The 113077-nt window shown below is 71.2% G+C and carries 108 protein-coding genes (2 of these 108 running past the window's edge); 57 read left to right on the plus strand and 51 right to left on the minus strand.

Going from position 1 to position 113077, the window contains the following annotated elements; genetic code table 11:
• On the plus strand, positions 1-831 hold the 3' portion of the coding sequence (locus tag QU602_RS01360) for a cell wall-binding repeat-containing protein (protein ID WP_308798340.1). 2901 nt of this gene lie to the left of the window's left edge; only the last 831 of its 3732 coding nucleotides appear in the window; its start codon lies beyond the left edge, outside the window; it ends in the stop codon at positions 829-831.
• Positions 832-856: 25 nt separating this feature from the next.
• Here QU602_RS01360 and QU602_RS01365 read toward each other — a convergent pair whose 3' ends face one another.
• The 3 genes from QU602_RS01365 to QU602_RS01375 are packed head-to-tail and all read right to left on the minus strand — an operon-like array spanning position 857 to position 3912.
• Positions 857-3028, minus strand: a complete 2172-nt coding sequence (locus QU602_RS01365) for a S9 family peptidase (protein WP_308798341.1) — start codon at positions 3026-3028, stop codon at positions 857-859.
• Positions 3029-3067: 39 nt separating this feature from the next.
• Positions 3068-3448 carry a hypothetical protein gene (locus tag QU602_RS01370; protein WP_308798342.1) on the minus strand — a complete coding sequence of 127 codons (381 nt, stop codon included), beginning with the start codon at positions 3446-3448 and terminating at the stop codon, positions 3068-3070.
• Positions 3448-3912, minus strand: a complete 465-nt coding sequence (locus QU602_RS01375) for a LysM peptidoglycan-binding domain-containing protein (protein ID WP_308798343.1) — start codon at positions 3910-3912, stop codon at positions 3448-3450. Before QU602_RS01375 ends, QU602_RS01370 begins: the two co-directional genes overlap by 1 nt.
• A 150-nt stretch (positions 3913-4062) precedes the next feature.
• On the opposite strand from QU602_RS01375, the gene QU602_RS01380 reads away from it, so the two are divergent.
• The 5 genes from QU602_RS01380 to QU602_RS01400 all read left to right on the plus strand — a co-directional run bounded on the left by QU602_RS01380 (position 4063) and on the right by QU602_RS01400 (position 8933).
• Complete coding sequence (locus QU602_RS01380; RefSeq protein WP_308798344.1) at positions 4063-4185, plus strand: hypothetical protein; 123 nt, start codon at positions 4063-4065, stop codon at positions 4183-4185.
• A 371-nt stretch (positions 4186-4556) separates the two neighbouring features.
• Complete coding sequence (locus QU602_RS01385) at positions 4557-4745, plus strand: hypothetical protein (protein WP_308798345.1); 189 nt, start codon at positions 4557-4559, stop codon at positions 4743-4745.
• Between the two features lie 71 nt (positions 4746-4816).
• Positions 4817-7777, plus strand: coding sequence for a helix-turn-helix transcriptional regulator (locus tag QU602_RS01390; protein WP_308798346.1), 2961 nt, complete (start codon positions 4817-4819; stop codon positions 7775-7777).
• 38 nt (positions 7778-7815) lie between these two features.
• Positions 7816-8268: a glutathione peroxidase gene (locus QU602_RS01395; RefSeq protein ID WP_308800245.1), complete on the plus strand. Its 453-nt coding sequence runs from the start codon at positions 7816-7818 to the stop codon at positions 8266-8268.
• The gene (locus QU602_RS01400) at positions 8265-8933 is read left to right on the plus strand and encodes a TetR/AcrR family transcriptional regulator (RefSeq protein ID WP_308798347.1); all 669 of its coding nucleotides are present in this window, start codon (positions 8265-8267) and stop codon (positions 8931-8933) included. The genes QU602_RS01395 and QU602_RS01400 overlap by 4 nt, the downstream gene beginning before the upstream one ends.
• Positions 8934-9183: 250 nt before the next feature.
• Here QU602_RS01400 and QU602_RS01405 read toward each other — a convergent pair whose 3' ends face one another.
• Together QU602_RS01405 and QU602_RS01410 are read right to left on the minus strand one after the other, a co-directional pair.
• Complete coding sequence (locus QU602_RS01405) at positions 9184-10581, minus strand: choice-of-anchor A family protein (RefSeq protein ID WP_308798349.1); 1398 nt, start codon at positions 10579-10581, stop codon at positions 9184-9186.
• A gap of 140 nt (positions 10582-10721) precedes the next feature.
• The gene (locus QU602_RS01410; RefSeq protein ID WP_308798350.1) at positions 10722-13598 is read right to left on the minus strand and encodes an immune inhibitor A domain-containing protein; all 2877 of its coding nucleotides are present in this window, start codon (positions 13596-13598) and stop codon (positions 10722-10724) included.
• Positions 13599-13809: 211 nt separating this feature from the next.
• Between QU602_RS01410 and QU602_RS01415 the strand changes: the two genes are divergently transcribed.
• Entirely contained in the window at positions 13810-14223 is a 414-nt protein-coding gene (locus QU602_RS01415) for a hypothetical protein (protein ID WP_308798351.1), read from the plus strand.
• A gap of 34 nt (positions 14224-14257) precedes the next feature.
• Here QU602_RS01415 and QU602_RS01420 read toward each other — a convergent pair whose 3' ends face one another.
• From QU602_RS01420 to QU602_RS01435, 4 genes are all read right to left on the minus strand, one after another.
• Positions 14258-14947 carry an HAD hydrolase-like protein gene (locus QU602_RS01420; RefSeq protein WP_308798352.1) on the minus strand — a complete coding sequence of 230 codons (690 nt, stop codon included), beginning with the start codon at positions 14945-14947 and terminating at the stop codon, positions 14258-14260.
• Positions 14948-15039: 92 nt separating this feature from the next.
• Positions 15040-15735 (minus strand): endonuclease NucS, encoded by a 696-nt coding sequence (gene nucS, locus QU602_RS01425; protein WP_308798353.1) that lies wholly within the window; start codon positions 15733-15735, stop codon positions 15040-15042.
• Positions 15736-15925: 190 nt separating this feature from the next.
• The gene (locus tag QU602_RS01430; protein WP_308798355.1) at positions 15926-16378 is read right to left on the minus strand and encodes a hypothetical protein; all 453 of its coding nucleotides are present in this window, start codon (positions 16376-16378) and stop codon (positions 15926-15928) included.
• Between the two features lie 250 nt (positions 16379-16628).
• Positions 16629-17972 (minus strand): MFS transporter, encoded by a 1344-nt coding sequence (locus QU602_RS01435; protein WP_308798356.1) that lies wholly within the window; start codon positions 17970-17972, stop codon positions 16629-16631.
• A 141-nt stretch (positions 17973-18113) separates the two neighbouring features.
• On the opposite strand from QU602_RS01435, the gene QU602_RS01440 reads away from it, so the two are divergent.
• Positions 18114-19166, plus strand: coding sequence for a substrate-binding domain-containing protein (locus QU602_RS01440; protein ID WP_308798357.1), 1053 nt, complete (start codon positions 18114-18116; stop codon positions 19164-19166).
• Positions 19167-19183: 17 nt separating this feature from the next.
• Here the strand turns inward: QU602_RS01440 and QU602_RS01445 are convergent, their stop codons facing one another.
• Positions 19184-20470, minus strand: coding sequence for an MATE family efflux transporter (locus QU602_RS01445; RefSeq protein ID WP_308798358.1), 1287 nt, complete (start codon positions 20468-20470; stop codon positions 19184-19186).
• A gap of 213 nt (positions 20471-20683) precedes the next feature.
• On the opposite strand from QU602_RS01445, the gene QU602_RS01450 reads away from it, so the two are divergent.
• The gene (locus tag QU602_RS01450) at positions 20684-22657 is read left to right on the plus strand and encodes a M13 family metallopeptidase (protein ID WP_308798359.1); all 1974 of its coding nucleotides are present in this window, start codon (positions 20684-20686) and stop codon (positions 22655-22657) included.
• Between the two features lie 104 nt (positions 22658-22761).
• On the plus strand, positions 22762-23670 hold the full coding sequence (locus QU602_RS01455) for a serine hydrolase (RefSeq protein WP_373692959.1): 909 nt from the start codon (positions 22762-22764) through the stop codon (positions 23668-23670).
• A 168-nt stretch (positions 23671-23838) separates the two neighbouring features.
• On the opposite strand, the gene QU602_RS01460 is transcribed toward QU602_RS01455, so the two are convergent.
• The gene (locus tag QU602_RS01460) at positions 23839-25443 is read right to left on the minus strand and encodes an alpha/beta hydrolase (RefSeq protein WP_308798361.1); all 1605 of its coding nucleotides are present in this window, start codon (positions 25441-25443) and stop codon (positions 23839-23841) included.
• A 64-nt stretch (positions 25444-25507) separates the two neighbouring features.
• On the opposite strand from QU602_RS01460, the gene QU602_RS01465 reads away from it, so the two are divergent.
• Together QU602_RS01465 and QU602_RS01470 are read left to right on the plus strand one after the other, a co-directional pair.
• Positions 25508-26863: an ATP-binding protein gene (locus tag QU602_RS01465; RefSeq protein WP_308798362.1), complete on the plus strand. Its 1356-nt coding sequence runs from the start codon at positions 25508-25510 to the stop codon at positions 26861-26863.
• A gap of 233 nt (positions 26864-27096) precedes the next feature.
• Positions 27097-27681, plus strand: a complete 585-nt coding sequence (locus QU602_RS01470) for a hypothetical protein (protein WP_308798363.1) — start codon at positions 27097-27099, stop codon at positions 27679-27681.
• Positions 27682-27930: 249 nt separating this feature from the next.
• Here QU602_RS01470 and QU602_RS01475 read toward each other — a convergent pair whose 3' ends face one another.
• The 4 genes from QU602_RS01475 to QU602_RS01490 all read right to left on the minus strand — a co-directional run bounded on the left by QU602_RS01475 (position 27931) and on the right by QU602_RS01490 (position 32831).
• Positions 27931-28506 (minus strand): dihydrofolate reductase family protein, encoded by a 576-nt coding sequence (locus tag QU602_RS01475; protein ID WP_308798364.1) that lies wholly within the window; start codon positions 28504-28506, stop codon positions 27931-27933.
• A gap of 62 nt (positions 28507-28568) precedes the next feature.
• Positions 28569-28973, minus strand: a complete 405-nt coding sequence (locus QU602_RS01480) for an NUDIX hydrolase (protein ID WP_308798365.1) — start codon at positions 28971-28973, stop codon at positions 28569-28571.
• Between the two features lie 10 nt (positions 28974-28983).
• Positions 28984-31533, minus strand: a complete 2550-nt coding sequence (locus QU602_RS01485) for a phosphatidylglycerol lysyltransferase domain-containing protein (RefSeq protein ID WP_308798366.1) — start codon at positions 31531-31533, stop codon at positions 28984-28986.
• The gene (locus QU602_RS01490; RefSeq protein ID WP_308798367.1) at positions 31530-32831 is read right to left on the minus strand and encodes an alpha/beta hydrolase; all 1302 of its coding nucleotides are present in this window, start codon (positions 32829-32831) and stop codon (positions 31530-31532) included. The genes QU602_RS01485 and QU602_RS01490 overlap by 4 nt, the downstream gene beginning before the upstream one ends.
• A 133-nt stretch (positions 32832-32964) precedes the next feature.
• On the opposite strand from QU602_RS01490, the gene QU602_RS01495 reads away from it, so the two are divergent.
• The 5 genes from QU602_RS01495 (at position 32965) to QU602_RS01515 (ending at position 38321) form a co-directional block, all read left to right on the plus strand.
• Positions 32965-34350 (plus strand): glycine--tRNA ligase, encoded by a 1386-nt coding sequence (locus QU602_RS01495; protein WP_308798368.1) that lies wholly within the window; start codon positions 32965-32967, stop codon positions 34348-34350.
• A 35-nt stretch (positions 34351-34385) separates the two neighbouring features.
• Positions 34386-35336: a sensor domain-containing diguanylate cyclase gene (locus tag QU602_RS01500; RefSeq protein WP_373692864.1), complete on the plus strand. Its 951-nt coding sequence runs from the start codon at positions 34386-34388 to the stop codon at positions 35334-35336.
• A 146-nt stretch (positions 35337-35482) separates the two neighbouring features.
• Positions 35483-36130, plus strand: coding sequence for a response regulator transcription factor (locus tag QU602_RS01505; protein WP_308798369.1), 648 nt, complete (start codon positions 35483-35485; stop codon positions 36128-36130).
• A gap of 5 nt (positions 36131-36135) precedes the next feature.
• On the plus strand, positions 36136-37272 hold the full coding sequence (locus QU602_RS01510; RefSeq protein WP_373692960.1) for a sensor histidine kinase: 1137 nt from the start codon (positions 36136-36138) through the stop codon (positions 37270-37272).
• 68 nt (positions 37273-37340) lie between these two features.
• Complete coding sequence (locus tag QU602_RS01515; RefSeq protein WP_308798371.1) at positions 37341-38321, plus strand: alpha/beta fold hydrolase; 981 nt, start codon at positions 37341-37343, stop codon at positions 38319-38321.
• A gap of 79 nt (positions 38322-38400) precedes the next feature.
• Here the strand turns inward: QU602_RS01515 and QU602_RS01520 are convergent, their stop codons facing one another.
• From QU602_RS01520 to QU602_RS01530, 3 genes are all read right to left on the minus strand, one after another.
• Positions 38401-40437, minus strand: coding sequence for an SGNH/GDSL hydrolase family protein (locus tag QU602_RS01520; protein WP_308798372.1), 2037 nt, complete (start codon positions 40435-40437; stop codon positions 38401-38403).
• A gap of 130 nt (positions 40438-40567) precedes the next feature.
• Positions 40568-41191 carry a GNAT family N-acetyltransferase gene (locus QU602_RS01525; RefSeq protein ID WP_308798373.1) on the minus strand — a complete coding sequence of 208 codons (624 nt, stop codon included), beginning with the start codon at positions 41189-41191 and terminating at the stop codon, positions 40568-40570.
• Complete coding sequence (locus tag QU602_RS01530; RefSeq protein WP_308798374.1) at positions 41166-42551, minus strand: glutamyl-tRNA reductase; 1386 nt, start codon at positions 42549-42551, stop codon at positions 41166-41168. Before QU602_RS01530 ends, QU602_RS01525 begins: the two co-directional genes overlap by 26 nt.
• 83 nt (positions 42552-42634) lie before the next feature.
• Between QU602_RS01530 and hemE the strand changes: the two genes are divergently transcribed.
• The 7 genes from hemE (at position 42635) to QU602_RS01565 (ending at position 48585) form a co-directional block, all read left to right on the plus strand.
• Positions 42635-43819: a uroporphyrinogen decarboxylase gene (gene hemE / locus QU602_RS01535; RefSeq protein WP_308798375.1), complete on the plus strand. Its 1185-nt coding sequence runs from the start codon at positions 42635-42637 to the stop codon at positions 43817-43819.
• Positions 43816-45351 (plus strand): protoporphyrinogen/coproporphyrinogen oxidase, encoded by a 1536-nt coding sequence (locus QU602_RS01540; RefSeq protein WP_308798376.1) that lies wholly within the window; start codon positions 43816-43818, stop codon positions 45349-45351. Before hemE ends, QU602_RS01540 begins: the two co-directional genes overlap by 4 nt.
• A gap of 98 nt (positions 45352-45449) precedes the next feature.
• Positions 45450-45908 (plus strand): YtxH domain-containing protein, encoded by a 459-nt coding sequence (locus QU602_RS01545; protein ID WP_308798377.1) that lies wholly within the window; start codon positions 45450-45452, stop codon positions 45906-45908.
• 22 nt (positions 45909-45930) lie between these two features.
• Entirely contained in the window at positions 45931-46335 is a 405-nt protein-coding gene (locus QU602_RS01550) for a phage holin family protein (protein WP_308798378.1), read from the plus strand.
• Entirely contained in the window at positions 46322-46639 is a 318-nt protein-coding gene (locus QU602_RS01555; protein ID WP_308798379.1) for a DUF3618 domain-containing protein, read from the plus strand. The genes QU602_RS01550 and QU602_RS01555 overlap by 14 nt, the downstream gene beginning before the upstream one ends.
• A 30-nt stretch (positions 46640-46669) precedes the next feature.
• Positions 46670-47323, plus strand: coding sequence for a GntR family transcriptional regulator (locus QU602_RS01560; RefSeq protein WP_308798380.1), 654 nt, complete (start codon positions 46670-46672; stop codon positions 47321-47323).
• Between the two features lie 164 nt (positions 47324-47487).
• Positions 47488-48585 carry a class I SAM-dependent methyltransferase gene (locus QU602_RS01565; protein WP_308798382.1) on the plus strand — a complete coding sequence of 366 codons (1098 nt, stop codon included), beginning with the start codon at positions 47488-47490 and terminating at the stop codon, positions 48583-48585.
• A 398-nt stretch (positions 48586-48983) separates the two neighbouring features.
• Here QU602_RS01565 and QU602_RS01570 read toward each other — a convergent pair whose 3' ends face one another.
• Positions 48984-50873 carry an HNH endonuclease signature motif containing protein gene (locus tag QU602_RS01570; protein ID WP_308798384.1) on the minus strand — a complete coding sequence of 630 codons (1890 nt, stop codon included), beginning with the start codon at positions 50871-50873 and terminating at the stop codon, positions 48984-48986.
• Positions 50874-51661: 788 nt separating this feature from the next.
• Between QU602_RS01570 and QU602_RS01575 the strand changes: the two genes are divergently transcribed.
• Positions 51662-51931 carry a type II toxin-antitoxin system Phd/YefM family antitoxin gene (locus QU602_RS01575; RefSeq protein ID WP_308798385.1) on the plus strand — a complete coding sequence of 90 codons (270 nt, stop codon included), beginning with the start codon at positions 51662-51664 and terminating at the stop codon, positions 51929-51931.
• A gap of 38 nt (positions 51932-51969) precedes the next feature.
• Positions 51970-52185, plus strand: coding sequence for a type II toxin-antitoxin system RelE family toxin (locus tag QU602_RS01580; protein ID WP_373692961.1), 216 nt, complete (start codon positions 51970-51972; stop codon positions 52183-52185).
• Between the two features lie 57 nt (positions 52186-52242).
• Here the strand turns inward: QU602_RS01580 and QU602_RS01585 are convergent, their stop codons facing one another.
• The 7 genes from QU602_RS01585 to idi are packed head-to-tail and all read right to left on the minus strand — an operon-like array spanning position 52243 to position 58220.
• The gene (locus QU602_RS01585; protein WP_308798387.1) at positions 52243-53133 is read right to left on the minus strand and encodes a prenyltransferase; all 891 of its coding nucleotides are present in this window, start codon (positions 53131-53133) and stop codon (positions 52243-52245) included.
• Positions 53114-53527, minus strand: a complete 414-nt coding sequence (locus QU602_RS01590) for a lycopene cyclase domain-containing protein (RefSeq protein WP_308798388.1) — start codon at positions 53525-53527, stop codon at positions 53114-53116. The genes QU602_RS01585 and QU602_RS01590 overlap by 20 nt, the downstream gene beginning before the upstream one ends.
• The gene (locus tag QU602_RS01595) at positions 53524-54057 is read right to left on the minus strand and encodes a lycopene cyclase domain-containing protein (RefSeq protein WP_308798389.1); all 534 of its coding nucleotides are present in this window, start codon (positions 54055-54057) and stop codon (positions 53524-53526) included. Before QU602_RS01595 ends, QU602_RS01590 begins: the two co-directional genes overlap by 4 nt.
• Entirely contained in the window at positions 54054-55679 is a 1626-nt protein-coding gene (gene crtI / locus QU602_RS01600; RefSeq protein WP_308798390.1) for a phytoene desaturase family protein, read from the minus strand. The genes QU602_RS01595 and crtI overlap by 4 nt, the downstream gene beginning before the upstream one ends.
• Positions 55676-56557, minus strand: coding sequence for a phytoene/squalene synthase family protein (locus tag QU602_RS01605; RefSeq protein ID WP_308798392.1), 882 nt, complete (start codon positions 56555-56557; stop codon positions 55676-55678). The genes crtI and QU602_RS01605 overlap by 4 nt, the downstream gene beginning before the upstream one ends.
• Positions 56554-57630: a polyprenyl synthetase family protein gene (locus QU602_RS01610; RefSeq protein ID WP_308798393.1), complete on the minus strand. Its 1077-nt coding sequence runs from the start codon at positions 57628-57630 to the stop codon at positions 56554-56556. The genes QU602_RS01605 and QU602_RS01610 overlap by 4 nt, the downstream gene beginning before the upstream one ends.
• Positions 57627-58220, minus strand: coding sequence for an isopentenyl-diphosphate Delta-isomerase (gene idi, locus QU602_RS01615; protein WP_308798394.1), 594 nt, complete (start codon positions 58218-58220; stop codon positions 57627-57629). Before idi ends, QU602_RS01610 begins: the two co-directional genes overlap by 4 nt.
• 77 nt (positions 58221-58297) lie before the next feature.
• Between idi and QU602_RS01620 the strand changes: the two genes are divergently transcribed.
• The 8 genes from QU602_RS01620 (at position 58298) to QU602_RS01655 (ending at position 65599) form a co-directional block, all read left to right on the plus strand.
• Positions 58298-58864, plus strand: a complete 567-nt coding sequence (locus QU602_RS01620; RefSeq protein ID WP_308798395.1) for a MarR family winged helix-turn-helix transcriptional regulator — start codon at positions 58298-58300, stop codon at positions 58862-58864.
• A 107-nt stretch (positions 58865-58971) separates the two neighbouring features.
• Positions 58972-59709, plus strand: a complete 738-nt coding sequence (gene hemQ, locus QU602_RS01625) for a hydrogen peroxide-dependent heme synthase (protein ID WP_308798396.1) — start codon at positions 58972-58974, stop codon at positions 59707-59709.
• Positions 59709-60998, plus strand: coding sequence for a ferrochelatase (locus QU602_RS01630; protein ID WP_308798397.1), 1290 nt, complete (start codon positions 59709-59711; stop codon positions 60996-60998). The genes hemQ and QU602_RS01630 overlap by 1 nt, the downstream gene beginning before the upstream one ends.
• Positions 60995-61948, plus strand: a complete 954-nt coding sequence (hemC, locus tag QU602_RS01635) for a hydroxymethylbilane synthase (protein WP_308798398.1) — start codon at positions 60995-60997, stop codon at positions 61946-61948. Before QU602_RS01630 ends, hemC begins: the two co-directional genes overlap by 4 nt.
• Positions 61945-62745, plus strand: coding sequence for a uroporphyrinogen-III synthase (locus QU602_RS01640; RefSeq protein WP_308798399.1), 801 nt, complete (start codon positions 61945-61947; stop codon positions 62743-62745). The genes hemC and QU602_RS01640 overlap by 4 nt, the downstream gene beginning before the upstream one ends.
• Before the next feature lie 41 nt (positions 62746-62786).
• Positions 62787-63779, plus strand: a complete 993-nt coding sequence (hemB, locus tag QU602_RS01645) for a porphobilinogen synthase (protein ID WP_308798401.1) — start codon at positions 62787-62789, stop codon at positions 63777-63779.
• Entirely contained in the window at positions 63776-65092 is a 1317-nt protein-coding gene (gene hemL, locus QU602_RS01650; protein WP_308798403.1) for a glutamate-1-semialdehyde 2,1-aminomutase, read from the plus strand. Before hemB ends, hemL begins: the two co-directional genes overlap by 4 nt.
• Before the next feature lie 105 nt (positions 65093-65197).
• Positions 65198-65599 (plus strand): hypothetical protein, encoded by a 402-nt coding sequence (locus tag QU602_RS01655; RefSeq protein ID WP_308798404.1) that lies wholly within the window; start codon positions 65198-65200, stop codon positions 65597-65599.
• Between the two features lie 3 nt (positions 65600-65602).
• Here the strand turns inward: QU602_RS01655 and QU602_RS01660 are convergent, their stop codons facing one another.
• From QU602_RS01660 to QU602_RS01675, 4 genes are read right to left on the minus strand one after another with little or no spacing between them, the layout of a single operon-like run.
• A complete protein-coding gene (locus QU602_RS01660; RefSeq protein WP_308798405.1) occupies positions 65603-66733 on the minus strand; it encodes a winged helix DNA-binding domain-containing protein in 1131 nt (376 codons plus the stop codon).
• A gap of 43 nt (positions 66734-66776) precedes the next feature.
• Positions 66777-67598: an ABC transporter permease gene (locus QU602_RS01665; RefSeq protein WP_308798406.1), complete on the minus strand. Its 822-nt coding sequence runs from the start codon at positions 67596-67598 to the stop codon at positions 66777-66779.
• Positions 67595-68491 carry an ATP-binding cassette domain-containing protein gene (locus QU602_RS01670; protein ID WP_308798407.1) on the minus strand — a complete coding sequence of 299 codons (897 nt, stop codon included), beginning with the start codon at positions 68489-68491 and terminating at the stop codon, positions 67595-67597. The genes QU602_RS01665 and QU602_RS01670 overlap by 4 nt, the downstream gene beginning before the upstream one ends.
• Positions 68492-68532: 41 nt before the next feature.
• Entirely contained in the window at positions 68533-69327 is a 795-nt protein-coding gene (locus QU602_RS01675) for an isocitrate lyase/PEP mutase family protein (RefSeq protein WP_308798408.1), read from the minus strand.
• A gap of 35 nt (positions 69328-69362) precedes the next feature.
• On the opposite strand from QU602_RS01675, the gene QU602_RS01680 reads away from it, so the two are divergent.
• Positions 69363-70763, plus strand: coding sequence for an LssY C-terminal domain-containing protein (locus tag QU602_RS01680; RefSeq protein ID WP_308798410.1), 1401 nt, complete (start codon positions 69363-69365; stop codon positions 70761-70763).
• A gap of 247 nt (positions 70764-71010) precedes the next feature.
• On the opposite strand, the gene QU602_RS01685 is transcribed toward QU602_RS01680, so the two are convergent.
• The 3 genes from QU602_RS01685 to QU602_RS01695 form a co-directional block, all read right to left on the minus strand.
• Positions 71011-71475: an ArsR/SmtB family transcription factor gene (locus QU602_RS01685; RefSeq protein ID WP_308798412.1), complete on the minus strand. Its 465-nt coding sequence runs from the start codon at positions 71473-71475 to the stop codon at positions 71011-71013.
• 142 nt (positions 71476-71617) lie between these two features.
• Positions 71618-72256 (minus strand): LysE family translocator, encoded by a 639-nt coding sequence (locus tag QU602_RS01690; RefSeq protein WP_308798413.1) that lies wholly within the window; start codon positions 72254-72256, stop codon positions 71618-71620.
• A gap of 10 nt (positions 72257-72266) precedes the next feature.
• Positions 72267-72662, minus strand: coding sequence for a VOC family protein (locus QU602_RS01695; RefSeq protein WP_308798414.1), 396 nt, complete (start codon positions 72660-72662; stop codon positions 72267-72269).
• Positions 72663-72748: 86 nt separating this feature from the next.
• Here QU602_RS01695 and QU602_RS01700 point away from each other — a divergent pair, with 86 nt between their 5' ends.
• On the plus strand, positions 72749-73873 hold the full coding sequence (locus tag QU602_RS01700) for an enoyl-CoA hydratase/isomerase family protein (protein WP_308798415.1): 1125 nt from the start codon (positions 72749-72751) through the stop codon (positions 73871-73873).
• Here the strand turns inward: QU602_RS01700 and sufU are convergent.
• Complete coding sequence (gene sufU / locus QU602_RS01705) at positions 73870-74322, minus strand: Fe-S cluster assembly sulfur transfer protein SufU (RefSeq protein ID WP_308798416.1); 453 nt, start codon at positions 74320-74322, stop codon at positions 73870-73872. The genes QU602_RS01700 and sufU overlap by 4 nt on opposite strands.
• A complete protein-coding gene (locus QU602_RS01710; protein WP_373692867.1) occupies positions 74319-75626 on the minus strand; it encodes an aminotransferase class V-fold PLP-dependent enzyme in 1308 nt (435 codons plus the stop codon). Before QU602_RS01710 ends, sufU begins: the two co-directional genes overlap by 4 nt.
• A gap of 86 nt (positions 75627-75712) precedes the next feature.
• Here QU602_RS01710 and QU602_RS01715 point away from each other — a divergent pair, with 86 nt between their 5' ends.
• From QU602_RS01715 to QU602_RS01725, 3 genes are all read left to right on the plus strand, one after another.
• Positions 75713-77251, plus strand: coding sequence for an MmgE/PrpD family protein (locus tag QU602_RS01715; protein ID WP_308798419.1), 1539 nt, complete (start codon positions 75713-75715; stop codon positions 77249-77251).
• A 117-nt stretch (positions 77252-77368) separates the two neighbouring features.
• Positions 77369-78523 carry a bifunctional 2-methylcitrate synthase/citrate synthase gene (locus tag QU602_RS01720; protein WP_308798420.1) on the plus strand — a complete coding sequence of 385 codons (1155 nt, stop codon included), beginning with the start codon at positions 77369-77371 and terminating at the stop codon, positions 78521-78523.
• Positions 78524-78623: 100 nt separating this feature from the next.
• Positions 78624-79187 carry an acyl-CoA thioesterase gene (locus tag QU602_RS01725; RefSeq protein ID WP_308798422.1) on the plus strand — a complete coding sequence of 188 codons (564 nt, stop codon included), beginning with the start codon at positions 78624-78626 and terminating at the stop codon, positions 79185-79187.
• Positions 79188-79193: 6 nt separating this feature from the next.
• On the opposite strand, the gene QU602_RS01730 is transcribed toward QU602_RS01725, so the two are convergent.
• On the minus strand, positions 79194-80291 hold the full coding sequence (locus tag QU602_RS01730) for an AI-2E family transporter (RefSeq protein ID WP_308798423.1): 1098 nt from the start codon (positions 80289-80291) through the stop codon (positions 79194-79196).
• A 37-nt stretch (positions 80292-80328) separates the two neighbouring features.
• Positions 80329-80841, minus strand: coding sequence for an SRPBCC domain-containing protein (locus tag QU602_RS01735; protein ID WP_308798424.1), 513 nt, complete (start codon positions 80839-80841; stop codon positions 80329-80331).
• A 66-nt stretch (positions 80842-80907) separates the two neighbouring features.
• Here QU602_RS01735 and QU602_RS01740 point away from each other — a divergent pair, with 66 nt between their 5' ends.
• Positions 80908-81252, plus strand: a complete 345-nt coding sequence (locus tag QU602_RS01740) for a hypothetical protein (protein WP_308798425.1) — start codon at positions 80908-80910, stop codon at positions 81250-81252.
• A gap of 70 nt (positions 81253-81322) precedes the next feature.
• Here the strand turns inward: QU602_RS01740 and QU602_RS01745 are convergent, their stop codons facing one another.
• The 3 genes from QU602_RS01745 to QU602_RS01755 all read right to left on the minus strand — a co-directional run bounded on the left by QU602_RS01745 (position 81323) and on the right by QU602_RS01755 (position 84395).
• A complete protein-coding gene (locus QU602_RS01745; RefSeq protein ID WP_308798426.1) occupies positions 81323-82417 on the minus strand; it encodes a fatty acid desaturase family protein in 1095 nt (364 codons plus the stop codon).
• Between the two features lie 49 nt (positions 82418-82466).
• Positions 82467-82631, minus strand: a complete 165-nt coding sequence (locus tag QU602_RS01750; RefSeq protein ID WP_308798427.1) for a hypothetical protein — start codon at positions 82629-82631, stop codon at positions 82467-82469.
• 78 nt (positions 82632-82709) lie between these two features.
• Complete coding sequence (locus QU602_RS01755) at positions 82710-84395, minus strand: phytoene desaturase family protein (RefSeq protein ID WP_308798429.1); 1686 nt, start codon at positions 84393-84395, stop codon at positions 82710-82712.
• 164 nt (positions 84396-84559) lie between these two features.
• Here QU602_RS01755 and QU602_RS01760 point away from each other — a divergent pair, with 164 nt between their 5' ends.
• Positions 84560-84814 (plus strand): hypothetical protein, encoded by a 255-nt coding sequence (locus QU602_RS01760; protein WP_308798430.1) that lies wholly within the window; start codon positions 84560-84562, stop codon positions 84812-84814.
• A gap of 125 nt (positions 84815-84939) precedes the next feature.
• On the opposite strand, the gene QU602_RS01765 is transcribed toward QU602_RS01760, so the two are convergent.
• Positions 84940-85740, minus strand: a complete 801-nt coding sequence (locus QU602_RS01765) for an ABC transporter permease (protein WP_308798431.1) — start codon at positions 85738-85740, stop codon at positions 84940-84942.
• A gap of 26 nt (positions 85741-85766) precedes the next feature.
• Entirely contained in the window at positions 85767-86753 is a 987-nt protein-coding gene (locus QU602_RS01770) for an ATP-binding cassette domain-containing protein (RefSeq protein WP_308798433.1), read from the minus strand.
• Between the two features lie 60 nt (positions 86754-86813).
• Between QU602_RS01770 and QU602_RS01775 the strand changes: the two genes are divergently transcribed.
• The gene (locus tag QU602_RS01775) at positions 86814-87836 is read left to right on the plus strand and encodes a helix-turn-helix transcriptional regulator (protein WP_308798434.1); all 1023 of its coding nucleotides are present in this window, start codon (positions 86814-86816) and stop codon (positions 87834-87836) included.
• A gap of 230 nt (positions 87837-88066) precedes the next feature.
• On the opposite strand, the gene QU602_RS01780 is transcribed toward QU602_RS01775, so the two are convergent.
• Entirely contained in the window at positions 88067-88807 is a 741-nt protein-coding gene (locus QU602_RS01780) for a hypothetical protein (RefSeq protein WP_308798435.1), read from the minus strand.
• A 59-nt stretch (positions 88808-88866) separates the two neighbouring features.
• Complete coding sequence (locus QU602_RS01785) at positions 88867-89805, minus strand: LysR family transcriptional regulator (protein ID WP_308798436.1); 939 nt, start codon at positions 89803-89805, stop codon at positions 88867-88869.
• 169 nt (positions 89806-89974) lie between these two features.
• Between QU602_RS01785 and QU602_RS01790 the strand changes: the two genes are divergently transcribed.
• Positions 89975-93610 carry a bifunctional proline dehydrogenase/L-glutamate gamma-semialdehyde dehydrogenase gene (locus tag QU602_RS01790; protein WP_308798437.1) on the plus strand — a complete coding sequence of 1212 codons (3636 nt, stop codon included), beginning with the start codon at positions 89975-89977 and terminating at the stop codon, positions 93608-93610.
• A 104-nt stretch (positions 93611-93714) separates the two neighbouring features.
• Positions 93715-94869, plus strand: coding sequence for an SLC13 family permease (locus QU602_RS01795; protein ID WP_308798438.1), 1155 nt, complete (start codon positions 93715-93717; stop codon positions 94867-94869).
• Positions 94870-94895: 26 nt separating this feature from the next.
• Here the strand turns inward: QU602_RS01795 and QU602_RS01800 are convergent, their stop codons facing one another.
• Complete coding sequence (locus QU602_RS01800; protein WP_373692868.1) at positions 94896-95375, minus strand: ATP-dependent zinc protease family protein; 480 nt, start codon at positions 95373-95375, stop codon at positions 94896-94898.
• Between the two features lie 27 nt (positions 95376-95402).
• Here QU602_RS01800 and QU602_RS01805 point away from each other — a divergent pair, with 27 nt between their 5' ends.
• Positions 95403-96644: a RimK family alpha-L-glutamate ligase gene (locus tag QU602_RS01805; RefSeq protein ID WP_308798440.1), complete on the plus strand. Its 1242-nt coding sequence runs from the start codon at positions 95403-95405 to the stop codon at positions 96642-96644.
• A gap of 211 nt (positions 96645-96855) precedes the next feature.
• On the opposite strand, the gene QU602_RS01810 is transcribed toward QU602_RS01805, so the two are convergent.
• The 3 genes from QU602_RS01810 to QU602_RS01820 form a co-directional block, all read right to left on the minus strand.
• Positions 96856-97218: a GntR family transcriptional regulator gene (locus tag QU602_RS01810; protein WP_308798441.1), complete on the minus strand. Its 363-nt coding sequence runs from the start codon at positions 97216-97218 to the stop codon at positions 96856-96858.
• Positions 97219-97226: 8 nt separating this feature from the next.
• Positions 97227-97664, minus strand: a complete 438-nt coding sequence (locus QU602_RS01815) for an Lrp/AsnC family transcriptional regulator (protein WP_308798442.1) — start codon at positions 97662-97664, stop codon at positions 97227-97229.
• A 70-nt stretch (positions 97665-97734) separates the two neighbouring features.
• Entirely contained in the window at positions 97735-98367 is a 633-nt protein-coding gene (locus QU602_RS01820) for a TetR/AcrR family transcriptional regulator C-terminal domain-containing protein (RefSeq protein WP_308798443.1), read from the minus strand.
• Positions 98368-98500: 133 nt separating this feature from the next.
• Between QU602_RS01820 and QU602_RS01825 the strand changes: the two genes are divergently transcribed.
• The 4 genes from QU602_RS01825 (at position 98501) to QU602_RS19090 (ending at position 103176) form a co-directional block, all read left to right on the plus strand.
• Positions 98501-100174 (plus strand): amidohydrolase, encoded by a 1674-nt coding sequence (locus QU602_RS01825; RefSeq protein ID WP_308798444.1) that lies wholly within the window; start codon positions 98501-98503, stop codon positions 100172-100174.
• Positions 100175-100261: 87 nt separating this feature from the next.
• Positions 100262-101665 carry an APC family permease gene (locus QU602_RS01830; protein ID WP_308798445.1) on the plus strand — a complete coding sequence of 468 codons (1404 nt, stop codon included), beginning with the start codon at positions 100262-100264 and terminating at the stop codon, positions 101663-101665.
• Positions 101666-101911: 246 nt separating this feature from the next.
• Positions 101912-102553: an antitoxin Xre/MbcA/ParS toxin-binding domain-containing protein gene (locus tag QU602_RS01835; RefSeq protein ID WP_308798446.1), complete on the plus strand. Its 642-nt coding sequence runs from the start codon at positions 101912-101914 to the stop codon at positions 102551-102553.
• Entirely contained in the window at positions 102550-103176 is a 627-nt protein-coding gene (locus QU602_RS19090; RefSeq protein WP_373692869.1) for an RES family NAD+ phosphorylase, read from the plus strand. Before QU602_RS01835 ends, QU602_RS19090 begins: the two co-directional genes overlap by 4 nt.
• Before the next feature lie 58 nt (positions 103177-103234).
• On the opposite strand, the gene QU602_RS01840 is transcribed toward QU602_RS19090, so the two are convergent.
• The 3 genes from QU602_RS01840 to QU602_RS01850 form a co-directional block, all read right to left on the minus strand.
• The gene (locus tag QU602_RS01840) at positions 103235-103699 is read right to left on the minus strand and encodes a hypothetical protein (protein WP_308798447.1); all 465 of its coding nucleotides are present in this window, start codon (positions 103697-103699) and stop codon (positions 103235-103237) included.
• Between the two features lie 43 nt (positions 103700-103742).
• On the minus strand, positions 103743-104192 hold the full coding sequence (locus QU602_RS01845; protein ID WP_308798448.1) for a hypothetical protein: 450 nt from the start codon (positions 104190-104192) through the stop codon (positions 103743-103745).
• Between the two features lie 120 nt (positions 104193-104312).
• Positions 104313-105488, minus strand: coding sequence for a LacI family DNA-binding transcriptional regulator (locus QU602_RS01850; RefSeq protein ID WP_308798450.1), 1176 nt, complete (start codon positions 105486-105488; stop codon positions 104313-104315).
• Here QU602_RS01850 and QU602_RS01855 point away from each other — a divergent pair.
• The 8 genes from QU602_RS01855 to QU602_RS01890 form a co-directional block, all read left to right on the plus strand.
• Positions 105487-106398: a serine hydrolase gene (locus tag QU602_RS01855; protein WP_308798451.1), complete on the plus strand. Its 912-nt coding sequence runs from the start codon at positions 105487-105489 to the stop codon at positions 106396-106398. The genes QU602_RS01850 and QU602_RS01855 overlap by 2 nt on opposite strands.
• Positions 106395-107333, plus strand: a complete 939-nt coding sequence (locus QU602_RS01860) for a hypothetical protein (RefSeq protein ID WP_308798452.1) — start codon at positions 106395-106397, stop codon at positions 107331-107333. Before QU602_RS01855 ends, QU602_RS01860 begins: the two co-directional genes overlap by 4 nt.
• A 5-nt stretch (positions 107334-107338) precedes the next feature.
• Positions 107339-109045, plus strand: a complete 1707-nt coding sequence (locus tag QU602_RS01865) for a peptide ABC transporter substrate-binding protein (protein WP_308798453.1) — start codon at positions 107339-107341, stop codon at positions 109043-109045.
• Between the two features lie 82 nt (positions 109046-109127).
• The gene (locus QU602_RS01870) at positions 109128-110090 is read left to right on the plus strand and encodes an ABC transporter permease (protein WP_308798454.1); all 963 of its coding nucleotides are present in this window, start codon (positions 109128-109130) and stop codon (positions 110088-110090) included.
• Positions 110083-110919 carry an ABC transporter permease gene (locus QU602_RS01875; protein WP_308798455.1) on the plus strand — a complete coding sequence of 279 codons (837 nt, stop codon included), beginning with the start codon at positions 110083-110085 and terminating at the stop codon, positions 110917-110919. Before QU602_RS01870 ends, QU602_RS01875 begins: the two co-directional genes overlap by 8 nt.
• Positions 110916-111920 (plus strand): ABC transporter ATP-binding protein, encoded by a 1005-nt coding sequence (locus QU602_RS01880; protein ID WP_308798456.1) that lies wholly within the window; start codon positions 110916-110918, stop codon positions 111918-111920. The genes QU602_RS01875 and QU602_RS01880 overlap by 4 nt, the downstream gene beginning before the upstream one ends.
• Positions 111917-112963 carry an ABC transporter ATP-binding protein gene (locus QU602_RS01885; RefSeq protein WP_308798457.1) on the plus strand — a complete coding sequence of 349 codons (1047 nt, stop codon included), beginning with the start codon at positions 111917-111919 and terminating at the stop codon, positions 112961-112963. Before QU602_RS01880 ends, QU602_RS01885 begins: the two co-directional genes overlap by 4 nt.
• A gap of 43 nt (positions 112964-113006) precedes the next feature.
• On the plus strand, positions 113007-113077 hold the beginning of the coding sequence (locus QU602_RS01890) for an LLM class F420-dependent oxidoreductase (RefSeq protein ID WP_308798458.1). 727 nt of this gene lie beyond the right edge of the window; the window shows 71 of its 798 coding nt (coding positions 1-71); it begins with the start codon at positions 113007-113009; the stop codon falls past the right edge of the window.

A 113077-nucleotide genomic window follows, 5' to 3' on the forward strand; every position in this document is an offset into this window, starting at 1 on the left:
GTCGCGTATGTGGCGAGTGGTGCGAAGTTCCCGGACGCGCTGGCCGCAGGACCCGTCGCGTACCGCAACGGTGGCCCGGTGCTGCTGACCGCCCCCGACCAGTTGCCCACCGCCGTGGCCGAGGAGCTCGCGCGCCTCCGCCCGGGAAAGATCGTCGTGCTGGGCAGCGAGGAAACGGTCAGCGGATCCGTCGAGGCGGAACTGAGGAGGTTCACTCCCGGCACGGTGCAGCGCATCGCGGGGGTTGACCGATTCGCGACGGCCGTCGAACTGTCGAAGTCTTCGACGCACTTCGGCACGCCCGTGGTGTATCTGGCGAACGGCCTCAACTTCCCGGACGCGCTGGCGGCGGGACCGACGGCGAACGTCCGCAACGGGGTGATCCTGCTCACCATTCCCGATCGTCTACCCGACGTGGTGGCCGCCGAGCTCACGCGTCTCCGCCCGGAAACGATCGTCGTGCTGGGCGGTGAGACCAATGTGAGCACGGCGATCGAGGCGGAGCTCAGGTCGATCACGTCGGCGAGCGTGGTGCGCGTGGCCGGTGTGGACCGGTTCGAGACCGCGGTGCAGCTCTCCGAGTCCACGTTCAGTCCGGGAGCCGACATCGCCTACGTCGCGAGCGGAATGAACTTCCCCGACGCACTCTCCGCCAACGCCGCAGCCGGGGGGCGGCCTGTGCTCTTGACGATTCCGGACCGGCTCCCCGACGTGGTCGTCGAGGAGCTGACCCGATTGCGACCGGCCAAGATCGTCGTGCTCGGCGGCGACACGACGGTGAGCACACAGGTCGCCGCCGAACTCGCTCGCATCGGCGCTGAGGACGGATAGACCGACCCCCGGTCTCAGTCGCGCCTCATTCTCCGGTCGGGTGCGCCCGCGCCCGGTCGATGACCCACGCGTAGGCGAACGCGCGCTCGCGCCACGCGGCGTACCGGCCCGAGACGCCGCCGTGGCCCGCGGCCATCTCGATCTTGAGCAGCGGGTCCGCGCCGGCGTCGCGCAGTCGCGCGACCCACTTCGCGGGCTCGACGTACAGCACGCGGGTGTCGTTGAGGCTTGTGACGGCGAGGATCGGCGGGTAGTGCGAACCCCCGTCGTGGTTGCCGTGCACGTTCTCGTACGGCGAGTACCCCTTCATGTACGCGTACACCTCGGGGTCGTCGACCGGGTTGCCCCACTCGTCCCACTCGATGACCGTGAGCGGCAGCGAGGGGTCGAGGATGGACGTGAGCGGGTCGACGAACGGCACCTCGGCGAGGATGCCCGAGAAGTGGCGCGGCGCGAGGTTCGCGACGGCGCCCATGAGCAGTCCGCCCGCGCTCCCGCCCTGCGCGACGAGCCGGTCGGAGGCGGTGACCTCCTCATCGATCAGGTGCCGGGCGACCGCGACGAAGTCGGTGAACGTGTTGCGCTTCGCGAGTTTCTTCCCGTCCTCGTACCACAGCCGGCCCATCTCGCCGCCGCCGCGCACGTGTGCGACCGCGAAGATCATGCCGCGGTCGAGCAGGCTCAGCCGAGGGATCGAGAACGACGGGTCGATGGAGTGCTCGTACGAGCCGTAGCCGTACAGCAGCGTCGGGGCCGGCGTGCCGTACTGCACGAGGTCCTCGCGGTAGACGAGGGAGATCGGGATGCGGCGCCCGTCGTCGGCGACGGCCCATTCGCGTCGCTGGGTGTAGCGGGTCGCGTCGTACTCGCCGAGCACCGGCTGCTGCTTGCGGAGGCGCCGCTCGCCGGTCTCGACGACGAGGTCCATGACCTTCGTCGGCGTGACGAAGCTCGTGCCGAGGACCCGCAAGGTCGGCTGGTTCCAGTCCGGGTTGCCGCTCACGCCGATCGAGTACAGCGTCTCGTCGGTCTCGAGCTCGTGCAGGGTGTCGTCGGGCGTCGCGTCGTCGGGGAGTCCCTGCGGCGGCACCTTCGCGATCGCGACGCGCGGCAGCCCGTCGCGGCGGTACTCGACGGCGACGAAGTCGCGGAAGGCGTCGACGCCTTCGAGCCGGACCGCGGGATTGTGCGGCAGCAGCATGCGACGTGCGCCCTGCGGGTCGTCGGCCGCGACGCTCACAAGCTCGAAGTTGACCGCGCCGTCGTTGTGCACGATGAGCAGGCGATCCTTGCCACCCGCGATGACGTGCTCCACGTCGTACTCGACGCCCTCCTTCCGCGGCCAGACCACGCGGAACTCGCCGGCCGGGTCCGCCGTGTCGAGCAGCCAGGTCTCGCTCGTCACGTTCGACCCGGCCTCGATCACGAGATAGCGGCGGCTGCGTGTGAGCCCGACCCCGAGCCAGAACCGCTCATCGGGCTCGGTGAACACACGGACGTCGGCGTCTCGCGAGGTGCCGATCTCGTGCCGCCAGATCGTGTCGGGTCGCCACGCGTCGTCGACGGTCGCGTAGAACACGTAGCGCCCGCTCGCGTCGAAGACCGCGCCGGCCGCGGTGCCCTCGAGCACGTCGTCGATCTCGCGGTCCGAGCCGTCGATCGCACGGAACCGCACGGTGTACCGCTCATCGCCCTCGACGTCGACGCCGTAGAGCATGACCGACCCGTCGCCCGTCACGTCGAAGCTGCCCAGCGCGAAGAACTCGTGCCCCTCGGCCTCGCGGTTCTCGTCGAGCAGCACCCGCTCGCCGGGCAGCGCCTCGTACGAGGCATCCGTCAGCTCGTCGCCCGTCGTCTCGGGCAGCACCGGCGGCTCCCAGTCCTCCCCGGCGGGCACGCGGCAGTGGATGCCGTACTGCAGCCCCTCGACGGTGCGCGTGAAGTACCACCAGGCGCCCTCCCGCGTCGGAACCGACAGGTCCGTCTCCTTCGTGCGTCGGGTGATCTCCTCGAACACCTGCTCGGTGAGCAGGCTCAGGTGGTCGGTGCGGGCCTTCGTGTACGCGTTCTCGGCGTGCAGGTGCGCGAGCACGGCCGGATCGTCTTTGACGCGCAGCCATTCGTACTCGTCGACCACCACGTCGCCGTGGTGCTTGCGCTGGATCGGTCGTTTCGGGGTCACAGGCGGAGTGAGCACGTCTCCACGCTACCCCGGCAGGCCGGCGGGGCCGCCCGGTCAGGGCCCCTCGACGACCTGCCACTGCGCATCGCCGAGCGGCACGAGCTGTCCCTCGACGCGCTCGCCGTCGCGGGTCGCGGCGAAGTCGATGGCACCTGGCGTGCCGCCCACGATGCCCTCGCCGCCCGAGAACGTCGGCCCTTCGTACCCGAGCTCGACGAGCGCGTCGAGGCGCTGGCCCTGATCCCAGGTCCCGGAGAGGAACCCCAGCATGGCCGCCGCGGCGAGCGGGCCCGCGACGACGAGCACGTAGCCGATCTCGCGCACCCATCGGCGCTCGCGTCCTGCGATCGCGAGCACCGCGCCGAGCACGAGCACGGCTGCGGGGAAGATGAGCGGCCAGGGATTCCACGGCTCGAGCATCACGACCGGATGCATCAGCCGAGGCCCTCCTTCGTCCAGTCGAGGTTGATCTGCTGGCCGATGTAGACGGTCTCGCCGAAGTCGTGGATCTGCGGGTTCATGCGGAGCAGCTGCTGTTGGGGCACCTCGAATCGCTGCGCGATGTCGAAGAAGCTGTCGCCCGACATCACGGTGTAGCGGATCGGCATGCCGTTCGCGTCGAACTCGGCCGCGCCGGAGGCGCCGGTGATCGGACCGGTGTCGTAGGCCGGTCCCGGCTCGTAGACGGGCGCCGGCGCGTTGGGCACCGGCTCGGGGGCGGGCGCCGGTTCGGGTGCCGGCGCGGGCGGCACGGGCGCCGGCGGCGGCGTGGGCGTCGCGGTGACGGTCACCATCACGGTCTCGGCCGGTGGCGGCGACTGCGGGAAGCAGCCGGCGAGCAGCAGGGTCGCGGGAAGGACGGCGAGCAGGATGCCTCGGCGCCGCGTCGTTCGTCTCACCGTGTCGTGTCTCCCGCTCCGTTTCGCTCCGCCCACTCTATGCAGGCGCCTCGCCGACGTCCACGGATGCGCTCGGCGATGAGTGGACATATCCCGAATCTTTTAGTATATTAACAAACGGTTCAGGTCGATTCGTCGTGAAGGACTGCCATGTTCACCACGCTGTTCCTGTTCGGCGCCGTCGCGCTCTGCGGGGTCGGGGCCACCGTCTTCCAGCTCCCTCGAGACGGCCATCGGCGCGTGCCGACCAGGCGGTACCGCACCCTGCCCTGAGGCCGGCTGCGGGTAGACCCCTGCGGGGTGGGAGGCCGCCGATTCGGTGCTCGCGCTGACGACGGTCGCCCGGCGGTCCAGCAGGCTCTGTTCTCGGAAAGACTCTGTGCTCGGAGTTCTGTGCGCAGAAAGGTTCTGTGCTCAGAAAGGAGGTGTGACATGTTCACGATCATGTTCGTGCTCGGCGCGCTCGCCGTGGCGGCGGTCGCCGCCACGCTGGTGCAGCTTCGCCGCGACGGCTACCGGCCGCTGCCCACCCGCTTCGCCTGAGTCGTCGACCGACCCTTCGCCCGGGGAAATAGGGCGATCGCCCGATGGGGAGCAGGTGCCTTAGCGAGGACGCTGGAGGCATCGAACCCCAGGAGGGCACCATGCAGCACTCGGCAGAACTCCTCGTCATGCACCTCCACGACGCCGACCTCCGGCACGCCGAACAGGAGCTGGAGCGCCGTCGTCAGGCGGGCGAGCGGGCTGCCGCCGACGGTGACTCGCCCGAGGCATCCGTCACGCGTCGTCGTCATCGTCCGGCGGCGCGCACCCCACGCCTCGCGCTCCGGTGACCGGCGCCGCGGGCGAGGCCCGGGCGGTCGCGGGCCGCGCCGATGTCGGTGGCCCGTGGCACCATGAGCAGGTGACGACGTCGGTGTCGAGCCCCGAGATGGTGGGCCGGCAGGCCGACCTGGCCTGGCTCGAAGGATTGCTGGTGGCGGCGCGCGAGGGCGCGCCGCGTACCGCTGTGCTCGGCGGTGAGGCCGGTATCGGCAAGACGCGCCTGCTGCAGGAGTTCACGCGCGGGCTGGGCGGCGACGTCCGCGTGCTCGCGGGCCAGTCGGTCGACCTCGGCGAGGTCGCCGCACCGTACGCTCCCGTGAAGGCGGCGCTGCGGGCCCTCGTCGCCGAGGTGGGCGCCGAGGCCGTGCTGGCCGCGGTCGGGCCCGGCCGTTCGGCGATCACGGCGTTACTGCCTGAGGTGGCGACGGGCGAACCGGGCCGAGACGCCCCGGTGCCGGGCGGCGCTGCCGCCACCGGCCAATTGCATGAGGCGATCGCCGTGCTGCTCGAGACGCTCTCGCGCGAGCGGCCGATCGTGTTCGTCGTCGAGGATCTGCACTGGATCGATGCGGCCTCGCTCGCCCTGCTGCGCTTCCTCATGCGGGCGCTCACCGCCAGCCGCGTCCTGATCGTGCTCACCTATCGCACCGAAGACGTCGGCCGCGGGCACCCGGTGCGGGCGTTCCTCACCGAGGCCGAGCGCGACCGGGGCGTCGACCGCCGAGAGATCACGCGACTGAGCCGGGCGCAGGTCCGCAAGCTCGCCCGACTGCTCACGGGCGAGGCGACCGACGGCACGACCCCGGCCGAGGCGATGATCGAGAACCTGTTCCTGCGCAGTGAAGGCGTGCCGTTCTTCGTTGAAGAGCTCATCGGCATCGACGGCTGCCGCGACGAGTCCGGCCTGCCCGACACGCTTCGTGACCTCCTGCTCGTGCGGTACGAGCGGTTGAGCGAGACCGCGCAAGAGCTGCTCCGCCTGATCTCCACCGGTGGCGTCCGCGTCTCGCACACCCTGCTGTCCGCCGTGTACGTCGGTTCGCCCGCCGAGCTCGATGCGGCCGCGCGCGAGGCGGTCGTGGCGGGCGTGCTCACGATCGACGGCGACGACTACGCGTTCCGCCACGCCCTCGTGCGCGAGGCGATCCTCGCCGACCTGCTGCCGGGTGAGCGCGCGCGGTTCCACGCCAGGTACGCCGAGGCCTACGAGCTGGCCTCCGCGACCGGCACACGACGGCTGGCGGCCGAGATCTCGTTCCACTGGCTCGGGGCGCACGATGCGGTGCGGGCGTTCCCGGCGACGATCCAGGCCATGCGCGAGGCGCGGGCCGCAGCGGCCTACGCCTCGGCCGCGCAGCTCGGCGAGCGGGCCATCTCGCTATGGGAGGTGGTCCCCGACGCCGAACGGGTCGCCGGAATGGGCAAGATCGAGCTCATGGGGCGTACCGCCTCGCACCTGCGCAATGCCGGCGAGAGCGAACGGTCGCTCGCCCTCGTGCGCGCGGCGCTCGCAGAGTGCCCCGACGACGACGCCCAGGTGCCGCGCCTGCTCCGGGACCAGGCGCTGGTGCTCTCGAGCCTCGGTCGGCCGGGCTCGGCCGAATTGCTGCGGGAAGCCCTCGAACGGCTCGAAGGACTCGACGATCCCGTCTCCCGCGAGTTCCGCGCCACGGTGCTGATCGCTCTCGCGGGTCGGCTCATGATCGCGGGCGACTTCGGTGCCGCGGTGGGTGTCGCCGAGGAGGCGCTCGCGCTCGCGACCGAGGTCGACGCACCGCGGGCCGTCTCCGTCGCGAAGAACATCCTGTCGGTGAGCCGCGCCGAGCGTGGCGAGGTCGCCGAGGGGCTCGAGGGGCTGGAAGCCGCGCGCGAGCTCGCGCGCGGCGATGGGTCGGCGCTGCTGCGGTACTGGACGAACGCGAGCGACCTCCACTACCTCGTCGGCGCCCTGCACCAGGCCGTGCGCACGGCCGAAGAGGGGCTCGCCCGTGCTCGCGAGCAGGGCCTCGAACGTAGTTCGGGTGTCATCCTGGCATCCAACGCGGTCGATCCGCTCTTCGCGCTCGGCGACTGGGCGCGAGCGGACTCGCTGATCGAACGGGCGCTCGGCCTCGACCCGCCGACGTCGTTCACGGTGTATCTCATTCGTGCCCGCATCTGGTCGCTCGTCTGGCGCGGCGAGCTCGACGAGGCATCCGAGCTGTACCGCGCGTCCCGACCCGAGATGTCGCAGGTGATGTCGCTCGAGATGCAGGCTCGTCTCGCGGTCGGCCGGGTCGCGACGGAGCTCGCGCTCGAGACCGGCGACGTCGCAGGCGCGTGGCGCGAGGTCGCGCAGCTCATCGATGAGCCACTGCTGCCGCATCCCGGGTACGCCCTTCCCTATCTCTGGGCGGCGGCGCGCGTGCTCGCCGAAGCGCGTCGCGTCCCCGATTCGGTGCCCGAGCTCGCCGGAGATGGCGGGCGTGAGGCCGAGGCGGCGCTCCGCGATCTGCTCGTGCGGGTCTCGTTCTGGCCCACCGCATCGGTGTGGGCCGCGTTCTTCGAGGCCGAACTGGTCGATCCCGCCGACCCAGACGCGCGGCGCCAGGCCTGGAACGCGGCACGTGAGGCGGCCTCCGCGCCCGAGACGCCGGTGTTCCTCGAGCCGTACGCACTGCTGCGCCTCGGCGAGGCCGAGCTCGCCGCGGGTGACCGCACCGCCGCGCGCGACGGGTTGCAGGCCGCATTCGAGCTCGCCGATGCGCGCGGCGTGGGTCTCGTGCGTACGCGTGTGGCCGAGATCTCTGCGGCGGCCGGCCTCGCCGTCGGCGACGGCGGCGGGCCGCGGCGGCCGACCGGATCCGATGCGGCGGTCGAACTCACCGCCCGCGAACGTCAGGTGCTCGAGCTGATCGCCGAAGGCCTCAGCAACAAGCAGATCGGCGAGCGGCTGTTCATCAGTGGCAAGACCGCGAGCGTGCACGTGTCGGCGATCCTGCGCAAGCTCGGGGCCGCGACCCGCACCGAAGCCGCCGTCCGGGCGGGTGCGGTACGGTGAGCGGCGTGACGAGCCTCGACGACATCCCCTTCACCACCATGGACGGCGGCACCTCCTCGCTCGGCGCATATGCCGGGCGTGCGCTGCTGATCGTGAACGTCGCCTCCCGCTGTGGCCTCGCGCCGCAGTACGCCAAGCTCGAAGAGCTGCAGAAGACGTACGCCGACCGGGGCCTCACGGTGCTCGGCTTCCCGAGCAACCAGTTCCTTCAGGAGCTCTCGACGAACGACGCCATCAAAGAGTACTGCTCCACGACGTGGGGCATCAGCTTCCCGATCGTCGACCGCGTGCGGGTCAACGGCAAGCACGAGCACCCGCTGTACACCGAACTGAAGAAGGCGCCCGACGCCGAGGGCAAGGCCGGCCGGGTCACGTGGAATTTCGAGAAGTTCCTCGTCGCCCCCGACCGCAGCGTGAGCCGGTTCCGGCCGCGCGTCGAGCCCGACGACCCCGCCGTCATCGCGGCGATCGAGGCGGCGCTGCCGGCATGAGGCCGGGCCCCCGCCGGAGTATCAAGCAGTCCGACATCGTCGCCGCCGCGTTCGAGATCCTCGAGCAGAGCGGCTTCGCCGCCGTCTCGATCCGCGGCGTCGCGGCCGCCCTCAACCTCACGCCGACGGCCATGTACACGTACTTCCCGAGCAAGCAGGAGCTGCTCAGCGCCATGGTCGAGGAGCTGTTCGCGGGCGTGCTCACCGAGCCCGGCACCGGCGAGCGCCGCCGGGCCGAGCCGAGGGCGGCGGCCGGATCGGGTGACGCGGATGCGTCGACCGAGAACCTGCTCGCCGCTGCGATCGAGCTGCGGGACCGGCTGCGAGCGCATCCGGGCGCGGTCTCGCTCGTGACGGTGAGCGGTGTCGCGGGCGTCGGCACGATCGCGCTCATCGAGCGTCTCGGTCAGGGATTCGCCGCGGTCGGACTTCCCGCCGACGACGCGGCGCGCGCCGCGCATGCGTTCCTCGCCCACACGATCGGGCAGGTCGCGCTCGAGCAGGCGTGGGGCGAGGCATCCGACGACGTCACGGAGACGACCCTCTGGAACGACGAGCCGACCCGGCCCATCGCCGACGCCGGCGAACGCCTCGGCCTGCGCGCCGGCGACGACGAGGAGTTCCGCATCTCTGCCGGTCGTCTCCTCGCCGCCTGGCTCCGCTGACCGCGCGCGATGAGTGCCCCGGCGCCGCGACGAGCTGCCCCGCTCGCGCCGAGCCGCCCCGTTTCGCGTGCCGAGCGGTCGCAGATGGTGGGTCCGTTCGCTCGCACCCACCATGGGCGACCGCTCGTGGTGAAGGGGGCAGCCACGGTCGGCGTGTCGATCGATCGAGCCCAACCGAGCGGTCGCAGATGGTGAGTTCCGAGCGCTCGCACCCACCATCGGCGACCGCTCGACGGGAGATCGCGGAGGGTCAGCGACCGACGCGGCGCACCGACGGGCGGCGGTAGCCGATGACGAGGGCGGCGGCGCCCGTGAGCGCGAGCAGGGCGGCCCAGACGATGCCGGTCGGGTCCCAGCCCGTCGCGGGGAGTCCGCCGCCGGCGGGCGTCGCGGGGGTGGTGGTCGTCGGGACGGGCGCCGGAGTCGTGGGTGGCGCGGTCGTGGGCGGGACCGTGGTCGGAGGGGCCGAGGTCGTGGGCGTCGCGGTCGTCGTCGTGGGGGCGGGGCCCGGCCGTTCGATGCACGAGAGCTCGGCGTCGAACGGGTATCCGTGCACCTCGCGCGGGGTGCCGACGGGACCTGAGGCCGGCATGCCGTGGATGAACTCGGCCGCGATCACATTGCCCTCGATGTTCTGCGTCACCTGCCAGTTCAGCACCGCGTTCGGGGCGTACAACGTGCCCTCGATCGAGTCTCCGCCCGTGACGGTGACCGCGGTCGCATCGGGGAAGTTCCACAGGATGAAGGGCGCGTTCGCGTTCGAGACCCCCGCGAGATTGGGCGTCGTGCCGAGGAACGTCTCGCCGGTCACGTTCACGAGCAGCGGGGTGTCGGGCGACGGTCCGCCATCGGGGAAGGAGATCTCACCGAGGCGGGCCAGGTCGTCCGCGGCGATCTCGAAGACGTTGGTCTGCCCCGGCACCAGGCGCAGCGCGCCCGAACCGCCCGCGGGGTACGGCGGCGTGATCGCCGCACCGGTGGTGTCGGTCAGATCGATGGTCGGCGTGCACAGACTCAGTTGCGCGGTCGTGTCGCGGTACAGGCCGAACGCGCCCGCGATGTCGAGCAGCTCGGTCGGCACCGGCTCGGCGATCGATTCCGGGGTCTGCGTGATCGTGCCCTCGATGCGGGGCTGGCTCTCGTACGTGGCATCCGGTTCGAACACATGCCACGCGACCGTCGCGCCGTTCTGATCGACGGTCGCTGCGGCGTATGTGGTCGTGTCCGCGATCTTCGCGAATCCGTTGTTGAGCACGCGCAGGATGAGACCGTCATCGTCCGGCCAGGTCACCCCGCCACCGACGTACAGGTAGACGGGCGACGTGTCGGGGGCCACCGTGATCGTCGCGGGCGGCACCGCGCCCGCCGCGATGTTGTATGCGCTGGTGAAGGCCAGATCGCCGCCGAGCGCGATCGTGCCCTCGGCCTCGTCGGCGTTCAGCTGCACGTCGCCCTCGACGAACACGAGGAACCCGCTGTTCGCCGGATGTCCGTTCAGGACCTGTGCGACCGGATTGATCGGCCCGATCGGATCGCCGGGCGCCGCGAGCGCCTGCGCCGAGAGCACCGCCCCCGCCGCGGTGAACGCGAGCATCGCGATGCCCGTCGCCGTCGTCTTCCGGATGATGTCGCCCCGATTCGCCACCATGCGGCTCAGCCTCCCAGAACGCGGTGAACTTGCCAAGGGTGCGCGCGCTGCGCACCGCGCACCGCGCATCGCGCGGCGCGCACCACACGACGAGGCGCCGACCCGACCGGGCCGGCGCCTCGCCGTGCCATCCGCTCAGGTCACTCTGCGCGCGGCGGGGTGATCCTGATCTGCGCCGTGGTGTTCTTGCGGTCGGCCTTCTTGACCTCGACGACGGTGCCGTAGCCCACGCCCGCGTCGGCCGGGTTGCCCGTGCCGAGGGTCGTGAAGCCGAGGTCCGTGCCGTACAGGTCGGTGGCCGGGCTGCCGTCGGCGTTCACGATGCGCGTCGAGTACGGCGCATTGCCGAGCGACGGAACCACGACCGAGCCGTCGACGTACCGGTAGAACAGGTCGCTGCCTGTGGCCTCGAGCAGGTCGGGCCGGTACTCGAAGCCCGGCACCCAGCCCCGGTCGTCGGTGAACGTGCGCACCGGTTTCTGCGACTTCACCTTCGTGCAGAACTCGGTGTACGCGTCGTCGACGTAGCACTCGCGGAAGTCGTACGTCTTCTGCAGGCCGAAGGCCGCGTCGGACGACTGCGCCCGCGAGGGCAGGTTCTTCAGGGCCGACGGATCGTTCGCCGCGGCGTCGCCCGTTCGACGTAGTGGGTCGAAGTGGCTGTCGACGATGAGCAGGCCGCCCTTGGCGCCGGCACTCGGCAGGGCCGTCAGGTTGCCCCGGACCATGTTCGAGTCGCCGTACGTCGTGTCGCGGTACCAGACCAGCGCACCCGGCGCGTTGTAGGCGATCTTGTCGACCTTCCACGCCGTGTCGCTGTAGACCGTGTCGTAGGCGTACTTCAGCCCCTCGTCGAAGCCGTCGAAGTTCCGCCACTCGACCAGGTAGTACTGCGCCTTCGTCGACGTGCCGGTGTCGATGCGCCACCCGGGTCCGGTCGTGTTCGCCCACGAGGCGACCTCGTTGACCCACCCGTTGTCACCGTTCTCGACGTCGTCGCTCCACACCACGGCGCCGTCGGCGCCGATGAGCTCGAAGTCGTCGGCGAACCATCCGCGCTCCTGGAACGCCGCATCGGTCGCGAGCCGCAGTCGCACACCGACCGTCTGACCCGCGTACGCGGAGAGGTCGACGTACTGGTGCGCCCAGCCCTCGGTCGAGCCCGTCAGGCCGTGCGTGCGCTCGAACCAGCCGCGCAGGTTGCCGTTCGGGTCGGGGTAGTCCTCGGGTGTGGTCGCGGTCGAGCCGTCTTCGTTGTAGACGGGCACGTCGGTCCACGTCGTACCACCGTCGGTGGTCACCTCGACGAAGCCGAAGTCCCAGTCCTGCTCGATGACGTAGTCGTTCCACATCCAGAACTTCGCGCCCTCGGGCACGGCGTCGAGCGTGCGGCTCAGCCGGATGTCGCCGTAGTCCTGATCGGAGCCGGTGTACCACATGTTCTCGCCGCTGTGCGGCTCGGCGAGCGTGATCACCTTGTCGGGCAGGTTCACGATCACGCCGTCCTCGGTGTTCTTCAGCGGCCGCGAGTTCTGGCTCACGGTCACGTCGAGCGGCGCGTCGCCGGGGTTCACCTCGAGCGGGTCGGCCCAGCCGAGCACCCACTTGTCCCAGAGGCCCATGTGGGTCGGCATCGACTGGAAGATCGGCCCGGCGTGCGAACCCGAGCTCATGAGATCCCAGAAGTCGATGTCGGAGTTGCCCGCGCCCGACGTGTCGTACAGGTCGGGCAGTCCGAGGTCGTGGCCGTACTCGTGCGCGAACACGCCGACGCCCGAGTCCTCGGGCTGCACGATGTAGTTCGAGAGCTTGAGATTCGTGCCGGGGATCTCCGCGCCGCCCGGCACTGCCGAGGAGTGCGCCCAGATCGCGTAGGTGGTCTCCGCCCCGCCGCCGCCGGACTTGTCCTCGCCGGCGTGCACGAGCACGACGTGGTCGATCACGCCGTCGGGCTCGAAGTAGTCGCCGTCGCCGTCACGGTCGCCCTGGTCCTCGATGTCGTAGTCGGCCCACGGGAAGTCGGGCTGCGCCGCCGCGAGCGCGGCGACCGCATCGATCGGCAGCTGACCCGGCCCGAGCGGGTTGTCGGGGTGACCCTGCATGTCCTGCATGGGGCCGGCCTCGTAGACGCCCTCATCGTTGAGGTGGCACGTCGTCGCGCCGTAGTACGCCTCGGAGTGCGGCACCATGATCCACGGCGTCGCCTCGCCGGTCACCGTGTAGGCGCCCTGCGACATCTCCTCGTACATGTTCTTCATCGTGTAGCCCGAGATGTCGATGCCGCGGCGGCCGTCGGGGCCGCGCAGGTCGGGTCGCACGCGCTCGGTGATGCCCTCCTCGGTGAAGAGCATCGTGTTGAAGTGCTCGGAGGAGAAGTCCTCGACCCACATCGAGTTGTTGTCGGGCCGTTCGGCCTCGGCGGGGTTCGGGATCTGGTTGTGCAGCGGCCCGTTCTGCACCGACCCGGGCATGCAGGTCGTCGCCCCGAACTCGGTCGGCACCTGCTCGCCCGTGAAGTCGTCGTTCGCCTCGGGGTTGAACTCGACGAGGATCGTCAGGAGCTTCGCCTCCTGCGTCTCTTCGGCCTGCTTGTACTCGGGTTTCTTGTGCCCGTGTCCGTGCCCGTGTCCGTGCCCGCGGCCTCGCTCGCGCTTGAGTTCCTTCGGGCTCTTGCCGGTCTCGATCGACTGAGACTCGAGCTCGGCGAGCCCCTTCGCGGCGAGCGGGTTGCCCTCCGCGTATTTCTGGTTGACCGCCTCGGCGGTCTCGAGCGCGGTGGCCTGGCGCGCGCTGCGCTGCGCCGCCTCGGTGCCGACCGCGACGTCGTCGACGAAGGCTTCTTGGGCCCGCGGCTCGACGTAGTTGATGTAGTACTCGTCGTCCGAGATCACGGGCGCCGACGCTGGCGCCGCGTTCGCTGCGGTGACACTGAAGGTCGTGAGACCTGTGGCCGCGAGCGCGATGATCGGGATCGACGCCAGCACGCGCCTGCGGGCGCGAGTGGGGTGTCCTGACATGGTTCTCCCTCCGAATCCGCCGGGTGGGCGGACATAGGAGGCATCCTGCTCCCTACCCCCCGTTTGGGGGAATACCCAGCTGGGAATTTCCTCGTCGAAACGATGGATATGTGCGGGCGTCGCAACGATCGTGCGTCAGAGGGTGCGGCGAACGGATGTCTCGGGCGTGCGTCCGGCTACGCTGACCCCGACCGTTCGAAAGGAACCCTCGATGCCGAGAACACGCCGCACCGGAGCATCCGTCGCCGTCTTGATCGCCGCGGGCGCGTTCGCCCTGGCCGGATGCGCGAGCTCGTCGGGAACGCACGAGACCCACCCGGCGACCGCGAGCGCCGAGGTGGTGGCTCCGGTCATCGTCGACCTCAACGACGTCGACGGCACGACCGTCGAGGTGAAGGTGGGGAACGTCATCGACCTCACGGGCGATGACGAGACCTACGCCGACTGGGGTGCGGAGATCGAGGACGAGAGCATCGTGTCGTTCACGCCCGGCCGTGACGACGGCAGCGCGCAGTTCAACCCGGGGCTCAACGCACTCGCCGTCGGCGAGACCGAGGTCGCGCTCGACAACACGTCGACCGACCAGACCGTGACGTTCACGGTCAAGGTCGTCGACAACGACTGACGGGTGGCGCGCACCCGGGTGGGCCCGGCCGCGTTCAGCCGAGCAGGAGGCTTCGCAGCTGGTCGGCTGAGTGCACGACCGCGTACGTGTCGCCCGCCTCGGCGGGGGAGCCGTACCCCCACTCGACCATGATCGTCGGCACGCCGTTCGCGAGCGCGCCCAGCGTGTCGTAGCCGCGGTCGCCGACCATGACGGCGTCGGCGGTGTCGATGCCCTGTGCACCGAGTCGCGCGAGCGCCTCGCGGACGACGTCGGCCTTCGTGCTGCGCTCTTCGTCTTCGCTGGCGCCCGCGATCACCGTGAAGTACTTCGCGAGGTCGTTGTGCTCGAGCACGGCGCGGGCCATCGACTCGGGCTTGCTCGTCGCGAGGGCGACCGGCATGCCCGCCGCGTGCAAGCGCTCGAGCACGCCGGCGACCCCCGGGAACACCGGCGAGTTCAGCAGGTGCAGGTCGTAGTGGTCGCGGTAGACGTTGAGGGCCTCCCACGCGTCGGCGTCGGTGAAGCCGGCCGTCATGCGCAGGCTGTCGAGCAGGGGCGGGCCGACATACGAGCGCAGCGTCTCGGCGTCGGGCACGGGAACGCCCATCGACGAAAAGGTGTGGGCGAGGGAACGGGTGATCTCCGCCTCGGAGTCGACGATCGTGCCATCCAGGTCGAACAGCACGGCCGACCACGTGCGCGGGGGCGCAGCCACGGGGCGGGTGGGGAGGGTCGAGGTCACCACGACATACTAGGGCGGCTGGATCTGAGCCTTCCTCGCCGGTTCACAGCTTGTGGTCAGACGCGTGGTCAGACGCGTGGTCGGCTGCGTGGTCAGAAGAGCCGGGCGTGGCCGCTGTCGATGCCGCGCATCGCGTCGTAGTCGAGCACCACGCAGCGGATGCCGCGGTCCTCCGCGAGCGTGCGCGCCTGTGGCTTGATCTCCTGCGCCGCGAACACGCCGGCGACCGGCGCGAGCCGGGGGTCGCGGTTCATGAGCTCGAGGTACCGCGTGAGCTGCTCGACGCCGTCGATGTCGCCGCGCCGCTTGAGTTCGACGGCCACGCTCGCGCCGGCGTGATCGGTCGCGAGGATGTCCACCGGGCCGATCGCGGTCATGTACTCGCGGCGCACGAGCCGGTAGCCCTCGCCCAGCAGCTCGATCTGCTCGGCGAGCAGCTGCTGCAGGTGCGCCTCGACGCCGTCTTTCACGAGCCCCGGGTCGATGCCGAGGTCGTGGGCGGAATCGTGCAGCACATCGTAGATCGACACGACGAGCCGGTCGGCGGTCTTCTTGTGCGTGACGGTCCAGATCTCGGAGATGCCGGCCTCCGCCTGCTCGTCGTCGGGCTCCGTGATCGCGAGGGTGCACGGCGGGCTCATCCAGTTGAGCGGCTTGTAGCTGCCGCCGTCGGAGTGTACGAGCAGGCTGCCGTCGCCCTTCACCATGAGCAGGCGGGTCGCGAGCGGCAGATGCGCGGAGAGGCGGCCGGCGTAGTCGACGGAACAGCGGGCGATGACGAGACGCACCCGGAGAGTCTACGTGCTCGCCCGTGGTGCGGACCCGGCAGCGACCATCGGCCGCGCGCCAGTTCTGCGCCGTCGCGCCATCACTGCTGGCGCGACGATGCAGAAGTGGCGCGGACGCGGGCGGGTGGGCGGCTGCGCGCGGTCGGCCGGGCGGGTGGGCGGCTGCGCGCGGACGCGGGCGGGTGGGCGGCTACGCGCCGTCGGCCGGGCGGGCCTCGTGGTGCCGCAGACCCCGAGTGCGCTCGCGTTCCTTCATCTCGGCCTCGAAGAGGTGCCGACGGCCGCCGACGAGCTCGTCGCGCGCCGCGCGGTCGGCGTCCTTGAGCGCCGAGTAGTAGCCGTCGTCGTACTCCTCGACGATCTGGAACGTCCAGCGACCCTCGAGCACGTTCCGGCCGACGATCTCGCGGTCGATACGGTCGGCGATCTGGGCATGGCCGGCCTTCCGGAGGAGGTCGACGGCCTCGCCGATCGCGAGGTCGGCGGTGCCCGTGAGGCGGTGGAAGCGGTACAGCGAGCCGCGCGCGTCCTCGATCACCTCGAGCGCCTCGGACAGCTTGCCGAGCGCTTCGACGGTCGCATCGTCGACTCCGTCGGGCCGGGTGTGTTCGGGCAGCGGGCGGTCGGGCTCGGTTGCGCTCATGCCCGCATTCTGGGGCGAATCGGATGCCTCCCGCCACCCCTGGCACGCGCGGGCGGCCCGTGCCGTCCCCGGGTTGGGGCGTCGGCCGTTCGCCCCGCTGTCGCGCATATGGCTGCTCGCCGTGGTCGTACGCCGCGTTCCGTGCGCCCTCGGGGGATGGAATCGCGCGAATCGACCGCTGGCAGGGCCGGGTCGGGCGAGATGCGCGACAGTGGAACGGCGAGGTGAGGGCGGCTGCCGACGGCGGGCTTCAGGCGCCGCGGCGCGAGCGCTCGCGCGCGGCGGGCGCGAGCACGCCCGCGAGGACGAACAGGCCCATGAGTACGAGCAGCGCGTTCAGCAGCCCGAACTGCTCGCCGAGGAATCCGAGCAGGGGCGGGCCGGCGAGGAACGCGCAGTACCCGATGATCGCGACGGCCGAGACGCGTGCCGCCGACTTGGACGGGTGGTCGGCCGCGGCCGACATGCCGACCGGGAAGCCGAGCGAGCACCCGGCGGCCCAGAGCGCGGTGCCCACCACGAGCATCCATGGTTCGGTGCCGAAGATGAAGAGTGCCAGGCCGACCACCCCGGTCGCCGACAGCACGCGCAGCACCGCGACCCGCCCGAACCGGTCGAGCACGGGCCCGCCGAGCACCCGGGCCACGGTCATCGAGACCGTGAACACGCCGAAGACGAGTGCGCCGACCGTCGGGTCGAACCCGTGTCCGTCCACGACCGCGAGTGCGATCCAGTCGTTCGCACTGCCCTCGGCGAACGACATGCTCAGCATGATCACGCCGATCAGCAGCAGGCCGCCGTCGCGCCAGACCGAGAGGCTTTCCCGCAGCCGCTCGCGCCACGGCGCCTTCGGCGCCCGCGCACCCGCCTTGCCCGAGGCATCCGACCCGCCCGAGGCATCCGACCCGGCCGAGGCACCCGACCCGGCCGAGGCATCCGACCCGGCCGAGGCATCCGACCCGGCCGAGGCATCCGCCTCGCCCGAGACATCCGACGCCGACGAGTCCCGCGGCACGAATCGCACCGCGACGACCGCCGCGATCACGATGAGCGCCGCGATGCCGCCGAGGTGCCAGAGCACCGAGAGGCCGACCGCTGATGCGCCGGCTGCGATCAGGGCGCCCGCGACGGTGCCGAAGCTGAAGAACGCGTGCATGAGCGGCATGAGCGTCCTGCCGATCCGGCGTTCGGCCATGGCGCCGTCGACGTTCATGACGACGTCGACCGCGCCGTTGCCGAAGCCGAACAGCACGAGCCCGGTGACGAGGAGCGGCACCGACGGTGTCACCGAGCCCCCCATGCCGACCGCGACCAGCCCGACCGCGACGATCGAGAGCGCGACGACCTCGCTCCGGCGTGTGCCGAGCCGGGCGAGGATGAGCGGTGCGGCGACGAGCCCTGCGATCGAGCCGGCGGAGGCGCCGAGGATCACGAGCCCGACGCCCTGGGTCGTGAGCTCTGTGGCGTCGCGGATCGCGGGGATCCGGGCGACCCAGCTCGCGAGGCTGAGCCCGCTGAGGAAGAACACCGCGAACACCGCGTTGCGCCAGGCGCGCAGGCCGTGCGGCGCGATGGCGGTGTGGGTGCGGGTCACGGCGTCCACGCTATCGGCGGATGTCTCGTGCGCCATGGCGGGGCCTCCATCGGTCGTGTGCGAAGCAGCAGTCGAATCGATTCGACTCGAATCGTTTCGATGGTAGGGCTCGTGCGCAGATCTCACAACTAGGATCGGGGTATGCCCAGTCATCCGACGCTCGCCGACGTCGCCGAGAAGGCGGGCGTCTCCGCGTCGACGGCCTCGATCGCGTTCAGCGGGTCCGGGCCGGTTTCGGATGCCACGAAGGAGCGCGTGCTCGCCGCGGCGGCCGCGCTGGGCTACGCCGGACCCGACCCGCGCGCGAGATCGCTCCGGCGCGGCCGGTCGGGCATCGTGGGCGTCGTGCTCGAGGAACGGGTGCGTGCGGCGTTCCTCGACCCCGTGAAGATCCGCACCCTCGACGGGATCGCCGAGGGCATCGCGCCGCTCGGCGCCGGCCTGCTGCTGCTCACCGACACGGGCGACGTCGACGGCGACGCGCCCGTCTCGATCGAGAGCGCACCCGTCGACGCGGTCGTGCTCATCGGCTGCAGCCCGCGGCTCGCGGACTCGGTCGCGACGTTCCGACGGCGGGGCATCCCGGCCGTCGCGATCGAGGGCGCGGCCGATGAAGACATCCTCGAGATCGCGATCGACAACCGGGCCGCGACCCGTCGCGGGGCGGAGTACCTGCAGAAGCTCGGGCACTCGCGCGTCGCGATCGTCGCCCTGCCGATCGACCCGGTGCGCACGCGCGGACCGATCACACCCGAGGTCGAATCCCGTGCGACCAACGTGACGACCCGCGACCGGCTGCTCGGCGCACGGGAGATCTTCCCGGACGCGCCGGCGGTCGCCACCGCGGCGAGCTCGGTCGAAGAGGGACGCGCGGCGGCGGCCGGCCTGCTCGCGGACCCCACCGGACGGCCCACGGCGATCATCGCGCAGAGCGACCTGCTCGCCGCCGGCGTCATCCGCGCCGCCGAAGAGCTCGGGCTGCGCGTGCCCGACGACGTGAGCGTGCTCGGCTTCGACGGCATCAGGGTCGACGGCCTGCAGCACGACCTGACCACCCTCGACCAGCCGTCGGCCGCCAAGGGCCGTGCCGCGGGCGAGGCGATCGTGCGCCTGCTCGCGGGCGAGGAGCCCGAGCCGGCCGCGTTCACGTGCACGCTGCACATCGGCGACACCACGGCGCCGCCGCGCGGCTGACCGCCGCGCGCCGGGCGTCAGACGGTGCCCGTCACCATCCAGCGCGCGCCGCGGGCGCGCAGCGCGAGCGTCACAGCGCGCGCCGCGAGGTATCCGATCGCGAACGCGGCGGTCACGAGGGCGAGCGCGACGGATGCCTCGAGCGCACCCGACCACCACACGACGACGAGCGCGAGCGGCACATACGCCGCGAGGTTCACGAGGCCGGTCCACGCGAGGTAACGGGCGTCGCCCGCACCGATCAGCACGCCGTCGAGCACGAACACGACCCCGGCGAGCGGCGCCGAGAGCCCGAGCGCGACGAGCGAGGGCGGCAGCAGCGCGGCCACCTCGGCAGACGACGTGAACAGGCCGGGCAGCACCCAGGCCGACGCCACGATGGCTGCACCGAGCACCGCCCCCGAGGCCAGGCCCCACTGCAGGCAGCGCCGCAGCACGGCGCGCACGGCGTCGACGTCCCCGGCGCCGAGGCCGCGCCCGATGAGCGCCTGCGCGGCGATCGCGAGCGCGTCGAGCGCGAAGCCGAGCGTGAAGTACAGCGTGATCGCGACCTGGTACGCCGCCAGCTCGTCCGGCCCGAGCGCCGTCGCCGACCAGGTCGCGAGCAGCAGCGCCGCACGCAGGCTCGCGGTGCGCAGGAACAGCCAGCCGCCGGAGGCGGCGCCTCTGAGGAGCCCGGCGCGATGCGGGCGCGGGTTCGCCCCGACGCGCGCGGCGTGCCGCGCGACGACCACGAGGTACACCAGCACCATCGCCCACTGCGCGATCACGGTGCCCGTCGCCGAGCCCGCGAGGCCGAGCCCCAGCACGTAGATGAACACGAAGTTCAGCACGATGTTCGCGCCGAATCCGAGCCCTGCGACCCAGAGCGGCGTGCGCGTGTCCTGCAGGCCGCGCAGCAGGCCGGTCGCGGCGAAGACGATGAGCATCGCCGGCACGCCCGCCATCGAGATCGACAGGTAGGCGGATGCCTCGGCGGCGACCTGCTCGGACGCGCCGAATGCGCCGATGAGCCACGGCGTGCCCCACCAGCCCGCGAGCGCGAGGACGGCCCCGAGGCCGAGCGCGAGCCACAGCCCGTCGATGCCGGCCTCGACCGCGCCGCGTTCGTCGCCCGCGCCGAGCCGCCGGGCGACCGCCGGCGTCGTCGCGTACGCGAGGAACACCATGAGCCCGATGATCGTGTGCAGCACCGCGCTCGCGAGTCCGAGGCCGGCGAGCGGCTCCGCCCCGAGATGGCCCACCATGGCCGTGTCGGTGAGCAGGAACAACGGCTCGGCGATGAGTGCGCCGAGCGCCGGCACGGCGAGCCGCAGGATGTCGCGGTCGACGGCGCGCCGGTTCGAACGAGAAGTGCCGGTGTCGATGCTCCGAGCCTACGTTCACGCCGGCCCCCGTACACACCGCGGAATCCGCCGCTCCGCGCCACTTCTGCACCACCGCGCCACCAGTGCTGGCGCCCGGCTGCCACATGTGGCGCAGAGCGGCTTCAGCTTGCGCGGCTTAGGCTGGAGCGCATGACCGACGTCACGCTCTCGTCCGGGATCGCGCTCGACGAGCTGGACCCCGGGGTCCGTCCACAAGACGACCTCTTCCGGCACGTCAACGGGCAGTGGATCGATCGCACTGAGATCCCCGCCGACAAGGCGCGGTACGGGTCGTTCATCCTGCTGCACGAGGAGGCCGAGCAGGCCGTCCGCGAGATCATCGAGGAGTCGCAGCGGGCCGAGCCGGGCACCGAGGCTCGCAAGGTCGGCGACCTCTACGCCAGCTTCCTCAACGAGGAGAAGGCCGACCTGCTCGGCACCACGCCGATCGCCTCGCAGCTGCTCGAGGCGTCGCTGATCCGCTCGGTCGACGACCTGCTCGCCACCGTGGGCCGGCTCGAGCGCCAGGGCGTGTCGGGGTTCGTGCAGCTGTTCGTCGACAACGACCCGGGCGACCCCGAACGGTATCTCGTGTTCGTCGAGCAGGGCGGCATCGGGCTGCCCGACGAGAGCTACTTCCGCGAGGAGCGGTTCGCGGGCGTGCGCGACGCGTACCGGTCGCACCTCGAGCGGATGCTCCGGCTCGCCGGTCTCGACGCGGCCGACGAGCGCGCCGCGCGCGTGTACGACCTCGAGTCGCGCATCGCGGCCGCGCACTGGTCGAACGTCGACTCGCGCGACAGCGAGAAGACGTACAACCTGCGTGCATGGGCCGACGTCGTGGCATCCGCCCCTCTGCAGATCTGGCGCGACGCGATCGGCGCACCTGACGCCGCGTTCGACGAGCTCGTGGTGCGACAGCCGTCGTTCCTCGACGGCCTCGGCGCGCTGCTCACCGACGAGCTGCTGCCCGCCTGGAAGGACTGGCTCGCGTGGCAGGTCGTGCGCTCGAGCGCGCCGTACCTCTCGAGCGAGTTCGTCGAGGCCAACTTCGACTTCTACGGCCGTACGCTGACCGGCACGCCCCAGATGCGCGAACGCTGGAAGCGGGGCGTCTCGCTCGTCGAGGGCGCCATGGGCGAGGCGGTCGGCCGCATCTACGTTGAGCGGCACTTCCCGCCCGCCGCGAAAGCGGCCATGGACGATCTCGTCGCGAACCTCGTCGAGGCGTACCGGCAGTCGATCTCGGCGCTCGACTGGATGGGCGAGGAGACGCGGAAGCGCGCCCTCGACAAGCTCGAGAAGTTCACGACGAAGATCGGCTTCCCCGTGAAGTGGCGCGACTACTCCGCGCTCGAGATCGACGCGGGCGACCTCGTCGGCAACGTGCGTGCGACCGCCGAGTTCGAGTTCAACCGTGAGCTCGGCAAGATCGGCAAGCCCATCGACCGCGACGAGTGGTTCATGACGCCGCAGACGATCAACGCGTACTACAACCCGGGGTTCAACGAGATCGTGTTCCCCGCGGCCATCCTGCAGTTCCCGTTCTTCGACCCCGAGCGCGACGCGGCCGCGAACTACGGCGCGATCGGCGCGGTCATCGGGCACGAGATCGGGCACGGGTTCGATGACCAGGGCTCGAAGTACGACGGCGACGGCCGGCTCACCGACTGGTGGACCGCCGACGACCGGTCCGCATTCGAAGCGCGCACGAAGGCGCTCATCGACCAGTTCGACGCGCTCGTGCCCGCGCAACTCGCGGGCGCCGAAGGCGCCGGCGAGCACCACGTCAACGGTGCGCTGACGATCGGTGAGAACATCGGGGACCTCGGCGGGCTCGCGATCGCGTGGAAGGCCTATCTGATCTCGCTGCACGGCGCCGAGCCGCCCGTGATCGACGGGCTGTCCGGCGCCGAGCGCTTCTTCCTGTCATGGGCGCAGTCCTGGCAGCTGAAGGCCCGCGACGAAGAGGTCGTCCGGCTGCTCGCGATCGACCCGCACTCGCCGAACGAGTTCCGTTGCAACCAGATCGTGCGCAACATCGACGAGTTCTACACGGGCTTCGGCGTGGCCGCCGATGACGAGCTGTGGCTCGACCCTGCCGACCGGGTGACGATCTGGTAGACATGCCGCAGCCGTCATTCCGGCCACGATCCAATCCATCCATGAAGAGCGCGCCGCGGTCAGCGGTGGGGGAGCGCCGAGTGACAGAAGGGGAGCTCTCCACCGTGGTGACCTCGTCGCAGGGCTCCGAACGACGCTCCAGGCATGCCGCGCTGCGGCACGGGCGCCATCTCACCGAGGGGCCGCACGAAGACTTCAGCCGGGGCTTCAGCGCGCTCGGCGATCTCGCGCTCGCGGGCGTGCAGGTGTCGGCGAGGGCGACCGACCTCGCCACGGGACGGGTGCTGTTCTCGGTCGACGACCACGTGGTCATGCCGACCGCGTCGATCGGCAAGGTGCTGTTGCTCGTCGAGGTCGCCGCGCGTCTCGAAGGCGCGAGCACCGAGGCGCTCACCGTGCTCGACCGGTCGCCGCGCGACGCGGTGGGCGACTCGGGGACCTGGCAGCACCTGCAGTCGCCCAGCCTGCCCGTGGCGGACCTCGCCGCGCTCATCGGCGCCACGAGCGACAACCTCGCCACCAACGTGCTGCTGCGCTACATCGGCCTCGAGGCCGTGCGTGCCCGCACCGAGTCGCTCGGGCTCACCCGCACGGCGCTGCTCGACCTGGTGCGCGATCACCGCGGTCCCGACGACGCGCCGCAGCTCTCCATCGGCTCGGCCAAGGAGCTCACCTGGCTGTTCGCCTCGCTCGCGCGCGGCGAGATCGTGAGCCCCGAGATCTCGCAGCGCGTGGTCGGCTGGCTCTCGCTGAACGCCGACCTCTCGATGGTGGCGTCGGCATTCGGCCTCGACCCGCTCGCGCACCGCATGCCCGACCACGGGGTGCTCCTGATGAACAAGACCGGCACCGACGGCGGGGTGCGCAGCGAGGCCGGCGTGTTGCGCGGGCCACGCGCGAGTGTGGCGTACGCGGTCTCGACCTACTTCGCCGACACGCAGCTCTCGAGCCGCCTCGCCGTGCTCGACGGCATGCACCGGGTCGGCGTCGACCTGCTGGAGTACGTGCACTGAGGCGGGCCCGCGCCCACGCATCCGAAGATCCTCGAGCGGTCGCAGATGGTGGGTGTTTCCGACTGCGACCCGCCATCTGCGACCGCTCGGCGAGGGGAGTCCTTCCGCGTCAGCGCGATCCGTCGTGCTCCGATCCCGGGTGCGCCCTCAGATGCGAGCCGGGCGTCCTCAGATGCGAGCCGGTGCGGCGGCGAGCAGCTCGAGGCCCTCGAGCACGGCGTCGGCGGTTTCGGGCGCCGCGAGCACCCGGAAGTGGCCGGCGATCGGCACGCGCACGTTCGTCGCGCCGTTGAGCGCGCTGCCATCGGGCACGTGGGGGTCGAATGTGCCGAAGATCGACACGATGCGCGCGTTGACGGACGCCGCCTCGCCGAGCATCACGATCGTCGCGTCCGTGGGTAGCAGTGCGCGCACGCTCGGGTCGCGCAGCAGCCGGGCCCGGCTCGACCCGCCGAACGGCGTGCAGATCGCGACCACGCCGAGCACGCCGAGCGCATCGCCGCCCGTGCGGATGAGCAGGTGCTTGCCGATCAGCCCGCCCTTGCTGTGACCCACGACGATGCGTCCGGCGTCGGGCACCGGCAGCTTGGCGAGCGCGCGGGCGAGCTTGTCGCTCGTCTCGACGATCGGCGCGCGGTTCACGCCCATGCCGTGCACGGTCCGCACGCGGTACCCCGCGCGGTTCAGCCGTTCGCCGAGCGGGCGCAGGAACGTCCAATGCTCGTACACGCCGGGCAGCAGCACGACCTCGGGCAGGGCGTCGTTCCCGCGCAGCCAATGCCGGGGCGATCCCTGCCCGCCGAGCGCGCCGACCGCGGCGAGCTGCCGGCGCGCGGCGTACGCGTAGTCGCGGGCCCACCACCACGCGGCCTTCAACGGCGGCGCGCCGAGGCCGGCGGCGGTGCCTTCGAGCGGGCCGCGGCCCGAGGCATCCGCCTCGGCCGTCTCGGTCTGGTCCCGCAGCGCCGGCCGGCCCGGCAGGTGCGTCTCACGACCAGAGAGATCGGATGCCTCGGGCACGACCTGGCCCACCGGCTCACCTCGCGCGTGGCGCGCGATGAGATCGGCGACCTGCGCGCCGGCCGTGACCATGGTCTCGTGGCCGCGGCCCGGGACCTCGATGAAGCGGCCCGCGGGCAGCAGACGCGCGACCTCGCGCGCCCAGTCGCGCGGCACGATCGCGTCGTGCTCGGCGCGGACCACGAGCGTGGGAACCGCGACGCGCGGGAGCACCCGCTCCATGCGGTGCTCGATCATGGGACGCAGATTGGCGGTGTACCAGCCTGGTCCCGCCTCGGCGTAGGACTTCAGGCCGACCGCGAGCACCTTCGGGTTCGTCAGCGAGATGTCCTGCAGGAACCGCAGCGTCTGCTTCGCGACCGTGCGCTCGCGCGGATTCACCGTCGGTCCGATGAGCACGACGGCGCCCACGAGGTCCGGCCGCTGCGCGGCCGTCTCGGTGACGACCTGAGCGCCGTACGAGTGCCCCACGAGCACGGCACGCGTCACCCCCTCGGCCGCGAGCAGTTCGCCCACGAGCGCGCCCGACTCCGGCATCGAGAGCGGCTCGTCGGGCGTGGGTGAGTCGCCGAACCCGGGCAGATCGAGCGCGAGCACCCGCCCGGTGCGCTCGAGGGCGTCGGCGAGCCCGTTCCAGTACTCGTGCGCCATGCCGAGCCCGTGCACGAGCACGTAGACGGGCCGGCTCGCCCCGCCCGATTCCACGATGCGTATGACCCGGTCACCACTCCGGAACCAACGCGTCACGGCCATGCCGGAAGTCTAGGCACGCATGCGTTCAGCCACGTGGCCTTGACGCAGGTGATGCCGCGCGTCCGTGTTCGCTTGCCAGGAATCCGGAAATCCAGGAATCCGGGAATCCGGGAATCCCCGAATCCGGGAAGAGGCGTGGTGGGCGTGGACACGAGAAGAGCAGGCTACTAATATCCACTATCGGTCTTATACTTCGCCGAACTATAAGACCGATGTGAGGAGGGTCCAGGTGGCGCTGAGTCCGTACACGCCCGGTTCAGTGGCGAGGTCGGTACCCGGCCGAGCGACGGCATTGGCCGAGTATCGCGAGGCGGCCCAACGAATCGACCGGCTGGACCAATTCATCCCTCGCATTCATGTGGTTCACGGTCCTCGTGGCATCGGCAAGACCTCCCTGCTTCGCCAGGGGCAGCGCGTGTTCGAGGATTCGCGCGTCCGCACGATCTGGATCACCGCCAACCCGACCGAGAGCCTGCTGCACTCGTTGCTGAGTGAGCTCGCGAAGCTGATCGGCACCGGAACCAGGATCCGGAAGCGGGCCGTCGAGCACATCGAGTCGATCTCAGTGGAGCTCGGCAACCCCGTCATCGGAAAGATGGCGGCAACCGTTCGTCCGACTCCCGACGTTACCCGCGCATCGTCCGCTCGCCTCATCGAGGCACTTCACCTCGTCCTCGACGCGTCGGAAACCATCGGCGGGTCCGGGCTGGCAATCCTGGTCGATGAGATCCAGGAGGCCGATGCCGCAAGTTTGCGGACGCTCGCCTACGCATGGCAGGAACTGGCGCCCGTCGGCGCGCAGGGCGGCGGCTCGACGAAGGCTGCCTTGTGCGCCGTGGGCCTGCCGGGCGCTCCCGCGCACATCAACAGAGCCGTGAGCTTCAGTGAGCGCTTCTCCTTCGAACGGTTGCCTGGCTTGGATGATGCGGGTGCTGAAGAAGCACTCCTCGCACCGGCACGGGAACTCGGTGTCCGGTGGGGCGACAAGGCGCTCGCCGACACGGTGGCCGCCGCTCAGGGTTACCCGTACTGGGTTCAGCTCGCGGGCGATGCGGTCTGGCGAGCGGGATCTCGACGCGTCGGCGGCGTCGGACTCGAGTCGGGCCACTCGATCACTTCGGATGACGTGCGATCCGGTGCTCGCAGGTTCGCCGAGCAGAAGCACACGCTGTACCGGGCCCGATGGGACAATGCCTCTCCGCGGCAGCGCGAGATGCTCGTCGCACTCGCGCGGCTCGGAGGACAGGACGTGCAGCGCGGGGTGCTCGCCGCTGCACTTCACACCGACACGACGTCCATCTCGGTGGCTCGGCAGTCGCTGCTCGACAAGGGCATCATCGACGCCAATCAGCACGGCCTGCTGTCGTTCACCGTTCCCGGGTTCACCGAGTTCGTGCTCGCGCGAGCGCGCGACGAGTAGGCACTGGGCTCATGCGCACCGGACAGTGTCAGGTCGCAGGCGGCGCTTCCAGAGGAAAGACGCGGGCGCCGTCGATCCGGAACTCGTGCAGGTGAATCTATGTCCTTCTTCGTGACGCTGAACGACGGTCAAGTTGGCCACCGTCAGATCTCACCGTCTACATTCGAGTCTTCCCTCCGCAGGATCTGGGCCGACACAGGTCCAGTTGACGTGAACTGGCCGGCGGACGACGCATGAGCTCGGCAGGTCGTGCACCCGTCGTCGCTTACCTCGATGAGTCCGAGTCGCGTCAGGACAGAGACCCGGGCACGTACATCTTGTGCGCTGCGATCTGCGTCGACAGCGAGCTCTCGAAAGCCCGTGATCGGCTGACTGGTCTCCGCCCGACGGGCGCAACCAAACTGCACTGGCGCGACCTACGGGATAAGGACCGTTATGCCATGGTGGCAGAGGTCGCCCGCATTCAACTGAGGCACTTGGTCGTCGTCAGGTTGGGTGGGACCGAGGCGCCGAGCGAACGGCGCCGACGGCTCTGCCTGATGCGTATGTTCTACGAACTCACGAGCGGCGGTGTAACGCACCTCGTGGCCGAGTCGAGAGGCCCGGCCGACGATCGGCGGGACCGGCAGCTGCTCGACACCATCCGAGCACAACGGCAGGCTGGAGGTCTGCTTCGCCTGGACCACGTCCGTGGGCCGGCCGAGCCGATGCTCTGGGTGCCGGATATCGTGGCTGGCGCAATCACAAGTGACCGCACCGCCGGGACGGCGCTCGCTGGTGCGTTCTCTTCGCTGGAGCTCATCGAAATCGCCGACTAACGCGCGAAACCCCAGGCCCTACAACTGCAGGATCTCCTGGGGTTCACTTCCATCCCCACCGCGATGGGCATGACCCTCCAATTGTCAGGGATCCGGGTCGGGGTCGCAACCTTACTTGGGAGCCTTGTGCGCCCGGCAGGGTTATGGCCCGTCGAGCTTGTGAGAACCGTGCCCGGGTTCACCGAGTTCGTGCTCGCGAGGGCGCGCGACGAGTAGCTCGCCCGTGCTGGCGACGACGACGCGCATGCGTCACTCGACCGGGCCGGGCGGCGGTGGCGTGTCCACGATCCGCGGGGTGCCCTCGAACAGCTGCAGGCGGCCGTCGAACGTCCGCGTCGTGACGTCGTCGAGGATTACGTCGGGCCAGCCGTCGTAGATCCGGGCGTGCCCCGAGCGCCCGGTGGCGACCGGGAACACGACGACGCGGTACCGATCGACGAGTCCGGCGTTCAGCAGGGCAGCGCACAGGATGGGGCTCCCGATGGTGAACAACGGCGAGTCGCCGGCCTTCAGCTCCGCGACCGCGGTCGCGGCGTCGCCGTCGATGAGCTGTGTGTTGGGCCAGGCGAGCGGCTCCTGGAGGCTCTTCGAGAAGACGATCTTGTGCTGCGCGTCCAGCCCGTCGAGGCCGGGCGCGCCCGACTCGCGCATCTGCGTGAACAGCCGATAGGTGTTCGCGCCCATCAGCAGCGTGCGGTCGGGATCGTCGTCTGCGGCGAGGAAGTCCAGATACTCAGGGCCCGCCATGCCCCAGAACCCGGGCCAGTCGGTCGCGCCGCCGTAGCCGTCGAGCGAGGTGATGTAGTCGATCGTGAGATTCGCCATGCCCGTAAGTGTTCCGCCGTCGTCGCTTCGCGTCGACCCCTTGGACGGTCGGACTCGACCGCTCAGTCGATGAGGCCGGATGCCTCGAGCCGGGCCAGCACCTCGCGGCCCGCGGGCGGGCAGCGGTCGAGATCGGCCGTGGTCACCCAGTGCAGGGCGCCCACCTCGGCCGAGGCCGCCGGCGAGGCATCCGTCTCGGCTCGGAAGACCGCCATGCGCACGTGGCGACCTTCGGGCTCGCCGTGCGCGAGGGTGCGCACCTCGAAGAGGTGCTCGAGCTCCGCGGGGTCGAGGCGCAGCGCGACCTCTTCGAACGCCTCGCGGGCGGCGGCCTCGGCTGCCGTCTCACCCGGGTCGATCTTGCCGCCCGGCATGTAGTACACGTCGCGGTCGCGCGCCGTGACCATGAGCACCCTCCGGTCCCGCACGAGCGCGATGGCGGAGACGAGCAGGTCGGGCAGAGGCATCCGTCTCAGGCTAGTCGGCGCGGGTGAGGGTGCGGACCAGCGCGAGGGCCTCCTTGGGGGAGACCTCGGGCAGGTACGCCTTGCCGACCGCGATGCCGATCGCGGGCAACGCGAGGGGATCTGGGTACGCCATCGAGATGGTCTCGTACTCGGGGTTGAACTTCGCCTTGAAGCGGAACAGCGACGAGAACCCGTACGCGGGCTCGAGGGTCTGCCCGAGCCACTCGAGCAGACGCGTCATCGGTGTCGGCGCGGGCGGCTCCTCGCCCGGCTCGAGCGGCTTCGTCGCGAGCGGGGCGCCCGACAGGCTCAGCACCTCGGCGCCCGTCTCTTTCATGTGCAGTGCGGCCGACGCGATCAGGAACTCCATGATGCCGTTCATCGAGCCGTCGGCCCGGCGCATGAAGTCGATGGTCCAGCCGACGACGTCGCCGTCGCGGTAGACCGGCAGCCAGCTCGTCACCGCCTGCAGCCTCCCGTCGGGCGCGACCGCGAGCATGAGCCGCACGTCGTCGTCCTTCAGCTCCTCCATGCCACCGAGCGTGAAGCCCATCTCGGGCAGCTCCTTCTCGGCGACCCACTCCTCGGAGATCGCGCTGATCTCGGCCGAGGTCGCGAGCGGCAGCTCGCGCCAGCTCGTCCAGACCGTGGTCATGCCCTCTTTGATGCCGCGGTTCAGCGCCTGCCGCACCTTCTGCCACGGCTTGCCCGTGAGCTCGAGGCCGGTCGTGCGCACGATCGTCTCCTCACCCACCGACATGTGTTGCCACCCGAGCGCCTCGAAGATCGGCAGATACTGCGGGTGCGTGCTGTAGAACACGGGCGTCCAGCCGTTCGCATCGCAGAAGATCGCGAACTCGCGGATCGTCTGCTCGGCGCGCGCGGGCGCGCAGATCGGATCCGACATGGTGATCGCGACGCCGTTGATCACGCGGTATGCGACGACCGCATCGCCGTCGTCGCTGAACCACGGCGTGTTGCCGGGCCAGGTCGCCATGAACCCGAGCGTGCCGCCCCCGTGCCGACGAAGCAGCGTGCGCAGCCGGTCGTCGTCGGCGGCCTGCGCGCGCCGCGCGCGCGTGGTCGACATGAGCAGCACCGCGCTCACGATGAAGACCGCCCAGAACACGGGACCGGCCCACTGCGCCGCCGCGCTCGTCAGGTCGTGACCCGGCAGCACGATCGGATCGACCGCCGCGAGGAAATGCGGCGGCACGAACCGCTTGAGCGTGTCGACCACGAGATCGGCGGGCGCCGCCGGCGGCCAGTACTCCTCGATCGTCGCCAGCCCGATCACGAAGTACGTCGTGGCGAGCACCACGAACGTGCCGCCGACCACGAGCCAGAACCGCCCGAGCGCGCCGCGCGCCGCGCGCACCCGGAAGTCGCGCCTGGTCACCAGCAGCATCACGATGATGCCGATCGGCAGCAACGCCGCCGCAAGCACCCAGACCAGCAGCTCTCCGACGTCGAACGCCGACCAGTCCGCCGGGTCGAGGTCGTCGAGCGCGTTCGACACGTCATAGGACGAGCGCGCGAACAGCAGGATCGCCGCGTTGACCCCGATCGCGAGCCACCACGCGAACCGGCGGCCGCCGCGCAGCCCCCAGGCGGCGAGCAGCAAGAGCAGCACGGGCACGAAGGACAGCACGAACATGCCGACGCCCTGCGAGCTCAGGATCGCGAGCTCGCGCAGGCACTCGTCGCCCGCGGGCTCGGCGCCGCACTGTGCCACGACGGCGTCGTACGATAGCGGGTCGTCGGCGAAGAGGTACGAGCTGAACGCGAACGGCGTGAGCTCGCTGCGGGTCGCGAACGCGACGATCGGCCCGAAGGCGGTCACCGCGACGACGGATGCCACGAGCGTGCGCGTCTCGCGGTGCGAGCTGCGGCGCAGCCGCAGCGCCGAGGGGTCACGCGCGAGCAGGGCGCCGAGCGGCACCGCCACGAGGATCGCGAACAGCCGGTACACGTTCGAGGGGTCGCCGTCGTACAGCACGAACACGAGCACGAACGCGAGCGTCACGATGCGGATGCGCCGGCGCCAGAGCGCCCCCATGAACGCGGTCGCCGTGATCAGCGCGCCGACGACGCCGGTCAGCGGGTCGAGCGTGAGATCCGCCGACGTGCCGGTCGCCCACCACTCGCCGAACAGCGAGCCGAACCACTGCAGCGTCGTGCCGAGCAGCACACCCAGCACACCCGTGACGACGAACGCGACGACGGTACGCCAGGTGCCCATGCGCCGCTCGGCGACGCCGAGCAGCAGCACCGCGGCGAGCACGCCGACCACGAGCTGGAACGGGTCCCAGGGGATCACGAGCGCGGTCGCGGCCGTCCACCACGCGCCCGCGTCGAACGTCGTGCGCACGCCGGCAGCCCACGCGTTCGCCGTGGCATCCGTCGGTCCGCCTGCGATGGTCCCCGCGACGATCGCCGTCGCGATGAGCACCACCCCGAGCGCGATGCTGAACGGGATGCGCCGGGCGAACGCGGCGGCGGCCTCGCCGCCCGTGCGCAACCGCCCGGCCGGTTCGGTGTCGGTCACGGTCGTGGTCATGGGGCCGCCAATCCGAGTCGGGGGTACAGGATGCGGAACGCCTCGTCGAGCCCGCCGGAGAGCGCGGCGGCGTCGTGCGCGGCGCCCGGAACCGCGAAGAACGTGGCCTGCATGCCCGCGGCGACCGCGGCCGCCGCGAGACGCTCGGTGCCGGGTGCGAACGCGGCGTCGTCGTCACCGGTCGTGAACACCGCGACGCTGTCGGCGTACGGCGCCTTCGCCGCCATGATGTTCGCGGGCTTCACCGCGTCGTACGCCGTCTGCACTCCGCCGAACACCTCGCGGAGCGTCTCCTCGTTGCGCTCGGCGCCAGGCCATTCCACCGGGGAGACGGCGATCAGGTTGCCGAACACCTCGGGGTACTTCGCGCCGAAGTACGCCGCGCACTCACCGCCGTTCGAGTAACCCGCGACGGTCATCGACCGCGGGGCATCCTGCACGTGCAGGTTCGCGCGCGCCCAGGGCACGACGTCCTGCATGACGTACGTCTCGACCTGCCCACGCGCCGTGTCGAGGCAGAGCGGATCCTCGTTCGGGTCGCCGAGCTGGTCGATCACGAGCGCGATCGGCGCCAGGCCTGCGTGGTCGGCGGCGAACGCATCGAGGGTCTGTGCGATGAAATACGGGTCGGGCTCGCCCGGCTGGCCCATCATCATGATGACGAGCGGCAGCGCCGGCGGGTTCTCGACGAGCGCTGCGGGCGGCAGGTAGATCTGCGCGGGGCGGGCGTCGAACCCCGAGGCGGTCGCCGGGATGCCGCCGGGCACGAGGCCGGTCGCACCGTGGTCGGGCAGGTCGGCGGGTGGCTGCCACGTGAGGTACAGCGGCTCGGCGGGGTCGGATGTCTCGGGCGGCACCGGGCTCGGCACGGGCGCTGGGCCGGCGGTCTCGATGTCGAGCAGGTCGCCGAGCGTGCGGTCGATGCCGTAGGCGGCGTTCACGCCCAGCACGCCCGCGAACGCGAAGAGGGGGATGGCGAGGACGGCGACGAGCTTCCGCCACCAGCGCGAGCGCCAGAGGTTCCAGATCGCGACCAGGATGCCCGCGAACACGGCCGGCACCCAGAACCACGCGGCGGCCGAGACGGGGCCGCCGAACGCGTCGAGCATCATCACGGCGACCCAGAGCAGCGCGATGCCGAGCAGGGCGCCGGTCACCACGAGCGCGAACACCGTGAAGACCCAGGCCGCGGATCGCGCGCGCCCGAGCAGGTAGACGAACGCGGCAGCGGCAAGGACGTAGACCGTGATGAGGAAGGGGCCTTCGACCACGGTGACGTCGAGCAGAAGATCCCACACGGCGGCGCCCCCATCCTCGTCTCCGTCACAGGGTAGCGACGGCCGTCCGCGCCCCCGCGGAAGCCGCGCCCGTAGGATGGAGGCACCGCACCCACCCGGGCTCTGCCCGACCATCACGACCATTGGAGCCACCGTGGCCGCACCCACCCGTCTCGATTCCGTCATCACGCTCGCCCAGCACCGGGGCTTCGTCTTCCAAGCGGGTGAGATCTACGGCGGATCCAGGTCGGCGTGGGACTACGGCCCCCTCGGCGTCGCGCTCAAAGAGAACATCAAGCGCCAGTGGTGGAAGTCGGTCGTGCAGGGGCGCGACGACGTCGTCGGGCTCGACTCGAGCGTCATCCTGCCGCGTCAGGTGTGGGAGGCATCCGGGCACGTCGAGGTCTTCAGCGACCCGCTCGTGGAGTGCCTGCACTGTCACAAGCGCTACCGGGCCGACCACCTGATCGAGGAGTTCGAGGAGAAGAAGGGCCGCACGCCGAAGGACGGGCTCGCCGAGATCGTCTGCGCCAACTGCGGCACCCGCGGGCAATGGACCGAGCCGCGCGCCTTCTCGGGCCTGCTCAAGACCTATCTCGGCGTCGTCGACGACGAGTCGGGGCTGCACTACCTCCGCCCCGAGACCGCGCAGGGCATCTTCGTGAACTTCGCGAACGTGCTGCAGACGGCGCGTATGAAGCCGCCGTTCGGCATCGGCCAGATCGGCAAGTCGTTCCGCAACGAGATCACGCCGGGCAACTTCATCTTCCGCACGCGCGAGTTCGAGCAGATGGAGATGGAGTTCTTCGTCGAGCCCGGCACCGACGAAGAGTGGCACCAGTACTGGATCGACCAGCGCTGGAACTGGTACATCGACCTCGGCATCGACCCCGAGAACCTGCGGCTCTTCGAGCACCCGAAGGACAAGCTCAGCCACTACTCCAAGCGCACCGTGGACATCGAGTACAAGTTCGGCTTCACGGGCGGCGACTGGGGCGAGCTCGAGGGCGTCGCGAACCGCACCGACTTCGACCTCACGACGCACTCGAAGCACTCGGGCAAGGACCTGTCCTACTTCGACCAGTCGAAGAACGAGCGCTGGGTGCCGTACGTGATCGAGCCCGCGGCGGGCCTCACCCGCTCGCTCATGGCCTTCCTCGTCGACGCGTACCACGTCGAGGAGGTGCCGAACGCGAAGGGCGGCACCGACACCCGGACCGTGCTCAGGCTCGACCCGCGGCTCGCACCGGTGAAGGCGGCCGTGCTCCCGCTCAGCCGGAACGAGAAGCTCTCGCCGCTCGCGCGCGAGCTCGCGGCCACGCTGCGGAAGAACTGGAACGTCGACTTCGACGACGCCGGGGCCATCGGGCGCCGCTACCGCCGCCAAGACGAGATCGGCACGCCGTACGCCATCACCGTCGACTTCGACTCGCTCGAGGACCAGGCGGTGACGGTGCGCGACCGCGACACCATGCAGCAGGAGCGCATCCCGCTCGCCGAGATCGAGACCTACCTCGCGACGCGTCTCGTGGGCGCCTGATCGACGTCGTCGGGCGGGAGACCGAGCTTCCCTTCGTGGAGCTCTTCGAAGACGCGCCCTGCGGCCTCCTCGAGACGACGCCCGACGGCATCATCACGCGCGTCAACCGCACCTTCGAGCGGTGGACGGGCCACACGCGGGAGTCGATCACGGGCGGTGCGTTCGCCGCACTGCTCACGCCGCCCGCCCAGCAGGTCTACGAGACCCGGTGCGTGGTCGTGCTCAGCCTCACCGGCGAGGTGCGTGAGGTCGCACTGACGGCGCGCTGCGCCGACGGGCGCGAACTGCCGATCCTGGTCAACGCGGCGGCGGGAACGGATGGCGCGGCCCGTCGCATCCGGGTCGCGGTGTTCGACGCGACCGACCGTCAGGACTACGAGCGGCAGCTGCTCCTCGCGCGGCGTGACGCCGAGGCATCCGAGGCACGCGTACGCGTCCTCCAGGAGCAGCTCGAGCACGAGGCGATGCACGATCGGCTCACCGGGCTCGCCAACCGTGCCCGGCTCCAGGAACGCCTCGACGAGGTGCTCGCCGGGGCCGACCGGTCGGGAAGGCCGCTCTCGGTGGTGTTCCTCGACCTCGACGGGTTCAAGCCGATCAACGACCGCCTCGGTCATCGTCTCGGTGACCGCGTGCTCGCGGAGGTCGCGGCGAACCTCGCCTCAGTGGCGCGCGCGAGCGAGACCGTCGCGCGCTACGGCGGCGATGAGTTCGTGATCGTGTGCGAAGACGCGGATGCGGCGGCCGGCGCCGTCATCGCCGAGCGGTTCCGTGCGGAGGCGCGCCGCCCGCTCGAGAGCATCCCGCCGACGTACGCCGTGTCGGCGAGCGTGGGCGTCGCGGCGTGGGAGCCCGCGCGAGGCGCGAAGCCGACCGCCGACGAGCTGCTGCGCGTCGCCGATGAGGCCATGTACGCCTCGAAGGAGGCCGGGCGGGACCGCGTGACGGTGGTGTCGATCGGCGGCGTGGCCAACCCCGGCTCGTGACGGCGTCGGATGTCGCGCCCGCCGGTTGCGCCGCACGCCGAACGTCGTCGGTTTAGACTACGAAACTGTGGGGGCGGCCGGCGAATCGGCTGAGTACTTCTGCGGTGCTCGGCCCGACGCGGCCACGAAATGGGGGAGAGTCGCGCATGAGTCCGGTACGAGTGGCGATCGTCGAGGATCAGCCGCTCTACCGGCAGATGCTGCAGAGCCTCTTGCAGACGGTCACCGGGTTCGAGCTGCGCGGCGTCGCCGGCAGCGTGGCCGAAGCGCGTGAGGCGGTCGATCCGACCGGGCTCGATGTGGCGCTGCTCGACCTGCACCTGCCCGACGGCAACGGGCTGGACCTCGGCCGTTCGCTGCAGCAGTCCAACCCGTCGCTCGGGGTGATGCTGCTCTCCTCCGACGATCACCTGCATGTGCTGCTCGACCTGCCCGAGGCGCAACAGCAGCGGTGGAGCTACCTCTCGAAGACGTCCTCGCTGTCGGCGCAGGCCCTCGTCGCCGCCGTGCGCGCCACCGCCCAGGGTCGCGCCGTGCTCGATCGCGCCCTCGTCGAGCGCCGGAACGCGCGCGCCAACAGCCGGCTCGCGGCCCTCAGCTCGCGGCAGTTGCAGATCCTCGCGCTCCTCGCCGAAGGACTCACCAACGCCTCGATCGCCCAGCGGCTCGAGTTGGCGCATCGATCGGTCGAGAACCACGTGAACGCGGTGTACGCGGCGCTCGGGCTGACGGGCAGCACCGAGCACAATCCGAGGGTGCGTGCCGTTCGCATGTTCCTCGCGGAGTCTCGGTGAAGCGGATGCGCGACGACGAGGCGTCGGAGGTGCTCGAGGCCGATCGCGCCGCCGACGCGCGGACGATGCTCGTCACGGTCGCGTTGGCCGGCGGCGTGCTCGGGGTCGCGACGAGCGTGCAGGCGGTGCTCGTGCTCGGCGCGCACTCGGCCTCGTACCGGGGGCTCGACCCGGCACCGATCGCCGACCTCGCCGTCCGCGTCGGCATCAACCTGATCACGGTCCTCACCGCGGTGCTCTTGGCCTCGCGCCTGCGGATCCAGGAACGGCGTCCCTTCGCCTGGCCGTGGCTCGTTGCGGTCTCGGCCGGTGCCGCCGCGGTGCTGCGCTGCGCGCTGCAGCTGGCGACGGGCATCTACCCGGTGCAGGATGCCGCGGCCTATCTCTCCGACGCGGCGGTCGCGTTCGTCATGATCGCCGCGGTCTTCGCCGTTGCGCTGGCGGTGACCGAGGCGCTGTCGAACGCACGGCTCGCCGAGCGGCGCCGTTCGATGCACGCCGCGCAGGCGAGCGACGCCCTCGCCTCGCTGCAGCAGGAGGAGCTGCGGGTGCGCCGGGCGATCGCCGAGCAGCTGCACGGCACCCTGCAGAACCGGTTCGTCCTGCTCGCGGCCGAGCTCGCGGACCTCGCGCGCGAGGTCGACGCCCGCAGTGCCCAACGGATCGACGGCGTTCGCGCGGAGCTCGACGAGCTCCGGGAACGCGAGCTCCGGTCGCTGAGCTCCTCGCTGTACCCCGAGCAGCTCGACCGTGGCCTGCTTCCCGCGCTGCGCGCGCTCATGGCCCGGGTGCCCGCGTCGATCGGCGTGGATGTGGAGTTCGCCGATCATGCCGACGCGCTCGAAGACGCCGACGAGTCGCTCGACGTCGGCCGGCGTCTCGTGCTCGTGCGGGTCGCCGAGGAGGGGCTGTCGAACGCCCTGCGGCACGGCAATGCGACCAGCGTCGGCCTGACGCTTGCGCTGCACGGCGAACGGCTCACGCTCACGTTCGCCGACGACGGCGACGGGGTGCCGGCCTCGCCGGGACTCAGCGGCCTCGCGCGGCTCAGGGAGCGGCTCGCCGGCTTCGGCGGCACCCTCGACCTCACGCCCGCGTCGGGTGGCGGGGCGGTGCTCCGCGCGACCCTGCCCGTCGGCTGAGGCGCGTCGCCTGCGGGTCGCGCGCGTCGCCTGCGGGTCCGTTGCGGCGCACCGCCATACTGGGTCCCATGAGCGATCCGGACGATGAGTTCTCATTCCTGGCCGAGCAGGCCGCCGAAGCCGGGGTCGACGGGCCGCTGCCGCGAGGCGAGCGCCTGAACCTGTCACTGGCCGATGGCCGCTCCCTGAGCGCATTGCGCTACGGCCATCCAGACGACGCCCCGGACGGCCCGGTGGTGACCTTCCTGCACGGCGCCGGACTCAATGCGCACACCTGGGATGCGACGATCGTCGCGCTGGGCCTGCCCGCGCTCGCGATCGACCTGCCCGGTCATGGCGACTCGTCGTGGCGCGACGACGCCGCCTATGTCGGTCGCGTGCTCGCGCCCGACATCGCGGCCGGACTCGAGGCGTGGACCGCTCGCCCCCAGCTGCTCGTCGGGCACTCGCTCGGCGGCCTCACCGCGGCCGCCGTCTCGGCGTCCCGCCCCGACCTCGTCGACGAGCTGGTGGTCATCGACATCACGCCGGGCATCGATCTGAACGGCGGGGCCGCGCAGCTGCGCCAGTTCTTCGCCGGCCCGACGGACTGGGCGAGCCGCGACGAGCTCGTCGAGCGGGCGCTCGCGTTCGGGCTCGGTGGCACGCGCCGGGCGACGGAACGCGGGGTGTTCTTCAACTCGAGGGTCCGCACCGATGGCCGCGTCGAGTGGAAGCACCACTTCGCGCATCTTGCGGCGGCGGCCGCGAACGCCTCGCCGACGGATGCCTCGGCAGCGGTCTCGGCGGGTGACTCGACCGAACCGGGGGAGCCCGACGCACTGGCGGCGATCCTCGGCGAGGCCGGCTGGGAGGACCTCGCGGCCGTCGCCGCGCCGGTGACCCTCCTCCGCGGCGAACGCGGATACCTGACCGACTCGGACGTCGCGGAGTTCCGCGATCGGTTGCCGGAGGCGCGGGTCGAGACCTTCCCGACGGGGCACAACGTCCAGGAGGAGCAGCCGGTGCTCTTGGGTGAGCGCTTGCGGGCATTCGTCCCCGTGTCCTGACGCAGGCCGGATCGACGGACAGCGAACGGGCGGCCGCACCGGAACCGGTGCGGCCGCCCGCCTGTGTGTCTGGCGCTGACTAGCCCTGCGCGCGCGCCCGCGTGCGGGCGGCGAGGAACAGACCGCCCGCGAGCAGGAGCAGCAGGCCTGTCGCCGCGCCCCACAGCGGCACGTCGGTGCCGGTGTTCGCGAGCTTCTTGCCTGCGGTGCTGCTCGGCGCATCGCCCGATCCGGCGGGGTCCGGCTGGCTGCCGCCGCCCGGGCCCGGGACGACCGCCGCGGCGGTCACGGTGACCGGTGCCGACGCGACCGTCGCGGGTGCGACGACGTAGACGCGGTACTCGCCGGCCGCGGTCGCGGCCGGAACCGTGACGCTGCCGGTGAACGTGCCGTCCTCGGCCACGACGCCCTCGCTGACGTGCACCGAGTCGGTGCCGCTGAACAGCCGCAGCTCGGCCTCATCGCCCGCGACGAACCCGGTCGCGCTGAAGGTGATGGCGGAGCCCGCCTGCACCGTGGCGGAGCCGAGCGTGACCTGGGTGCCGTCGCTGTTCTCGGGAACGACGGTCGGGTCGAGGGTGTCCTCGCCCGCACGCTGGATCTCACCGAGGCGGTCGAGGGCGCCCACGCCCGGCTGGTCCTCGGTGGGGTGGCCGTGGGTCGGGTCGCAGTCGTCGCCGACGCCGTCGCCGTCCTCGTCGCTCTGGGCGGGGTTCGCGATGTCCGGGCAGTTGTCGAGCTCGACCGGGATGTCGTCGCCGTCCTCGGTGATGGCCACGCGGGTCGACGCGACGTCTTCGAGTCCGCCCGCCTGGGTGACCCGCACCGACACGTCGCCCGTGAAGAGGTCGGTGAACTCGTGCGTGTAGATCGCCTCGGCGGTCTGCACCTCGAACTCGAGGTCGCCGTCGAGATCCCACTCGTAGCCGGTGATGGCGTCGGAGCCGGCACCCGGCACCGAGCCGCGCGCGTCGAACGTGATCGACGTGCCGACCTTCTGCACGTACGGTCCGTGCAGCCATGCCGACGGCGCTTCGGCGTCGTCGACATCGAGCGTCGCGACGAGCTCGTCGTCGGTGTCATCGGCGACGGCGGCGCGGAACGCGACGTTCCCTCCGCGAACCTGGTAGTTGTGGCTCTGCACGGCGGTCGCACCCGGCGTCATGCCGATATCGCGCTTCACCACGTAGGCGACCTGGTCGTGACCGGTGATGTTCGGGTGGTACCAGTTCATCTTGTCCCAGCTGGTCGACCACACCGTGTCGGAGTACAGCGGGTTCTGGATGCCCTCGGTCTGCCAGAACTCGTTGACCCACGTGTTCAGGTTGTTCCAGCCGGCGTGCGGCTCGGGCTCGTGCCCCTGGAACCGCTGCGACACGTTGCCCGCGTGGTAGGCCTTCGCCACGCCGTTCTGCTGGTTCCACTCGGAGACCGCCGATGCCTGCATGGCGTTGGCGGCGTTGCCGAGGTCGCGGACGCCCTTCGCGGCGTCGTACGAGTAGCTGCCCCAGCAGAGGAACGTGTAGTCGCACAGCGAGTAGTCGGTGTCGGGGCTCAGGTGCGGGTAGCCGACGAGGATGATCTCGGCCTGCGGTCCGAGCCGGTCCGACAGCGCCTTGAAGATCTTCAGCGTCTGCGACTTGACGGTCGGGATCGCACGGTTCGCGGCGTTCACGTAGTCGCGGCAGTCCGAGGACGCGCGCGAGCCGACGACGAAGCAGTAGCGCACGATGTTCTGGAAGTTGACGTCGTTGCCGCCGATGGTCAGCATGACGAGGTTGGTGTCGGTCGGCACCTGGTTGATCTGGGTGGACAGGACGTCCTTCGTCTCGTTGCCGCTCCACGCGTACGAGTCGTACCGGACGTGCATGTTGGGCTGGTGGTTCAGCCAGTCGACGTACTTCGACGCGTAGTTGTTGTGGCTGCGGCGGGCGTCGCCCGGTCCGTAGTAGGCACCGGCGCCGTTGCCGGCGGTGTAGGAGTCGCCGAGCGCGACGACCTTGTACGTCTGGATTCCGGCGGGTGCCTCGTCCGCGGCGGCGGGAAGCGCAGACGAGGTGGCGAGCAGGGCGGCGACCGCGACGGCCGCAGCACCCAATAGTCGTTTCTTGAGCATGCGTGACCTTTCGGTGGGCGGGGGTACGCCCAGGGGCACGCGGCGGCATTGCACGCCATCTCCCCCCAGGCGCCCTCAGCGAATCGCACGCTCAGGACACTCGCAACTTCGTTGAGTAGTACCCTCCGCTTCAGTCGGCGGCGGGAGGGGTGCGGGTCGCGTAGATCGCGGTGTCGGTCCATTCGCCGCGCATCCACCAGTCCTGGATGAAGGTCGCCTCGAGTCGCATGCCAAGGCGCTCGCAGAGGCGGGCGGATGCCTCGTTGCGGGCGTCGAGCGTGGCCTGGACGCGGTGCGCGCCGAGCTCGGCGAACGCGAACGACAGCACCGCGCTCGCCGCCTCGCGCGCGAGGCCCAGGCCGTGGAACGCGGGGTGCACGACCCAGCCGATCTCGAGCCCCGCGTGCTCGGCGCGATCGACCCGCAGCATCACGTCGCCGATCACCCGGCCCGGCTCGGTCGAGTCGTCCGGCAGTTGCATGGCGAAGATGACCGCGTCGCCGTCGGCTTCGAGCCGGCGCCAGGCGGCGCGCTTGCGCGTGTGCGCCAGGCCCTCGTGCTTCGACCACGCCGGCCACGGGATGTACCGCAGCACCTCGGGAAGCTGCTGGTACCGCCACACGTCTTCGGCGTCGTCCTCGCGCAGCGGGCGGAGCACGAGCCGCTCGGTCGTGATCGGCGCCGTGTCCAGCGGGGTGGCGTCGTAGGGGAGCGTGAGGGCGGGCGGATCAGCCCGCACGGCGATCCGAGCCATCCGCCTCAGGCATCGCCGTCGCCGCGCGCGGTTCCGCCGAGGCATCCCTCACAGCCGGCGCCTCGGCCGTGACGCCGAAGAGCGTCTCGACGGCGTCGATGAAGGCACGCTGCTCACCGGCGCGTGCCGCGTGGCGTGAACGGACCATCGGCGTGTGCAGCAGCACGCCGGCCATGTGGCGGAGGGCGGCCTCGGTGACGCCGTCGTCGCCGCGGCCGCGAGCGCGCGCGATCTCGGCATCGAGCACGTCGTACACGTGCTTCCGCAGCGCGACCACGGTGGGCGCGAGGTCGAGCTCTTCCCCGGCGTCGCCGAAGTCGCGCGCGGCGGCGCGGATGAGATCGCGGGCGGCGTCGGTCGCGGCGAACTCCTCGAGGGGAGCGTGGATCTTGATGGTCTCGAGATCGAGCAGCTCGACGCCGGTGATCTCGGCGATGTCGGGGGCGACGTTGCGCGGCAGTCCGAGATCGATGACGAGCTGGCGGCGCTCCGCCTCGGGCTCGGGCACGACCGCGCCGCCGAGCGTGCGCACGGGTGCGGTCTCGACCGCGAGCTGCTCGCGTCCGGACGCGAGTACCGCACGGTCGACGACGAAGTGCTCGGCGAGGGTGCACGTGATGATGACGTCGGCCTCGGCTGCGGACCGTGCGTAGTCGGCCCGGTCGATCGAGGGCACGTCGTGTGAGGCGGCGAACTTCGATCCCCGACCCGACGGCGAGTAGACCGCGATGTCGCTCGCGCCGCGATCGCGGAGCGCGGCGAGCGACGCGCCGGCGTAGCGGCCGGTGCCGACGAGCAGCACCCGCGTGCCGGACCAGTCGGTGATGCGGCTCTCCGCGAGGTCGAGCGCGAGGCGCACGAGTGAACGGCCCTCGCTGCCGATGCCGGTGTGGTTCTTCACCGACCGCGAGGTCTGCGACGCGCGCTGGAAGAGGCGCTCGAGCTCGGGCGACGTGGTGCCCTCGCTGCGGGCGTGCTCGAGCGACCGGCGCACCTGACCCGCGATCTCGCCCTCGCCTACGACCACGGACTCGAGGCCTGAGGCGACCGCGAACAGATGTGCGGCGACGGCATTGCCGTGCGCGAAGTCGAACGTGCTGCGCAGCTCGTCGGGTTCGAGGCCGGCGACCTCGCCGACCGAGCGGATCGCGCCGTGCACGGCATCGACCGGAGATTCCCCGTCGGGCGTCGCGAGGTCGAGGTAGGCCTCGAAGCGGTTGCACGTCGAGACCACGACGGCGCCGTGCACGGCGTCGTGACCGGCGAGGATGCGGGGGCCCGCTCCGCCCGCGGTCGTCGAAAGACGCTCGAGCATGTCGAAGCCGGCGTTCTTGTGGCTCGCAGTGAGGCAAATGAGCACGCATCGATTCTACCCGGGGTAAAAACGCCGTCCAGTCAGGCTCCCCTCACCTGGGAGGACGTGCACACTGAAAGAATGGACGGGTGATCCTTCCCCCGCAGCACCCGCTCGCCGCCGGCCGCACCAGCGACTCCCGACTCGTGCGGGCCTACCGCGGCGAGCGCAGCGACACGACGCCCGTCTGGTTCATGCGGCAGGCCGGCCGGTCGCTCCCCGAGTACCGCGAGCTCCGCGTGGGCACCCGCATGCTCGACGCGTGCCTCGACCCGGCGATGGCGGCCGAGATCACCCTGCAGCCGGTGCGCCGCCACGGCGTCGACGCGGGCATCTTCTTCAGCGACATCGTGGTGCCGCTGAAGCTCGTCGGCGTCGACGTCGAGATCCAGCCGGGCCGCGGCCCCGTCTTCGGCAAGGCCTATGCGGATGCCTCGGCCGTCGCCGAGCTCACCGCGATCGATCCCGCAGACCTCGACGAGGCGGCCGCGCCGATCGCCGAGGCCGTGCGGCGCACGGTCGCCGAACTGAACGCGATCGACAACGGTTCGGGCACCGCCACGCCGCTCATCGGGTTCGCGGGCGCGCCGTTCACGCTCGCCGCCTACCTCACGGAGGGCGGGCCGTCCAAGGACCACCTCGCCGCCCGGACCCTCATGCACGCCGACCCGGGCGCCTGGCGGGCGCTGATGCACTGGACGGCCGAGCTCACCGGTCGGTTCCTGCGCACGCAGGTGCTCGCCGGCGCATCGGCCGCGCAGCTCTTCGACTCCTGGGCCGGCGCACTCTCGCTCGCCGACTATGAGCAGCTGGTCGCGCCGGCGTCGGCCAGGGCACTGTCGTTCGTGCACGACCTCGCGTACTCGACGGATACCGGGGCGACGGACGCCGGGGCGACGGACGCCGCGACGGATGTCTCGAACGGCACCGGAGCGGCGACCCGGTCGGTGCCCGTGGTGCACTTCGGAGTCGGCACCGGCGAGCTGCTCGGCGCCATGCGCGGGGTGGGCGCCGATGCGGTCGGCGTCGACTACCGCGTACCGCTCGATGTCGCCGCCGAGCGCGTCGGTGCCGGGGTTCCGCTGCAGGGCAACCTCGATCCGGCACTGCTCGCGGCCCCCTGGCCGGTGCTCGATCGGGCCGTGCGCGACGTGCTCGCGCGCGGAGCGGTCGCACCCGGCCACGTCTTCAACCTCGGCCACGGCGTGCCGCCCGCGACCGACCCGACCGCGCTCACGCGCATCGTCGAGCTCGTGCACGAGGCGGCCGCGTGAACGAGGTGCGGTCGGAGGTCGTCGTCATCGGTGGCGGAGTGGCGGGGCTGGTGGCTGCCCTCGAGTGCGGGCGGCTGGGCCTGTCGGTCACCGTGCTCGAACGTGCCGCGAACCCGGGCGGCTGCGTCGGCCGGATCGAGCTCGCGGGGCTCACGCTCGACTCGGGCGCCGAGTCGTTCGCCACGCGCGGCGGCAGCGTCGCCGAGCTGATCGGGCAGCTGGGCCTCGAGTCGGAGATCGTGACGCCGAATCCGGCCGGCGCGTGGCTCGCCATGCCGGGACAGAACGGCGCCGTCGCGGCCGCGCCGCTGCCGAAGACCGGCATGCTCGGCATCCCCGCGAATCCGCTCGGCGACGACGTGCGTCGCATCATCGGCTGGGGCGGCGCGAGCCGCGCCTACCTCGATCGGCTGATGCCGATCCTGCGCATCGGCCGGGCGAGGAGCCTCGGGGCGCTCGTGCGCAAGCGGATGGGCCGGAAGGTCCTCGACCGGCTCGTGACGCCGATCAGCTCGGGCGTGTACTCGGCGAACCCCGACGACCTCGACCTCGACGTCGTCGCCCCGGGGCTCAACGAGGCGATGACGCGGGCAGGCTCGCTGTCGGGCGGGGTCGGCGAGCTGGTGGAGACGCGCCGTGCCGGGAGCGCAGTCCTCGGGCTGCGGGGCGGCATGCACCGCCTCGTCGACGCCCTGCTCGCCGAGCTCGCCCGATTCGACGTGACGGTGATCACGTCGGCCGAGGTCGTCGCGCTCGCCCGCGACGGTGAGGCCGCGGAGCATCCGCGCTGGCGAGCGACGGCCCGTGTCGGCACCGGTGAACCGGGCGTCGGTGGACCGGGCGTCGGTGAACCGGGCACCGGTGAACCCGGCGCAGCTGACCTGACCGTCGAGGCCGCCTATGCGATCGTCGCGACGCCCGCACACGCCGCTCGTCCGCTGCTCGCCACCACGGTCGACGGCTGGGCCGAGGTATCCGAAGCCCCTGGCGCGACATCCGTCGAACTCGTGACCCTCGTGCTCGACGCGCCCGCCCTCGCCGCCGCGCCGCGCGGAACCGGCGTGCTCGTCGCGGCGGACACGCCGGGCGTTGCGGCGAAGGCACTCACCCACTCGAGTGCGAAGTGGGCGTGGGTGGCCGAGGCGGCCGCGCCGCACCAGGTCGTGCGGCTCTCCTACGGCCGCGCGGGCAGCCCGAACCCGCTCGACGGCCGCAGCGACGCCGAGGTCGCCGAGCTGGCGATCGCGGATGCGTCGGCACTGACCGGCGTGCCGCTCGACGGGTCGATGCTGGTGGACTCGGGCCGTACGCCGTGGCGGGATGCGCTCTCGCATGCGGCGCTCGGGCAGCTCGACCGAGTCCGGGCGGCCGAGGAGGCCGTGGCCGCGGTGCCCGGCCTCGAGGTCACCGGGTCGTGGCTCTCGGGAACGGGGTTGGCGTCGGTCGTGCCGCACGCGATGGAGGCCGCCTCGCGCATCCGTCATCTCGCCGTGCGCGACCGCGCGGCGGCCGAGGGCGACCCCGACGCATAGCCGGAGCGGAATACTTCTGCGCAACCCCCTTGCACGGCCCGAGCCGGGGTCTACTCTGGGAGGTGTCGTGCCGCGTGCACGGCAGGATTGGGGAGGACATGAAGGGCAAGCTTCTCTTCGTCGTCGGGCTCGGCGTCGGCTACGTACTCGGCACCCGCGCCGGTCGCGAACGCTATGAGCAGATCGCGCGAGCGGCCGACCGGGTCTGGAACCAGCCGGCGGTCCAGCAGGGTGTCGACACGGTGAAGGACTTCGCCGCCTCGAAGCTCGGCGACGTATCGGAGACCGTGCTCGACGGTGTCAAGCAGCTCATCGGCAACCAGACCTCGAAGAACCGGGCCGCGAAGCCGGCTCCGGCACGAGCCGGCGCGACGGCGTCGACGACGTCGAAGTCCAACGGAACGGCGTCGACGACTGCGAAGTCGACGGCTGCGAAGTCGAACGGCTCGAACGGTGCGAAGGCCAACGGGGCGAAGGCCAACGGCTCCAAGGCCACCGGGTCCAAGGCCAACGGCTCGTCGTCGAGCTCGGGCACGTCCGCCGCATCCGACTCCTGACCCCGAGAGGAGGCGATCGGTCATGGCCGATCCCACCAACGACGAACGCTCCCTCTTCACCCTGATCGGTGAGCTCCCCGACCGGGTCTCGACGCTCGTGCGCGCCGAGATCGATCAGATCAAGGCCGAGATCTCCTACAAGCTCAAGCACTTCGGCATCGGTGCGGGGCTGATCGCGGCTGCGGCGTTCGTCGGCGTGTTCCTCCTGGGCACCCTCATCGCCACCGGGATCCTCGCGCTCGCGCTGGTCATGCCGGCCTGGGCGGCCGCGCTGACCGTGTCGGGTGTGCTGCTGCTCATCATCGCGATCATGGTCGGGGTCGCGATCCTCAACTTCAAGCGCGGCGCGGCACCGCTCGAGTCGATCGACAGTCTGCGCAAAGACCTCGATGTCGTGAAGGGAACCGGCGACTATGACCGCGACTGACGCCCCCCGCCCCGCCGCCCCTCGGTCGAAGCGCGATCAGAAGACGCATGAGCGCAATGTGTCGCGCGTGCAGGCGCGCATCAACTCCGAGCGCGCGCGTGCCGAGTTCGCGTCGACGCTGAACGCCCTCGAGGACAAGCTCAACGTGCCCAAGCAGGTGTCGCGCGCGAGCGCGCGCACGAAGGTCAAGCTCAGACGGTTCGCCAAAGAGCAACCGGTCGCGGCCGCTGCGGCTGCCGCGGGCGTCGCGATCGCGGTCGGCGGCGTCGTCTGGCTCATCGTCCGGAACGTCACCAGGCCATAGCGCGTCCTGGCCGAGAGAGCGGAGCGCATCATGGTGCAGGCGACCCCGTTGGTCCGGCTCACCGTCGTCGATCGGGTCGCCGATCTGCTGCGGGACGAGATCCTGAGCGGGCGGATACCGCTCGGTGTGGCCTTGCGCGAGGAACAGATCGCAGACGGGGTGGGAGCTTCGCGGCACACCGTGCGTACGGCGTTCAATCGGCTCGCGGCCGAGCGCATCCTCGTCGCGCTGCCCTACCGTGGTGTCCGCGTCGCCGAACTCGACCCCGCGCAGATCCTCGAGATGCAGCAGCTGCGCGCGGCCCTCGAGTCCGAGGCGGTGCGCATCGCCAATGCGCGGTTCGGCTCCGGGTGGCCCCCCGCGGTGACGGCGCCGGCCAAGCAGGCGCTCACCCGCCTCGCCCGGCTCGCCGCCGCGGATTCGGACGACTGGCTCGCCGTCGAACGCGCGCACGCCGACTTCCATGCGGCGCTCGTCTCGGCCTCCGGGAATGCGCGCATCGTCGAGGCGCATGAGGCGCTGAAGAGCGAGCTCCTGCTGTTCCTGCTGCACGTGCGGCCGCACTACAGCCTCACCGAGCTGGTCGACGAGCACCGCGCGCTGCTGACCGACGTGCAGCAGCGGGGTGCGGACGCCGTGCACGAGCACCTCGCCCACTCGACCGCGCTGCTGCTCGGCGACTGACCCGCCTCCTCACGCCGGCCCGCCCTCCCGGCGAGGTGTGTGTGTGCTCGGTTCGTGGCGCGAAGGGGTTCCGCCGTGTCGTCGGCGGGCATAGTGTCACCAGTGGGCGGGGGTCACGAGTGGGCGGGGTCGCCGAGCGGGTCGCCCCGCGGGAGGGCGCGATCATGACCACGCAGTTCGACGCCACGGACGCGCAGGCGTTCGCCGGCCGGCTGTTCGCCTCGACGCTCGGAGCGTTCGAGATGGCGAGCGTGTATCTGGGCGAGCGGCTCGGCTGGTACCGCTCGCTCGCCACGGATGGTCCCGCGACGGCCGCGGAACTCGCTCGGCGTACGGGCACGGATGCGCGATACGCGCGCGAATGGCTCGAGCAGCAGGCGACGAGCGGAATCCTGAGCGTCGAGCGCGACGCGGACGACGGCGAGCGACGCCGATACGAGCTGCCCGCGGCGCACGCCGAGGTACTCACCGACTCCGGATCGCTGAACTTCCTCGCCCCGCTCGCGCGCATGATCGGCGCTGTGCGCCTTCCCGAGCTCGCGGCGGTGTATCGCACGGGCGACGGCATCTCGTGGAACGACTTCGGCGACGACGGGCGCGAGGCGCAGGCCGACATCAACCGGCCCTGGTTCGAGCAGCGGCTCGGCGAGGCGCTCGCCTCCGTGCCGGACCTCGACCGGATGCTCGCGCGTCCGGGAGCCCGCTTCGCCGATGTCGGCTGCGGGTACGGATGGTCGTCGGTCGCGCTCGCGCGCGCGTACCCCGAGGCATCCGTCGAAGGTTTCGACGTGGATGCACCGTCGGTCGAGGCAGCCCGGCGTACTGCCGATGCGGCCGACCTCGCCGACCGAGTGCGATTCCATCTCGCCGGCGGCGAGGAGATCGCCGAGCGCGAGCGGAGCGCACAGGGGGAGGGATTCGATGCGGCGTTCATCTTCGAGGCGCTGCACGACATGCCGTTCCCGGTCGAGGTGCTCAGGTCGATCCGCGCCGCACTGCGGCCAGGCGCCCCGCTCGTCGTCATGGACGAGGCGGTCGCCGAGCGGTTCACGCCGAACGGCGACGAGACCGAGCGCGTGATGTACGGCTACAGCCTCTTCATCTGTCTGCCCGACAGCCGCTCCGCCGAGGGCTCCGCCGCGACCGGTACCGTCATGCGCCCCGCGACCCTCGCACGCTATGCCTCCGAAGCCGGCTTCGCCGACGTCGAGATCCTGCCGATCGACGACTTCGCCGCATTCCGCTTCTACGCCCTCACCTAAGGCCCGTCTCCCGCCGGCTCGCGTGCTCCGCTCGACCTGATCACCCCGATCTGCTGTGGTCTCGATCTCGAAGGCTGCTTCGATCCGGAGCCGTGCAGCTCAGGCGGGTAGGTCGCGCTCACGACGCCGATGTGGGGGTGGTACGTGGTGCGTGGGGGTGGTACGTGGTGCGTGGGGGTGGTATGTGGTGCGTGGGGTGGGCGGGTGGTTGTGTGGGCGGGGTGCGTGGGGTGGTGGCCGTGCGGCTGCTGTGCCGTGTGGCTGCAGTGCCATGCGCCTGCTGTGCCGTGTGGCTGCAGTGCCATGCGCCTGCTGTGCCGTGTGGCTGCAGTGCCATGCGCCTGCTGTGCCCGTTGGCGTCGTATGACGGCGACGTACGGTGTGCGTGTCACGGTGCTTCATGCGGGGGTTCGGCCTCGAGCGGGTCTGCGCACGCCCGCGTCGTCGTTCGGGTGGCCTCGCGGTTCGGTTGCGGGAGCAGCGTCGGATTGTGGTGGGGCGCTTGGTGTGGGGGTGAAGCGGGCTTTGCCGCCGAGTTTGGGGGTCTGTTTCGGGTCGAGGTGTGGTGGTGGGATGAACCAGACCTGTCCGCGTCGGTCGCGCCCGGTGATGCGGATTTGCCAGCCTTGGTCGTGGATCTGGTGGTGGCAGCTGGCGCAGAGCATGACCCCGTTGCTCAGGTCGGTGGTGCCGCCGGTGGACCACCAGTCGATGTGGTGCGCTTCGGCGTAGGTGATGTTCGCCCCGCAGGACGCGCACCCACCGTCGCGTTCCATGAGCGCGATGCGTTGGTACCGGGTGAACAGGCGGGTGCTGCGGCCGAGGTCGAGTGGGACGCTGTCGGCGCCGAGCACGGCGGGGATGAGTTCGGCGTCGGCGGCGAGCTTGCGGACCGCGGCTGCGCTGATCGGCCGGTCGATGCCGTCGATCTCCGCCGTTCCTACGCCGTCGCGGAGCGCGTCGAGACTCATGCGGACCACGATCGTGGTGGAGGGTACCGATCCGGGTGCGGCTTGACAGCCCAGTGCGTGCCGCGCCAGCTCGGCCAACGCGTCGGCCTGCACCTGCGGGATCGACCGCCTGTCCTCGACCACCGGACCCGCACCCGGACCACAATCGCCCACGTTCGTGCCGCCGTCACCGCCACTGTCACCAACGACGCCGTCACCGTCACCGTCACCGTTCGTGCCGCCGTCGCCGTTTGTGCCGCCGCCATCATTCGTGCCGCCGCCACCGCCGCCGACACCGTCGTCGCCATCAAAGCTCGTGCCGGGGGCACCGTTCATGCCCCGGACCCCGTCACGGGTGTAGACCTCGGCGGCATCGGTGCCGCGTCCCACCTGCGCAGCACGAGCCGCGCCGGCGGCAGCCGCCAGGCCTGACCCGCGTCGGCGGAGTGCGTCGCTGACCAGGGCGTCCAGCGCCGCCTTCACCGGCGCCGCGGTGACCGGGTCGAGGCGGGCTCGCAGATGGAACACCCCGTCGGCGTCTTCGCGGAACGTCACCGACCGCTCGGCATGCATCCGCGCATCGGCCCGTGCCAGACCGCCGGCATCGAGCTGCGCTTCGGCCGCTTTGACTGCCCGGCCGACCAGGGACAGTGGTTGCCCGGCCGCGACCTGCACCAGCTTCTGCTCACACGCGGCCAACCGTCCAGGGTCGGCGCGCAGCTCGACCCGGGCCAGCATGCCCGTGATCAGATTCGCCGCCTCAATGCTCAACACCCCCGCATCAAGCCCCGCCCGGACGTACGCGAACTTCGCCGGCAACACCTCACCCGTGAACGACTCCCGGCGCCGGGTCGCTTCACCGACCGCGAGCAACCGGGACGCCTCACCCTGCCCACCCCCGGTCACCGCCGCGACCAGCTTCGCCGGGCTCGAGTGCCCGTACTGTTTCGCCAAGCTCTCAGCCCCGAACTCCGGCGCCGACCGGGCCGCGACCTCAGCACCAGCCAGCGCCAGAAACGCCTCCACCGACCGCTTCAACCGCGCCGCACCCTCGACCACCCGCACCAACCCCGGCCCACTCAACGCCGCGAAGCCATCCACACCACCACCGCCGCCCGAATCGCCACCCGGTCCAGCATCGGCGCCGGCCCCGGAACGGCCACCGCCACCACCTCCACGGCCACCTGCACCCGCACCCGCACCGGAACGGCCGGCGGTACCGCCGCCACCACCCGCACCGGCAGCACTCGCGACCCCGAACGCAGGCTGCGCCTGCGCCCACACCACCGCGAGCGCACCGAGATCGGTGTGCAACCGGTCAAGCGGAGAGATCGTCATGCGCACCAGTATCCACCGACCCACCGACATTCACCCTCGCGCGAAAATTCGGTCCGATCAGGCAATCAACATGTGGATAACCTTGAGGTGTACGGGCTTGTGGAGGAGCCGTAGGCATGCTCATGGGTCGGCGCTGGATTGCCCGCGAACGTCAGAGCGCCCACGCCGAGCGCGAGGGCGACCGCGCGGACAGCGGCATGAGCATCACCTTTGCCGAAGCTCGCCACATTGAGTGATGGGTTCGCGACCACGCCCACCGACCTCGAAAACGGTGTCCTGCTGTACGGCAGCTGCGACCGTCGCAGCCGTCCCGTCCCGTCCGATCTCGCCCATCCCCCGATCTCGCCCATCCTGCCGATCCCGCCCCGTCTCACCAGAGGCACCGGCCGTTTGTGACCGTCGCCCGTCCGGCGACGAGCGTCACCGTTCGGTGCACACCTCGCCGCCCTCGGCCGCCGGGACTCTCCCCGGCGGGACCCCGCGGTGGGCAGCTCCCCACGCTGCTGCCTCACGGTGCGAGCCGGACTGGAATACGGCCCCAATCGCTGGCCGTGGCCGCCGCGTCGCTACCGAGGGGTAAGGAAGATCAGTCGGTTCCCGAACGGGTCCGGGACCGTGAGCTCGTCGCCCCACTCTTCGTGTGTCAGGCCGATCCGCAGGGGGTACACGCTCGTCGAGATCCTGCCGATCGACGACTTCGCCGCCTTCCGCTTCTACCGGCTCACGTAGCTCTCCGCGATCACACAGCTCGCAAAAAGGTCAATTAGGTCGAATGGCACACTTCGTCCATGAACGATGTCGTGACCATCTCGCACGCGAAGCAGAATCTGGGCGCACTCGTGGATCACGCACATCTGCTTCATGACCCCGTGTTCCTCACAGGACACGGGCGTCGGGTGGCCGTGATCGTCGACGCCGAGGCGTTCGAGCGCATGGTGGAGCGGCTCGAGGACCTCGATGATGCCGAAGCGGCACACATCGCTCGCCGCGAGATGGAGGAGACGTCGGCGCTGCCCGTCCCCTGGGAGGAGGTCAAGGCGGAGCTCGGTCTGTCGTGACCTACCGTATCGAGCTGGCTCCTGCGGCCCGGCGGGAGGTGCGGAAGCTCGATCCCCACGCTCGGCGCCGCGTGCAGGCGGCGATCGAGCTCTTGGCTGAGACCCCGAGGCCCCCAGCAGCGAAGCAGCTCGTCAACAGCGGGGGCGCATGGCGCGTTCGCACCGGGGACTATCGGGTCGTGTATGAGATCCACGACGACCGGATCGTCGTACTCGTCCTTCGCATCGGGCACCGCAGAGAGATCTCCCGCTGATCCGACGAAGCCCACCCGGTGGGCTCACCTCGCGAGCAACACCCTGCGCCGTCGGAGTCACGCGGTGAGCGCCGCGTACCAGATGAGCAGCATGGTGACGAGGAATCCGACCGCGTAGTTGATCGCGAGAAAGCGGCGCCAGCCGCGGTTCGCGGCGCCCGAGTCGTGGTCGGTGACGCTGCGGAACGGCCAGGCGGCCACGACGTAGGGCACGGCGAGCAGCGCGGCGAGCGGTCCGGGCCACGCGGTGAGCAGCATGAGCAGCGCCGCGACGAGCCACATCGCGATCGCGAAGCGCACGGTCCAGCGGGCACCGAGCACGGTCGCGATCGAGGCGATGCCGCCCTCGCGGTCGGGCAGGACGTCTTGCACGGCGCCGAACGCGTGGCTCGCGATGCCCCAGGCGAGGAACGCCGCGAGCAGCGCCATCAGCTGCGGCGTGAACGTCGCGCCGGCGAGCACGAGCCCGTACACCGCGGGGCTCACGAAGTGCACGCTCGAGGTGAGCGAGTCGAGGAAGGGCCGCTCTTTGAACCGCAGCCCGGGCACCGAGTACGCGGCGACCGCGAACAGGCTCACCGCGAGCACCGCCCACGACGCCGGCCCGCCGAGCACGACGAGCCAGACGACGAACGGCACGCACGCGGCGACGGCCGCGATGAGCGTCGCCCGGTGGCGCGCGGGGGTGAGCAGGGCGCCCTCGGCGCCGCCCTTGCGCGGGTTCGCCTGGTCGGACGCGTAGTCGAACACATCGTTGATGCCGTACATCGCGAGGTTGTACGGCACGAGGAAGAACAGCGTTCCGACGATCAGTGCGACATCGATCTCCCGTGTCGTCAGCAGGTACGCGGCCGCGAACGGGAACGCCGTGTTGATCCAGCTCAGCGGTCGCGACGCGACCAGCAGGTCGGCGGCGAAGCTCCGCCGGTCAGTCGCGCGCGTCGCCATGCGCTCGCCTCCCGTCGACGGATGCCTCGCCGGCAGCGGATGCCTCGCCGGCTGCGGATGTCTCGTGGTCGCCGGATGTCTCGCCCGACGCCGAAGCCCCGCCCCGTCGGCCGAGCAGGATCCAGAGGGCCGGCAGCAGCAGCACGCCGGCGATCGGGTAGGCGAAGTCCTCGATCGGCGCGAGCCCGAGGCGCACACCCGAGATGTGGGCGTCGGCGTACCCGAACAGGCCGGTGGCGATCATCACGTTGTCGAAGACCGCGGTCAGCACGACGAGCGCGGCGGCGCTCAGCGCGAGCGCCCAGGCGTGCCTGCGCGGAGCGCGCCGCCACGCGATGAGGGCGACCACGAGCGCGAGGGCCACGAACCCGGCGCAGAGCAGGATGTACGTCACGCCGTACCCCCGTCCGCTCGAGGGTTCGGTCCGTCGGGCGCGCTCGGCGTACCCGGCCGGGGGGCAGCGGGCGACCCGCTCGACGACCGCGGTGAGCGCAGCCCGGCCGACGCTCCCTGCTCGCCCGCCGCACGCGATGACCGGGTCCCGCGTGCGCGGCCCGTCGCATCGGCGGCACCCTCCGGTGTCGTCTCCCGCGACCGCGGACGGCGGGCCGCGAGGTGCGACCGCCACGCGAGGCATCCGGTGTAGAGCACCATCGTGAGGTAGCAGAGGAACGTGAGGAACACGACCTCCTCGATCGGCAGCTGCGGGGCGACGAGCAGCCCGGTCGAGATGTCGTTGACCTCGCGGAAGAAGATGCCGAGCGCGATGCCGGCCACGTCCCACGCGAGGAAGAACGCGACCCCGACGCCGAGCACGGCCGCTGCGCGGCCCGGCGCCCGCCAGAAGAACAGCGCGAAGCGCCGGTCGAGCAGCACCATGCACCCGATCGAGACCAGGAGCGCCGCGAGATAGACGAAGCTCATGCGCTCGCGAGGTCGGCGCGCGGTTCGGCCATCGGCCCGGTCGAACGGTCGCCACGCAGCGACTTGGCCACGAGCTCGGCGCTGATCAGGCACATCGGCAGCCCGATGCCGGGGATCGTGGTGGCGCCGGCGAAGTACAGGCCGTCGACGGTGCGCGACGCCGTGCGCCCGCGGAAGAACGCGCTCTGCCGCAGCGTGTGCGCCGGGCCGAGCGCGGAACCGCGCCACGAGTGGAACCACGAGGCGAAGTCGGCCGGCCCGATCGTGCGGCGGACGACGATCCGGTCGGCGAGGTCGGGGATGCCGGCCCACGCCCCGAGCTGTGCGACCGCGGCGTCGGCGATGCGCTCGACCATCGGGTCGCCATCGCCGTCGACGCCTCCACCGCCGATGGAGGTGTCGGCGGGGACCGGCACGAGCAGGAACAGGTTCTCGCAGCCGGGCGGTGCCACCGAGGCATCCGTCGCGCTGGGCATGCACGCGTAGAGCGACGCGGGATCGGGCACCGACGCGTCGACGCCGAAGATGCGGCGGAAGTTGTCCTCCCAGTCGGCCGTGAAGAGCAGGTTGTGGTGCGTGAGCTGCGGCAGGCGACCGCGGACGCCGAGCATGACCAGTACGGCGCCGGGGCCGGGATTGCGTCGTTCGAGCGCGGCGTCGCTGTGGCTGCGCAGCTCCCGAGGCAGCAGCGCGGTCTCGGTGTGGTGCATGTCGGCGGCTGACACGACGACGTCGGCCTTCAGCGACGACTCCCGGCCGTCGGGGGTGCGGACCCGGACGCCGGTCGCTCGCCGGCCGGCGGTCGTGATCGCGACGACCTCGGCACCGGTGCGTATCTCGACGCCCGCCGCGGTCGCGAGCCGTGCAACGGCGTCGATCACCTCGCCGAACCCGCCCATCGGATAGAACACGCCGTCGGCGAGGTCGAACCGGCTCATGAGGTGGTACATGCTCGGTGCGTCGTACGGCGAGCTGCCGAGGAACACCGCGGGATAGCCGAGGATCTGCCGCAGCCGGCGGTCGCGGAAGGAGCGGCCGACGTACCGGTCGAGCGACTCGCCGAGCAGGCGCACGAGCCGGCCGGCCCGGCGCAGCACCGACCGGCGCAGGAGCGCGCCGGGCGCGGAGAAGTCGGTGTACAGGAAGTGCGACATGGCGAGCCGGTACGTCTCGTCGGCCGAGTCGAGGTGGCGCTCGAGTGCGGCGCCCGCGCCCGGCTCGATCGATTCGAAGAGCGCGACGGATGCCTCGCGCGAGGCGCGCACGTCGACGGGCGGGGGCGCTGCCTCGACGTGCCCTCCCTCGAAGCCGGTGTCTTCGAAGCCGGTGCTCTCCAAGCCGGTGCCCTCGAAGAACACGCGGTAGCCGGGGTCGAGCCGCACGAGGTCGAGCTCGGCCGCGGTGCTCGTGCCCATGAGCCGGAAGAAGTGCTCGAACACCTCGGGCATGAGGTACCACGAGGGTCCGGTGTCGAACCGGAACCCGCCGGACTCCCACCGCCCGGCCCGGCCGCCCAGCTCGGTTCGGGCTTCGACGAGGGTCACGGTGTGTCCGTCGCGAGCCAGCAGCGCCGCGGACGCGAGCCCGGCGATGCCGCCGCCGATGACCACGACGCGGCTCACGTCGACGCTCCGCGGGGTCGGCCCGCGGCGGCGCGGGCGAGCAGCAGAAGCTTCCGCGGTGCGGGCACGCGCACCCGCGCGGCGAGCACGTCGGCGGCCGGAGTCCGGCGCAGGCGTGCGGCGAGCTCGGCGAACAGCGCGTGCGCCGCTTGCACCGCGCGACGGCAGCCACCGGGAAGCTCGGGGATCACCTCACCCGCGATCCGGAGGTCGCGATCGATGTCGTCGAGGATGCGGGTCTTGTCGGCCTCGGTCAGTCGTCGCGGATCGACACCGGGGAAGTACCGCCGTCCGCGGTCCGCGTAGTCCTCGGCGAGGTCGCGCAGGAAGTTCACCTTCTGGAACGCCGCGCCGAGATGACGGGCCCCCCGGGCCCACCGCTCGTCGCGCTCGGCGTCGGCGGGCAGCCCCGCGACGAAGGCGCGGAGGCACATGAGGCCGACGACCTCGGCCGATCCGTACACGTACTCGCGGAAGGCCGCGTCGTCGAAGTCGACCGGCTCCAGGTCGGCGCGCATCGACGCGAAGAACGGCCGGGTGAGCTCGGAGCCGAAGCCGGTGGCCCTGGCCGTGCGGGCGAAGGCGTGCACCACGAGGTTCGAGCTGTAGCCGGAGCCGATCGCCTGCTCCGTCTCGGCCTCGAGGGCGTCGAGCATGCCGCGGCGGGCCGCCGCGTCGAGCCCGGCCTCCTCGGCCGGACCGTCGACCACCTCGTCGGCCACGCGCACGAGCGCGTAGACGTCGGCGATGTGCGCCCGCACCGGGGCCGAGCACAGCCGGCTCGCGAGACCGAACGACGTCGAGTACGCGGAGATGACGCGGGCCGATCCCCGGCGGGCGACCTCGTCGTACAGCGCGAGACCGGTCGTCGCGGTCATCGGTCGCGCTCCCCGCACCCGCGCGCGACCTCCGTGAGCTCGTCGGCGAGCGCCGGCGGCAGCCCGGCACGCTCGACGAGGTCGATCGCCGACCGGCACCGCCCCGAGATGAGCGCCTCGACGCGATCGTGCGCACCGCTCGACGTGATGACGGCGCGCAGCAGCTCGGCGTCGGCCTCGTCCAGATCGGGTCGGCCGAAGCGGCCGGACACGGCCGCCCACGAGGCATCCGCTCTCGCGAAGGCGATCAGCAACGTCTCCTTGCCCTCGCGGAGGTCGCCGATCGTCGTCTTGCCCGTGACCTCGCGCTCGCCGTAGACGCCGAGCACATCGTCGCGGAGCTGGAAGGCGACGCCGAGATGCGCACCCACCTCGCCGAGCCCGTCGACCGTGTCGGGTGACGCGCCCGCGAGGATCGCGCCGGCCCGGAGCGGCCCGCTGAACGAGTAGGACGCCGTCTTGTTCTCGATCATGGAGACGATGTCACCGGCCGAGGGGGTTTCGCCGAGGGTGAACCGGACATCGGCATGCTCGCCCGCCGCGGCGAGGAAGACGCACTCGTCCACGAGCTCGAGCAGCGCCTCGCGCCGCGCGAACGGCACGTCGAGTCCGGCGATCATGCGATGCGCCGCGCTGATCAGCAGGTCGCCGGCAAGGATCGCGGACGCCTCGCCGTACTCGCGCGCGCGGGCCGCCGACGCGCCACGGCCCGCGGCCTCGGCGGCGAAGCGGCCGGTCACGTTCGGGATGCCTCGGCGCACGTCGTCGTGATCGATCACGTCGTCGTGCATCAGGAAGGCGGTGTGCAGCAGCTCGAACGCGGCCGCCGTCGCCACCGCGGATGCCGGGTCGTCGCCCTCGAACGCCCGGTGCACCGCCAGGACGAGCCGTGGCCGGACGCGCTTGCCGCCCTGTGCTGCGTCGCGCGTCGCCGACCAGAGCCGGCGGTACGCGTCGCCATGGGCGCCCGCCCGTGCGATGGCGCGGGTGAAGAAGGTCTCGAGGTGCTCGTCGACCGCTGCGAGGTCGTCGGTCGCGTGCCCGGGAGGGGCGCCGAGGAGCAAGCTCGTCATGACGCGATCGCTCTGGGACCGTGCGACTCGTCGAGCGCGCCGCTCTCGAGGGACCCGCTTCCGCCCAGGAAGGGCAGGAGCTGTGCCTGCAGCACGAGCCACGGGCTGAACGCCCACGGTGCGCTGCGCACCGCGGCCGCGAGCGCCTCGGGCTCGACCCAGGCGAACTCGACCACCTCGCCCGGGTGCGGTTCGGGCACGGAGTCGGTCCGCGCCGTGTACACCGGGCAGAGTTCGTGCTCGACGATGCCCGAGGCATCCGTCGCCCGATAGTGGAAGCTCGGCAGCACCGGCTCGACCTCGCTCAGCCGGAGACCGAGCTCGAACTCGCCACGGCGGCGGATCGCGTGCAAGAGCGGCTCCGCCGGCGCCGGATGGCCGCAGAACGAGTTGGTCCAGACGCCGGGCCAGGCCTGCTTCGTCAGGGCGCGCCGCGTCACGAGCAGCTCGTCGCGATCGTTGAACACGTGACACGAGAAGGCCAGGTGCCGAGCGGTGTCGGCGCCGTGCACGCTCGACTTCGGCGCGGTGCCGATGGGGCGGTCGAACTCGTCCAGCAAGACGACCTCTTCGATGGATTCGCTGCGCATCGGCGCTCCCCTCAACAGGCAGTGCGAGTGAAAGCTAGCTTAGCGAGATACCAACCGGGGCCGATAGAATCAAACCTATGGTTGACATGGGGGAGCGGCGTATGCCCATCGCGGCCGCCATGCACGACCCCCGCATCACCGACCGCGACGAAGCGCTCGTCCCCCGTGCGGGCATGACCGACGACGAGGTCGCCGACGTCGTCCGGGTCATGGAGAGCCTGCAGCGATGGCACGACGCGGCGGCGCGCATGAGCGCGGCCTCCGAGCGCTACATGCGCCTCAACCACACCGACATGCGGGCCATCCGATTCTTGATCGCCGCGCGCAACCAGGGCGCCGTCGCGACACCCGGCGCGCTCGCCGCCTATCTCGGGATCTCGAGCGCGGCGACGACCAAGTTGCTCGACCGGCTCGAACGCGGCGGGCACGTCACGCGCGGCGCGCACCCGACCGACCGGCGTGCGCTCGCCCTCACCGTCACCGAGCACACCCGGCACGACGCCCGAGAGACCGTCGGCCGCCAGCACGCCCGGCGGTTCGCGGTCGCGGCCGCGCTGGAGCCCGCCGAGCGCGAGGTCGTGGTCCGCTTCCTCGACGCGCTCGCGGCGACCGGCGACGGCGTGCCGGAGCCGCAGGTCGAGTAGCGGGCGCCGGGAGCCGCGTCGGGAGCCCGCGAGTGCGGGCGGCGTTCGCCGTATTGGCTGATGCAGTCCTTTTTGGCCGATCCAGCGGAAAGGGGGAGACTGTTGGCATGTCTTCCCCCGCTGCCGAAGCGGCAGCCGACGAGCTCCGTCCCGAATCCGAACCCGAGCAGTCGCCCGAGGGCTACACGCTCTTCGCGGTGCTCCGCCGCGACCCCGCCCGACCCGACGACTTCGACGGGCACGACGTGCCGCGCGTGGTCGACGAGCTCGACGGCGTGATCGCGACGGTCGAAGCCGAGGGCGTCGTCGTCCGCGGGCTCTACGACGTCTCCGGGCTGCGCGCCGACGCCGACCTCATGCTCTGGCTGCACGGCCCGAACGCCGAGGGGCTGCAGTGGGCGCTTCGCCAGCTACGGCGTGCCCGGTTGCTGCGCGCGCTGCTGCCGACCTGGAACGCGATGGGCGTGCACCGCGACGCCGAATTCAACAAGGCCCACGTGCCCGGGTTCCTGCGCGGCATCGACCCCAAGGGCTGGCTCACGGTCTACCCGTTCAACCGGTCGTACGACTGGTATCTGCTCGACCCGGCCGAGCGCGGCCGCATGCTCGCCGAGCACGGCCGCAAGGGTGCCGCGTTCCGTGGGGTGCTCGCCAACACCGTGTCCGCGTTCGCGCTCGGCGACTACGAATGGCTGCTCCCGCTCGAGGCCGACGAGCTCACCGAGCTCGTCGACCTGATGCGCGACCTCCGGGCGACCGATGCGCGCATGCACGTTCGCGAGGAGATCCCCTTCTTCACCGGCCGTCGAGTGACCACCGCCGAGGTCGTCGAGGTGCTGCAGTAATGGCCGCCGCGAACCTCGGCTCGACCGGCGCGGACTCCGCCGAGCGCGCCACCCATTCGGCCGACCAGCGGCCCGCGCACTGGGGCCGCAAGCCCGCTCCCGCCGCATCCGCCCCGTGCGCGCCCGGGGCCGTCGTGCCCGGCGCGACGCCGGCCGCCCAGCCCGGCCCCGAGCACGTCACCGAGCCCGTGGCGTACGACGCGATCCTGCTCGCGGGCTTCGGCGGACCGGAGGGCCAGGACCAGGTCATCCCCTTCCTTCGCAATGTGACGAGCGGCCGCGGCATCCCCGACGAGCGGCTCGAAGAGGTCGCGCACCACTATCGCCACTTCGGTGGCGTCAGCCCCATCAACCAGCAGAACCGCGACCTCAAGGTCGCGCTCGAGGCCGAGCTCGCGCGGCGCGGCGTCGACCTTCCGGTGATCTGGGGCAACCGCAACTGGGACCCGTATCTCAACGACGCCCTGAACGAGGCGAACGAGCGCGGGTTCACCAAGCTCATTGCGATCGCGACCAGCGCGTACAGCTCGTACTCGAGCTGCCGGCAGTACCGCGAGGACTTCGCCGACGCGATCGCCGACACCGGTCTCGCGGACGTCGTGCAGATCGACAAGGTGCGCCAGTTCTTCGACCACCCCGGTTTCGTGCAGCCGTTCATCGAGGGTGTGCGCGACGGCCTCGCCGAGCTCGAGACGAAGGTCCCTGGCCTCGACCCGGCCACCGAGGTGGAGGTGCTGTTCGCGACGCACTCCATCCCGTCGACCGACGCCGCGAAGTCGGGCCCCGCGGAGCGGGGCTTCGGCGAGGGCGGCGCCTATGCGGCTCAGCATCTGGCGGTCGCCGAGGTCGTCATGCGCGAGGCGGGGGCGCCGGATGTCCCGTGGCAGCTCGTGTACCAGTCGCGGAGTGGCCCCCCGTCGATGCCGTGGCTCGAGCCCGACATCAACGACGTGATCGCGGAGCTGCCCGCCGCCGGCCGCAAAGCGGTCGTCATCGTCCCGCTCGGCTTCGTGAGCGACCACATGGAGGTGCTCTGGGACCTCGACAACGAGGCGCTCGAGTCGGCCGACGAGGCCGGGATCGCCGCAGTTCGGGTGCCGACGCCCGGCACCCACCCGGCGTACGTCGCCGGTCTCGTCGACCTCGTGCTCGAGCGTGTGCACGGGACGCCGGTCGGTGAGCGGCCCGCCGTGACCGAGCTCGGGCCCTGGTACGACGTGTGCCGTCCCGGGTGCTGTGAGAATGTACGGCTGGGCTTCCGCCCGGCCCTCGCCGGGATCGCGCCGTGAGTGTCATCCGGGTCGGCACGCGTGGCAGCGCGCTCGCGATGGCGCAGACGACGGCCATCGCCGAGCGCATCGCGAAGGCCGCGGGCGGCGCCGAGATCGAGCTGGTGCCGGTGACGACGCGCGGCGACACGTCGCGCGCCTCGCTCAGCGAGATCGGCGGCGAGGGGGTGTTCGCCACGGCGCTCCGCGACTCGCTGCTCGCGGGCGACTGCGACCTGGTCGTGCACTCGCTCAAGGATCTGCCGACGGCCGAGCACGAGGGGCTCAGGCTGGGCGCGGTGCCGAAGCGGGCCGATGCGCGTGACGCGCTCTGCGCCCGCGACGGGCTCACGCTCGAGACGCTGCCCGAGGGGGCACGCGTCGGCACGGGCTCGCCGCGGCGGATGGCACAACTCCTCGCCGCGCGACCCGACCTCGAGGTCGTCGACCTCCGCGGCAATGTCGACACGCGGCTCGGCAAGGTCGCGAGCGGCGAGCTCGACGCGGTGCTGCTCGCGGCAGCGGGGCTCGGCCGGCTCGGCCGTCTCGAGGCCGTGACCGAGCTGCTCGAGCTCGCGATGTGGCCCACCGCGCCGGGTCAGGGCGCGCTCGCGATCGAGGTGCGCCGGGAGCGTGGCGACCGCGACCTCGAGCGGGCTCTGGACAAGATCGACCACCCGCTGACCCGCGCCGCGGTGCTCGCCGAACGGCTGGTGCTCGCCGGTCTCGAGGCGGGGTGCACGGCACCCGTGGCGGCCGCCGCGTTCGTCGAGGACGAACTTCTGTTCCTGACGGCGACGGTGTACAGTGCGGACGGAACGCGGCAGCTGGTCAGCTCGCACGCCGCGACCCCTGAGAGCCGTTCGGCCGCCGACCTGGCGGAGGCGGCCCGCGATGTCGCGTCCCGCGCCGTCGCAGAACTCCTTGGCAACGGCGCCGCGGAACTCGCACCACCCGAGGAGAACCGGTGACCGATTACGAGACGACGACGGGACAGATCCCGTTGCCCAAGCCGCTCGCCGGCTGGCGTGTCCTCGTTCCGCGCGGCGGGCCATGGGGCGACAGCGTCGCGGCCTCGCTCCGTGCGCGCGGTGCATCGCCGATGGTCGCGCCCCTGATCAACTTCGCGCCGACCGATGACCAGCCCGCGCTCGAGGCGGCGCTCAAGAAGCTCGCCGACGGCGGGTTCGACTGGGTGACCGTGACCAGCGCGACGACCGTCGACGTGCTCTCGTCCTACGGTGCGGCGATCCCGGCGACGACGAAGGTGGCCGCGGTCGGAGAGACGACCGCCGCCGCTCTCGTGGCCGCCGGGTACCACGTCGACATCGTGCCGAGCGAAGAGAACTCGGCGCGCGGGCTGCTCGAGGAGTGGGAGGCGGCGACCGAAGGTGAGAAGGGCCTGCGCGTGCTCGCGCTTCGCTCGGCGATCGCGAAGCAGGTGCTCTCGATCGGGCTCGCCCGCATCGGCCACCACGTCGAGGCCGTCGTCGCCTACCGCACGGTGGGCGTGCCCGTCTCGCAGAAGGTCGCCGACGATGTGCGCGCGGGCAACGTCGACGCGGTGCTCGTGACCTCGGGCAGCGTGGCCGAGCAGGTGCAGCAGCAGCTGGGCCCGCTTCCCGACTCGACGCTCGTCGCCGCGATCGGCCCGCAGACCCAGCGAGACGCGGCGAAGTTCGGCCTCCGCGTCGACGTCGTCGCCCGCGAACGCAGCGCCGAGTCGCTCATCGACGCGGTCGTCAGCGCCGCCCTCGCGCGCGCCTGACGCCCGCCCCACGCCCAGGCGGGGCGACGTAGGCTGGGTCGGTGAGTGTTCCGCCGCGTGTCCGCCCCCGCCGCCTGCGTGAGACGCCGGCATTGCGCCGTCTCGTCTCCGAGACCCGTCTCGATCCCGCCGATCTCGTATTGCCGGTCTTCGTCCGCGAGGGCGTGTCCGAGCCGCTGCCGATCGCCTCGATGCCGGGGGTCATGCAGCACTCGCTCGAGAGTCTCAAGGGCGCGGTCGCCGAGGCCGCCGAGGCCGGTGTCGGCGGCATCATGCTGTTCGGCGTGCCCGAGGTGCGCGACGCGGTCGGGTCGGCCGCGACCGACCCCGAGGGCATCCTCAACGTCGCGACACGCGTCGCGAGCGACGAGGCCGGCGGCGCGCTCGTCGTGCAGACCGATCTCTGCCTCGACGAGTTCACCGACCACGGGCACTGCGGCGTCCTCGACCCGCTCGGCCGCGTCGACAACGACGCCACGCTCGAGCGCTACCGCGAGATGGCCCTCGTGCAGGCCGCATCGGGCTCCGAGCTGCTCGGCCTCTCCGGCATGATGGACGGCCAGGTCGCCGCGGTCCGCGAGGCGCTCGACGACGCCGGCCTCACGCACACCGCGATCCTCGCCTACTCGGCGAAGTACGCCTCCGCGTTCTACGGCCCGTTCCGCGACGCGGTCGAGTCCACGCTCCAGGGCGACCGGCGCACGTACCAGCTCGACCCCGGCAACCGGCGCGAGGGGCTCCGCGAGGCGATCATCGACATCGACGAGGGAGCCGACGTCGTGATGGTCAAGCCCGCGGGCAGCTATCTCGATGTGCTGGCGGATGTCTCGGCGGCCAGCGACGTCCCCGTGTGGGCGTATCAGGTGTCCGGGGAGTACGCCATGATCGAGGCGGCCGCGGCACACGGCTGGATCGAGCGCCGCCGCGCGGTGCTCGAGTCCGTGCGCAGCATCCGCCGGGCCGGCGCCGACGCCGTCCTCACCTACTGGGCCGTCGAGATCGCCGGCTGGATCCGACGGGGAGTCACCGAATGACGACGAACGCCGAGCTCTTCGACCGCGCCCGTGCAGCGATCCCGGGCGGCGTGAACTCGCCGGTGCGGGCGTTCGGTTCGGTCGGCGGCACGCCGCGGTTCCTGGTGTCCGCGAGCGGGCCGTACGTCACCGACGCCGAAGGTCGCGAGTACGTGGACCTCGTCGCCGGATGGGGGCCCGCGATCCTCGGCCATGCCGACCCCCGGGTCGTGGAGGCCGTCACCACGGCCGCGAGCCGCGGACTCTCGTTCGGCTCCTCGACCCCCGCCGAGACCGAGCTCGCCGAGCTCGTGGAGCGCCGGGTCGGGCCCGTCGAACGGCTGCGCCTGGTCTCGACGGGCACCGAGGCGACCATGAGCGCCATCCGGCTTGCGCGCGGGTTCACCGGCCGCGACATCCTGGTCAAGTTCGCCGGCCACTACCACGGCCACTCCGACGGCCTGCTCGCCGAGGCCGGCTCGGGCCTCGCCACGTTCGCGCTCCCCGGGTCCGCCGGCGTGCCGGCCGACGTCACGGCGCTCACGATGGTGCTGCCGTACAACGACCTCGAGGCGCTCGGCACGGCGTTCGCGGAGCACGGCGACCGCATCGCCGCGGTCATCGTCGAGGCCGCGGCCGCGAACATGGGCGTCGTACCGCCCCGGCCCGGATTCAATCGCGCGCTCGTCGAGCTCGCGCACCGGTTCGGCGCGCTCGTCATCTCCGACGAGGTCCTCACCGGCTTCCGGGTCTCCGACGCGGGCTGGTGGGGTGTCGAGCAGCGTGGCGACGACCCGTACACACCCGACCTGCTCACGTTCGGCAAGGTCATCGGCGGGGGCATGCCGGTCGCGGCGCTCGGCGGTCGCGCCGACCTCATGGAGTGGCTCGCGCCGCTCGGCCCCGTCTATCAGGCGGGCACGCTGTCGGGGAACCCGGTCGCGGTCGCCGCGGGCGTCGCCACGCTGCAGGCGGCGGATGCTCCGGTGTACGCGCGTCTCGACGAGGCATCCGTCGTCGTGGCCGACGCGGTCTCCGCCGCGCTCGCCGCCGAGGGGGTCGCGCACGCCGTGCAGCGCGCGGGCAACCTCTTCAGCGTCGTATTCGGTGACGAGGTCGCTGGGGGCGTGCACGACTACGCGGGCGTCAGACGCCAGGAGGCGTGGCGGTACCCGCCGTTCTTCCACGCCATGCTCGATGCCGGGGTCTCGCTGCCGCCGTCGGTGTTCGAGGCCTGGTTCCTCACGGCCGCGCATGACGATGCGGCCATCGGCCGGATCGTCGACGCGCTGCCCGCCGCTGCGCGCGCCGCGGCCGCCGCGCAGCCCCGCTGAGCCGCGCACGTTCGTCCGGATCGTGGGTCGTGTCTGCGCGTCGGGTCGCCGCTTTGTGGGGCGTCGACACCGCGTAGGCCGACCTCGTCGGGCAGGATGGATGACATGGCGAAGCTTCGCGTGCATCCCGACCGGATCGAGGTGCACCTCACCCCGACCGAGAAGTCGCTCGCGTTCCGGGGCGACGATGTCGTCATCCAACGCGAGGACATCCGCTCCGCGACGATCACGGACGACCCGTGGATCTGGATCCGGGGCATCCGTCGCCGGGGCACTGAGATCCCGCTCGTGGTGGCGGTCGGCGTCTGGAAGTATCACGGCGGCGCCGACTTCGTCATCGTGAAGGGCAAGCGGCAGGCCGTGGTGCTCGAGCTCGGCGGCGGCGAGTACGCCCGGCTCATCGTCTCGACGAACCACGCGGCCGAGCTGATCGACCGGCTGAAGGTCGCGCCGGCCGAACTCGCGGCGGAGCAGGCTGCCGAGCGGGCGGCCGACGGCGAGAGCTGACCGTCAGACGCGCGAGACCGGCTCGACGTCGACGGTCACGGGCACCCCGAGGAAGGCCTCGACCTCGGCGACGACCGCGTCGCGCGATCGGAGCTCGGTGCGAGACATCCGTCGCCATGGCACGATGCGCACGCTCGCGCTCGCGGGCCGCACGGTCGGCGCCCACCGGCCCGCCATCACGCCGCCGGCCATCATCGCGTGCAGCGGGAACTCGGGGATGACGGGCGTTCCGCGGCCGGGCGGCTGCAGGTACGCGCGAGGCGCGGCGTAGCCCATGATGTATTCGTCGTAGGCCTGGAGCAGATCGACGCGCTCGGGATCCCCGGCGTCGCAGGGCTCGATGTCGGATGCCTCGTGCCAGAGCGCGGAGACCGACGCGTCGTGCCAGAGCTCGTCGTCGAGTGCCTCGACCCGCCCGGCGGTGCGTTCGGCCGCCGAGGCCAAGGCGGTGCGCGCGTCGCCCAGCGTGAAGCCCGACCAGGCGGCGAAGTCTCGCGCGGAGGCTGGCCCGCGGCTGACCAGGTATCGCTCCGCGAGGTCGGCGAGCGCCTCGTCCCGGTGACGCGCGGGGGCCGCGGGCACCCGTTCGTCGAACGCGGCATAGGTGCGCTGCTTGCCGGCGCTCGGCCCGGAGATGACGACTCGCTCGAGCTCGGCGTACATGATGAGCAGGGCGAGTGCGGTGCCGGTGAGCGGCAGGCCGGCCGCGTCGAGCGCCGCGGCGAGCTCCGCACGGGTGCACGGTCCGTCGGCGGTGGCTCGCGCGATCGCGTCGCTGCCTGCGACGAGCACCTCCTCGATGCCCGTGCGACGGTAGTAGGTGCGGTTCACGCGGTGCACCCGCTCGGCGGAGAGCTCGAGCAGCCAGCGCGCGTCTTCTGGCGCGACGAAGTGCCACGTGGGTCGCAGGACGTGGGTGCGCAGGATCTGCCCGTCGTCGATCGCGGCGGCCACGGCGGCCGCATCCGGCCGTTGCGCGGCCGGGATCCGCTGGGCCAGACCCCATTGCGCGGGCAGGTACTCCTGCGATTGCACGGCGACGGCGCGCCGCACGAGCTCCGCGGGCGTCGTCGCGACCGGCCCGCGCAACCGCTGCGCCAACAGGCGGCGCGAACGCAGCTCCGCGGCGTCCACTCAGCTACCGTCCGCCGGGACGGCGCACATCAGACCGCGCCGATCACGACACGTCCCGGCGCCAGGTCGTGGCGCCGCCGATGATGGCGAGCACGAGCGCGATGCCGCCGAGCACCAGCCCGCCCTGCCACCACTCGAGCGGCGCCGAGGCCCCCATGCCGGCCAGATTGTAGAAGGATGCGCCGACGAGTGCGTCGCTCGCCGCCCCGGGCAGGAACTTCGCGACGTTCGCGGTCACGTCCGAGAGCGAGGCGACGAGGCGCAGTACCGGTTCGACGAACTGCGTGAACGCGATGACGATGACGATGGCTGCCACCTGGTTCGGGATCACGGAGCCGATGCCGACGCCGATCGCGCCCCAGAGCGCCATGGCGAGCACGCCGCGACCGATGAGCGCCCACGTGTCGGAGGCGTCGAGCGCGGTGTCGAGCCCCCACAGTGAGAGCGCGCCGGCGCCTGCGCCGACGGCCGCCGCGAAGCCGATCACTCCGAGGCCCGCGCCGAACCCGAGCTGCGAGGCGAACTTCGCTCCGAGCACCGTGCCGCGACGCGGCGTGACCAGGAAGGTCTGGGTGAGGGTACGGTGCCGGAACTCGCTGGTCACGGCGAGCGCGCCGAGCAGCACCGGGAAGACGTACCCGACGGACGACGCGAAGCTGTACAGCAGTGGTGCGAGCTGGTCGCCGGTGGGGATGGCTCCCTGCTGTGTGCCGCCGAGCGCCTCGGGATCGGTCGCGAGTAGCCCGAACATCGCGCCGAGGCCGCCCGACATGAGGGCGACGTACGCGACGAGGAGGATGGCGAGCACCCACCAGATGCGGGTCGTGAAGACCTTCTGGAGCTCTGAGGCGAGTGCGCGCATCATTCCGTCCCCTCGCCGACGAGCGTGAGGAACGAGTCCTCGAGGCCCGATTTCAGTCGATGCAGGCTGTTGAGCCGGACGCCGCCTGCGAATGCGGCGTCGCCGACCCGGCCGGGATCGGGCTCTTCCACGATGAATCCGTTGCGGCCCTCGGTGAAGCCCAAGCCTGCGGCCGTGAGCGCCGCGCCGAGCGCCGCGCGGTCGGGCGAGTCCACGATCGTGCGCGGGGACTCGTCGAGCTCGAGGCTCGAGAGCGTTCCGGTCTTCACGAGCCGCCCTCGCGAGATGATCACGACCTCGTCGACCGATTGCTGCACCTCGCTCAGCAGGTGGGAGCTGACGAGCACGGTGCGGCCCTCCCGCGCGAGGGACTGCAGGAATCCGCGGATCCACTTGATGCCCTCTGGGTCGAGGCCGTTGATGGGTTCGTCGAGCACGAGCACGCCCGGGTCGCCGAGCAGCGTCGAGGCGAGCGCGAGCCGCTGCCGCATGCCGAGCGAGTAGCCGCCGACGCGGCGGTCGGCGTACTGGTCGAGACCGACCTGCTCGAGCACCTGCTGCACGCGGGTCCGCGGGAGCCCGGCGGCGGTCGCGACGACGCCGAGGTGGTTGCGTGCAGTGCGGCCCGGATGGAAGCTCGCCTCGAGCGACGCGCCGACCTTGGTCGCCGGGTCCTCGAGGTCCGCGTACCGGGTGCCGCCGAACGTGGCGGTGCCCTCGCTGGCACGCACGAGTCCGAGCAGCACCCGCAGCGTCGTGGTCTTGCCCGCGCCGTTCGGCCCGAGGAAGCCGGTCACGAGGCCCGGTTGCACGGTGAAGCTGAGGTCCTCGACGGCGGTCACCGCACCGAACCGTTTCGTCAACCCGGTGACTTCGATCGGGATTCCCGCTGCCATGGCCAGCTCCTCGTGTGGTCGTTGGTCGTGGTCGTGCTCGGTCAGTTGAGGGGGCGGATGCCACTGGGTAGGACGCCGCCCCCGATGAGGTCGCGTGCAAGGTCTTCGAGCGCGCCGAGCGCGACCCGCTGGGTGTAGGGGCCGTATGAGACGCGTGCGACGCCGAGCGTTTCGAGACGCGCGGGCGGCGGCAGCTCCGACAGGCCGATGACGCTCACGCGCCGGTCGCCGATGCCCGCGACGAGTTCGGCGACGACGTCGTCGCCGAAGTTGCCCGGCACGAACACGCAGGTCGCGCCCTCGTCGAGGTAGGCGCGCCCGCGCTCGATCGCCGCGGCGACGATGTCTTCGCGCGGGCGGTCGCCCGCGCGCAGGAAGGCGTCGGTGCGGGCATTGAGCGCGAACGGCACGCCTTCGGCGTCGGCGGCGGCCACGGCCTCGCGCACGGCCGCTGCCGATGCGGCGAGCGGCTTCATCTCGTCTTCGAGGTTGGCGCCCACGATGCCCTCGCCGATCGCGCGACGTATGGTCTCGCCGGGCGCGCCGTAGCCGGCTTCGAGGTCTGCGCTCACGGGAACGTCGACGGCGCGGGCGATGCGCCCGCACATGTCGAGCATGAGCTCGACCGGGATCGCCTCACCGTCGGGATACCCGAACGTCGCGGCGATCGAGTGGCTCGCGGTGGCGATCGCGGTCGTGCCGGGCAGCCCGGCCACGACCTTCGCGCTCGCCACGTCCCACACGTTCACGACCTGCAACAGCTCGGATGCCTCGTGCAGGCGCCGGAGCTCGGCGGCGCGCGTGACCGTGGTCGAGGTGGGGGAGGCGCCCGTCATGCCTCCGAGCCTACTGGGGCCGATAGTCTGCCCGCATGAGCGCCGTTCGTGAGGCATCCGCCGAGGTCGCGCCGGCGACGCCGGCCCGACCGGTGCGACTGTCGGTGAATGCGCTGCTCGACGGGTTCGTCTTCGTCTACGCGGGGCTCGCGGTCGTGTGGCTCGCGTGGCTCATCTTGAGCGAGTCGTTCGAGTTCGGCTGGTTCGGGATCGCGTTCTTCGTCCTGTTCTGGCTCGTGCTCGCGTACCTGGTGCTGCCGCGGCTGCACCGCATCCTCACGACCATCTATGTGCCGAACTATTTCATCGGCCGAGCGAGGACGAGCGACGGGCTGCTCGGCGATCCGGTGAACCTCGCGTTCCTCGGCGACGAGGCCGATCTGCACGCCGCGATGGAGGCCGCCGGGTGGACGCGGGCCGATGAGGTCAGCTTCGCGAGCGGATGGCGTATCGTGATGTCGACGCTCAGCCGCCGCAGCTACGACGAGGCGCCGGTGAGCCCGCTGTTCCTGTTCGGGCGCAAGCAGGACTTCGCGTACCAGCAGGAGGTCGAGGGCAACCCCGCGAAGCGGCATCACGTGCGGTTCTGGCGCACGCCCGACGAGTGGCTGCTCCCCGGCGGCCGCCGCGTGGACTGGCTCGCGGCCGGCACGTTCGACCGCGCGGTGGGCTTCTCGCTGTTCACACTGCAGATCACGCACAAGATCGACGCGGACATCGACGTCGAACGCGATCACATCGTGCGGACGCTGCGCGAGGGCGAGGCCTCGGTGCGGGTCGACGTGATCGAGGACTTCTCGACCGGCTATCACTCGCGCAACGGCGGCGGCGACACGATCCGCACCGATGGCGACCTGCCCGTCGTCGACGTGCGGAGCGTGGTCGAGACGCCAGCGCCGTCGCCGGCCAAGCGCCCGGCCGACAGCTGGGGTGAGACGGCGGGCAAACGGCCGGCGTTCGAGTCGCCGGTCGTGCTGGTCGCTCCCGAGGCGCCGCCCGCGACCATGCCCCGGCCGACGGCCATCGCGCTCGGCGCGGGGCTCATCGTGCTCCGTGTCCTGCTCGGCATCGTGTGGCTGCTCGCCCTCGCCCTCGACTGGAACCGGATCGTGCAAGACGACCTCGGCCTCGCGCCGACCGACGACGATTGGGCGGCGCTGTCGGGCACGGCGCTCACGATCGTGCTCGTGGGCGGCGCGGTCGTGCTCGCGGTGCAGCTCGTCTTCGCCTGGCTCGTGTTCCTCGGCAAGAACTGGGCGAGGATCGCGGTGATGGCGATCGCCATGGCGAGCATCACGATCGCCGCACTCGACTACTTCATCGGCGACAGCGAGATCACGATCCGCACGACGCTGCTCACGCTCGCGTGCGACATCCTCGTGCTGCTCGCCCTCTCGAGCCGCGCCGCACGCGCCTACGCCCGCCGCCGTCGCTGATCCGGCCGGCTCAACCGCCGAGGGTCACCCCGCGCTCGGCGAGGAACGTCCCGAGCTGTGAACGCCCCGAGCTGTGAACGTCCCGAGCTGTGAACGTCCCGAGCTGTGAACGCCCCGAGCTGTGAACGCCCGTCTGGGCCGAGTCCTCCCACGGCGGCGCCGCGACTTTGCCGATTTTCGTATGCCAGTTGCGCCTCAATTGAGGCAGAACTGGCATACGGAAATCGCGATTCATGGGCGAAGCGCCTTACGGGTCGGCCGGGTCGGCCGACGTGGCTTCGCGGGCTGGGTGGGTTGGGGTGGCTGGGTCGGTGTGGTCGGCAGCATCGGGCAGGGTGGGGCGGCGACCGCGCGTGCCCTTGCGGCCGAGGCGGTGCGGCCTGCGGGAGGTGGGCGCGGGGTGGAGGGGCGCCCGGCGATAGAGCGAGCCGTACCGGTGATCCCAGAGGTGGAAGAGCTCGCCGACCGCATGGTCGAGCGAATCGAGGTACTCCGCATTGAGTGCGTACAGGCGACCTTGGGCGCCGTCGCTCCTGACGTCGACGACATGTTCGTCGCGCATGATGCGCAGATGGTGCGAGACCGCCGAGCGCGTCACCGCGAACTCCGCCGTGATGACGTCGTTGAGCACCCCGACCTGGTGTTCGCCGACTGCCAGGGTCTCGATGATGCGCCGGCGGACGGGCTCGGCCACGATCTCGAACGGATGCACGACACGCAGGCTACGAGACCGGGGCCGCGCACGGCCCGGCCGACGCCCGGTCTGTGGACGCCGCGGGCATGTCGGCCACGGGGGAGAACCGGTGGAGGGCCGGCGGAGCGCCGCTCGCGAGGCAGTGGTCGAGGTGGAAGGGTCAGTGGCGGTTGCCCGAGAGGGCGAGCACGCCGCCGAGGCCGATCATCATGACACCGCCCGTGGCGGCGAGGCCGGATGCGCGGCGCGGCGAGCGGGCGAACCAGGAGCGCGCCGCGCTGGCGGCGAGCGCCCAGATCGAGTCGCAGATGAGCGCGAGCACGATGAAGACGAGGCCGAGCTCGAACAGCTGCAGCGGGATCATCCCGGCCGTGAAGTCGACGAACTGCGGCAGCACCGCGACGAAGAAGGCGATCGTCTTGGGGTTCGTGATGCCGACGACGAATCCTTCGAGCAACTGACGCCAGTGCGAGCGGGGCGCGACGCCAGCGCTGGCGGCCGCGGCGGATGCGTGGCGGTGGCGGATCGCCTGGATGCCGAGGTAGACGAGGTACAGTGCGCCCGCGATCTTGATGATCGTGAAGAGCACGACCGATTGGGCGACGAGTGCGCCCACACCGAGCGCGACGGCGGCCGCCAGCGGCACCACGCCGAGCGCATTGCCGAGCACGCTGAGCAGGCCGCCGAGGCGGCCGAGCGCGAGCGAGCGGCCGATCGTGAAGAGCACGCTCGGCCCCGGGATCACGATCAGCACGACCGCGGCGGCGGCGAACGCCAGCAGGTTCTCGAGGGGGACCACGAAACGGATGCTACTCCTCAGCTGCCGGCTGCGACGCAACAGCCTGCGGCATCGTCGCGAGACGCACGCGCGTGCCGAACGGATCCGCGACGAACGCGACTCGCTCGCCCCAAGGCTGGTCGACCGGCTCCTCGAGCATCGTCGCGCCGGCCGCCGTGAGCTCGCGCGCCACCCGGTCGACATCGTCGACGTAGAACCACAGCAGGAGGTTCGACGGCACCCCGGGCGCCGCGTCCTCAGCCAGGCCGATGCCGAGCGACGACGATCCCGCCTTGAGCGAGACGTACACGGGCTCGCCCGCGTCAGGGAAGCGGTACACGAGCTCCGCGCCGAAGGCGTCGCAGTAGAACTCGAGTGCCCGCGGGAGATCGGAGACCTCGAGGATCGGGAACGCCGACTCGATCATGACCCCTCCAGCCGGGAGCGCCGCGGACCGGGCTCTCCCGATCGGGAGGGTACGCCGGAGGGCACGGTGCCGCTACCGTGGCATCCGTGACCGAGCTGATCAGTGCGACCGTGGCCGACGGGGTGGGGCACCTCACCCTCGACCGTCCGAAGGCGCTCAACGCGCTGAACTTCGAGATGGTCGTGGCGCTCACCGAGGTGCTCGACGCCTGGCGCGATGACTCCGAGGTCGGCGTCATCGTGCTCGACGGCGAAGGCGACCGCGGGTTCTGCGCAGGCGGCGACCTGCGTGAGCTGCACGCCTTCGCGACCGGCGGCGACGCCCTGCCCGCACACGACTTCTTCCGCGCGGAGTACCGGCTCGATGCCATGATCGCCCGCTATCCGAAGCCGATCGTCGCGATCATGGACGGCATCACGATGGGCGGCGGCGTCGGCCTCAGCGGGCACGCCGCCATCCGCATCGTCACCGAACGCTCCCGCATCGCGATGCCCGAGACCCGCATCGGCTTCACCCCCGACGTCGGCGGCACCTGGCTGCTCGCCAACGCGCCCGGCGAGCTCGGCGTGCACCTCGCGCTCAACGCACGGACCATGGATGCCTCGGACGCACTCCACGCCGGCTTCGCCGACGCCTACGTGCCGAGCGAACGACTGCCGCACCTGCTGCAGGCACTCGCCGAGCGGGCCGACCCCGGCTCGCCCGCGGAGATCGTCATGCTCTTCGACGAGACCCCCGGCCCGTCGGCGCTCGCACTCACGCGGGACTGGGTCGACGCGTGCTACTCGGCACCGACGGTGCGCGAGATCATCGGCCGGTTGCGTGCGTTCGCGCGCGGCGACGGCGCAACCGGGCGGGATGCCTCGTTGCCGAGGCATCCGCTCGACCCGGGCGCGCCCGCCTACGCGGCCGCGGCCGCCGACGAGCTCGAGACGCTCTCGCCGACCGCGCTCACCGTCACGCTCGAGTCGGTGCGCCGAGCCCGCACGCTGCCGCGGCTCGAGGACGCGTTCGAGCAGGAGTTCCGGGCCGTGACCTGGTTCATCGAGCAGCACGACCTGCACGAGGGGATCCGCGCCCAGGTCATCGACAAGGACCGGAACCCGCGCTGGAACCCGCCGGCGCTCGACGACGTGCCGCCGGGGCTCGCCGCACGCGTCCTCGACGAGGCGCGCTTCGCGCCAGTCTGGCCGGCCGCCTCCGCGGGTTAACCCGCGGGTGAGCCGGCCTTCGCGACCGCCGCCTCGAGCGCGACCCACGCGAGCATCGCGCACTTCACGCGCATCACGTACTTCGAGACGCCGTGGAAGGCGACCGCGTCGCCGAGCAGCTCGACATCGGGCTCGCCGCGCCCCTGCGAGCGCAGCATCTCGCGGAACGCGTCGGTGAGCGATTGCGCCTCGGCGACCGTCAGGCCACGCACCGAGTCGACGAGCACCGACGCCGACGCCATCGAGATGCTGCAGCCGTCGCCTCGCCAGGCGAGCTCCTCGATGCGCTCGTGCGCCGGGTCGAGCCGGATCCGCATCGTCAGCTCGTCGCCGCACGACGGGTTCAGCTCATGGTGTTCCGCCGTGGCATCCGTCAGCTCACCGTCGCCGTGACGCGCCTTCGAGTGATCCAGGATGATCTGCTGGTACAGCCCTTCGAGCCCGCTCATGCCGACGCCTCCTCGGCCACGCCGAAGAAGCGGCGGGCGTCGGCGAGTGCGGCGACGAACCGATCCGCCTCCTCGAGCGACGTGTAGACGTGCGAGCTCGCGCGCGTCGAGCTCGTGAGGCCGAGCGCCCGGTGCAACGGCTGCGCGCAGTGGTGGCCGGTGCGCACATCGATGCCGGCCTCGTCGAGGAACTGCCCGATGTCGTGCGCGTGCACGCCGTCGACGGCGACGCTCACGAGCCCCGCGCGCGTCTCGCCCGCGGCCGGGCCGAGCACGCGCAGCCCCGGCACGCGTGCGAGCCCGTCGAGCACGCGCTCGGCGAACGCCTGCTCGTGCGCGGCGACTGCGTCCATGCCGAGCGCGTCGAGGTAGCGCACCGCCTCCGCGAGCGCGACCACCTGCGACACGGGCTGGGTGCCGGCCTCGAACCGGTGCGGCGACGGCAGGAACTCCGCCGAATCGATCGTGACCACCGTGATCGTCGACCCGCCCGTGCGGGCCGGCGGCAGCGCGTCGAGCAGCTCGGCGCGGCCGAAGAGGCCGCCGACGCCGTTCGGGCCGAGCATCTTGTGCCCCGAGAACGCGGCGAAGTCCACGCCCTGCGCGGTGAAGTCGACCGGGCGGTGCGGGACCGACTGGCAGGCGTCGAGCACGACGAGCGCGCCCTGCCGATGCGCGAGTTCGACGACGTCGGCGACCGGCGCGATGAAGCCGGTCACGTTCGAGACCTCGGCGACCGCGACGAGCCGCGTTCGATCGGTGATCGCCTCGGCCATCGCGTCCATCGACCAGAGGCCGTGCTCGTCGACCCGGACCGGCACGATGCGGGCGCCGGTCTTCGCCGCGAGGCGCTGCCACGGGATGAGGTTGGCATGGTGCTCGGCCTCGGTGACGACGATCTCGTCACCCGCGCCGAGCGCGAACCGCGCGGCCTCGGGCCCGCCGAGCCCCGCGCTCGCATCGGCCAGGCCGAGCGCCACGATGTTGAGGGCGTCGGTCGCGTTCTCGGCCCAGACGAGCTCGCGCTCGCCTGCGCCGACGAACCGGCCGACTTCGGCACGCGCATCCTCGAACCGCGACGTGGACTCGCCGACCGCGGCGCTCGTGCCGCGATGCACGGCGGCGAGATGGTGTTCGAGGTAGTCGCGTTCGGCGTCGAGAACCTGCCGGGGTCGTTGCGACGTCGCCGCGGAATCGAGGTAGGCGCGGACGGGCGCGCCGTCGGTGTGTGCGAAGGCGGGGAAGTCTCGTCGGATGTCGGCGACCGAGCGGCCGCCCACCGACTCCTGAGCGAGGGGAAGCATCCCCTCCATCGTCCCACGGTTCGCGCAACCGCCGCCCGTCGCGCGGACGGGTGCCATCGGCAGCGCCGCCGGGTACGGTTGGTCGCGTGAAGATCCACCACCTGCGTACACATCGGAGTGACGAGCACCTGCCCCGCGAAGGCCAACTGGCCTGGCAGCTGGCGGCCGTCGCGACCGATCCCGTCGAGCTCGACGACGACGTCGTCGACATGGTCGTCAACCGGGTGATCGACAACGCCGCCGTCGCCGCCGCGTCGATCACACGCAAGCCGGTCGTCTCGGCGCGCAGCCAGGCGCTCGCGCACCCCGTCTCGATCGGCGGCGACGGCGCGACCGTGTTCGGCGCCGACGCCGGCCGGCGCACCTCGCCCGAGTGGGCGGCGTGGGCGAACGGCGTCGCCGTGCGCGAGCTCGACTTCCACGACACCTTCCTCGCGGCCGACTACTCGCACCCGGGCGACAACATCCCGCCGATCGCGGCGGTCGCCCAGCACCTCGCCGCCGCGCGCGGCCTCACCGGCCGCGACGTGATCCGCGGCATCGCGACCGGCTACGAGGTGCAGATCGACCTCGTGAAGGCGATCTCGCTGCACGAGCACAAGATCGACCACGTGGCGCACCTCGGGCCCGCGGCCGCGGCGGGCATCGGCACGCTGCTCGGGCTCGACCAGGAGACCATCTTCCAGGCGATCGGCCAGGCGCTGCACACGACGACGGCGACCCGGCAGTCCCGCAAGGGCGAGATCTCCACGTGGAAGGCGCACGCGCCCGCGTTCGCCGGCAAGATGGCCGTCGAGGCGGTCGACCGCGCCATGCGCGGCGAGACCAGCCCGGTGCCCATCTACGAGGGCGAAGACGGCGTCATCGCGTGGCTGCTCGGCGGGCCCGATGCGTCCTATGACGTGCCGCTCCCCGAGGCGGGCGAGTCGAAGCGCGCCATCCTCGACTCCTACACGAAAGAGCACTCGGCCGAGTACCAGGCGCAGGCCTGGATCGACCTCGCCCGTCGACTGCACGAGCAGTACTCGCTGATCCTCGAAGATCCCGAGCGCATCGCGTCGATCGTGCTGCACACCTCGCACCACACCCACTACGTGATCGGCTCGGGCGCGAACGACCCGCAGAAATACGATCCGGATGCCTCTCGCGAGACGCTCGACCACTCGATCCCGTACATCTTCACGGTCGCGCTGCAAGACGGCGCGTGGGACCACGAGGCGTCGTACTCGCCCGAGCGCGCCCACCGCCCCGAGACGATCGCGCTCTGGAACAAGGTCACGACCGTCGAGGACCCCGAGTGGACGCGGCGCTACCACTCACTCGACATGGACGAGAAGGCGTTCGGCGGCCGGGTCGTGATCACGCTCGCCGACGGCGGCGAGATCGTCGACGAGATCGCCGTCGCCGACGCGCACCCGCTCGGCGCCCGGCCGTTCGGGCGGGAGCAGTACGTCCAGAAGTTCCGGACCCTCGCCGAGTGGGCGCTCGAGCCCGCCGAGATCGACCGATTCCTCGACGTCGCGCAGCGCCTGCCCGAACTCGGTCCCGACGAGCTCGGCGCGCTGACCTTCACGGCCGCGCCGGGCGTGCTCTCGGTGCTCGACGTGCCGCAGGGCCTCTTCTGAGTCTCTGTACGGCGGGCCCGTCGCGGACACCCGCAGATCGTGACGGGATTCGATGAGGTCGTAGGCTGGGGAACGCGGGCGCGCCGGGGCCCCGCCTTCGATCCCACGAGGAGCACGATGACCGATCAGCACGCGCCCGAGATCTACAAGGGGCTGGCAGGCGTACCCGTCGACTACACGGCGATCTCGAAGGTGAACCCGGAGACGAACTCGCTGCTCTACCGCGGGTATCCGGTGCAGGAGCTCGCAGCGTCCGTCACGTTCGAAGAGGTCGCGTACCTGCTGTGGCACGGCGACCTGCCGACCGACGACCAGCTCGCGGCGTTCGAGGACCTCGAGCGCGGCCATCGCGGACTCGACCACGAGGTCAAGCGCATCATCGACGAACTGCCGCTCACGGCGCACCCGATGGATGTCGTGCGCACCGCGATCAGCGTCATCGGCGCGACCGACCCGACGACTCCGGATGCCTCGCCCGAGGCCAATCTCGAGAAGGCCATCCGGCTGTTCGCGAAGCTGCCGTCGATCGTGAGCTACGACCAGCGCCGCCGGCACGACCTCGACTTCGTCGAGCCGCGCGCCGACCTCGGCTACTCGGCGAACTTCCTCTGGCAGACGTTCGGCGAGGCGCCCGAGCTCGCGGTCGTGAACGCGTTCGACGTGTCGATGATCCTCTACGCCGAGCACTCGTTCAACGCGTCCACGTTCACCGCACGTGTCATCGCGTCGACACTGAGCGACCTGTACTCCGCCGTCACCGGCGCCGTGGGCGCACTCAAGGGCGCGCTGCACGGCGGCGCGAACGAGGCCGTCATGCACGCCTTCGACGAGATCGGCCCCGGCGACGGCGCGGGCGAGCGTGCGGCGGCCTGGCTCGACACCGCACTCGCCGAGAAGCGGAAGATCATGGGCTTCGGGCACCGCGTGTACAAGAACGGCGACTCGCGCGTGCCCACCATGCGCGATGCGTTCGAGCGCATGGTCGAGCACTACGACCGGCCCGACCTGCTCGAGCTGTACGTCGCCCTCGAGCAGGGCATGGCCGAGCGCAAGCACATCCTGCCCAACCTCGACTACCCGGCCGGGCCGGCGTACCACCTGATGGGGTTCGACACCGAGACGTTCACGCCGCTGTTCGTCGCGAGCCGGGTCACGGGCTGGACCGCGCACATCATGGAGCAGCTCGCGTCGAACGCGCTGATCCGCCCGCTCTCGGTGTACACGGGGCCAGACGAGCGGCACGTGCCGATCCCCGCGACGCCGGTCGAGTAGCGAGCTCGCACAACGCGAGGCCGGGGCATCCGCCCGGCGACTGTGGCGACCCGCCAATCGTGGTGACTTCCACGACGGATCGCCCATACAGTCGTGGATTATGCACATGTTGTTCCGGACGCTCCTGCACGTGCTGTTCCTCTCACGCCGGAGGCCCGACCTCGGGCACTACGACGTCGCGAAGACGCGGTTCATCACGCTGCCGACCGATCTCGACATCAACCGGCACATGAACAACGGCGTGTACTTCTCGATCATGGACGTTGCGCGCTTCGACATGCTCGTGCGCAACGGCATCTGGAACGTCATGCGCGAACGCGAGTGGTACCCCGTCGTCGCGAGTGAGACGATCACGTTCCGCAAGTCGCTCTCGCTCTGGCAACGGTTCACCATCGAGTCGCGCGTGCTCGGCTTCGACGACAAGGCGGTCTACGTCGAGCAGCGGTTCGTCCGGCCGGGGCCGGACGGCCAGCCGGAGGTGTACGCGCAGGGGTTCATCCGTGGTCGGTTCCTGCGGAAGTCCGGCGGCACCGTCCCGATCCCGGAGCTGATCGAGGCGTTCGGCACGCAACCCGGCGACGGGCTGCCCGACTGGATCGAGCGGTGGGGCCAGGATGTCGCGCTGCCCGCGACCCGCGCCGCCGCGCCGTCGGTCTGGCGCTGACCAGCGTTACAGTTTCGCCTGCCGCGGGATGACGATCTCGCGGATGATGAGCAGGATGCCGGCCGAGATCGGGATAGCGACGAGCGCGCCGAGCAGACCGAGCAGCGTGCCGCCCGCGAGGGCCGAGATCAGCACGATCGTGCCCGGCACCTGCACGGCCTTGCCCATGACCCGCGGCGTGAGGATGTACGCCTCGAGCTGCATGTAGACGAGCATCGCCGCGAGCACGATGAGCGCCGTCGTCGGCGAGACGAAGAGCGACACGAAGGTCATCAGGACGGTCGTGAGGACGGTTCCGATGAGGGGGATGAGGGTCACGAAGAGCGCGACCACGCCGAGGATGAGCGCGTACGGCACTCCCACGACGGTCAGCAGGATGGTCGAGAACGTCGCATTCAGGAACGCGAGGATGACCATGCCGCTGAGGTACTTGCCCACCGACTGCATGATGCGCTCGGCGTAGCCCTCGATCTGCGCACGGTGCGACCCCTTCACCAGTGAGTAGCAGGCCCGCTTGGTCACATCGAGGGTGGCGATGAAGTAGATCGACAGCACGACCACGAAGAACCCCGTGGACACCGCCGCGATCACCGAGGCGCCGAACGCGAGCGCGCCGCCGCCGATCGTCGCCCACAGGTTCGGGTCGGTGATGACGTCGCCGAGTCCCTGGACGAGATTGCCGAGCAGGCCGTTCGTGGCCGCGTTCGCCGCGTCGAACCAGCCGGAGTCCTGCACGGTCTGCACCATGCCGGGGACGGCCTTCACCAGCGCGGTCGCCTGTGCGACGACGGGCGGGATCACGATCCAGATGATCGCGACCACGACCGCGATGAACAGCAGGATGACCACCACGATCGCCACGCCGCGCTTGAGCCCGCGACGCTGGAACCACCGGATCAGCGGGTCGAGCCCAAGCGCCACGAACGCGGCGATGAACACCGAGAGCACCACGCTCGACAGGTTCATGAGCGCGACCGCGAGCGCGAGCGCGAGCAGCACGCCGAGCGTGACGATGAACCCCCATCTCAGCGGGTGGTTCACGAACAGCTGCTGCCCGGGTCTGGTCGCGGGGCCGCGGCGGCGCAACCGGTCTGCCGTCTTCACGGCGTCAGTCTAGGGGTCGGCGGGTGCCGCCGATCGGTCATCCACGCGCTGGTTCAGGCACGTGCAGCTCCCGGTAGTAGCGCGAGAACGCGGGGGAGTAGTCCTCCCACACGGGCATCGGGGTACGCCGTCGCGCCGCCTCGAGCCGGTCGAGGTAGTAGTCCCAGCCCGGGCCGTACTCGGCCGCGGCCGACGGATCGGTCAGCCGGTGTGCGAGCGTGAGGGTCGTCATGTGGCTGCCCTCGACGAGGTGGCAGTGCATGCGCCAGCCGTCGGGCGCGTCGCCCACGTCGAGATGGAACCGGTGTGGTGGGCTGCATTCGAGGATCGCCACGTTCTCCCACGGTGCATCCTCACCCTCGGCGGTCATCTTGAACCGCACGCCCCCGGTCGCGGGGCTGCCCGTGTACGTGCCGATCCACTGACTGAGGAACCCGGGATTCGTGATGCTGAACCAGACGTCCTCGATCGGAGCCCGGAACAGCCGGTCGAACTGGAGGTAGAGCCCGTCGGCCTTCATCTGGAAGTGCCCGGTCGGTTTCGGCTTCATCGTCCGCCCCCTCGCGTCGTGGGTCTCAGGCTAATCCGCGTGACGCCGACCCACTAGAGTCGGGGCATGAACCAGCGAGAAACCCTCGATATCACGCGTGAGCGATCCGGCCTCTGGGGCACGCTCGCGGGCCTCATCGTCGCCGCGCTCATCGCCATCCCGCTCTCGGCCGCATTCGCGTTCGCCACGCACCCGCACAGCCAGCAGCTGTTCGCGGGGCGACTCTCCGACGCCACCGCAGGCGGGTATCAGACGTTCTGGTGGATCGTCACGCTCTTCCTCCTCGCGTTGCCGTTCCTCGTCGGCTACGCGGTGGCGACCCTTTCGGCGCGTGCGCTGATCATCGTGGGCTCGGTGGTGGCGGTCTTCGTGGTCGCGGTCGTGATCCTGGGCCAGATGTTCGTCTTCTGACGCCAGCCGCGTCTTCTGGCGCCAGCGCTGGGTCACCGGGACGCGGGGCGGGTCGCATCGCCGCCGGCGCTCAGATGCTCGCGCGTTGCACCATGAGCGGGCACTCGAATGGGTCGCGCTCACCAAGACCGACCCGGTTGATGTAGCGGAAGACGATCGCGTACGAACGCCACAGGGTGGTCTGCGTGTACGGGACCTCCTGGTCGCGGCAGTACGCCTGGATGATCGGCGCTGCGCGGCGGAGGTGGGGCCGCGGCATCGAGGGGAACAGGTGATGCTCGATCTGGTAGTTGAGCCCGCCCATGGCGATGTCGATCACCCGGTTGCCGCGGATGTTGCGACTCATGAGCACCTGTCGCCTGAGGAAGTCGAGCTTCATGCCCTTCGGCACCTGCGGCATGCCCTTGTGGTTCGGCGCGAAGGACATGCCCATGTAGAAGCCGAACAGCCCGAGCTGGATCGCCAGGAACACGGCGGCCTTGTCGGGCGACAGGACCCAGAAGACGAGCGCGAGGAAGCCGAGGATCCGTACGAAGAGGAACGCGATCTCGACCGGGCGATGCGGCAGGGGGGCTCTGGCGAAGACGCGGCGCACACTCGACGCGTGCAATGAGAGCCCCTCCAGCAGCAGGATCGGGAAGAAGAACACGCCCTGGTGCCCGATGACCCAGCGGAGGAACGCTGCCCGCTCGCGCGCGGCCTGCTCCGGCGTGAAGGCGACGACCGGGAGATCGAGATCCGGGTCGACGCCGATCTGATTCGGATTCGCGTGGTGCCGGGTGTGCTTGTGCTGCCACCACCCGTAGCTCATGCCGACGAGCCCACCGAGGATGAGACTGATCCAGTCGTTCCATTTGCCCGACCGGAAGATCTGACGATGTGCCGCGTCATGGCCGAGGAAGGCGATCTGCGTGAAGAGGGCGGCGAAGCCGACCGCGGTGAACATCTGCCACCAGGAGTCACCGATCCAGATGAACACCGCGATCGCCGCCGCGAAGGCGACCGGAACGCCGATGAGCTTCGTCCAGTAGTAGCCGTACCTGCGGCGCATCAGCCCGGCGTCCTTCACGAGGCGCGCCAGGTCGGTGAAAGCGCTGGCGGGCGTCTGAGTCCCCTCCAGTGCGCGGGCACGCGTCTGCGGAATGCGGAAGGTCTCGGAGGTCATGGCGACCGGCTCTCTGACGGTGCCGCACGCGGGCGTTCACCCGTGGCGGCTACGCGGAAGGCGTTCGTGCACGTTGACGGATGATGCCGATGACGAGGGTGCCGACGAACAGGATGGCGCCGATCACGGCGAGCCATAGAAGACCCTCGAAGACGAACCCGACGACCGTCAGGATCGCCCAGCCGACGAGCAATACGACAATCAGAGTCCACATGCTCGCAGGCTACGCCGCCCCTGGCGCCCGGTCTGTGCCCTTGACTTCTCCGGGCTGCAGTGATCGGGCGCGCAGGGATCAGCCGGCGGTCGAGCGCTCGAGCACGGCCATCGCGGCATTGTGGCCGCCGACGCCGCTCACCGCGCCGCCGCGCACAGCGCCCGACCCGCAGAGCAGGATCCGCGGATGCCGCGTCGCGACGCCCCACCGCTCGGCGGCGGTCGTGAGCGGCATGCCCGCCTCCGCCCACGGCCACGACAGCGGCCCGTGGAAGATGTTGCCGCCGGGCATCGCGAGCGCCTCCTCGAGGTCACGCGTCGTCTTCACCTCGATGCAGGGTTCGCCCGAGGCATCCGTCGCGATGACGTCCGCGATCGGCTCGTCGAGCACCGAGTCGAGCGAGGCGAGCACGGCATCGCGCAGCAGGTCGCGCAGCTCGTCGTTGCCGTAGCGGTCGACGAGCCGGTCGGGCACGTGCAGACCGAACACCGTGAGCGTCTGCGCGGTGCTCGCGGCGAGCTCGGGGCCGAGGATGCTGCGGTCGCTGAGCGTGTGGCAGTAGATCTCGCACGGCAGCGGGTCGGGCAGCTCGCCTGCGCTCGCCGCGTCGTACGCGGTCTCGAGCTGGGTCGCGAGCTCGTTGATGTGGAAGGTGCCCGCGAAGGCCTGCTCGGGTGCGACCTCGCGGTCGCGCAGGCGCGGCAGGCGGGTGAGCAGCAGGTTGACCTTCACCTGTGCGCCCTCGGGCCGGCGCAGCCGGCCGAGCGAGGCGACGGCGACGTCGGGGCGGGTCGGCTGGTCGCGGGCGGCGATCGGCTCGCGCGCAGACGGATGCCCCGGTGCGGATGCCTCGCGCGAGACCGGTGCGTCGGGTGTGCCGGCGCCCGCGGCGAGCAGGCGTTCGAGCACCACGGGCGCGACGTTCGCGAGCACGTGGGTCGCCCGGGACATCCGTTCGCCGCCGGCCTCGACCCAGCGCACGGTGCCGTCCTCGCCGAGCGCGACGACCTCGGCGCTCGTGCGGAGGTCGGCTCCCGCCTCACGCGCGGCCCGCGCGAGCTCGCCGCTGACGGCGCCCATGCCGCCGACGGGCACGTCCCAGTCGCCGGTGCCGCCGCCGATCACGTGGTACAGGAAGCAGCGGTTCGCGTCGAGCGACGCGTCGTGCAGGCTCGTGAACGTGCCGATGAGTCCGTCGGTCGCGACGACGCCGCGAACGAGGTCGCTCGAGAACCGGGCGTCGATGGTCTCGCCCAGCGGCCGTTCGATCAGGTCGTCCCAGATGCGGCGGTCGCCGACGAGCGTGCGCGCCTCGTCGCGGGTGGGCAGCGGCTCGGTGAGCGTCGGGAAGAGGGTCTCGGCGAGCCGCGCGGTGTCGGTGTAGAACGCGTTCCATGCGTCGGCGTCGATCGCGGCGCCCACGCGGTCGAAGGCGGCGACGGATGCCTCGGGGCCGGCCTCGTGATCGACGAGCAGCCCGCGCCCGGGCTGCGTCGGATCCGGCGTGTACGACGAGAAGCGCCGCCGCACGAGCGTGAGATCGAGCCCGAGGTCGTCGACGATGCGCCGGGGGAGCAGGCTCACGAGGTACGAATACCGCGAGAGCCGCGCGTCGACCCCGGCGAAGGCCTCGGCCGACACGGCTGCCCCGCCGAGGTGGTCGCTGCGCTCGAGCACGAGCACGTCGAGTCCGGCGCGGGCGAGGTAGGCCGCCGCGGTCAGCCCGTTGTGGCCCCCGCCGACGATCACGACATCGTGTGGCATCCCCCGACTGTAGCCGCCGTCCGCGAGCCGAGGGGTGCCACCGATTGTGTGTTGGAGGTCAGATAGTGGGTTGGAGACCGCGCAGGGGCGACCTCCAACCCACTTTTCGACTTCCACCGCGACGGGCGCGAGGAGTGGGGACGGACACGAGGCGTGCGAGGTTCATGACGTTCGCATCGGGTGTCCAGTGCGACGTGTCGTTGTTCGAACTCACCGATGAGCTGCTCGTGGTGCGTGGCCGAATCATCAGGGGTGAGCGTTCGCGCGCGCTGTTGAACGAGACGCCGCGAGCGGTCGACGAGCGCGGCGGCGAATACACGTGGTTTCACACGGTGTCGGGTGGGGGACCGATCGGGAACGTGATCGATTGGGTGTTCCGCCGACCGGGGACGCAGGCGCCCCGATCGATCCGGGTGTAATCCGGTACCGATCCTTCGCATTCGGTGGTTGCCGAATTCTGAGCAGCCCCGCGATGGAGGCCGAAAAGTGTGTTGGAGGTCGTGCAGGGGCGACCTCCAACACACAATCGGTACTCCAACCCAGGTCAGCGGGCGCGGGACATGGCGCGGATGCCGACGAGCATGCCGACGGCGCAGGTCGCGACGGCGGCGATGAGGCCGCCGAGCACGGCGGGGGCGCCGAGGTCGCCCGCGAGCAGTGCGCGCTCGGCGTCGACGAGGTAGCTGAGCGGGTTCACGGCGGCGGCGACGCGCATCCAGGCGGGGCCGTCCTCGAGCGGCAGCAGCATGCCCGAGAGGATCATGAGCGGGAACAGCAGCGTCTGGTGCACCATCCAGAACATCCAGTCGCGGTTGCGGCACGCGAGCGCGAGCGAGTAGCTGAGCGCGCCGAACCCGATGCCGAACACGGCGAGGATCAGCAGCCCCACGATCAGACCCGGCACGTCGAGCCGAAACCCGAACGGCACCGCGACGAGCACCACGATGGTGCCCTGGATCACGAGCGGCACGACCTCTTTCAGCGCCCGCCCGACGAGCAACGCGCTGCGCGAGAGTGGCGCGACGAGCGTGCGCTCGTGCGACCCGGTCTGCATCTCGAACAGCAGGTTCGCGCCCGTCGACGCGGTGCCGAACAGCGCGACCATGACGAGGATGCCGGGCACGAACCATTGCAGGGTCGCGGCGACGTCACCGCCGGAAGCGCCGACGAGCAGCGGCCCGAACAGGCCGAGGAAGACGAGCGGCTGCACGAGGCTGAAGATCACGCTGAACGGGTCGCGCACGAGGGGGCGCGACTCGCGTGCGAAGACCGTGAACGTGTCGTGCGCGAAGCCGGTCGGCTTCGCGGCGGTGGGGGTGATGGTGGGTGCAGTAGTGGTGGTCATGAGGGTCTCCTTCGAGGTTGCGCCGGTCAGGCGGGGACGGGCTCGGCGGCGGACGAGGCGCTCTCCTCGCGGAGGCTCCGGCCGGTGAGGGCGAGGAACACGTCGTCGAGGGTCGGGCTGCGGTGCGTCGCCGAGACGACGTCGAGTCCGGCGTCGCCGAGGTCGCGGATGACTCGGGGCAGCAGCCGGTCGGCCTCGTTCGCGACGACCGTGACGACTGAGCCGTCGGCCTCGACCGTCGTGGCGTCGGCGATGCGCGAGGCCGCGGCCGAGGCATCCGTCGGCGTCGCGAAGGCGAGCGTGAGTCGGTCGCCCGCGAGGGAGTGCTTGAGCGCCGCCGCGGTGTCGTCGGCGATGACCTCGCCGTGGTCCATGACCATCACCCGCTCGGCGAGCTGGTCGGCCTCGTCGAGGTAGTGCGTGGTGAGGAAGATCGTCGTGCCGGTCTCGGTGCGCAGTCGCACGATGTGCTCCCAGAGGTTCGCACGCGAGTGCGGGTCGAGCCCGGTCGACGGTTCGTCGAGGAACAGCAGCTCGGGCCGGTGGATCAGGCCGAGCGCGATGTCGAGCCGACGCTTCTGCCCACCCGAGAGCGATTGCACGGCGCGGTCGGCGACCGCCCCGAGCTCGAGCGAGTCGATCAGCTCGGCCGCACGGGTGCGGGTCTCGCGGCGCGGCATGCCGTAGAACGCGCCCTGCGCGTGCAGTTCGTCGCGGACGCGCTGCGTGTGCCCGCCCGAGGTGCCCTGGCCGACGTAGCCGATGCGGCGACGCACGCCGGCCGGATCGCGCCGGATGTCGCAGCCCGCCACGAGCGCGTCGCCCGCCGTCGGTGGCAGCAGGGTCGTCAGCATGCGCAGCGTCGTGGACTTGCCCGCGCCGTTCGGCCCCAGGAAGGCGACGAGCTCGCCGCCCGCGACCGCGAGGTCGACCGAGCGCACGGCTTCGACCGTCTGGCCCTTTGTGCGGAACGTCTTCGTCAGTCCGTGTGCGGAGATCATCTGTGTGGTCATGACCTCAGCATTCCGAGGCATCCGGTCAGTTTTCGTCCGCAAGGGAGCGAAGATGGACGCATGGCCGCGACGACGACCCGCACCCTCGACCTGCTCTCGCTGCTGCAGAGCCACCGGCATTGGCCGGCCCGCGAACTGACCGATCGCCTCGGCGTGAGCGACCGCACCCTGCGCCGAGACATCGAGCGGCTCCGCGAGCTCGGTTACGGCATCGAGTCCACGCGCGGCACGGCCGGCGGGTACCGGCTCGAGGCGGGCACCGGCCTGCCGCCGTTGCTGCTCACCGACGACGAGGGCGTCGCGATCGCGGTGGGCCTGCGGTCGCAGGCCGCCGCCGGACTCCGGGGCGCCGAGCACACCACGCTCAGCGCGCTCGCGAAGATCGAGCAGGTGCTGCCGGCGGCGCTGCGCCGCCGCATCGAGGCGTTGCAATCGCACACCAGCGGGGAGACCCCGGGCAGTGGGCCGTCGGTCGACGCGGGTCTGCTCGGCCTGCTCGCGTTGTTCTGCCGCGACAGCGAGCGGGTGCGCATGCGCTATACGGATGCCTCGGGCGCGACGTCGGCACGCTCGGTCGAGCCGCACCGGCTGGTGCTGCTGGGCCGCCGCTGGTACCTGCTCGCGTGGGACCGCGACCGCGACGACTGGCGCACCTTCCGCGTCGACCGCGTCGACGACGTGTTCCAGACCCGCGTGCGGTTCGCGCCTCGTGTGCTCGCCGAAGGCGAGGCCGAGCAGCGCGTGCAGGCGGCCGCGCGCTGGCGCGATGTGCGCGTCCACGCGCGCGTGCACATCGACGTCCCGGTCGAGCGCTTCCATGCGGCGCTCGGCTGGTGGGCGCGCGATGCGGTGCCGGATGCCTCGGGCGGCACCGTGTGGCCGCTCGAGGTCGAGACGGTCGAGCACCTGGCGTTCGCGCTCAGCTGGGTGCCCGCCGAGCTGACGTACCGGGTCGAGGCGTCCGACGACGTGCTGGCGGCGCTTCGCGCCCGCGCCGCGCGCTTCGCGCGCGCCCTGTCCGACCCTTCGCCCGAACGGCAGGCTACTGCGACCCGTCGGTCCGATCGCGACGACCGAGGGTGATCCAGCCGCGCCGGCACGAACGCCGACGCCGACGCCGAGCGTGGTCGCCGCATGGCGTCACCGTTCTGCTCGCCTGATGCGGGGGTTCTCAGGGCCGCCGCGCCCGCCGCGCCGCCGCGAGAGCTGAATCGCGTATGCCAGTTCCGCCTCAATTGAGGCGGAACTGGCATACGGATTGTGGCAGTGCTTCGCTCCCCGGCCGCCCCGTCGAGGCGGCCGTCGGCGGACCCTCAGGCTCGGCCGAGGATCGGCACCCGCACGTCGTCGAACTCCGCGCCGGTGAGGATCGCGGAGGTCTCGTCCCCGTCCTCGACGCCGTCGACGGTGATGAGTGTGCCTCGCGGCGCCATGTCGGCCGTGCACATCTGGTCGCTCGGCGGCGTCTGGAAGGTCACGGTCACCTCGGTCGGGGATGCCGCGGCGACGTCTTCGACGACGGGTGGGCAGCCGGACGACCCCCAGGTGAGGAGCACGAACTGACCGTCGGCGTCGGTCCATCCGGCGCTGGGCTGGTAGTCGGTCTCGCCGCTCGGGTCGAGGCCGGCCACGCCATCGAGGTCGACGTCGCCGTGGTAGCCCTCGCCGGTGACGCGGATCTCCAGCTCCTGAGTCGGATCGACATCCTCCGGCAGCGAGACGAGCGTCACGCGCGGCACGAGATCCCGCGTGCACGCCGTGCCGGCCGGCGGCTCCACGAACTGGACCTCGAGCACGCCGCCCGCGTAGGCCACCTCGCCCGCGCTCGGCACGCAGGTCGACGAGCCTTCGGTCACGATGCCGACCACTCGGCCGTGGTCCAGCCACGCGGCTTCCAGCTCGGCCTCGGTGCTCGTGTCGCCGTCCGCGTCAGCCGAGGCGGACGGGGCGGGCGCGCTTCCGGGCCCGCCGGGTGTGGCGCATGCGGTGAGCAGACTGGCGGCGACCACGGCGAGGCCGAGTCCGAGTACGAACGAACGGGAACGGATGGCCATGGGTCCTCCTCGGATCGCGGGCATCGGTGCGGTGACGAAACCGGTCGTTCGCCATCCTGTCAGTCGTCACCCACGCTCAGGTGTGTGGGCGGGCTCGGCGCGGCGGCGCGGGCGAGCGCGTCGCGCACGGCGACGACCGCCGGGCGGGTGACGCTCGCGCGGCGGGCCGAGGAGAAGACCTCCCGGTGCGGGGTGGTGGGGAGCGGTGCGAGCATGACGCTCGGCCGCTCGCCGGCCCAGACCAGGTCGGGAAGCAGTCCGACGGCGTTGCCCGAGCGGATGAGCCGGATGTGCGCCATCAGATCGGCGGTCTCGAACCGCACATCCGGTTCGAAGCCGGCCTCGCGGCACAGCTGCTCGGCCCATTCGCGCGCGGCGGTGCCCACCGGCTCCATGACCCAGGGGCGGCTCGCCGCGGACGACAGCGACGCCGAGGCATCCATCACGTCATCGGACACGCCGTCGCCGGGCGGCAGCGCGAGTCGGATCTCGTCGGCGGCGAGGGCGACGCGGTCGAGCTCGGGATGGAGCGGCCGCGTGCGGCCCGGGTACTGCTCGGCGATGACGAGGTCGAAGTCGCGTGCGGCGACGTCGAACAGGCCGGCCTCGGGCTCACGTTCGGTCACCTCGACGCGGAGGGCCGGATGCGCCGCCGCGAGCAGCGTGAGCGCGCGGGGCATGACCGCGTGCGCCGCCGACTGGAACACCGCGATGCGCACCGTGCCGCCGATGTCGGTGAGCGAGCGGGCGACGTCGGCCTCGGCCTCTTCGAGCCGGTCGAGCACGGCCCGTGCGTGCACGACGAGCAGCTCGGCCTGCGGCGTCAGCTGCACCCGGCGCCCGACCTGGACGAGCAGCGGCGTGCCGGCCTCGCGCTCGAGGAGGCTGAGCTGCTGCGACACCGACGACGGACTGTACGACAGCGCCTCGGCGACGGCCGCGAGCGTGCCGCGCCGGCTCAACTCGACGAGCAGCCGCAGGCGTCGCACATCGAGCATGACGTCCCTCCGCGGCATCCGCCGACCTCGAACCGACCGTTCGGTTCTACCGAATGGTACCCGTCGGATTCATTCGCTGGCGTGATGAATCCTGGAGCGCGCACACTAATCCCATGGCACGCTCGCGTTCACGGCGTGCCGTGAGCGAAGGGCAACTACCGTCATGAGCATGACGAACGTCAGCGCGGATCCCGCCGCGATCACCGACCAGGTCACCGCACTCGTCCGGCGCTGGCTCGCCGAGAGTGCCGAGTTCCCCGCCGAACCCGCCGCCGAACGGCTGGCCGGCGTGCTCAAGGACCCGAACGGGCTCGCGTTCACCGTCGGGTTCGTCGACGGCGTCATGCGACCGGAGGACCTCGGCGTCGCCGGCCGCAACCTGGCCGAGGTCGCCCGGCTCACGCCCGCGTTCCTGCCCTGGCACCTGCGCGCCGCGGTGCGTGTCGGCGGCGCGATCGCGCCCGTGCTGCCCTGGGTCGTCATCCCGATCGCCCGGCGCGTGCTGCGGGACATGGTCGGCCACCTCGTGCTCGACGCGACGCCGTCGAAGCTCGGGCCGGCCATCGCCAAGCTCCGCGAATCCGGGAACCGCCTGAACCTGAACCTGCTCGGCGAGGCCGTGCTCGGCGAGCACGAGGCCGACCGGCGCCTCGAGGGCACCTACGACTTCCTCGCCCGCGACGACGTCGACTACGTGTCGGTCAAGGTGTCGAGCGTCGTCAGCCAGCTCTCCATGTGGTCGTTCGACGACGCCGTCGAGAAGGTCGCCGAGAAGCTCACGCCGCTGTACCGCCTCGCCGCGAACAGCGCCGCCAAGGGCACACCGAAGTTCATCAACCTCGACATGGAGGAGTACCGCGACCTCGACCTCACGATCGCGGTGTTCCAGCGGCTGCTCGACGAGCCGCAGTTCCAGCAGCTCGAGGCGGGCATCGTGCTGCAGACCTATCTGCCCGACGCGCTCGGCGCCATGCAGCGGCTCACCGAGTGGGCGCTGGCCCGCCGGGCGGGCGGCGGCGCCGCGATCAAGGTGCGCGTGGTCAAAGGCGCGAACCTCGCCATGGAACAGGTCGACGCCGCCATCCACGGCTGGCCGGTCGCGACCTACTCGACCAAGCAGGACTCCGACACCAACTACAAGCGCGTTCTGCACTGGTCAATGACGCCCGAGCACACCCACGCCGTGAAGCTCGGCATCGCCGGCCACAACCTGTTCGACATCGCACACGCGTGGCTCACCGCGAAGCAGCGCGGCGTCGAGGACCGGGTCGAGTTCGAGATGCTGCTCGGCATGGCCACGGGGCAGGCCGAGGCCGTGCGCCGCGACGTCGGCGACCTGCTGCTCTACACGCCGGTCGTGAACCCGGCCGAGTTCGATGTCGCCATCGCGTACCTGATCCGCCGGCTCGAAGAGAACGCGAGCGACGAGAATTTCATGTCGGCCGTGTTCGAGCTCGCGGAGAACCCCGGTCTGTTCGACCGCGAGCTGGGTCGGTACCGCCGCTCGGTCGAGGCGCTCGAGCACGCTGCTGCCGACGCACCCGCGCCGAACCGCACGCAGAACCGCCGCACCGAGTGGGAGGGCGACCGGCTCGCGATCGAGCTCGCCCACCGCGACGCGCCGCCGCCCGCCGCGGGCGACGTCGACGCGGAGTCGCTCACGAGCGTCGTGCTCGGCTTCACGCGCGGGTCGGGCGCGGGCGGGGCGGATGCCTCGGCCGAGACATCCGATTCGCCCGAGGCATCCGAGCTGACCGGCTCGGGCGTGACGCCAGGCTTCCGCAACGAGGCCGACACCGACCCCGCGCTCGCCGCCAACCGGGAGTGGGGCCGTCGCATCCTCGCCCGCGTGCCCGACTCCGACCTCGGCGTCGGGACGATCCGCGCGGCGCGCATCGACGACCGCGCCGAGCTGGACGCCCTGCTCGCCCGCGTCGCCGAGCGAGGACGCGAGTGGGGCGAGCGGCCCGCCGCCGAACGCGCCGCACTGCTGCACCGCGCGGGGCTCGCGCTCGCCGCGAACCGCGACCGGCTCATCGAGGTCATGGCCGCCGAGACCGGCAAGACCATCGCCGAGGCCGACCCCGAGGTCAGCGAGGCGATCGACTTCGCCCACTACTACGCCGAGCGCGCCCGCGAGCTCGACCACGTGCAGGGCGCGCTGTTCGTGCCGTCCAAGCTCACCGTCGTCACCCCGCCGTGGAACTTCCCGGTCGCCATCCCCGCCGGCGGGGTGCTCGCCGCGCTCGCCGCCGGCTCGGGCGTCGTCATCAAGCCTGCCGGGCTCGCGCAACGATCGGGCGCGGTCATGGTCGAGGCGCTCTGGGAGGCGGGCATCCCGCGCGAGCTGCTCGCCCTCGTCGACCTCGGCGAGCAGGAGCTCGGCCGCGAGCTCATCTCGAGCCCACTCGTCGACCGGGTCATCCTCACGGGTGCGTACGAGACCGCCGAGCTGTTCCGATCGTTCCGTGAAGACCTGCCGCTGCTCGCCGAGACGAGCGGGAAGAACGCGATCATCGTGACGCCGTCGGCCGACCTCGACCTCGCCGCGGCCGACCTCGCCAAGAGCGCGTTCGGGCACGCGGGCCAGAAGTGCTCGGCCGCGTCGATCGCGATCCTCGTCGGCTCGGTCGCGAAGTCCGAGCGGTTCCACCGTCAGCTGATCGACGCCGTGACGTCGATGCGCGTGGGCTGGCCGGAGGACCCGGCATCCCAGATCGGACCGATCATCGAGCCCGCGCACGGCAAGCTGCGGCACGCGCTCACCCAACTCGGCGCCGACGAGCACTGGCTCGTCGAACCCAAGCAGCTCGACGGCTCCGGCCGGCTCTGGTCGCCAGGGGTGCGCACGGGCGTGAAGGGCGGCTCGTACTTCCACCTCACCGAGTTCTTCGGGCCCGTGCTCGGCATCATGCACGCACGCAACCTCGAAGAGGCCGTCGCGCTGCAGAACGCCGTCGACTACGGGCTCACCGCCGGACTGCACTCGCTCGACCCCGACGAGCTCGCGTTCTGGCTCGACCGCGTCGAGGCGGGCAACCTCTACGTGAACCGCGGCATCACCGGGGCGATCGTGCAGCGTCAGCCGTTCGGCGGCTGGAAGAAGTCCTCGGTCGGCGCGGGCGCGAAGGCCGGCGGCCCCAACTACCTCCTCGGGCTCGGCGACTGGGTGCCCGAGCACTCGCGAACCTCGAACTCGCTGCACCTGCGCGGGCTCGACCGCCGCGTCAGCGAGCTCATCGAGGCCTCGCAGTCGTCGCTCGACTACGAGCAGTTCGAGCTGCTGCGCCGGTCGGCGCTGTCGGACGCGGTCGCCTGGGCCGAGGAGTACGGCACCGTCAAGGATGTCTCGGGACTCGGCGTCGAACGGAACGTGTTCCGGTACCGGCCCGTGGGCGTGACCGTGCGCATCGGCGACGACGCGCCGCTCGTCGAGGGCCTTCGGGTGCTCGCGGCGGCCGTGCTCACGAAGGCGCCGATCGCCGTCTCGACCGCGCACCAGCTGCCCCGCGGCGTGCGCGCGCTGCTCGCCGCGCGTGACGCGGCCGTCGTGCACGAGACCGACGCCGAGTGGCTCGCGCGGGTCGCGAAGGGCGCACTCACGACGGGCCGCGTCCGTCTCGTCGGTGCGGACCGCGCATCGCTCACCGCGGCCCTGCACGGCGCACCGGATGTCGCGGTCTGGTCGCACCCGGTGACCCCGTCGGGACGGATCGAGCTGCTGCCGTTCCTGCGCGAGCAGGCCGTCTCGATCACGAACCACCGCTTCGGCAACCCCACGACCCTGTCGCAGGGCGTGATCTGACGACCGGTGTGGAACGGCGTGATCTGACGACCGCGTGACCTGAGGCCGGCCTGATCCGGCGCCGGGTGGCCTCGCCGCCCGTGCCGGGGGAGTACAGTCAGGCGGTGCGGATCGCGATCGTCGGGATGGTGCTGCTGGTCGTCGGTGCGATCGCGGCGATCACGGGCGTGCTGCCCGGCAGCGAGCTCGCCGGACTCGCGGCACGCGTCGTCCCGATCCTCGCGTTCGTCGTCGCGGTGACGATCGTGGCCGAGCTGGCCGCCGAGGCCGGGCTCTTCCGGGTGCTCGCGCACCGACTTGCGGCGCTCGCGCGCGGCCGGGCGATCGTGCTCTGGCTGTTCGTGCTCGTGCTCGCCGTCGCGTCGACGATCTTTCTCTCGCTCGACACCACCGCGGTGCTGCTCACGCCGATCGTGGTCTCCCTGGCCGCGCACGCGCGCATCTCGCCGATCCCGTTCGCGCTGACCACGGTCTGGATCGCGAACACCGGGTCGCTGCTGCTGCCCGTGTCGAACCTGACGAACCTGCTCGCCGCCGAGCACCTCGACCTGCACCCCCTGCAGTTCGCGGCGCTCACCGCGGCCCCGGCCGCCGCGGCCATCGTGGTCACGGCGGCGATCGTGTTCCTCACCCGGCCGAGGCAGCTGCTCGCCCGGTTCGAGCCCGAGCAGGCGGAGCGACCCGACGACCCCGTGCTGTTCTGGGTCGCTGCCGCGACGGTGGTGTCGCTCGTGCCCGCGCTGGTGTCGGGCGTCGAGGTGTGGATTCCGGCGTCGATCGCGGCGGCGGTGCTGCTGGTCGCGTTCGCCATCCGTCGGCCGGCGGTGCTCAGACCGGGTTTGGTGCCGCTGCCGCTGGTGCTGTTCGCCTCGGGCCTGTTCGTCTCGGTCGAGGCACTGCACGCGGCGAACGTCACCGACGTGCTGGCGGTCGTCGCGGGCACGGGCTCGTCGCCCCTCGACCTGCTGCGCCTCGCCGGGGTCGGCGCCGCGTCGGCGAACGCGATCAACAATCTGCCGGCCTACCTCGCGCTCGAGCCGTTCGCCGCCGACCCGATCCGGCTCATCGCGCTGCTCATCGGGGTCAACGCGGGGGCGATCATCACCCCGTGGGGCTCGCTCGCGACGCTCCTCTGGCATTCGCGACTCACGTCGATGGGGGTCGAGATCTCCTGGCCGCGGTTCATGCTGCTCGGCCTGCTCGCGGCCCCGCTCACGGTCACGGCGGCGACGTTCGCGCTCGCCTGGTCGGCGACGTGACCGCAGCCTCGCGCCCGCACGCGCGACTACGCGCGGCCGCGGTTCTGGCGGCGGACCGGGCGCGGCGGGCGGCCGCCGAGAAAGGATGCCCCCGGGTCGACGAGGAACGACCCGCGCAGCGCCTCACGGCCGACCAACATGCGGAAGCCCATCTCGTCGCGGTTGGTGAGCGTGACCTCGGCGGTCACCGCCCGGGCGTGCAAAACGAGATCGAGCTGCACCACGATGCGCTCGGTGACGTGCCCTGACGAGCTGCGGACCTGGCGGCGGTCGTGCACGGGGGTCTCGACGACGACCGCGTCCTCATCGGAGTCCTGCCACGGGCGCACCCCGAATCGCACCCACTCCGCGCCGTCGCGGGTGAACTCCTCGAGGTCGAACGCGTGCAGCGCGCTCGTGCGCGCGCCGGTGTCGAGTTTCACCTTGATCCAGGGCACCCCGATGGCCGGCAAGCTCGCCCATTCGCGCCATCCGGCGATGGTGCTTAGATGGTTGGGCTCGCTCACTCGACCCATCTTGGCAGGACCTGAACCGTGAAACTCGCGATCCTCTCGCGCGCCCCGCAGGCGTACTCGACGCAGCGTCTGCGCGCGGCCGCCCTGCAGCGCGGGCACAACGTCAAGGTGCTGAACACGCTGCGCTTCGCGATCGATCTGGCGGGCGACGAGCCCGACCTGCAGTACCGCGGTCGCCCGTTGTCCGACTACGACGCGATCCTGCCCCGCATCGGCAACTCGATCACGTACTTCGGCACCGCCGTCGTCCGGCAGTTCGAGCAGATGGACGTCTACACGCCCAACACCGCCAATGGCATCACGAACGCGCGTGACAAGCTGCGCGCCAACCAGATCCTGTCCCGGCACAACATCGCGCTGCCGCCGACCACGTTCGTGCGCAATCGCGCCGACCTGCGCCAGGCCATCGAGCGCGTCGGCGGTGCGCCGGTCGTGATCAAGCTGCTCGAGGGCACGCAGGGCATCGGCGTCATCCTGGCGCCGCAGGTCAAGGTCGCCGAGGCGATCATCGAGACGCTGCACTCGACGAAGCAGAACGTGCTGATCCAGAAGTTCATCGCCGAGAGCCGCGGCCGGGACATCCGTGCCCTCGTGGTAGGCGACCGCGTGGTCGCCGCGATGCGGCGCGTCGCGAGCGGCGACGAGTTCCGCTCGAACGTGCACCGCGGCGGCTCGGTCGAGCCCGTCGAGCTCACCCCCGAGTATGAGCAGGCGGCCGTGCGCTCGGCGCAGATCATGGGCCTCAAGGTCGCGGGCGTCGACATGCTCGAGGCGAACGAGGGGCCGCTCGTCATGGAGGTGAACTCGTCGCCCGGCCTGCAGGGCATCGAGACCGCGACGAAGCTCGACGTCGCGGGTGCGATCATCGACTACATCGCCAACCAGGTCGCGTTCCCCGAGATCGACGTGCGGCAGCGGCTGACCGTGTCGACCGGGTACGGGGTGGCCGAGCTGCTCGTGCACGGCGACGCCGACCTCGTCGGCAAGACGCTCGGCGAGTCCGGGCTCTGGGAACGTGACATCACGGTCCTGACGCTGCATCGCGGCACGAACGTCATTCCGAACCCGCGCAAGAACGTGGTGCTCGAGGGCGAGGACCGGCTGCTCTGCTTCGGCAAGCTCGAGGAGATGCGCTCGATGATCCCCGAACGCCGCCGGCGGCGCGCGAAGGTGCGCAAGCTCCCCAAGGACCCCCTCCCCACCACCCCCACGACCCCCACCCCCACCCCCACGACCCCCACCCCCACCCCCACCGAGTGATGACGAAACGTCCCGAGTGATGACGTTCTGAGCACCCCCGACGGGCATTTCGTCATCACTCGGCGATCGGGACAGACGGGTCGGACGGGTCGGGTCGGTCGGGTCGGGTCGGTCGGGTCGGGTCGGGTCGGTCGGTCGGGTCGGTCGGGTTGGGTCGGTCGGTCGGTCGGGTCGGTCGGGTTGGGTCGGTCGGGTCGGGGTCGGGACGGGGTCAGGTGCCGATGCGGAGTGCGGCCTCGACCGCGGCGAGTGCCTCGTCGGCGGGGCGGCCCAGACGGCGGGCAAGCGCGGCGTACTCCGCGGCAGCCTGCTGCAGGCCGCGCTGCGCGGGATCGCCCTGCGGGGCGACGAACGTGCCGGACCGGCCTCGGGTCTCGATGATCGCGTCGTGTTCGAGTTGGCGGTACGCCTTCGCGACCGTGTTCACGGCGAGGCCGAGCTCAGCCGCGAGCGCACGCACGGTCGGCAGCTTCTCGCCCGGGGTCAGGGTGCCGTCGCGCACGGCCGTCACGACCTGTTCGCGCACCTGCTCGAAGGGCGGGTCGGATGCGTCGGTCTCGATGCTGAATCGCATGCCGGCCCTCAGTCGCGCTGCCGGTTGACGAGGCGCGAGAGCACGATCGCACTTCGGGTGTGGTCGACGTTCGGTGCGATCCGCACGCGCTCGAGCGCATCCTCGAGGCTCGCGATGTCGCGTGCGCGGATCTGGACGATCGCATCGGCACTGCCGGTGACCGTGCCCGCGTAGACCACCTCGGGCACGTCCTGGAGGATGCGCCGCAGTTCGTCGGGTGCGACCGTGCCGCGGCAGAACAGCTCGACGTACGCCTCGGTGCTCATGCCGTCGACCGTCGGGTCGACCTGGATCGTGAAGCTCCGGATCACGCCGTCCGCGACGAGCCGGTCGACCCGGCGTTTGACGGCCGAGGCCGACAATCCCACCGACGACCCGATGTCTCCGTAGCCGGCGCGGGCGTTCTGTCGCAGCAGGTCGAGGATCGCCCGATCGAGATTGTCCATGAAGCGAGAGTGTACGGCCGATCGTTGCGCCGGCACAGGGCGTTGCGCCGGATTCGTGCGCCCGCTCCGCTCAGTCCGGCACGACGGGGGAGCCGGTCACCGCAGCGTGCCGCGCCTTGAGCCCAGTGAGCACGGCCGAGAGACCGAGCTCGAACGCCCGGTCGGCGCCGAAAGCGCCGTCGAGGGCGGGATCGAGGGCGGTGTGCATCGCGGGGTGGCCGGGCGGCACCGAGGCCTGGTCGAGGAGGTCGGCGGGCGCGACGATGTCGAGCGCCGACCCGAGCACGAGCGCCTCGACGGCGCGCATGACGGCGACGGCGTCTGCGACCGGCCAGCCCGCGGCGAGCAGTGCGGCCACGACCCGTTCGTACATGTCGAACGTCGAGGCGTCGCGGATCGGCGTGTTCGTCAGCAGCCGGATCACGTTCGGGTGCGCGGCGAACGCGGTGAGGTACGAGCGGGCCCATGCGGCCAGCGCGGCATCCCATTCCTGTTCCGCGAACGCACTGGTGTCGATGCCGGCCACGACGCGCTCGCGGAGCGCCTCGATGAGGTCGTCGCGGCTGGTGACGTGGTTGTACAGCGAGGAGACCTGGCGGTCGACGCGCGCCGAGAGCGACCGCATCGACAGGGCCTCGCCGCCCTCGTCGTCGACGAGTTCGAGCGCGACGGTGACGAGCCGTTCCCTGGTGAGTCTCGCCACGATTTTCGCTCCGCCTCTTTTACGTCGGGTGCCCGAGAGTGTAACGTGCGTGCAACTTCGAATACGAACACTGTTCGTATCAGTCCGGCGCGCGTTCGGCGCTCCGGCATCCAGCGGAAGGACCACGGCAACGGTGACGATCACGCTCTTTCACGGTGGCACGATCTGGCGCGGGACGGGGCGGGAGACGGCCTCCGTCGCCCTCGTCCGCGACGGGCGCGTCGAAGCGCTCGACGGCGAGGCCGAGCGGCTGGCCGCCGCCGCCGAGCGCGCGGGCGAGCCCATCGAGGGTGTCGACCTCGAGGGCGGGTTCCTCATGCCGGCCTTCGGCGACGGACACGCACACCCGCTCTTCGGCGGGCTCGAGGCCGAAGGCCCCGACGTCGGGGCGGCGCACTCGATCCCGGAGATCGTCGCAGAGGTGCGGCGTTACGCGGAGGCCAACCCGGACCGCGAGTGGATCCTCGGTGCCTCGTACGACGGCAGCCTCTCCGAGGGCGGCCTGTTCGATGCCCGCTGGCTCGACGACGCCGTGGCCGACCGCCCGGTCGTGCTCCGGGCCTGGGACTACCACACCGTCTGGTGCAACTCGAAGGCCCTCGAGCTCGCGGGCATCGACGCGTCGACGCCGGACCCTGTGCTCGGCGAGATCTGCCGCCGCGACGACGGCACGCCGCTCGGCACGCTCCGCGAGTGGGGCGCCGTCGAGCTCGTCACGAACGTGGCGACCGAACGCCCGATGGAGGAGCGGCTGCGCGCGATCGAGCGCTTCGCCGACTACTACCTCGCGCGCGGCACCACGTGGGTGCAGGACGCCTGGATCGAACCGGCCGAGCTCGAGGTCTACCTCGAGGCGGCCCGCCTCGACCGGCTTCGCATGCGCACCAATCTCGCCCTCTACGCCGACCCGCGCCGATTCTCCGAGCAGCTCGCCTGGTTCGACGAGGCGCGGGCGCGGGTGACGGATGCCTTGTCGCCGATGCTGACCGCGAACACCGTCAAGTTCTTCGCCGACGGCGTCGTCGAGAACGAGACCGGCGCTCTGCTCGAGCCGTACTGCTCGGCCCTGCACAAGCACGGCATGTCGGTCTGGGGCGCCGAGGCGCTCACGGCGGCCGTGCAGGCGGTGGATGCGGCGGGATTCCAGGTGCACATCCACGCCATCGGCGACCGCGCGGTGCGGGAGGCGCTCGACGCGATCGAGCACGCGATCGAGCAGAACGGCCCGCGCGACCGCCGGCCCGTCATCGCGCACGCACAGCTCGTCCACGACGACGACCTCGCGCGGTTCGCCGAGCTCGGCGTCATCCCCAACATGCAGCCGCTGTGGGCGCAGCTCGACGCGCTCATGACCGTGCTGACCGTGCCGCGCCTGGGTGCCGAACGTGCGGACCGCCAGTACCGCATGCGCAGCATCGAGGCATCCGGTGCGCGTCTCGCCTTCGGATCCGACTGGCCGGTGTCGTCGGGCGACCCGCGCGACGGCATCGCCATCGCCGCGACGCGGCGGACCGTCGACGGCGATCCCGCCGGCGGGTGGACCCCCCAGGAGATCCTGCCCGTCGAGCTCGCGCTCGACGCCTACTCGTCCGGCGTCGCCCACCAGGCGTTCGCCGACCAGGCGCCGGCCGCCTGGGGCGAGATCGTCCCGGGCGCCGCCGCCGACCTCGTCTGGTTCGACGGCGACCCGCGCACCATCGACCCCGCCGACCTGCCGAAGCTCGCGATCCGGGCGACGTACCTCGCAGGAACCCCCGCCTACCGCGGCGAGCCCGTGCCCGCCCCCTCCTACTCCGCCCATTCCTGATCGGCCTGGGCGGCGCATCGCCGCCCAGTCGTCTGTACCGCGTCCATCCCCCATTCGCGCTCCATCCGAACCCCGAAGGGCCCGCCCATGTCTCAGGCCGCAACACCCGCATCCAGCCCCACGGACGCCTCCACCGACTCGGCGCCCACCATCGACGACGGGAGCGGCACGCACCTCAAACGCGCGCTCGGCACGCCCTCGCTCGTCCTGTTCGGGCTCGTGTACATGGTGCCGCTCACCGTGTTCACGACCTACGGCATCGTCACCGAGCTGACGGGCGGGCGCGTGCCGGTCGCCTACGTCATCACGCTCGTCGCGATGGTGTTCACCGCGCGTTCGTACGCACGCATGGCGATGGCGTACCCGTACGCCGGGTCGGCGTACGTGTACACGCAGCGCAGCTTCGGCGGCGGGGTCGGCTTCCTCGCGGGCTGGGCGCTCATGCTCGACTACCTGTTCCTGCCGCTCGTCAACTACCTGGTGATCGGCATCTACCTCGAGGCCGCGATGCCGGCGGTCCCCGCGTGGGTCTGGGTGCTCGTGTCGATCGCGGTGGTGACGGTGCTCAACATCGTCGGCATCGTGTCGGTGGCACGCGCGAACTTCGTGATCATCGCGCTGCAGGTGATCTTCATCCTGTGCTTCGCCGGCTTCGGCCTCGCGTCGATCTCGGGCAACCACGTCGACCCGCTCGCGCCCTTCACTGGGGACGGCTCGGTCGACGGGACCGGCGTGCTCTTCGCCGGCGCCGCGATGCTCGCGCTGTCGTTCCTCGGCTTCGACGCGGTCTCGACCCTCGCGGAAGAGGCGAAGGAACCGCGCAAGACCGTGCCGCGGGCCATCATGATCACGACGATCTCGGCCGGCCTGCTGTTCGTGGTGCTGTCGTACGTGGCGCAGATCGTGTACCCGTCGAACGCGTTCGGCGACGTGGATTCGGCTGCACGCGACGTGATGCTGGCGGCGGGCGGCGAGTTCCTCGCGAACTTCTTCACGGCGGCGTACGTCGCGGGTGCGGCGGGTTCGGCGCTCACCTCGCAGGCGTCGGTCTCCCGCATCCTGTACGCGATGGGTCGTGACGGCGTGCTGCCCAAGCGGGTCTTCGGCGGCCTGTCGGCCCGGTTCAAGACGCCCGTGGTCGCGATCCTCGTGGTGTCCGCGATCTCGCTGCTCGCGCTCGTCGCCGACGCGACCTTCATGTTCAGCCTCGTGAGCTTCGGCGCGCTCGCCGCCTTCTCGGTCGTGAACGCCTCGGTGATCAAGCACTACTTCATCGACCGCAAGGAGCGGGCGGGCGGCGTGGCCGTGCTGAACAACCTGGTGCTGCCGCTCATCGGCTTCGCGCTGACCGTCTGGCTCTGGACGAGCCTCTCGGCCGAGACGTTCCTCTTCGGCCTCGGCTGGCTCGTGCTCGGCGTGATCCTGCTCGCGATCGTGACGCGCGGCTTCCGCCGGCCGACCCCGATGCTCGACCTCAAGGAGACTGCGTAGCTCGGTTCGCGTGGATTGCGCGGCTCGCGCGGCTCGCGCGGCTCGCGCGGCTCGCGCGAGTGAGATGACGGATGTCTCGGGCGCACGCGCGCCCGAGACATCCGTCGATCGTCGAAGTGGAGGAATGCTCACAGAACCGTTGACCCCGTTGACGCTTCGGGATACGGTGCGTTGACGCTATTGACGGAGGCTGAGATGTCATCTGCTCCCGCGCCCCTGCACCACGATCGTGCTCGGCGCATCACCGTGAACCGGACGACCGATGAGGGCGATCCGCACGTCATGGACGTGCCCGTCGGCGAGGTTCGTGTCGCAACCGCGCGGAGCATCGGCGCACAGGGGCTCCCTGGTCCTGCTGACTTCGTCGCGCTCCCAGATGAGGCCGGCGCGCTGGTTGTGGAGTTCGTGGCGAGGCTCCAAACACGGCTGACCGAGGATGGCGCGGACGCGCTGGACGGGGTCGACATCGGGGGGCTCGCGGACCGGATGATCGCGTTGGTGCCGATGCGGCAGCTCAGCGAATGGGATCGGCTGGTCGGGCCGTTCTACGACACGACGGCTCTTTCTGCCTGGAAGCATCTTTCGCGTCAGCGGCTCTCGGTGCTTCGTCAAGCAGGGCGCCTCCTCGGGCTCCGCACGTCCGACGGCGCGATCGTCCATCCGTCGTTCCAGTTCGACGACCGGGGCGGGCTCTTGCCCCATCTGGCCGAGGTGCAGGCGATCTTGGCGCCTGAGATGGACGACGCGTGGACGCGCGCGCTCTGGTTGAACACGCCGCTCGACCTCTGGGGTGGTCGCACCGCGGCGCAGATGCTGCGTTCGACCGCGGAAGATGTGACGGCGGTGCTCGAGATGGCGCAGCACGATACGGCGATTCGAAGCCGGTGACGCGCCAGAATCCGGCCCAGGGGCTGCCTGCGGCCGGCATCGACTTCGCCGCCTTTCCGCGGACACAGCTCAGCGGCGAGCGCGTACTCGCGCGAGCGCACAAGGCGCGGTACGGCCCCGGCTGGTTCTCCTCCGACTGCAGCGGTCGATTCGATCTGCCGGGGCCGGCGGGTACGTGTTACGCCGCCGATGACCTCGCGGTGTCGCTCCGGGAGTGCTTCGGCACAGTGCTCACGGCGAGCGGATACGTCACCCCTTCCGATGCCGAAAGGCAGGCTGTGTCGACCGTGAAGGGCATTCGGGGCACCTTCGCGTCGGTGAGTGAGGCTCGGGCTGCCGCGTTCGGAGTCACCGCGGAGCTCACCTCCATGACGCCGTACACAGTGCCGCAGGAGTGGGCGAGACTTCTTCACGAGTCTGGATTCGGAGGTATTCGTTACGCGCCTCGATTCACGCCTGGCCCGCCATCGGCGTGGGCGATCTTCGGCGCAGCGGGTTCACAGCCTCTCGGTGAGGTGGTCGAGATGATTCCCGGACTTGAGGCGTGCCGGCGGGCTGGGGTGCCCGTGCTGACTGAACCACCGGGCCTGGGGGAGCTCCGAAGAGTGCGCGGCGCCAGATAGCGGGAACGGGGGATGTCTCGGGCGCACGCGCGCCCGAGACATCCGTCGATCGTTGACGTTACTGGGATGTGGCAGGCGGCGCGTAGGCCTCGGCGGGGTCCTTCGTGCAGAGCGCGTAGATGCGGCCGCCCGTGATCGCGCTGAATGTCGCGGTCTGCCAGCCGGAGACGAGTCCGTTGACGGTGGTCAGCTTCGTGCTCTTGGGGATGAACGTGCCGAGGGAGTCGGGGGTGCCCCACCGGGTGCCGTTCAGCCGGAGGCCGAAGTCGTGGTTCCAGAGATACGGCAGCCCGAAGGGGCACCTGAACTTCGTCGCCCAGATGGACGTCGAGGGCGTGCCGAGCTCGACGGCCACGACCGACTCGGGCAGGTCGTCGAACGGTGAGGCGTTGACCGCCGCGGGTGCGCGGGGGTCGTCGGCAGCGTTCACGGGGATCACGGTGCTCGGCAGCGCGGGACCGAGCACCGCGGTGAGCGTGAGCACGCCGATCGCAGTGAGGCTGGTGGCGGTGTGGAGGCCCATGCGTGACCTTTCGTTGCGTTCGGTGGGGCGAGCCGCGGCGGGATCAGCCGAGGTAGGCCTGGGCGCGGTCGTTCGTGCAGTCGGCGACCACGGCGAAGTCGTCGTCGTGGGGCTGGGTGATCTTGACGGCGGTCTCGCTGCCGTCCCAGCCGACGGCGAGTTTGCTCAGGTCGCGCATCGGGCGTACGTCGACCGTGACATCGCCCGCGGCGTACCCGTCGCCCTCGACGTCGATGCCGCGCAGGCCCCACCCCGAGGTCGATGCGGCGAGCCAGGGGTGGCTCGGCGGGCAGGCGAACGTGTGGATGGACTGCGTCGCTCCGGCATCGGGGTCGAACCGCTTCACTTCGACCGACTTGATCGGGTCGGCCGACGCGGAGGCGGGAGACCGCTCGGCGGCAGGGGCCGCCGTGCTCGGCAGGGCGGTGCCGAGCACGGCAGCGAGCGAGAGGGCGCCGCCGACGGCGAGCTTGGTCGAGGTGCGGAGCTTCATGGCGGATCCTTCGTTCGATCGACGAGTCGTGGGGGGTGCACGCGACGCGAGCACGAAACAGCAATATATCAACATGCTCACGAAGAGTCCAGGAGAGGTCGAACCGCTCGGGGTGTCGAGTCAGCGGGCGGTGGAGTCGCGGGCGATGAGGCGGCCCGGCACCGCGCGATGCTCGAGGGGTGGGGCGCCCTCGAGGCGGGCCAGGAGGAGTGCCACCGCCTCGCGGGTCACGTCTGCGGGGCGCAGGTCGAGGGCGGTGAGGGGCGGTGTGGAGGTGCGCGCCTCTGTGCTGTCGATGCCGACCGCGAGCATCAGGTCGTCCGGAATGCTCAGGTCGCGTTCGGCGGCGGCGGAGCGCGCGCCCGCCGCGATCCATTGCGCGAGTGCGAAGACCGCGTCTGGCGGATCCGGGCGATCCAGGAGCTCGCCGATGGCCGCGGCGACGCTCGCCGGATCGCGGTCGCCCCGGACGCGGATCAGCCGATGCGGGCCTCCGTCCGCGGCGATCCACTCCTCGGCGGCCGCGTCGGTGCCGTCGACCCAGGCCCACGGGAGCTCGGGGGTCACGACCGCGATCCGCCGTGCCCCGCTCGCGCGCAGATGATCGAGCATGCGGATGGTGTTGGCGTAGGTGTCGACCTTGACCGCCCATGCGTCACCGCGTGTCGGGTCGTCGTCGAGGCTGACGGTCGGCAGGCCGGCCGCCTCGAACAGCGTGAGCCGTCGGTCGTCATGGCGAGCCGAGACGACGATCGCTCCGTCCATCGCGAGGCGCCGCAGTTCGGGGAGTCCGCGCAGCGGTGGCAGCACGATGAGGGCGTGCTCGTGCTCGAAGGCCGTGGCCACCGCGGCCATCGTCACTTCCATGTAGTAGTCGACCGCGAAGTACGCTGCTGGGCCCGGGCGCGCGTCACCGTCGTCCGGGAGGGCGAGGCCGATGGTGCGGGTTCGCCCGGATCTCAGATTGAGCGCGGAGATGTTCGGCGCATAGCCGAGAGCCTTGGCCGCGTCGAGGACGCGCGCGCGGGTCTCGGGATTGATGCGGCCCTTGTCGTTCAGCGCGTGTGAGGCGGTCGTCAGCGAGACGTTCGCGCGTTTCGCGACATCCCGGATGCTCGCCCGACCTGCTGACGCCATCTCGCCTCCTCGCCGGGTTCTCCGATGTCCCGTGCTCACGATATCGCTCGATGGTCTTGACTGCCAAATGGTTTTGGCTTTAGTGTCCCATCTCAATCGACCGACCGATTCCGGTTCGACCGCAGCACCCCGCCGACGACGAGAGAGCGTGACGGACATGACGGTGATTCACCCCAGCACGCGACCGCTCGACCCGCTCGACGCGCTCGCCGAGCGGCTCGAACCACTGAGCGCGGCGCAGCCGTTCACCACGGTCTGGAGTGTGCGGGACCTCGCGACCGGAGCGGCGATCTCGCGGGACGGTGAGCGGGTGGTGCCCTCGGGGAGCACGCGAAAGGTCGCGATCCTCGCCGCCGCGCTCGCCGAGGCGCATGCCGGACGACTCGACCTCGAGCAGACGGTGGTCGTCGACGAGCGGTTCCGCGACGAGGTCTTCACCGGATCGCTGCAGCGCCTCGAGCCCGGCGTCGTCCTGCGCGTCCAGGATCTGCTCACGCTCATGATCATCTGGAGTGACAACCTCTCGACGGCCCACATCGTCGAACTCGTGAGCCTCGACACCGTGAACGCGTACTGCGCCCGGCTCGGCCTGCACGGCACCGCGCACCGCCACGCACTCATCCCGGCGCTGCCGGCCGACCACCCCGTCGAGGCGACGAACGCGACGACGACCGATGACCAGGTCGCCCTGCTCACCGCGCTGGTCCGCGGGAGCACGAGCGAATCCGCGGCGGCCGAGCTCGGGCTCAGTCCGAACCTGTGCCGGCTCGCACTCGAGATGCTCGACGGCCAGCAGCACCGGAACGGCCTGCCGGCGTTCCTGCCGAACGAGGTCCGGGTCGGCCACAAGAGCGGGCGCGGGTGGCGCGACTTCAGCGACGTCGGCGTCGTCTACGACGGCGACCGGCCCGCGTTCGCGATCGCCGTCGCGACCGACGGGCTCTCCGGTACCGACGCCGACGGGCTGCCGGTCATCGTCTCGGCCGTCCGGTACGTGGCCACGGTCAGCCGCCTGGCGTGGGAGGCGCTCGTGCGCGACCGTGCCGAGTCGGACGGAGGTGCCGCATGACGCTCGGCTACTACGACCGCGGCGCCACGCCCTTCTACGCCTGCCGCCTCGACCAGCGGTTCTCGTACTGCCTCTACGTGCCCGAGGACTACGACGAGGCCGCAGACGAGCGGTACCGCCTGATCGTCGCCGTGCACGGCACCAACCGGCCTGCCTCCGAGTACCGCGACGTCTTCGCCGCGTTCGCCCGCGAGCAGCAGTGCATCGTGCTCGCCCCGCTCTTCCCGGTCGGCGTCACCGGGCCGTTCGAGCTGAACGACTACAAGTTCATCTCGTACGGCGGGGTCCGGTTCGACCACGTGCTGATCTCGATGGCCGACGAGGTCGCCGAGCGCTACCGCATCCACGACCGTTGGCTCATGCACGGCTTCTCGGGCGGGGGCCACTTCACCCACCGCTTCCTCATGCTGCACCCGGACCGCCTGCTCGCCGCATCGATCGGCGCGCCGGGCATGGTGACCAGGCTCGATCGCACGCTGCCGTGGTGGACGGGCATCGCCGACGTGCGTGAGCGATTCGGCATCGACGTCGACCCGGCGGCCATGGCCGCGGTCGCCGTGCAGATGGTCGTGGGCGCCGACGACGTCGCGACCTGGGAGATCACGCTCTCCGAGGACGACCCCCGATGGGTGCCCGGCGCCAACGACGCCGGGCGCACCCGGATCGAGCGGATCGTGGCGCTCCGCGAGAGCTTCGAGGCGCACGGGATCGCCGTGCGACTCGACACGGTGCCCGGCGCGCACCACGAGGGGTGGAAGCTCATCCCCGCCGTCACCGAGTTCTTCGGCGAGGTCCTCTCGGCGGACCATCCGCCTTCGACGACGACATCCGCACCACCCGCGACATCCGCACCACCCGCCCCACCCGAACCATCCGCACCATCCGCACCATCCGCACCATCCGCACCACCTCGACCCCTCGACCAAGGAGTGTGAACGGAATGCACGCGATCTCTACCCGTACCCGCCGGCGCCGGCTCGGCGCGCTCGCAGGCGCGGCCCTCTCAGCCCTGCTCGTGACCGGCTGCGTGGCAGGCGACACCGACGACGCCGACGGCGGCTCGACCGCCGGCGGCACCGCGGTGCTGGCCATGCTCCAGGAGCCCGGCTCGATGAACCCCGTCTTCAGCAACGAGGGCGCCGCGGTGCTCTCCACCGGCCCCGTGCTCGAACCCCTGTTCACGCCGCTCGCCGACGGCACGTACGAGCCGCTGCTCGCCGCGGAGCTGCCGAGCGTGGAGAACGGCGGGATCTCCGAGGACGGGCTCACCATCACCTTCGTCCTGCGTGAGGGCATCACCTGGTCTGACGGCGAACCGCTCACCTCGGAGGACCTGGTGTTCACGTGGGAGGTCATCAACGATCCGGAATCCGCGACCGCCTCGCGCCCGGCGTACACGAAGGTCGCGGGCATCACCGCCGTCGACGAGCAGACCGTCGAGGTCACCATGACGGCCGTGAACCCGCTCTACCTCGACCTGTTCCAGTCGATCCTGCCCGCGCACCGGTTCGAGTCGACCACGATCCCGATCAACGACCCGCTCGCTCGTCTGCCGCTCGGCACCGGGCCGTTCGTCTACGGCGAATGGCGCACGGGGGACACGCTCGAGCTGGTCAGGAACGACGCGTACTGGCGCGATCCGGAGCTGCCGGCGCTCGCAGGCATCACCTGGAAGATCGTCGCCGATCGCGAGACCGCGATCACCTCGCTGGCGCGGGGCGAGTACGACGGGCTCTGGTGGCTGCTCGCGGGCGACGTCGAGGTGCTGCAGGCCGAGATCGACGGCGGCGCGCCCGTCGAGCTGCTGCAGTCGGACCAGCAGGGGCTGCCCGAGTGGATCTGGTACAACCACACCGACCCGGCGAACCCGACCCAGCCGCACCCCGTGCTGGGCGACCTCGCCGTGCGCGAGGCGATCGACGCCGCGATCGATCGCGAATCGATCATCGAGACGGTGCTCAAGGGGAACGCCGAGCTCACCGGCGGCCTCATCAACGTCGGGCAGTACCGCTGCGACGTGCCGGTCACCGAGTTCGACCCGGCCGCGGCGAACGCAGCGCTGGACGCCGCGGGCTGGGTTCCCGGAGCCGACGGCGTCCGGGAGAAGGACGGCGTGCGCGCGAGCCTGCGCTTCACCACCGTGAGCGGATCGCAGCAGCGGGTCCTCTACCAGCAGATCATCCAGGAGAACCTCGCCGACGTCGGCATCGAGGTGGAGATCGCGAACGTCGAGTCGACGGTGCTCTTCGCTCCGTTCGCCGACGGGGGCATGATGGCGACCGGCGACTTCGACCTGCTGCTCACGCTCGACGGCCTGCGCACGCCCGACCCGTCAGAGTTCGTCAGCCGGTTCACCACTGCGTCGATCCCCTCGGCGGAGAACCCCGGCGGGTTCAGCTACACCCGGTGGAGCAACGCGGACTATGACGCCGCCGTGGCCGCTGCCGGGGCGACGCTGGACACGGCGGTCGCGGGGGCCGAGTACGCCACGGCGTGCGAGATCTTCCACGACGAGCGCGTCGCGCTCCCGCTCTACGCGGGGGTGGACACCTACGCCCACAGCCTGACCCTCGCCGACGTCGGCATCGACGCCTGGGGCGGCATGTGGCAGAACCCGGGCATCGCCGAGTGGCGGATCGCCGACTGATCGGATCGCGCGGCTGACCGCCTCGGAGCGGTCAGCCGCGGGGCGCTGACGAAGCGCCCGGCGCTGACGAAGGAGGGACCGGATGGGATACGCGCTCAGACGCATCCTGCAGGCCGTGCCGTTGCTGTTCGGCGTGAGTCTCCTGTGCTTCCTGCTGCTGCAGATGACCCCGGGCGGGCCGCTGTCGACTGGTGAGGGCGCGTCGAACATGAGCGAGCAGCAGCTGGCCGCGCTGCGCGCTGAGCTCGGCCTGGACGATCCGCTGCCGGTCCGCTACCTGAACTGGGTGGGCGGGATCCTCACGGGCGACTGGGGCGAGTCCTACCGCAACGGACGCCCCGTGCTCGAGCTGGTCGCCGAACGCGTCCCGGTCACGCTCGGGCTCACGCTCACGGCCTTCGTCGTGTCCATCCTGCTCGCGGTGCCGATCGGGGTCCTCGCGGCCCGGCGGAAGAACTCCCTGTTCGACCATGTCGTGACGGGAGCCTCGTTCGCCGGGCTCGCGACCCCGAGCTTCTGGCTGGGGATCATGCTGTTGCTCGTCTTCTCGTACGGGCTCGGCTGGTTCCCGGCGCAGGGCATCAGCGACCTGCGGGCCGGCCATCAGGGGATCGACGCGTTCTGGGACACGGTGCGCCATCTCGTGCTGCCCGTCACGGTGCTCGCCCTCATCTCGACCGCCCAGCTCACCCGGTACGTGCGCGCCTCGATGCTCGAGGTGCTCGATCAGGACTACATCCGCACGGCGCGTGCCGCCGGCCTGCTGAATCGGACCGTGGTGTTCGACCATGGGCTGCGGGCGGCCTCGATCCCGGTCGTGACGGTCGCGATGCTGAGCATCCCAGAGCTCTTCCTCGGCGCGGTCGTGACAGAGACGGTGTTCTCGATTCCGGGGATGGGTCGCCTCTTCGTCGACTCGGCGGGTGCGCGCGACTATCCGGTGCTCCTCGGGATCCTCGTCGTCGCCTCGGTGCTCGTGATCCTCGCCAACCTCGCGGCCGACCTGCTGTACGCCGCGCTCGACCCGAGGATCCGCCATGCGTGACGCGCTCCGTTCCTTCCGCAGCCACGGCGCCGCCGTCGCCGGCGCGATCGTGCTCGGGGCGTTCGTCCTCGCCGTCGTGTTCGGGCCGATGCTCCTGCCCTACGGGCCGAACGAGATCGACCTGCCGGCTGCCGACTCACCGCCGAGCCTCGCGCACCCCTTCGGCACCGACGACCTGGGCCGGGATCAGCTCACGCGGATCCTGGTGGGCGGCCGGCTGACCCTCGCGACGGCGGCCGTGGCGGTGCTGGTGGCGATCGTGCTCGGCATCGTCGTCGGGCTCGCCGCGGGCTACGTCGGACGGTGGCTCGACAATGTGCTCATGCGCGGGGTCGACGTCTTCTACTCGGTGCCCAGCCTCTTCGTGGTGATCCTGCTCGTCGCGCTGATCGGGCCCGGCTTCTGGACGATCGTGATCGCCATCGCGGCGTTCAGCTGGATGAACACGGCACGGATCGTCCGTGCGACAACGCTCTCGCTCAAGCATCAGGAGTACGTCGAGGCGGCGAGGTCGATCGGCTCGTCGCACGTGCGGATCGCGGTGCGCTCGATCCTGCCGAACGTGCTGCCGCCGGTGATCGTGACCGCGACGCTCGGCATCGCCCTCGCCATCCTCACCGAGTCGGCGCTGTCCTTCCTGGGGCTCGGATTCCAGCCGCCGCTCTCCACCTGGGGCGGCATGCTCCAGGAGTCCCAGCGCGCGGTCGTGCTCCAGGGGCAGTGGTGGCGGGGGTTGTTCCCAGGGCTCATGATCTTCCTCTGCGTGCTGTCGGCGAACTTCGTCGGTGACGGCTTCCGCCACGCCCTCGACCCGAGGAGGACCCGATGACGGGCTCGTTGCTCGACGTCCGCGAGCTCTCGGTCACGTTCGAGTCGAGCGCCGGACCGGTGAACGCCGTCAACGGCGTGTCGTTCGACGTCGCGAGGGGCGAGGCCGTCGCGATCGTCGGCGAGAGCGGATCGGGCAAGTCGGTCACCGCGTTGTCGATTCTGGGACTGCTGCCGGGAGGCCAGCGATCGAGCGGAGAGATCCGGTTCGACGGGCGCGATCTGCGCACGCTCGGCGAGCGCGACCTGCAGCGCGTGCGCGGATCGCAGATCGCCCTGATCCCGCAGGACCCGATGACCTCGCTCAACCCGGTGCTGAGCGTCGGCCGCCAGCTCGGCCTCGCCATCCGACGGCATTCGCGGATGACCCGTGCCGCGGCCCGGGACCGGGCCGCCGAGCTGCTCGACCTCGTCGGGCTGCCGAACGCCTCGCGCCGGCTGAGCGACTACCCGCACCAGTTCTCGGGCGGTCAGCGGCAGCGCATCCTCATCGCGCTCGCCGTATCCTCCGACCCGGCCCTGCTCGTGGCCGACGAGCCGACGACCGCGCTCGATGTGACCGTGCAGGCGCAGATCATCGAGCTCGTCGGCCGGCTCCGCGAGCAGCTCGGCACGGCCGTCGTGTGGATCACGCACGACCTCGGCGTGGTCGCGGGCATGGTCGATCGCGTCGTCGTCATGTATGCGGGCCGGGTCGTCGAGTCCGGACCGACCGCCGCCGTGTTCGCCGACCCGGGGCATCCGTACACGGCGGGATTGCTCAGGTCGCTGCCCCCGCACGACGGCCCGCGGCGTCCCCTCGTGCCCATCACCGGGTCGCCGCCGGATCTGCTGCACCTGAGCCAGGGGTGCAGCTTCGCCCCGCGCTGCCCGTTCGCCGTCGACGCCTGCCGTGCCGCCGTGCCCGCTGCGGTCGAGCTCGCGCCGGGCCATGCGGCCGCCTGCATCCGGACACTCGAGCGCCGGGCCGTCGTGGCCGATCAGACCGGAGGGACGACATGAAGCCCATGCTCGAGGTGCGCGACCTCGTGAAGGAGTATCCCGGCCGGCGCGGGCTCCGCGGCCGAGCGCCCGCGCTGCGAGCGGTCGACGGCATCAGCTTCGACATCGCGCGCGGCCGCACGCTCGGCCTCGTCGGCGAGAGCGGGTCGGGCAAGTCGACGGCGGCGCGGGCGATCCTGCGGCTGCACGAGCCGACCGCCGGGACGGTGCGGCTCGACGGCACCGACGTGACGGCGCTCACGCCCGCCGAGTTGCGTCGGTTCCGGGCGCGCATGCAGATCGTGTTCCAAGACCCGTACGCGTCGTTGAACCCCCGCATGACCGTCGGCCGGGCGGTCGCGGAATCGCTCGAGGTGAACCGCATCGCCACGGAGGCAGGCAGACGTGCTCGCGTGGCCGAGCTCTTCGACCTCGTCGGGCTCGACCGGCGGCACCTCGATGCACGGCCGCACGCACTGTCGGGCGGGCAGCGTCAGCGTGTCGGCATCGCGAGGGCGCTCGCGAGCGGGCCCGACCTCCTGGTCGCCGACGAGGCGATCTCCGCGCTGGATGTCTCGGTGCAGGCGCAGATCGTCAACCTGCTCGTCGGGCTGTCGGCCGAGCTCGGCCTCACCGTGCTGTTCATCTCGCACGATCTCGCCATGGTCCGGCATCTGAGCGACGACCTCGCGGTGCTGTATCTCGGGCGGCTCGTCGAATCCGGGCCGACCGAGCTCATCACGGCCGCCCCGCTGCATCCGTACACGCTGGCCCTGCTGTCGGCCTCCCCGGTGCCGGACCCGGCGGTCGAGGCGCATCGTGAGCGGATCGTGCTCCGCGGAGACCTGCCCGATCCGGCGAATCCGCCGTCGGGGTGCCGCTTCCGGACGCGATGCCCGTTCGCGACCGACCGATGCGCCGTCGAGGATCCGGCGCCGCGGTTCATCGACGGGCGGACGGTCGCCTGCCATCATCTCGACCGGGTCGTCGCGGCCCGCGACGACGTGCTCGACCTCGGCGGCCGCGGGCCGGCGGGGCGTGCGGGCTGGCGCATCGAGGGGTGACGCGATCGGCACCCGCTTTCCCAAACGCACGTAGGGTTAATGGATGCGTCTCGATATACCTGTGCGGCTGGGAGTGCAGGTGCAGCCGCAGCACGCCCCCTACCCGGCCATTCG

The organism is Agromyces protaetiae, from assembly GCF_030866785.1.
Taxonomy (GTDB): domain Bacteria; phylum Actinomycetota; class Actinomycetes; order Actinomycetales; family Microbacteriaceae; genus Agromyces; species Agromyces silvae.

What these genes read in the sequence shown, in the direction of transcription:
- QU602_RS01510 (WP_373692960.1), top strand. Translation starts at nt 36,136, where the DNA reads ATGCGCGACGACGAGGCGTCGGAGGTGCTCGAGGCCGATCGCGCCGCC.
- QU602_RS01470 (WP_308798363.1), top strand. Translation starts at nt 27,097, where the DNA reads ATGAGCTCGGCAGGTCGTGCACCCGTCGTCGCTTACCTCGATGAGTCC.
- QU602_RS01760 (WP_308798430.1), top strand. Translation starts at nt 84,560, where the DNA reads ATGACGTTCGCATCGGGTGTCCAGTGCGACGTGTCGTTGTTCGAACTC.
- QU602_RS01380 (WP_308798344.1), top strand. Translation starts at nt 4,063, where the DNA reads ATGTTCACCACGCTGTTCCTGTTCGGCGCCGTCGCGCTCTGCGGGGTC.
- QU602_RS01440 (WP_308798357.1), top strand. Translation starts at nt 18,114, where the DNA reads ATGCCCAGTCATCCGACGCTCGCCGACGTCGCCGAGAAGGCGGGCGTC.
- QU602_RS01560 (WP_308798380.1), top strand. Translation starts at nt 46,670, where the DNA reads ATGGTGCAGGCGACCCCGTTGGTCCGGCTCACCGTCGTCGATCGGGTC.
- QU602_RS01775 (WP_308798434.1), top strand. Translation starts at nt 86,814, where the DNA reads ATGGCCGCGACGACGACCCGCACCCTCGACCTGCTCTCGCTGCTGCAG.
- QU602_RS01680 (WP_308798410.1), top strand. Translation starts at nt 69,363, where the DNA reads ATGAGCGCCGTTCGTGAGGCATCCGCCGAGGTCGCGCCGGCGACGCCG.
- QU602_RS01735 (WP_308798424.1), bottom strand. Translation starts at nt 80,841, where the DNA reads ATGAAGCCGAAACCGACCGGGCACTTCCAGATGAAGGCCGACGGGCTC.
- QU602_RS01515 (WP_308798371.1), top strand. Translation starts at nt 37,341, where the DNA reads ATGAGCGATCCGGACGATGAGTTCTCATTCCTGGCCGAGCAGGCCGCC.
- QU602_RS01860 (WP_308798452.1), top strand. Translation starts at nt 106,395, where the DNA reads ATGACGCTCGGCTACTACGACCGCGGCGCCACGCCCTTCTACGCCTGC.
- QU602_RS01870 (WP_308798454.1), top strand. Translation starts at nt 109,128, where the DNA reads ATGGGATACGCGCTCAGACGCATCCTGCAGGCCGTGCCGTTGCTGTTC.
- QU602_RS01545 (WP_308798377.1), top strand. Translation starts at nt 45,450, where the DNA reads ATGAAGGGCAAGCTTCTCTTCGTCGTCGGGCTCGGCGTCGGCTACGTA.
- QU602_RS01720 (WP_308798420.1), top strand. Translation starts at nt 77,369, where the DNA reads ATGACCGATCAGCACGCGCCCGAGATCTACAAGGGGCTGGCAGGCGTA.
- QU602_RS01830 (WP_308798445.1), top strand. Translation starts at nt 100,262, where the DNA reads ATGTCTCAGGCCGCAACACCCGCATCCAGCCCCACGGACGCCTCCACC.
- QU602_RS01475 (WP_308798364.1), bottom strand. Translation starts at nt 28,506, where the DNA reads ATGGCGAATCTCACGATCGACTACATCACCTCGCTCGACGGCTACGGC.
- QU602_RS01595 (WP_308798389.1), bottom strand. Translation starts at nt 54,057, where the DNA reads ATGAGCTTCGTCTATCTCGCGGCGCTCCTGGTCTCGATCGGGTGCATG.
- QU602_RS01875 (WP_308798455.1), top strand. Translation starts at nt 110,083, where the DNA reads ATGCGTGACGCGCTCCGTTCCTTCCGCAGCCACGGCGCCGCCGTCGCC.
- QU602_RS01575 (WP_308798385.1), top strand. Translation starts at nt 51,662, where the DNA reads ATGAACGATGTCGTGACCATCTCGCACGCGAAGCAGAATCTGGGCGCA.
- QU602_RS01410 (WP_308798350.1), bottom strand. Translation starts at nt 13,598, where the DNA reads ATGTCAGGACACCCCACTCGCGCCCGCAGGCGCGTGCTGGCGTCGATC.
- QU602_RS01815 (WP_308798442.1), bottom strand. Translation starts at nt 97,664, where the DNA reads ATGGACAATCTCGATCGGGCGATCCTCGACCTGCTGCGACAGAACGCC.
- QU602_RS01480 (WP_308798365.1), bottom strand. Translation starts at nt 28,973, where the DNA reads ATGCCTCTGCCCGACCTGCTCGTCTCCGCCATCGCGCTCGTGCGGGAC.
- QU602_RS01865 (WP_308798453.1), top strand. Translation starts at nt 107,339, where the DNA reads ATGCACGCGATCTCTACCCGTACCCGCCGGCGCCGGCTCGGCGCGCTC.
- QU602_RS01405 (WP_308798349.1), bottom strand. Translation starts at nt 10,581, where the DNA reads ATGGTGGCGAATCGGGGCGACATCATCCGGAAGACGACGGCGACGGGC.
- QU602_RS01810 (WP_308798441.1), bottom strand. Translation starts at nt 97,218, where the DNA reads ATGCGATTCAGCATCGAGACCGACGCATCCGACCCGCCCTTCGAGCAG.
- QU602_RS01850 (WP_308798450.1), bottom strand. Translation starts at nt 105,488, where the DNA reads ATGTCCGTCACGCTCTCTCGTCGTCGGCGGGGTGCTGCGGTCGAACCG.
- QU602_RS01525 (WP_308798373.1), bottom strand. Translation starts at nt 41,191, where the DNA reads ATGGCTCGGATCGCCGTGCGGGCTGATCCGCCCGCCCTCACGCTCCCC.
- QU602_RS01505 (WP_308798369.1), top strand. Translation starts at nt 35,483, where the DNA reads ATGAGTCCGGTACGAGTGGCGATCGTCGAGGATCAGCCGCTCTACCGG.
- QU602_RS01610 (WP_308798393.1), bottom strand. Translation starts at nt 57,630, where the DNA reads ATGACGAGCTTGCTCCTCGGCGCCCCTCCCGGGCACGCGACCGACGAC.
- QU602_RS01370 (WP_308798342.1), bottom strand. Translation starts at nt 3,448, where the DNA reads ATGCATCCGGTCGTGATGCTCGAGCCGTGGAATCCCTGGCCGCTCATC.
- idi (WP_308798394.1), bottom strand. Translation starts at nt 58,220, where the DNA reads ATGCGCAGCGAATCCATCGAAGAGGTCGTCTTGCTGGACGAGTTCGAC.
- QU602_RS01605 (WP_308798392.1), bottom strand. Translation starts at nt 56,557, where the DNA reads ATGACCGCGACGACCGGTCTCGCGCTGTACGACGAGGTCGCCCGCCGG.
- QU602_RS01585 (WP_308798387.1), bottom strand. Translation starts at nt 53,133, where the DNA reads ATGGCGACGCGCGCGACTGACCGGCGGAGCTTCGCCGCCGACCTGCTG.
- QU602_RS01620 (WP_308798395.1), top strand. Translation starts at nt 58,298, where the DNA reads ATGGTTGACATGGGGGAGCGGCGTATGCCCATCGCGGCCGCCATGCAC.
- hemL (WP_308798403.1), top strand. Translation starts at nt 63,776, where the DNA reads ATGACGACGAACGCCGAGCTCTTCGACCGCGCCCGTGCAGCGATCCCG.
- QU602_RS01675 (WP_308798408.1), bottom strand. Translation starts at nt 69,327, where the DNA reads ATGACGGGCGCCTCCCCCACCTCGACCACGGTCACGCGCGCCGCCGAG.
- QU602_RS01710 (WP_373692867.1), bottom strand. Translation starts at nt 75,626, where the DNA reads ATGCTTCCCCTCGCTCAGGAGTCGGTGGGCGGCCGCTCGGTCGCCGAC.
- QU602_RS01845 (WP_308798448.1), bottom strand. Translation starts at nt 104,192, where the DNA reads ATGAAGCTCCGCACCTCGACCAAGCTCGCCGTCGGCGGCGCCCTCTCG.
- QU602_RS01790 (WP_308798437.1), top strand. Translation starts at nt 89,975, where the DNA reads ATGACGAACGTCAGCGCGGATCCCGCCGCGATCACCGACCAGGTCACC.
- QU602_RS01570 (WP_308798384.1), bottom strand. Translation starts at nt 50,873, where the DNA reads ATGACGATCTCTCCGCTTGACCGGTTGCACACCGATCTCGGTGCGCTC.
- QU602_RS01745 (WP_308798426.1), bottom strand. Translation starts at nt 82,417, where the DNA reads ATGACCTCCGAGACCTTCCGCATTCCGCAGACGCGTGCCCGCGCACTG.
- QU602_RS01695 (WP_308798414.1), bottom strand. Translation starts at nt 72,662, where the DNA reads ATGATCGAGTCGGCGTTCCCGATCCTCGAGGTCTCCGATCTCCCGCGG.
- QU602_RS01885 (WP_308798457.1), top strand. Translation starts at nt 111,917, where the DNA reads ATGAAGCCCATGCTCGAGGTGCGCGACCTCGTGAAGGAGTATCCCGGC.
- QU602_RS01460 (WP_308798361.1), bottom strand. Translation starts at nt 25,443, where the DNA reads ATGGCCGTGACGCGTTGGTTCCGGAGTGGTGACCGGGTCATACGCATC.
- QU602_RS01400 (WP_308798347.1), top strand. Translation starts at nt 8,265, where the DNA reads ATGAGGCCGGGCCCCCGCCGGAGTATCAAGCAGTCCGACATCGTCGCC.
- QU602_RS01565 (WP_308798382.1), top strand. Translation starts at nt 47,488, where the DNA reads ATGACCACGCAGTTCGACGCCACGGACGCGCAGGCGTTCGCCGGCCGG.
- QU602_RS01430 (WP_308798355.1), bottom strand. Translation starts at nt 16,378, where the DNA reads ATGAGCGCAACCGAGCCCGACCGCCCGCTGCCCGAACACACCCGGCCC.
- QU602_RS01395 (WP_308800245.1), top strand. Translation starts at nt 7,816, where the DNA reads ATGGACGGCGGCACCTCCTCGCTCGGCGCATATGCCGGGCGTGCGCTG.
- QU602_RS01880 (WP_308798456.1), top strand. Translation starts at nt 110,916, where the DNA reads ATGACGGGCTCGTTGCTCGACGTCCGCGAGCTCTCGGTCACGTTCGAG.
- QU602_RS01450 (WP_308798359.1), top strand. Translation starts at nt 20,684, where the DNA reads ATGACCGACGTCACGCTCTCGTCCGGGATCGCGCTCGACGAGCTGGAC.
- QU602_RS01855 (WP_308798451.1), top strand. Translation starts at nt 105,487, where the DNA reads ATGACGGTGATTCACCCCAGCACGCGACCGCTCGACCCGCTCGACGCG.
- QU602_RS01770 (WP_308798433.1), bottom strand. Translation starts at nt 86,753, where the DNA reads ATGACCACACAGATGATCTCCGCACACGGACTGACGAAGACGTTCCGC.
- QU602_RS01725 (WP_308798422.1), top strand. Translation starts at nt 78,624, where the DNA reads ATGCACATGTTGTTCCGGACGCTCCTGCACGTGCTGTTCCTCTCACGC.
- QU602_RS01780 (WP_308798435.1), bottom strand. Translation starts at nt 88,807, where the DNA reads ATGGCCATCCGTTCCCGTTCGTTCGTACTCGGACTCGGCCTCGCCGTG.
- QU602_RS01765 (WP_308798431.1), bottom strand. Translation starts at nt 85,740, where the DNA reads ATGACCACCACTACTGCACCCACCATCACCCCCACCGCCGCGAAGCCG.
- QU602_RS01840 (WP_308798447.1), bottom strand. Translation starts at nt 103,699, where the DNA reads ATGGGCCTCCACACCGCCACCAGCCTCACTGCGATCGGCGTGCTCACG.
- QU602_RS01520 (WP_308798372.1), bottom strand. Translation starts at nt 40,437, where the DNA reads ATGCTCAAGAAACGACTATTGGGTGCTGCGGCCGTCGCGGTCGCCGCC.
- QU602_RS01630 (WP_308798397.1), top strand. Translation starts at nt 59,709, where the DNA reads ATGGCCGCCGCGAACCTCGGCTCGACCGGCGCGGACTCCGCCGAGCGC.
- QU602_RS01415 (WP_308798351.1), top strand. Translation starts at nt 13,810, where the DNA reads ATGCCGAGAACACGCCGCACCGGAGCATCCGTCGCCGTCTTGATCGCC.
- QU602_RS01740 (WP_308798425.1), top strand. Translation starts at nt 80,908, where the DNA reads ATGAACCAGCGAGAAACCCTCGATATCACGCGTGAGCGATCCGGCCTC.
- QU602_RS01785 (WP_308798436.1), bottom strand. Translation starts at nt 89,805, where the DNA reads ATGCTCGATGTGCGACGCCTGCGGCTGCTCGTCGAGTTGAGCCGGCGC.
- QU602_RS01750 (WP_308798427.1), bottom strand. Translation starts at nt 82,631, where the DNA reads ATGTGGACTCTGATTGTCGTATTGCTCGTCGGCTGGGCGATCCTGACG.
- QU602_RS01665 (WP_308798406.1), bottom strand. Translation starts at nt 67,598, where the DNA reads ATGATGCGCGCACTCGCCTCAGAGCTCCAGAAGGTCTTCACGACCCGC.
- QU602_RS01385 (WP_308798345.1), top strand. Translation starts at nt 4,557, where the DNA reads ATGCAGCACTCGGCAGAACTCCTCGTCATGCACCTCCACGACGCCGAC.
- QU602_RS01670 (WP_308798407.1), bottom strand. Translation starts at nt 68,491, where the DNA reads ATGGCAGCGGGAATCCCGATCGAAGTCACCGGGTTGACGAAACGGTTC.
- hemQ (WP_308798396.1), top strand. Translation starts at nt 58,972, where the DNA reads ATGTCTTCCCCCGCTGCCGAAGCGGCAGCCGACGAGCTCCGTCCCGAA.
- QU602_RS01550 (WP_308798378.1), top strand. Translation starts at nt 45,931, where the DNA reads ATGGCCGATCCCACCAACGACGAACGCTCCCTCTTCACCCTGATCGGT.
- QU602_RS01485 (WP_308798366.1), bottom strand. Translation starts at nt 31,533, where the DNA reads ATGACCACGACCGTGACCGACACCGAACCGGCCGGGCGGTTGCGCACG.
- QU602_RS01755 (WP_308798429.1), bottom strand. Translation starts at nt 84,395, where the DNA reads ATGCCACACGATGTCGTGATCGTCGGCGGGGGCCACAACGGGCTGACC.
- sufU (WP_308798416.1), bottom strand. Translation starts at nt 74,322, where the DNA reads ATGAGCGGGCTCGAAGGGCTGTACCAGCAGATCATCCTGGATCACTCG.
- QU602_RS01555 (WP_308798379.1), top strand. Translation starts at nt 46,322, where the DNA reads ATGACCGCGACTGACGCCCCCCGCCCCGCCGCCCCTCGGTCGAAGCGC.
- QU602_RS01655 (WP_308798404.1), top strand. Translation starts at nt 65,198, where the DNA reads ATGGCGAAGCTTCGCGTGCATCCCGACCGGATCGAGGTGCACCTCACC.